The organism is Paracoccus versutus, assembly GCF_029909795.1.
Taxonomy (GTDB): domain Bacteria; phylum Pseudomonadota; class Alphaproteobacteria; order Rhodobacterales; family Rhodobacteraceae; genus Paracoccus; species Paracoccus versutus.
The window spans coordinates 2225051-2334000 of record NZ_CP038197.1; the positions used below are offsets into that span (position 1 = coordinate 2225051).

General features: G+C 68.4%; 112 protein-coding genes and 1 pseudogene (1 of these 113 cut by a window edge). 50 read left to right on the forward strand and 63 right to left on the reverse strand.

Annotated features, from left to right (window positions below):
* The 5 genes from E3U25_RS22290 to mdh all read right to left on the reverse strand — a co-directional run.
* Positions 1-941 carry the 5' portion of a glycosyltransferase family 2 protein gene (locus tag E3U25_RS22290; RefSeq protein ID WP_116223026.1) on the reverse strand. The gene continues 223 nt to the left of window position 1, outside the view, so only the first 941 of its 1164 coding nucleotides appear in the window; it begins with the start codon at positions 939-941; the stop codon falls past the left edge of the window.
* A gap of 179 nt (positions 942-1120) precedes the next feature.
* A complete protein-coding gene (gene sucD, locus E3U25_RS22295; RefSeq protein ID WP_036750260.1) occupies positions 1121-2005 on the reverse strand; it encodes a succinate--CoA ligase subunit alpha in 885 nt (294 codons plus the stop codon).
* Between the two features lie 45 nt (positions 2006-2050).
* Positions 2051-2596, reverse strand: a complete 546-nt coding sequence (locus E3U25_RS22300) for a hypothetical protein (RefSeq protein WP_140846942.1) — start codon at positions 2594-2596, stop codon at positions 2051-2053.
* Positions 2596-3789, reverse strand: coding sequence for an ADP-forming succinate--CoA ligase subunit beta (gene sucC / locus E3U25_RS22305; protein WP_036750254.1), 1194 nt, complete (start codon positions 3787-3789; stop codon positions 2596-2598). The genes E3U25_RS22300 and sucC overlap by 1 nt, the downstream gene beginning before the upstream one ends.
* Before the next feature lie 366 nt (positions 3790-4155).
* The gene (gene mdh, locus E3U25_RS22310; RefSeq protein ID WP_036750251.1) at positions 4156-5118 is read right to left on the reverse strand and encodes a malate dehydrogenase; all 963 of its coding nucleotides are present in this window, start codon (positions 5116-5118) and stop codon (positions 4156-4158) included.
* Between the two features lie 187 nt (positions 5119-5305).
* Here mdh and E3U25_RS22315 point away from each other — a divergent pair, with 187 nt between their 5' ends.
* From E3U25_RS22315 to E3U25_RS22375, 13 genes are all read left to right on the forward strand, one after another.
* Positions 5306-6040 carry a sulfite exporter TauE/SafE family protein gene (locus E3U25_RS22315; protein ID WP_072461034.1) on the forward strand — a complete coding sequence of 245 codons (735 nt, stop codon included), beginning with the start codon at positions 5306-5308 and terminating at the stop codon, positions 6038-6040.
* An 80-nt stretch (positions 6041-6120) separates the two neighbouring features.
* Complete coding sequence (locus tag E3U25_RS22320) at positions 6121-6960, forward strand: HpcH/HpaI aldolase/citrate lyase family protein (RefSeq protein WP_116223025.1); 840 nt, start codon at positions 6121-6123, stop codon at positions 6958-6960.
* 45 nt (positions 6961-7005) lie between these two features.
* Positions 7006-7548 (forward strand): NnrU family protein, encoded by a 543-nt coding sequence (locus E3U25_RS22325; protein ID WP_072461032.1) that lies wholly within the window; start codon positions 7006-7008, stop codon positions 7546-7548.
* 1 nt (position 7549) lies between these two features.
* Complete coding sequence (locus tag E3U25_RS22330; protein WP_036750239.1) at positions 7550-7756, forward strand: DUF1737 domain-containing protein; 207 nt, start codon at positions 7550-7552, stop codon at positions 7754-7756.
* Positions 7757-7765: 9 nt separating this feature from the next.
* Entirely contained in the window at positions 7766-8800 is a 1035-nt protein-coding gene (locus tag E3U25_RS22335) for a MaoC family dehydratase (RefSeq protein ID WP_072461030.1), read from the forward strand.
* A 313-nt stretch (positions 8801-9113) separates the two neighbouring features.
* Positions 9114-9506: a succinate dehydrogenase, cytochrome b556 subunit gene (sdhC, locus tag E3U25_RS22340; RefSeq protein ID WP_036750387.1), complete on the forward strand. Its 393-nt coding sequence runs from the start codon at positions 9114-9116 to the stop codon at positions 9504-9506.
* Between the two features lie 15 nt (positions 9507-9521).
* Positions 9522-9911 carry a succinate dehydrogenase, hydrophobic membrane anchor protein gene (gene sdhD, locus E3U25_RS22345; RefSeq protein ID WP_036750234.1) on the forward strand — a complete coding sequence of 130 codons (390 nt, stop codon included), beginning with the start codon at positions 9522-9524 and terminating at the stop codon, positions 9909-9911.
* A 9-nt stretch (positions 9912-9920) separates the two neighbouring features.
* A complete protein-coding gene (gene sdhA / locus E3U25_RS22350) occupies positions 9921-11723 on the forward strand; it encodes a succinate dehydrogenase flavoprotein subunit (protein ID WP_072461029.1) in 1803 nt (600 codons plus the stop codon).
* A complete protein-coding gene (locus E3U25_RS22355) occupies positions 11723-12088 on the forward strand; it encodes a hypothetical protein (RefSeq protein ID WP_036750228.1) in 366 nt (121 codons plus the stop codon). Before sdhA ends, E3U25_RS22355 begins: the two co-directional genes overlap by 1 nt.
* A complete protein-coding gene (locus E3U25_RS22360; protein ID WP_052095694.1) occupies positions 12088-12414 on the forward strand; it encodes a hypothetical protein in 327 nt (108 codons plus the stop codon). Before E3U25_RS22355 ends, E3U25_RS22360 begins: the two co-directional genes overlap by 1 nt.
* 70 nt (positions 12415-12484) lie before the next feature.
* The gene (locus tag E3U25_RS22365; RefSeq protein WP_116223024.1) at positions 12485-13264 is read left to right on the forward strand and encodes a succinate dehydrogenase iron-sulfur subunit; all 780 of its coding nucleotides are present in this window, start codon (positions 12485-12487) and stop codon (positions 13262-13264) included.
* 131 nt (positions 13265-13395) lie between these two features.
* Positions 13396-13557, forward strand: a complete 162-nt coding sequence (locus E3U25_RS22370; protein WP_166435614.1) for a hypothetical protein — start codon at positions 13396-13398, stop codon at positions 13555-13557.
* Between the two features lie 200 nt (positions 13558-13757).
* Positions 13758-14591 (forward strand): urea carboxylase-associated family protein, encoded by an 834-nt coding sequence (locus E3U25_RS22375; protein ID WP_036750223.1) that lies wholly within the window; start codon positions 13758-13760, stop codon positions 14589-14591.
* Here the strand turns inward: E3U25_RS22375 and E3U25_RS22380 are convergent.
* Entirely contained in the window at positions 14588-15280 is a 693-nt protein-coding gene (locus tag E3U25_RS22380) for a metal-dependent hydrolase (protein ID WP_114535129.1), read from the reverse strand. The genes E3U25_RS22375 and E3U25_RS22380 overlap by 4 nt on opposite strands.
* A 143-nt stretch (positions 15281-15423) precedes the next feature.
* On the opposite strand from E3U25_RS22380, the gene gatC reads away from it, so the two are divergent.
* The 4 genes and pseudogenes from gatC to E3U25_RS22400 form a co-directional block, all read left to right on the forward strand.
* On the forward strand, positions 15424-15711 hold the full coding sequence (gatC, locus tag E3U25_RS22385; RefSeq protein WP_010393062.1) for an Asp-tRNA(Asn)/Glu-tRNA(Gln) amidotransferase subunit GatC: 288 nt from the start codon (positions 15424-15426) through the stop codon (positions 15709-15711).
* The gene (gene gatA / locus E3U25_RS22390) at positions 15708-17189 is read left to right on the forward strand and encodes an Asp-tRNA(Asn)/Glu-tRNA(Gln) amidotransferase subunit GatA (RefSeq protein WP_072461027.1); all 1482 of its coding nucleotides are present in this window, start codon (positions 15708-15710) and stop codon (positions 17187-17189) included. The genes gatC and gatA overlap by 4 nt, the downstream gene beginning before the upstream one ends.
* A gap of 23 nt (positions 17190-17212) precedes the next feature.
* Positions 17213-17782 (forward strand): hypothetical protein, encoded by a 570-nt coding sequence (locus tag E3U25_RS22395; protein ID WP_116223284.1) that lies wholly within the window; start codon positions 17213-17215, stop codon positions 17780-17782.
* A pseudogene (locus E3U25_RS22400) lies at positions 17779-18399 on the forward strand (N-acetylmuramoyl-L-alanine amidase); the annotation flags it as partial. The gene E3U25_RS22395 and the pseudogene E3U25_RS22400, both read left to right, overlap by 4 nt.
* 201 nt (positions 18400-18600) lie before the next feature.
* Here E3U25_RS22400 and E3U25_RS22405 read toward each other — a convergent pair.
* The 5 genes from E3U25_RS22405 to E3U25_RS25090 all read right to left on the reverse strand — a co-directional run bounded on the left by E3U25_RS22405 (position 18601) and on the right by E3U25_RS25090 (position 20723).
* Positions 18601-19608, reverse strand: a complete 1008-nt coding sequence (locus E3U25_RS22405) for a tyrosine-type recombinase/integrase (protein WP_166435613.1) — start codon at positions 19606-19608, stop codon at positions 18601-18603.
* 38 nt (positions 19609-19646) lie between these two features.
* A complete protein-coding gene (locus E3U25_RS22410; protein WP_116223283.1) occupies positions 19647-19856 on the reverse strand; it encodes a hypothetical protein in 210 nt (69 codons plus the stop codon).
* Between the two features lie 123 nt (positions 19857-19979).
* On the reverse strand, positions 19980-20186 hold the full coding sequence (locus E3U25_RS22415; protein WP_116223021.1) for a hypothetical protein: 207 nt from the start codon (positions 20184-20186) through the stop codon (positions 19980-19982).
* Positions 20183-20413: a hypothetical protein gene (locus tag E3U25_RS22420; protein ID WP_116223020.1), complete on the reverse strand. Its 231-nt coding sequence runs from the start codon at positions 20411-20413 to the stop codon at positions 20183-20185. Before E3U25_RS22420 ends, E3U25_RS22415 begins: the two co-directional genes overlap by 4 nt.
* 73 nt (positions 20414-20486) lie before the next feature.
* The gene (locus tag E3U25_RS25090; protein WP_425355727.1) at positions 20487-20723 is read right to left on the reverse strand and encodes an Arc family DNA-binding protein; all 237 of its coding nucleotides are present in this window, start codon (positions 20721-20723) and stop codon (positions 20487-20489) included.
* Positions 20724-20746: 23 nt separating this feature from the next.
* Here E3U25_RS25090 and E3U25_RS22425 point away from each other — a divergent pair, with 23 nt between their 5' ends.
* The gene (locus E3U25_RS22425) at positions 20747-21091 is read left to right on the forward strand and encodes an Arc family DNA-binding protein (protein WP_116223019.1); all 345 of its coding nucleotides are present in this window, start codon (positions 20747-20749) and stop codon (positions 21089-21091) included.
* A 3-nt stretch (positions 21092-21094) separates the two neighbouring features.
* Complete coding sequence (locus E3U25_RS22430) at positions 21095-21328, forward strand: hypothetical protein (protein ID WP_104492729.1); 234 nt, start codon at positions 21095-21097, stop codon at positions 21326-21328.
* A 796-nt stretch (positions 21329-22124) separates the two neighbouring features.
* On the opposite strand, the gene E3U25_RS22435 is transcribed toward E3U25_RS22430, so the two are convergent.
* From E3U25_RS22435 to E3U25_RS22540, 22 genes are all read right to left on the reverse strand, one after another.
* On the reverse strand, positions 22125-22640 hold the full coding sequence (locus E3U25_RS22435) for a hypothetical protein (protein WP_116223018.1): 516 nt from the start codon (positions 22638-22640) through the stop codon (positions 22125-22127).
* Positions 22637-22990 carry a phage tail assembly chaperone gene (locus E3U25_RS22440; protein WP_116223017.1) on the reverse strand — a complete coding sequence of 118 codons (354 nt, stop codon included), beginning with the start codon at positions 22988-22990 and terminating at the stop codon, positions 22637-22639. The genes E3U25_RS22435 and E3U25_RS22440 overlap by 4 nt, the downstream gene beginning before the upstream one ends.
* Entirely contained in the window at positions 22987-25473 is a 2487-nt protein-coding gene (locus E3U25_RS22445) for a phage tail tape measure protein (protein WP_166435612.1), read from the reverse strand. The genes E3U25_RS22440 and E3U25_RS22445 overlap by 4 nt, the downstream gene beginning before the upstream one ends.
* A gap of 9 nt (positions 25474-25482) precedes the next feature.
* Positions 25483-27087 carry a terminase large subunit gene (locus E3U25_RS22450; RefSeq protein ID WP_116223016.1) on the reverse strand — a complete coding sequence of 535 codons (1605 nt, stop codon included), beginning with the start codon at positions 27085-27087 and terminating at the stop codon, positions 25483-25485.
* Entirely contained in the window at positions 27087-27521 is a 435-nt protein-coding gene (locus E3U25_RS22455) for a phage terminase small subunit P27 family (protein WP_116223015.1), read from the reverse strand. The genes E3U25_RS22450 and E3U25_RS22455 overlap by 1 nt, the downstream gene beginning before the upstream one ends.
* Positions 27518-27835: a phage head closure protein gene (locus tag E3U25_RS22460; RefSeq protein ID WP_116223014.1), complete on the reverse strand. Its 318-nt coding sequence runs from the start codon at positions 27833-27835 to the stop codon at positions 27518-27520. Before E3U25_RS22460 ends, E3U25_RS22455 begins: the two co-directional genes overlap by 4 nt.
* The gene (locus tag E3U25_RS22465; protein ID WP_116223013.1) at positions 27832-28248 is read right to left on the reverse strand and encodes a DUF3168 domain-containing protein; all 417 of its coding nucleotides are present in this window, start codon (positions 28246-28248) and stop codon (positions 27832-27834) included. Before E3U25_RS22465 ends, E3U25_RS22460 begins: the two co-directional genes overlap by 4 nt.
* A complete protein-coding gene (locus E3U25_RS22470; protein WP_116223012.1) occupies positions 28245-28673 on the reverse strand; it encodes an HK97 gp10 family phage protein in 429 nt (142 codons plus the stop codon). Before E3U25_RS22470 ends, E3U25_RS22465 begins: the two co-directional genes overlap by 4 nt.
* Entirely contained in the window at positions 28673-28981 is a 309-nt protein-coding gene (locus E3U25_RS22475) for a head-tail connector protein (RefSeq protein WP_116223011.1), read from the reverse strand. The genes E3U25_RS22470 and E3U25_RS22475 overlap by 1 nt, the downstream gene beginning before the upstream one ends.
* Before the next feature lies 1 nt (position 28982).
* On the reverse strand, positions 28983-29423 hold the full coding sequence (locus E3U25_RS22480) for a phage tail protein (RefSeq protein WP_116223010.1): 441 nt from the start codon (positions 29421-29423) through the stop codon (positions 28983-28985).
* A 3-nt stretch (positions 29424-29426) separates the two neighbouring features.
* Complete coding sequence (locus tag E3U25_RS22485) at positions 29427-29906, reverse strand: hypothetical protein (protein WP_104492718.1); 480 nt, start codon at positions 29904-29906, stop codon at positions 29427-29429.
* The gene (locus E3U25_RS22490; protein WP_116223009.1) at positions 29903-30295 is read right to left on the reverse strand and encodes an HNH endonuclease; all 393 of its coding nucleotides are present in this window, start codon (positions 30293-30295) and stop codon (positions 29903-29905) included. Before E3U25_RS22490 ends, E3U25_RS22485 begins: the two co-directional genes overlap by 4 nt.
* Positions 30295-31446 (reverse strand): phage major capsid protein, encoded by a 1152-nt coding sequence (locus E3U25_RS22495; protein WP_116223008.1) that lies wholly within the window; start codon positions 31444-31446, stop codon positions 30295-30297. Before E3U25_RS22495 ends, E3U25_RS22490 begins: the two co-directional genes overlap by 1 nt.
* Positions 31446-31949 (reverse strand): HK97 family phage prohead protease, encoded by a 504-nt coding sequence (locus E3U25_RS22500; RefSeq protein WP_116223007.1) that lies wholly within the window; start codon positions 31947-31949, stop codon positions 31446-31448. Before E3U25_RS22500 ends, E3U25_RS22495 begins: the two co-directional genes overlap by 1 nt.
* Positions 31949-32338 carry a hypothetical protein gene (locus E3U25_RS22505; protein ID WP_104492860.1) on the reverse strand — a complete coding sequence of 130 codons (390 nt, stop codon included), beginning with the start codon at positions 32336-32338 and terminating at the stop codon, positions 31949-31951. Before E3U25_RS22505 ends, E3U25_RS22500 begins: the two co-directional genes overlap by 1 nt.
* Positions 32325-33527 (reverse strand): phage portal protein, encoded by a 1203-nt coding sequence (locus E3U25_RS22510; protein WP_104492714.1) that lies wholly within the window; start codon positions 33525-33527, stop codon positions 32325-32327. Before E3U25_RS22510 ends, E3U25_RS22505 begins: the two co-directional genes overlap by 14 nt.
* Positions 33528-33609: 82 nt before the next feature.
* The gene (locus E3U25_RS22515; protein ID WP_244295368.1) at positions 33610-33855 is read right to left on the reverse strand and encodes a DNA-binding protein; all 246 of its coding nucleotides are present in this window, start codon (positions 33853-33855) and stop codon (positions 33610-33612) included.
* Positions 33856-33991: 136 nt separating this feature from the next.
* Positions 33992-34252 (reverse strand): hypothetical protein, encoded by a 261-nt coding sequence (locus tag E3U25_RS22520; RefSeq protein ID WP_116223006.1) that lies wholly within the window; start codon positions 34250-34252, stop codon positions 33992-33994.
* Positions 34249-34548 (reverse strand): hypothetical protein, encoded by a 300-nt coding sequence (locus tag E3U25_RS22525; RefSeq protein ID WP_116223005.1) that lies wholly within the window; start codon positions 34546-34548, stop codon positions 34249-34251. The genes E3U25_RS22520 and E3U25_RS22525 overlap by 4 nt, the downstream gene beginning before the upstream one ends.
* A 135-nt stretch (positions 34549-34683) precedes the next feature.
* On the reverse strand, positions 34684-36174 hold the full coding sequence (locus tag E3U25_RS22530) for a phage/plasmid primase, P4 family (RefSeq protein WP_116223004.1): 1491 nt from the start codon (positions 36172-36174) through the stop codon (positions 34684-34686).
* A gap of 137 nt (positions 36175-36311) precedes the next feature.
* Entirely contained in the window at positions 36312-37079 is a 768-nt protein-coding gene (gene rlmJ / locus E3U25_RS22535; RefSeq protein ID WP_116223003.1) for a 23S rRNA (adenine(2030)-N(6))-methyltransferase RlmJ, read from the reverse strand.
* A 545-nt stretch (positions 37080-37624) separates the two neighbouring features.
* Complete coding sequence (locus E3U25_RS22540; RefSeq protein ID WP_036750211.1) at positions 37625-37855, reverse strand: DUF1127 domain-containing protein; 231 nt, start codon at positions 37853-37855, stop codon at positions 37625-37627.
* A gap of 328 nt (positions 37856-38183) precedes the next feature.
* Here E3U25_RS22540 and E3U25_RS22545 point away from each other — a divergent pair, with 328 nt between their 5' ends.
* From E3U25_RS22545 to murD, 9 genes are all read left to right on the forward strand, one after another.
* The gene (locus tag E3U25_RS22545) at positions 38184-39287 is read left to right on the forward strand and encodes an Mrp/NBP35 family ATP-binding protein (protein WP_116223002.1); all 1104 of its coding nucleotides are present in this window, start codon (positions 38184-38186) and stop codon (positions 39285-39287) included.
* Positions 39288-39926: 639 nt separating this feature from the next.
* Positions 39927-40436: a division/cell wall cluster transcriptional repressor MraZ gene (gene mraZ, locus E3U25_RS22550; protein WP_116223001.1), complete on the forward strand. Its 510-nt coding sequence runs from the start codon at positions 39927-39929 to the stop codon at positions 40434-40436.
* 3 nt (positions 40437-40439) lie between these two features.
* Positions 40440-41408 carry a 16S rRNA (cytosine(1402)-N(4))-methyltransferase RsmH gene (gene rsmH, locus E3U25_RS22555; RefSeq protein WP_114535134.1) on the forward strand — a complete coding sequence of 323 codons (969 nt, stop codon included), beginning with the start codon at positions 40440-40442 and terminating at the stop codon, positions 41406-41408.
* Complete coding sequence (gene ftsL, locus E3U25_RS22560) at positions 41408-41797, forward strand: cell division protein FtsL (RefSeq protein ID WP_036750200.1); 390 nt, start codon at positions 41408-41410, stop codon at positions 41795-41797. The genes rsmH and ftsL overlap by 1 nt, the downstream gene beginning before the upstream one ends.
* On the forward strand, positions 41794-43599 hold the full coding sequence (locus E3U25_RS22565; RefSeq protein WP_036750197.1) for a peptidoglycan D,D-transpeptidase FtsI family protein: 1806 nt from the start codon (positions 41794-41796) through the stop codon (positions 43597-43599). Before ftsL ends, E3U25_RS22565 begins: the two co-directional genes overlap by 4 nt.
* Positions 43599-45098: a UDP-N-acetylmuramoyl-L-alanyl-D-glutamate--2,6-diaminopimelate ligase gene (locus tag E3U25_RS22570; protein ID WP_370362663.1), complete on the forward strand. Its 1500-nt coding sequence runs from the start codon at positions 43599-43601 to the stop codon at positions 45096-45098. The genes E3U25_RS22565 and E3U25_RS22570 overlap by 1 nt, the downstream gene beginning before the upstream one ends.
* Entirely contained in the window at positions 45095-46480 is a 1386-nt protein-coding gene (locus tag E3U25_RS22575) for a UDP-N-acetylmuramoyl-tripeptide--D-alanyl-D-alanine ligase (protein ID WP_116223000.1), read from the forward strand. The genes E3U25_RS22570 and E3U25_RS22575 overlap by 4 nt, the downstream gene beginning before the upstream one ends.
* Positions 46480-47562, forward strand: a complete 1083-nt coding sequence (mraY, locus tag E3U25_RS22580) for a phospho-N-acetylmuramoyl-pentapeptide-transferase (RefSeq protein ID WP_036750191.1) — start codon at positions 46480-46482, stop codon at positions 47560-47562. Before E3U25_RS22575 ends, mraY begins: the two co-directional genes overlap by 1 nt.
* Before the next feature lie 81 nt (positions 47563-47643).
* Positions 47644-49044 carry a UDP-N-acetylmuramoyl-L-alanine--D-glutamate ligase gene (murD, locus tag E3U25_RS22585; protein ID WP_116222999.1) on the forward strand — a complete coding sequence of 467 codons (1401 nt, stop codon included), beginning with the start codon at positions 47644-47646 and terminating at the stop codon, positions 49042-49044.
* Positions 49045-49173: 129 nt separating this feature from the next.
* Here murD and E3U25_RS22590 read toward each other — a convergent pair whose 3' ends face one another.
* Entirely contained in the window at positions 49174-50334 is a 1161-nt protein-coding gene (locus tag E3U25_RS22590) for an OmpP1/FadL family transporter (RefSeq protein ID WP_116222998.1), read from the reverse strand.
* 169 nt (positions 50335-50503) lie between these two features.
* Here E3U25_RS22590 and E3U25_RS22595 point away from each other — a divergent pair, with 169 nt between their 5' ends.
* The 5 genes from E3U25_RS22595 (at position 50504) to E3U25_RS22615 (ending at position 57211) form a co-directional block, all read left to right on the forward strand.
* A complete protein-coding gene (locus E3U25_RS22595) occupies positions 50504-51475 on the forward strand; it encodes a TDT family transporter (RefSeq protein ID WP_166435611.1) in 972 nt (323 codons plus the stop codon).
* A gap of 69 nt (positions 51476-51544) precedes the next feature.
* The gene (guaB, locus tag E3U25_RS22600) at positions 51545-52993 is read left to right on the forward strand and encodes an IMP dehydrogenase (RefSeq protein WP_036750180.1); all 1449 of its coding nucleotides are present in this window, start codon (positions 51545-51547) and stop codon (positions 52991-52993) included.
* Between the two features lie 96 nt (positions 52994-53089).
* Positions 53090-53896, forward strand: a complete 807-nt coding sequence (locus tag E3U25_RS22605; protein WP_116222996.1) for a lysozyme family protein — start codon at positions 53090-53092, stop codon at positions 53894-53896.
* 66 nt (positions 53897-53962) lie between these two features.
* Entirely contained in the window at positions 53963-55114 is a 1152-nt protein-coding gene (locus E3U25_RS22610; protein WP_116222995.1) for an RsmB/NOP family class I SAM-dependent RNA methyltransferase, read from the forward strand.
* 57 nt (positions 55115-55171) lie between these two features.
* Positions 55172-57211 (forward strand): PAS domain-containing hybrid sensor histidine kinase/response regulator, encoded by a 2040-nt coding sequence (locus tag E3U25_RS22615; protein WP_116222994.1) that lies wholly within the window; start codon positions 55172-55174, stop codon positions 57209-57211.
* 21 nt (positions 57212-57232) lie between these two features.
* On the opposite strand, the gene E3U25_RS22620 is transcribed toward E3U25_RS22615, so the two are convergent.
* Positions 57233-57817: a hypothetical protein gene (locus E3U25_RS22620; protein WP_116222993.1), complete on the reverse strand. Its 585-nt coding sequence runs from the start codon at positions 57815-57817 to the stop codon at positions 57233-57235.
* A 240-nt stretch (positions 57818-58057) separates the two neighbouring features.
* Here E3U25_RS22620 and recA point away from each other — a divergent pair, with 240 nt between their 5' ends.
* From recA to E3U25_RS22640, 4 genes are all read left to right on the forward strand, one after another.
* Positions 58058-59128 carry a recombinase RecA gene (gene recA / locus E3U25_RS22625; RefSeq protein WP_036750166.1) on the forward strand — a complete coding sequence of 357 codons (1071 nt, stop codon included), beginning with the start codon at positions 58058-58060 and terminating at the stop codon, positions 59126-59128.
* Between the two features lie 227 nt (positions 59129-59355).
* Positions 59356-62013, forward strand: a complete 2658-nt coding sequence (gene alaS / locus E3U25_RS22630) for an alanine--tRNA ligase (RefSeq protein WP_116222992.1) — start codon at positions 59356-59358, stop codon at positions 62011-62013.
* Positions 62010-62300: a DUF1330 domain-containing protein gene (locus tag E3U25_RS22635; protein ID WP_116222991.1), complete on the forward strand. Its 291-nt coding sequence runs from the start codon at positions 62010-62012 to the stop codon at positions 62298-62300. Before alaS ends, E3U25_RS22635 begins: the two co-directional genes overlap by 4 nt.
* Before the next feature lie 692 nt (positions 62301-62992).
* Positions 62993-63217 (forward strand): hypothetical protein, encoded by a 225-nt coding sequence (locus tag E3U25_RS22640; protein WP_139293894.1) that lies wholly within the window; start codon positions 62993-62995, stop codon positions 63215-63217.
* Between the two features lie 567 nt (positions 63218-63784).
* On the opposite strand, the gene glmS is transcribed toward E3U25_RS22640, so the two are convergent.
* Together glmS and glmU are read right to left on the reverse strand one after the other, a co-directional pair.
* Positions 63785-65602, reverse strand: a complete 1818-nt coding sequence (gene glmS / locus E3U25_RS22645) for a glutamine--fructose-6-phosphate transaminase (isomerizing) (protein ID WP_116222989.1) — start codon at positions 65600-65602, stop codon at positions 63785-63787.
* A 1-nt stretch (position 65603) separates the two neighbouring features.
* A complete protein-coding gene (gene glmU, locus E3U25_RS22650) occupies positions 65604-66944 on the reverse strand; it encodes a bifunctional UDP-N-acetylglucosamine diphosphorylase/glucosamine-1-phosphate N-acetyltransferase GlmU (protein WP_116222988.1) in 1341 nt (446 codons plus the stop codon).
* 104 nt (positions 66945-67048) lie between these two features.
* Between glmU and E3U25_RS22655 the strand changes: the two genes are divergently transcribed.
* A complete protein-coding gene (locus tag E3U25_RS22655; RefSeq protein WP_116222987.1) occupies positions 67049-67723 on the forward strand; it encodes an HAD-IA family hydrolase in 675 nt (224 codons plus the stop codon).
* 43 nt (positions 67724-67766) lie between these two features.
* Here the strand turns inward: E3U25_RS22655 and bfr are convergent, their stop codons facing one another.
* Both bfr and E3U25_RS22665 read right to left on the reverse strand, forming a co-directional pair.
* Complete coding sequence (bfr, locus tag E3U25_RS22660; RefSeq protein ID WP_036750146.1) at positions 67767-68252, reverse strand: bacterioferritin; 486 nt, start codon at positions 68250-68252, stop codon at positions 67767-67769.
* Entirely contained in the window at positions 68200-68490 is a 291-nt protein-coding gene (locus tag E3U25_RS22665; RefSeq protein WP_072461009.1) for a (2Fe-2S)-binding protein, read from the reverse strand. The genes bfr and E3U25_RS22665 overlap by 53 nt, the downstream gene beginning before the upstream one ends.
* A 120-nt stretch (positions 68491-68610) precedes the next feature.
* Here E3U25_RS22665 and queA point away from each other — a divergent pair, with 120 nt between their 5' ends.
* Genes queA through lpdA form a run of 4 tightly spaced genes read left to right on the forward strand, consistent with a single transcriptional unit; the run spans position 68611 to position 72986 of the window.
* A complete protein-coding gene (gene queA, locus E3U25_RS22670; protein ID WP_116222986.1) occupies positions 68611-69666 on the forward strand; it encodes a tRNA preQ1(34) S-adenosylmethionine ribosyltransferase-isomerase QueA in 1056 nt (351 codons plus the stop codon).
* Positions 69666-70910: an MFS transporter gene (locus E3U25_RS22675; protein WP_072461007.1), complete on the forward strand. Its 1245-nt coding sequence runs from the start codon at positions 69666-69668 to the stop codon at positions 70908-70910. Before queA ends, E3U25_RS22675 begins: the two co-directional genes overlap by 1 nt.
* Positions 70911-70967: 57 nt before the next feature.
* Complete coding sequence (locus tag E3U25_RS22680; protein ID WP_116222985.1) at positions 70968-71549, forward strand: DUF924 family protein; 582 nt, start codon at positions 70968-70970, stop codon at positions 71547-71549.
* Between the two features lie 45 nt (positions 71550-71594).
* Entirely contained in the window at positions 71595-72986 is a 1392-nt protein-coding gene (gene lpdA / locus E3U25_RS22685) for a dihydrolipoyl dehydrogenase (protein WP_116222984.1), read from the forward strand.
* 87 nt (positions 72987-73073) lie between these two features.
* On the opposite strand, the gene E3U25_RS22690 is transcribed toward lpdA, so the two are convergent.
* The 5 genes from E3U25_RS22690 to E3U25_RS22710 form a co-directional block, all read right to left on the reverse strand.
* Positions 73074-74243 carry a M20 aminoacylase family protein gene (locus tag E3U25_RS22690; protein ID WP_036750131.1) on the reverse strand — a complete coding sequence of 390 codons (1170 nt, stop codon included), beginning with the start codon at positions 74241-74243 and terminating at the stop codon, positions 73074-73076.
* 173 nt (positions 74244-74416) lie between these two features.
* The gene (locus E3U25_RS22695; RefSeq protein WP_116222983.1) at positions 74417-76612 is read right to left on the reverse strand and encodes a TonB-dependent siderophore receptor; all 2196 of its coding nucleotides are present in this window, start codon (positions 76610-76612) and stop codon (positions 74417-74419) included.
* A gap of 483 nt (positions 76613-77095) precedes the next feature.
* Positions 77096-77737 carry a thiamine diphosphokinase gene (locus tag E3U25_RS22700; RefSeq protein WP_116222982.1) on the reverse strand — a complete coding sequence of 214 codons (642 nt, stop codon included), beginning with the start codon at positions 77735-77737 and terminating at the stop codon, positions 77096-77098.
* Positions 77734-77946 (reverse strand): DUF2842 domain-containing protein, encoded by a 213-nt coding sequence (locus E3U25_RS22705; protein ID WP_011746949.1) that lies wholly within the window; start codon positions 77944-77946, stop codon positions 77734-77736. The genes E3U25_RS22700 and E3U25_RS22705 overlap by 4 nt, the downstream gene beginning before the upstream one ends.
* A 12-nt stretch (positions 77947-77958) precedes the next feature.
* The gene (locus E3U25_RS22710) at positions 77959-79251 is read right to left on the reverse strand and encodes an adenylosuccinate synthase (protein WP_036750121.1); all 1293 of its coding nucleotides are present in this window, start codon (positions 79249-79251) and stop codon (positions 77959-77961) included.
* 290 nt (positions 79252-79541) lie between these two features.
* Here E3U25_RS22710 and E3U25_RS22715 point away from each other — a divergent pair, with 290 nt between their 5' ends.
* Positions 79542-79763 (forward strand): hypothetical protein, encoded by a 222-nt coding sequence (locus E3U25_RS22715; protein WP_114535154.1) that lies wholly within the window; start codon positions 79542-79544, stop codon positions 79761-79763.
* A 62-nt stretch (positions 79764-79825) separates the two neighbouring features.
* On the opposite strand, the gene E3U25_RS22720 is transcribed toward E3U25_RS22715, so the two are convergent.
* On the reverse strand, positions 79826-80809 hold the full coding sequence (locus E3U25_RS22720) for a P1 family peptidase (RefSeq protein WP_116222981.1): 984 nt from the start codon (positions 80807-80809) through the stop codon (positions 79826-79828).
* Between the two features lie 139 nt (positions 80810-80948).
* Here E3U25_RS22720 and msrA point away from each other — a divergent pair, with 139 nt between their 5' ends.
* Positions 80949-81533 carry a peptide-methionine (S)-S-oxide reductase MsrA gene (gene msrA / locus E3U25_RS22725; RefSeq protein ID WP_116223279.1) on the forward strand — a complete coding sequence of 195 codons (585 nt, stop codon included), beginning with the start codon at positions 80949-80951 and terminating at the stop codon, positions 81531-81533.
* Positions 81534-82403: a 50S ribosomal protein L11 methyltransferase gene (locus E3U25_RS22730; protein WP_116222980.1), complete on the forward strand. Its 870-nt coding sequence runs from the start codon at positions 81534-81536 to the stop codon at positions 82401-82403.
* A 126-nt stretch (positions 82404-82529) separates the two neighbouring features.
* On the opposite strand, the gene E3U25_RS22735 is transcribed toward E3U25_RS22730, so the two are convergent.
* On the reverse strand, positions 82530-82724 hold the full coding sequence (locus E3U25_RS22735; protein ID WP_036750106.1) for a DUF1127 domain-containing protein: 195 nt from the start codon (positions 82722-82724) through the stop codon (positions 82530-82532).
* 239 nt (positions 82725-82963) lie between these two features.
* Positions 82964-83683 carry a 16S rRNA (uracil(1498)-N(3))-methyltransferase gene (locus E3U25_RS22740; RefSeq protein WP_116222979.1) on the reverse strand — a complete coding sequence of 240 codons (720 nt, stop codon included), beginning with the start codon at positions 83681-83683 and terminating at the stop codon, positions 82964-82966.
* Between the two features lie 16 nt (positions 83684-83699).
* On the opposite strand from E3U25_RS22740, the gene ubiA reads away from it, so the two are divergent.
* The 3 genes from ubiA (at position 83700) to E3U25_RS22755 (ending at position 87352) form a co-directional block, all read left to right on the forward strand.
* Positions 83700-84671 carry a 4-hydroxybenzoate octaprenyltransferase gene (ubiA, locus tag E3U25_RS22745; protein ID WP_116222978.1) on the forward strand — a complete coding sequence of 324 codons (972 nt, stop codon included), beginning with the start codon at positions 83700-83702 and terminating at the stop codon, positions 84669-84671.
* Between the two features lie 62 nt (positions 84672-84733).
* A complete protein-coding gene (locus E3U25_RS22750) occupies positions 84734-86995 on the forward strand; it encodes an OmpA family protein (RefSeq protein ID WP_244295366.1) in 2262 nt (753 codons plus the stop codon).
* A gap of 30 nt (positions 86996-87025) precedes the next feature.
* On the forward strand, positions 87026-87352 hold the full coding sequence (locus tag E3U25_RS22755; RefSeq protein ID WP_036760896.1) for a hypothetical protein: 327 nt from the start codon (positions 87026-87028) through the stop codon (positions 87350-87352).
* Here the strand turns inward: E3U25_RS22755 and E3U25_RS22760 are convergent.
* From E3U25_RS22760 to E3U25_RS22780, 5 genes are all read right to left on the reverse strand, one after another.
* A complete protein-coding gene (locus E3U25_RS22760) occupies positions 87349-88638 on the reverse strand; it encodes a TerB family tellurite resistance protein (protein ID WP_244295364.1) in 1290 nt (429 codons plus the stop codon). The two genes, E3U25_RS22755 and E3U25_RS22760, sit on opposite strands and share 4 nt — an antisense overlap.
* A 168-nt stretch (positions 88639-88806) precedes the next feature.
* The gene (locus E3U25_RS22765; RefSeq protein WP_116222976.1) at positions 88807-89991 is read right to left on the reverse strand and encodes an amino acid aminotransferase; all 1185 of its coding nucleotides are present in this window, start codon (positions 89989-89991) and stop codon (positions 88807-88809) included.
* Positions 89991-90851 carry a 3-mercaptopyruvate sulfurtransferase gene (gene sseA / locus E3U25_RS22770; RefSeq protein WP_114534792.1) on the reverse strand — a complete coding sequence of 287 codons (861 nt, stop codon included), beginning with the start codon at positions 90849-90851 and terminating at the stop codon, positions 89991-89993. Before sseA ends, E3U25_RS22765 begins: the two co-directional genes overlap by 1 nt.
* A 65-nt stretch (positions 90852-90916) precedes the next feature.
* Positions 90917-91387: an SsrA-binding protein SmpB gene (gene smpB, locus E3U25_RS22775; protein ID WP_036760902.1), complete on the reverse strand. Its 471-nt coding sequence runs from the start codon at positions 91385-91387 to the stop codon at positions 90917-90919.
* A 48-nt stretch (positions 91388-91435) separates the two neighbouring features.
* Positions 91436-91903, reverse strand: coding sequence for a low molecular weight protein-tyrosine-phosphatase (locus E3U25_RS22780; RefSeq protein WP_116222975.1), 468 nt, complete (start codon positions 91901-91903; stop codon positions 91436-91438).
* Between the two features lie 88 nt (positions 91904-91991).
* Between E3U25_RS22780 and E3U25_RS22785 the strand changes: the two genes are divergently transcribed.
* A complete protein-coding gene (locus tag E3U25_RS22785) occupies positions 91992-93653 on the forward strand; it encodes a thiamine pyrophosphate-binding protein (protein WP_116222974.1) in 1662 nt (553 codons plus the stop codon).
* Between the two features lie 110 nt (positions 93654-93763).
* On the opposite strand, the gene E3U25_RS22790 is transcribed toward E3U25_RS22785, so the two are convergent.
* The 6 genes from E3U25_RS22790 to E3U25_RS22815 form a co-directional block, all read right to left on the reverse strand.
* On the reverse strand, positions 93764-95188 hold the full coding sequence (locus tag E3U25_RS22790) for an inorganic phosphate transporter (protein ID WP_116222973.1): 1425 nt from the start codon (positions 95186-95188) through the stop codon (positions 93764-93766).
* Complete coding sequence (locus E3U25_RS22795) at positions 95185-95652, reverse strand: NUDIX hydrolase (protein WP_036760910.1); 468 nt, start codon at positions 95650-95652, stop codon at positions 95185-95187. The genes E3U25_RS22790 and E3U25_RS22795 overlap by 4 nt, the downstream gene beginning before the upstream one ends.
* Positions 95649-96080, reverse strand: a complete 432-nt coding sequence (gene arfB, locus E3U25_RS22800; protein WP_036760911.1) for an alternative ribosome rescue aminoacyl-tRNA hydrolase ArfB — start codon at positions 96078-96080, stop codon at positions 95649-95651. The genes E3U25_RS22795 and arfB overlap by 4 nt, the downstream gene beginning before the upstream one ends.
* 66 nt (positions 96081-96146) lie before the next feature.
* Positions 96147-98198 carry a penicillin-binding protein 1C gene (gene pbpC / locus E3U25_RS22805; RefSeq protein ID WP_116222972.1) on the reverse strand — a complete coding sequence of 684 codons (2052 nt, stop codon included), beginning with the start codon at positions 98196-98198 and terminating at the stop codon, positions 96147-96149.
* Positions 98199-98282: 84 nt separating this feature from the next.
* On the reverse strand, positions 98283-99389 hold the full coding sequence (locus tag E3U25_RS22810) for a YcjF family protein (RefSeq protein ID WP_072460987.1): 1107 nt from the start codon (positions 99387-99389) through the stop codon (positions 98283-98285).
* Between the two features lie 9 nt (positions 99390-99398).
* Positions 99399-100766, reverse strand: a complete 1368-nt coding sequence (locus tag E3U25_RS22815; protein WP_116222971.1) for a YcjX family GTP-binding protein — start codon at positions 100764-100766, stop codon at positions 99399-99401.
* Positions 100767-100864: 98 nt separating this feature from the next.
* On the opposite strand from E3U25_RS22815, the gene hrpB reads away from it, so the two are divergent.
* A complete protein-coding gene (gene hrpB / locus E3U25_RS22820; protein ID WP_116222970.1) occupies positions 100865-103276 on the forward strand; it encodes an ATP-dependent helicase HrpB in 2412 nt (803 codons plus the stop codon).
* Between the two features lie 40 nt (positions 103277-103316).
* On the opposite strand, the gene E3U25_RS22825 is transcribed toward hrpB, so the two are convergent.
* The 5 genes from E3U25_RS22825 to def all read right to left on the reverse strand — a co-directional run bounded on the left by E3U25_RS22825 (position 103317) and on the right by def (position 108872).
* Positions 103317-103865, reverse strand: coding sequence for an HdeD family acid-resistance protein (locus tag E3U25_RS22825; RefSeq protein ID WP_036760234.1), 549 nt, complete (start codon positions 103863-103865; stop codon positions 103317-103319).
* Positions 103866-104059: 194 nt separating this feature from the next.
* Complete coding sequence (fmt, locus tag E3U25_RS22830; RefSeq protein ID WP_116222969.1) at positions 104060-104953, reverse strand: methionyl-tRNA formyltransferase; 894 nt, start codon at positions 104951-104953, stop codon at positions 104060-104062.
* Positions 104954-104977: 24 nt separating this feature from the next.
* A complete protein-coding gene (locus E3U25_RS22835) occupies positions 104978-105856 on the reverse strand; it encodes a dienelactone hydrolase family protein (RefSeq protein WP_116222968.1) in 879 nt (292 codons plus the stop codon).
* Complete coding sequence (locus E3U25_RS22840) at positions 105841-107478, reverse strand: alpha/beta hydrolase (protein ID WP_072460982.1); 1638 nt, start codon at positions 107476-107478, stop codon at positions 105841-105843. The genes E3U25_RS22835 and E3U25_RS22840 overlap by 16 nt, the downstream gene beginning before the upstream one ends.
* 893 nt (positions 107479-108371) lie before the next feature.
* On the reverse strand, positions 108372-108872 hold the full coding sequence (gene def / locus E3U25_RS22845; RefSeq protein ID WP_116222967.1) for a peptide deformylase: 501 nt from the start codon (positions 108870-108872) through the stop codon (positions 108372-108374).
* Positions 108873-108950 lie beyond the last annotated feature (78 nt).

Genomic DNA, 108950 nt, shown 5'->3' on the forward strand with positions numbered 1-108950 from the left:
ATGCGCAGGTACCACAGCGCATAGCGGGCCAGGTCGCGGCCCTGCCGCTCGGAATTGCGGCGGACGAAATAGGCGATGTTGAGCATGGCCAGCATGGTGCTGATCCGGCGCCGGTCGCGGCCTGCCGCCGCCTCGAAATGGTGGATATGCGCATCCGGCGCGATGGCCAGCATCCCGTGCCGGCCAAAGCGATAGCTGGCATCCAGATCCTCGGCGATCGAACTGCCGGCCAGCCCTTCGTCGAAGGGTTCGCGCAGCGCCAGGTGGCGGCGCAGGGTCATGGCGAAGCCGACGATGAAATCGACGCGCAGCAGCCCCTGCGGCAGGGTGGCGTCGCCCTGCCAGCGCCGCTCGGGGCGGTCGTAGCCCAGGAAGCGCTGCTCGGCCGGGATCATCAGCAGGTGGTGCAGGGCAAGGTCGATGCCGCGCTGCACCGGCCCCGCCCGGCCCCTGGCCAGCGCGCCGGCGCGGTTGGTCTGCTTGCGTTCGTCCCCGGCCTTCGCGCCGGCCAGCGGCGCATTGCGGGCCGAGATGGCGACGATCCGGCCCTGCGTGTCGGCGCGGTAATGCGCCATGATCTGCGCGGCGCAACCCGAATGCAGCAGCGCGTCGTCGTCGATCATGAACAGGATGTCGGCACGGGCCAGCGCGACGGCCTGGTTGCGCTGCACGGTCAGCGATTTGCGCCGGGCCGGCACATAGGTCAGCGGACAGCCGCCGGCCGCGGCGATCACCGCCTCGACCCCTTCACGGTTCTGCGCCCAGTCGGCGCTGGCATCGACGATGACGATCTCGGCCGGCCGCTCGGTCGAGGCCATCGCGGCACGTACGCAATCGCAAAGCAGCTTGCCGCGCTGATAGGTCGAGACGCAAAGCGCCCAGTCCTGCGCCGCCACGGGCGAGGCGGGGCGTTCCGCCGGCGGTTGGGGCTGCGGGATCATGCCGCGCCTCGATTGGGCAGCGGGGCAGGGCCGCAGGCCGGGCAGGGCGCTGCCCCGGCGGTTCTGGCGACGATCTGGCGACGACGGCGGTCCAATCTGGCACCTGCTGGTAAGGTCTGGCGCGGCCCCCGCTAAAGGTAGGCAGGGGCCGCGCCCAAGTCAAAAGCCTTGCGGCAAAGTTACCGGCCGAGCGCTTTCAGCACCGCCTCGCCCAGGCCCGCGGGGCTGTCGGCGACGATGATCCCGGCCGATTTCATGGCCTCGATCTTGGATTCCGCGTCGCCCTTGCCGCCCGAGACGATGGCGCCGGCATGGCCCATGCGGCGGCCCTTCGGCGCGGTGCGCCCGGCGATGAAGCCGGCGGTCGGCTTCCACTTGCCCTTGCGCTTCTGCTCGGCCAGGAATTCGGCGGCCTCTTCCTCGGCGGAACCGCCGATCTCGCCGATCATGATGATCGACTCGGTTTCGGGGTCGTCCAGGAACATGCGCAGCACGTCGATATGCTCCATGCCCTTGATCGGGTCGCCGCCGATGCCGACCGCGGTGGACTGGCCCAGGCCGACGTCGGTGGTCTGCTTCACCGCCTCATAGGTCAGGGTGCCCGAGCGCGACACGACGCCCACCGACCCGCGCGAGAAGATCGAGCCCGGCATGATGCCGATCTTGCATTCGCCCGGCGTCAGGATGCCGGGGCAGTTCGGGCCGATCAGCGTGGACTTGCTGTCGATCAGCGCGCGCTTGACCCGCATCATGTCGAGGACCGGGATGCCCTCGGTGATGGCGACGATCAGCGGGATTTCCGCGTCGATGGCTTCCAGGATCGAATCGGCCGCGAAGGGCGGCGGGACATAGATCACGGACGCATTGGCGCCGGTTTTTTCCACGGCCTCGTGGACCGAGTTGAAGACCGGCAGGTCCAGATGCGTCGTGCCGCCCTTGCCGGGGGTCACGCCGCCGACCATCTGCGTGCCATAGGCGATGGCCTGTTCGGTGTGGAAGGTGCCCTGGGATCCGGTGATCCCCTGGCAGATGACTTTGGTGTCTTTGTTGACGAGAACGGCCATTCAAGCCTCCTGCAAAAATCAAGTTCATGCGGGCCTATGCCCGCATCATTTCGTATCTCGGCTTAGCGTGATGGTCGCCAGCGGCTCGGAATGGCTGTATCTGCCGGAAAGGCTGAAACTGATATCGCCTTTCGTAAAGGTCGAACGCCCTCCAGTGTCGGCCACCGGCTGGTAGCCTTGGGCAATCATTTCCGAATGGACCGTGCGGAATGACGAATATCCCACGTCACGCCTGACGTCGATGTCACATGGGATTGGTCCATTAGGGTCGCTGACCTTTATGATGTCGACCTTCTCGAACAGGCCTTTGCCCGCAACAGGTTCCATTCGGGTATAGGAGTAGGCGCCCGTCCATTCCCGCGTGATCGTATAGCCCTGTCCAAGCAGTGATTGCAGGGTTTGTGGCCCCTGCAATTCGCTTGCAAGACAGGCTCGCGTGGCAATTCGTAGCTGTTCAGCCCTGTCAAACGGTGCTTGAGCCGCAGCCGGCACGACTTCAGGCGCATTTTCAGCACCGGCCGGAATGCCTTCGTAGTTCGTGCAGGCAGAAAGACTGGCCGCGCTCAGCATACAAATCACCGCGATCCGCATTAGCCCTTGACCGCCTTGACGATCTTCTGCGCCGCATCCGACAGGTCGTCGGCCGCGATCACGTTCAGGCCCGACTCGCCGATGATCTGCTTGCCCAGCTCCACGTTGGTGCCCTCAAGCCGCACGACCAGCGGGACTTGCAGACCAACTTCCTTCACCGCGGCGATGATGCCTTCCGCGATGATGTCGCAGCGCATGATGCCGCCGAAGATGTTGACCAGGATGCCTTTGACGTTCGGGTCCGAGGTGATAATCTTGAACGCCTCGGTCACTTTCTCCTTGGTGGCGCCGCCGCCGACGTCGAGGAAGTTCGCCGGCTCCGCGCCGAACAGCTTGATGATGTCCATCGTCGCCATCGCCAGGCCGGCGCCGTTGACCATGCAGCCGATCTCGCCGTCCAGCGCGATATAGTTCAGGTCGAATTTCGAGGCGGCGAGTTCCTTGGGGTCTTCCTCGGTCTCGTCGCGCAGCGCCAGGATGTCGGGCTGGCGATAAAGGGCGTTGTTGTCGAAGCCCATCTTCGCGTCCAGCGCCTTGAGGTTGCCGTCCTTCATCACGATCAGCGGGTTGATCTCCAGCATCTCCATGTCCTTCTCGATGAACATGCGATACAGGTTCTTGACCAGCGCCACGCATTGCTTGACCTGCGGGCCCGAAAGACCCAGGGCGAAGGCCACGCGGCGGCCGTGGAAATCCGAAAGCCCCGAGGCCGGATCGACGCTGAAGGTCACGATCTTTTCCGGGGTCGAGGCGGCGACTTCCTCGATGTCCATGCCGCCTTCGGTCGAGGCGACGAAGCTGACGCGCGAGGTGCCGCGGTCGACCAGCAGCGCCAGATACAGCTCGCGCTCGATGTCGCTGCCGTCCTCGATATAGATGCGGTTGACCTGCTTGCCGGTCTCGCCCGTCTGGTGGGTGACGAGGGTGCGGCCCAGCATCTGGCGGGTCAGCTCCTCGGCCTCTTCCACCGATTTGGCCAGGCGGACGCCGCCTTTTTCACCGGCTTCCTTTTCCTTGAAGTGACCCTTGCCACGGCCGCCGGCGTGGATCTGGGCCTTGACGACCCAGAGCGGCCCGTCGAGTTCCCCCGCCGCCGCCTTGGCCTCGTCGGCCTTCATCACCACCCGCCCGTCCGAGACCGGCGCGCCGTATTGGCGCAGCAACGCCTTGGCCTGGTATTCATGGATGTTCATCGTCTTCCCCCGCAGTTGTCGGTTGGCGGGGCTTGTGCCACATTCCACGCCGGCGCCAAAGCCCCATGAAGGGCGAAATCCCTAAAACTGGCGGTAATCCGCCTTTTGTGATCACAGTTTTCGAGGCTGTGATCGCAAATCCCCGGCTGCCGGGACGGCGGGGCGGGAATCCCCGGCCTGGGCCGGCGCTTTCGCGTCCCGGATCAGGGCGCGCCGGGGGTCAGGCAGGGCCCAGGAGGTCCGCACGGCCAGCGGTTCGTCCGCCGCGGCGCTGGCCTGCCTTATGCTGCGCGGGCCGTGCGTCCGCGCCATGAAAAAGCCCCGCCGCAGCCGGCGGGGCCTGTCCTTGCCGTCGCTGGCCGGCGATCAGGCCAGGGTGGCGTCGATGCCCTTGCAGGCCGCGACCAGCCCTTTGACCGCGTCCACGGACTTGTCGAACATCGCCTGCTCGTCCTTGTCCAGGGTGATGTCGATGACGCGCTCGATGCCGCCGGCGCCGATCACGGTCGGCACGCCGACATAGAGCCCGTCCAGCCCATAGGCGCCCTTCACATAGGCGGCGCAGGGCAGCACGCGCTTCTGGTCCTTGAGATAGGCTTCCGCCATCTCGATGGCCGAGGTCGCGGGCGCATAGAAGGCCGAGCCGGTCTTCAGCAGGCCGACGATCTCGGCGCCGCCGTCGCGGGTGCGCTGCACGATGGCGTCCAGCTTGTCCTGGGTGGTCCAGCCCATCTTGACCAGGTCGGGCAGCGGGATGCCGGCCACGGTCGAATAGCGGGTCAGCGGCACCATGGTGTCGCCATGGCCGCCCAGCACGAAGGCGGTCACGTCGCGCATCGAGACGCCGAATTCCAGCGACAGGAAGTGGCGGAAGCGGGCCGAATCGAGCACGCCGGCCATGCCGACGACCTTTTCATGCGGCAGGCCGCTGAACTCGCGCAGCGCCCAGACCATGGCGTCCAGCGGGTTGGTGATGCAGATCACGAAGGCGTTCGGGGCATGCTGCTTGATGCCCTCGCCCACGGATTTCATGACCTTGAGGTTGATGCCCAGCAGGTCGTCGCGGCTCATGCCCGGCTTGCGGGGCACGCCGGCGGTGACGATGCACACATCGGCGCCGGCGATGTCGGCATAATCGTTGGCGCCCTTCATGACGGCGTCGAAACCCTCGGACGGGCCCGATTGCGCGATGTCGAGCGCCTTGCCCTGGGGCGTGCCCTCGGCGATGTCGAACAGGACGACGTCGCCCAGCTCCTTCATCGCGGCCAGATGCGCCAGCGTGCCGCCGATCTGTCCCGCACCGATGAGTGCGATCTTGGGTCGGGCCATGTTAACCTCCGATTTCCATGATGGTTCGCGCGGTGGCCTAGTCCCTCGGGATGAGAATCGCAAGCCTTGGCTGCGGGTCCGCCGCGAAAACCGCTGTTGTCAACCGCTAACATGGAAATGGCGGCGGCGTATTGCCGCGGTTGCGCCGCTGGATTACTCGGGAGGGGCGGGACACGGGGGCGCGCGGATGGAGATGCTGGGCTGGGTGCTGGCGGTGATCGCCGCCTTTTCGATCGGGCTGGCCAAGGGAGGGCTGTCCATGGTCGGCACCATCTCGGTGCCGCTGCTGGCGCTGGTCATGTCGCCGGTGCAGGCGGCGGGCATCCTGCTGCCGGTCTATATCATCTCGGACATCGGCGGGCTGATCGCCTTTCGCCGCGATTTCGACGCGCGGGTGCTGCGGACGCTGGTGCCGGGCGCGATCACCGGCATCGCCCTGGGCTGGGCCACCGCGCATCACGTCGACGACGCGCAGGTCGGGCTGATCGTCGGCGTGATCGGCCTGGCCTTTGCGCTGAACGCCCTGCTGCGCAGCCGGGTCAGCGCCAGCGCCCGGCCGCCGCGCTGGGGGGCGGGCAGCTTCTGGGGCACGATCTCGGGCTATACCAGCTTCGTGTCGCATTCGGGCGCGGCACCCTATCAGGTCTATGCCCAGCCCCTGCGCATGACGCCGATGACCTATGCCGGCACCACGACGATCTTCTTTGCCATCTGCAATGCGGTGAAGCTGATTCCCTATGCCATGCTGGGCCAGCTGTCGGCGCATAACCTGTCGGTGGCCGCCGTGCTGATGGTGCCCGGCGTGCTGGGCGTGCTGGCGGGACTGTGGCTGGTGCGGCGGATGTCTGCGCAGGTCTTCTATGGCTTCATCACCTGGGCGCTGATGCTGGTTTCGGCCAAGCTGATCTGGGACGGGATCTGATGCCGCAGTGCGGCAAATCGGTGCTTGCGATTCGCTTCCTTTCGGGGCAGGTTCGCGCAAGATTATTACGCGAGGCCCCGATGACCCGTCCCTATCGTTCCGTCCTCTATATTCCGGCCGCCAATGTGCGGGCCATGGAAAAGGCCCAGGCGCTGGCCGCCGATGCGATCATCTTCGATCTCGAGGATGCGGTGGCGCCCGCCGAGAAGGTGGGGGCGCGGGACTTGCTGGCCAAAGCGCTGCAGGCCGATTACGGCGGCCGGGTGCGGATCGTCCGCATCAACGGCATGGACACCGAATGGGGCGAGGGCGACGCCCGCGCCTTTGCCTCGGGCGCCGATGCGGTGCTGGTGCCCAAGGTCAGCCGCGGCGCCGACCTGGACCGGGTGGCGGCGCTGGTGCCCGACACTCCGCTCTGGGCGATGATGGAGACGGCCGAGGGCATGCTGAACGCCGCCGAGATCGCCGCCCATCCGCGCCTGCAGGGCATGGTGATGGGCACCAACGACCTGGCCAAGGAGCTGAACAGCCGCTTTCGCGCCGACCGGCTGCCGATGATGGCGGGGCTGGGCCTGTGCCTGCTGGCCGCGCGGGCGCATGGCCGGGTCATCGTGGACGGCGTGTTCAACGCCTTCAAGGACGACGAGGGGTTGCGCGCCGAATGCGAGCAGGGCCGCGACATGGGCTTCGACGGCAAGACCCTGATCCACCCGGCACAGCTGGCCATTGCCAACGAGGTCTTTGCGCCGTCGGAAGCCGAGGTCGATCTGGCCCGCCGCCAGATCGAGGCCTTCGACGAGGCGCAGGCCCAGGGCAAGGGCGTCGCGGTGGTGGACGGCAGGATCGTCGAGAACCTGCATGTCGAGACCGCCCGCGTCACTTTGGCCAAGGCCGCGGCGATTGCCGCGCTGGCAGGGTGATGGCAAAGTAAGCGCCATTTACATCCAGCGAAAGGACAAAGCCAGATGTTGATCCTGATCCTTGGCGTGGCGCTTTGGTGGGCGGCGCATCTTCTCAAGCGGCTGGCACCGGGGCCGCGCGACCGGCTGGGCCGGGGCGGCGTGGCGGGGGCGCTGGCGGTCTCGGTGGTGCTGATGGTGATCGGCTATCGCATGGCGGACGGTCCCCATTGGTGGGGCGCGACCGCACCGCTGAAGGGCGTCAACAACCTGCTGGTGCTGCTGGGCTTCTATCTTTTCGCCGTCGCCGGCATGAAGACCCGCCTGGCCCGCCATATCCGCCACCCGCAGCTGACCGGCTTTGCGCTCTGGGCCCTTGCGCATCTGCTGCCCAATGGCGACCTGCCCAGTTTCGTGCTGTTCGGCGGGCTGCTGCTCTGGTCGCTGGTCGAGATGGCCGTGATCAACCGCGCGCAGCCGGGCTGGACCCCGCCCGCCGGGCCGTTCCCGGTCCGCAAGGAGGCGATGGCCGCGGTCGGCACCGTGGTCCTGTTCGGGGTCGTGGCGCTGGTCCACGCCTGGCTGGGCTATAACCCCTTTGGAGGCTGACATGCCCAAGATCTATCGCCTGCTGACCGAGGACGACACCTCGGCCTTCTGCCACAAGGTCAGCGAGGCGTTGTCGAAGGGCTGGGAGCTGCATGGCGACCCCGCCTATGCCTTCGACGCGGCGCGCGGCGTGATGCGCTGCGCCCAGGCCGTCACCAAGCAGATCGAGGCGGATTATCACCCGGACATGAAACTGGGCCAGCAATAGGAAACCACCATGAGCAAGACCAATCCGGGCCGCTTCTTCGAGGATTACCGCGTCGGCCAGGTGATCCGCCACGCCGTCCCCCGCACCGTGGCCGAGGGCGAGCGCGCGCTTTACCATGCGCTCTACCCGGCGCGGCACGCGCTTTATTCCTCGGACGAGTTCGCGGCCGCCTCGGGTCTGGACGGCAGCCCGCTGGACGACCTGATCGCCTTTCACATCGTCTTCGGCAAGTCAGTCCCCGACATCAGCCTGAACGCGGTGGCGAACCTGGGTTATGCCGAGGGCCGCTGGCTGAAGCCGGTCTGGCCGGGCGACACGCTGCGCTCCGAATCCGAGGTGATCGGGCTCAAGGAGAACTCCAACGGCAAGTCCGGCGTGGTCTGGGTCCGCACCCGCGGCCTGAACCAGATGGACGAGGTGGTGCTGGACTATGTGCGCTGGGTCATGGTGCGCAAGGGCGACGACGCGGCGCCGGCGCCCGAGCCGGTGGTGCCGGAACTGGCGAAATCGGTCGCGCCCTCCGATCTGGTGCTGCCCGAGGGGCTGGATTTCCTGCAATACGACTTCGGCCTGGCCGGCGAGCCGCACCGCTGGGGCGACTATGAGGTCGGCGAGGTCATCGACCATGTGGACGGCGTCACCATCGAGGAGGCCGAGCATATGCTGGCCACCCGGCTGTGGCAGAACACCGCCAAGGTGCATTTCGACGCCACCTTCCGCGAGGACGGCAAGCGGCTGATCTATGGCGGCCATGTCATCAGCATGGCCCGCGCGCTCAGCTTCAACGGGCTGGCCAATGCGCAGATGATCGTGGCGCTGAACGGCGGGGCCCATGCCAATCCCTGCTTTGCCGGGGACACCATCCGCGCCTGGTCCGAGGTGCTGGACAAGGCTGACACCCATGCGCCGGGCGTCGGCGCGATCCGGCTGCGGCTGGTGGCGCACAAGGGCGCGGCCGGTGATCACGCCCTGCGCGGCGAGGATGGAAAATATGCCCCGCAGGTGCTGCTGGACCTGGATTACTGGGCCCTGATGCCGAAATGACCGCCCTGCGCCCCGGCGCGGCCGGCCCGCGACTCGCGGCCGCGCCGGGGTTGAACATGACCGAATCCCTCGGTTATCCGGGGAAATCCGGCGAGTCCGTCCTGATACCGCAATCATTCGAAAGGGTCGGAGCCTGCCCGTGATCACAGCTGGCGTTTGCGTGATCACAAAAACGGAAAATCTGTCGCATATCCGCCTTACGTCTGGCATCCACCCGTGACAGATGCGACAAGGCGGCTAAAAGCAAACCCAATTTCGGCCAGCCCTCGCCGCCAGCCGTCGCGTGCGGGGCCTGAACGCAGGAGAGCGCATCATGGCTGACGTCAACCGGGGCAACCGGCCATTGTCACCGCATTTGCAGGTCTATCGCCTGCCCATCGCCGCAATCACCTCGATCATGACCCGCATCACCGGGCACGCGCTGGTCGCCGGGATCGTGCTGATCACCTGGTGGCTGGTCGCCGCCGTCACCTCGCCGGGCGCCTTCGCCTGCGCGGACTGGGTGATGCGGTCCTGGCTGGGCTTCATCATCCTGACCGGCTCGATGTGGTCGCTGTGGTATCACCTGCTCGCCGGGCTGCGCCACCTGGCCTATGACGCGGGCTACGGGCTGGAGATCGAGGAAGCGCGCAAATCCAGCCAGGCGCTGATCGCGGGTTCGGTCGTCCTGGCCGTGCTGACGCTGATCATCTTCTTCGCGTTCTGAGGAAAGGGCAGGATCATGCGTTACATCACCCCCCGCAAAGCTGCCGAAGGCCTGGGCTCGGCGCACGAGGGCACCCAGCACCACTGGGCCATGACCGTCTCGGCCGTCGCGCTGACCGTGCTGACGCCGCTGTTCATGATCGTGGTCGCCCGCGCCATCGGCCTGTCGCAGGAACAGCTGCTGGCCTATTTCGGCCGGCCCTTCCCGGCGCTCATCACCGCTCTGTTCGTGATCGTGGGCATGGTCCACTTCATCAAGGGCACGCGGATCATGATCGACGATTATTTCCAGGGTGGCGTGCGCAAGGCCGCCATCATCTTTTCCGTGATCTTCGGCTGGGCGGTCATCGCCGCCGCCGTCTATGCGCTGGCCCGGATGGGCCTTGGCGCGATCGTCGTCCTCTGAGGTTCCGCCATGGCTGCTTATAAATACGAAACGCACGAATATGATGTCGTGGTCGTCGGTGCCGGTGGCGCGGGCCTGCGCGCGACGCTGGGCATGGCCGAACAGGGCCTGCGCACCGCCTGCGTGACCAAGGTCTTCCCGACCCGCTCGCACACGGTCGCGGCGCAGGGCGGCATCGCCGCCAGCCTGTCGAACATGGGTCCGGACAACTGGCAGTGGCACATGTATGACACCGTCAAGGGCTCGGACTGGCTGGGCGACACCGACGCCATGGAATACCTGGCGCGCGAGGCCCCCAAGGCGGTCTACGAGCTGGAGCACTACGGCGTGCCCTTCAGCCGGACCGAGGAGGGCAAGATCTACCAGCGCCCCTTCGGCGGCCACACCACCGAATTCGGCGAAGGCCCGCCGGTGCAGCGCACCTGCGCCGCCGCCGACCGCACCGGCCATGCCATCCTGCACACGCTCTATGGCCGGTCGCTGAAGGAAAAGGCGGAATTCTTCATCGAATATTTCGCGCTGGACCTGATCATCACCGACGGCGCCTGCACCGGCGTGGTGTGCTGGAAGCTGGATGACGGCTCGATCCACGTCTTCAACGCCAAGATGGTGGTGCTGGCGACCGGCGGCTATGGCCGCGCCTATTTCAGCGCCACCTCGGCCCATACCTGCACCGGCGACGGCGGCGGCATGGTGGCCCGGGCGGGCCTGCCGCTTCAGGACATGGAATTCGTGCAGTTCCACCCGACCGGCATCTACGGCTCGGGCTGCCTGATCACCGAGGGCGCGCGCGGCGAGGGCGGCTACCTGACCAACAGCGAGGGCGAGCGCTTCATGGAGCGTTACGCGCCGACCTACAAGGATCTGGCCAGCCGCGACGTGGTCTCGCGCTGCATCACCATCGAGATCCGCGAGGGCCGCGGCGTCGGCCCGCACAAGGATCACATGTTCCTGAACCTGATGCACCTGCCGCCGGAAAGCCTGGCCGAGCGGCTGCCGGGCATCTCGGAATCGGCCAAGATCTTCGCCGGCGTGGACGTGACGCGCGAGCCGATCCCGATCCTGCCGACGGTGCATTACAACATGGGCGGCATCCCCACCAACTACTGGGGCGAGGTGCTGGACCCGACCGCCGAAAGCCCGGACCGGGTCTTCCCCGGCCTGATGGCGGTGGGCGAGGCCGGCTGTGCCTCGGTCCATGGCGCGAACCGGCTGGGATCGAACTCGCTGATCGACCTGGTGGTCTTTGGCCGCGCCGCCGCCATCCGCGCCGGGCAGGTGATCGACCGCAAGGCGGCGATCCCCACCACCAACAAGGAACAGGTGGACAAGGCGCTGGACCGCTTCGACCGCATCCGCAACGCCAACGGCTCGGTGCCGACCGCCGAGCTGCGGCTTGAGATGCAGCGCACCATGCAGGCCGATGCCGCGGTGTTCCGCACCGACAAGACCCTGGCCGAGGGCGTCGAGAAGATGCAGGCGATCGCGGCCAAGATGGACGACCTGAAGGTCACCGACCGCAGCCTGATCTGGAACAGCGACCTGATGGAGACGCTGGAGCTGACCAACCTGATGCCCAACGCGCTGGCGACCATCGTCGGCGCCGAGGCGCGCAAGGAAAGCCGCGGCGCCCATGCCCATGAAGACTACCCCGAGCGGGATGATGCCAACTGGCGCAAGCACTCGCTTGCCTGGGTCGAAGGCAACGATGTTAAACTGGCCTATCGGCCCGTTCATCTTGAACCCCTGACTACCCAGGACGAGGGCGGGATCGACCTGAAAAAGATCGCACCCAAAGCGAGGGTTTATTGATGCGTCTTCCCCTGATCCTGCCCATGGCCCTGACCGCCGCCGCGCTGACCCTTTCGGGCTGCGTGGTCCAGAACCCCGGCATGGCGCCGGCGCCGCTGCCGCCGGTCGCGGCCCCCGCGCCGGATGCGGCGATGCGGTCCTCGGCCCGCGTCATCGTCAACCGCGAGATGGCCCGGCGCCTGCCCGGCGCCAATGTCGCGCCCTATACCGATTGCGTGATGCAGAACGCCACCACGGCGGAACTGTCCAGCATCGCCGCTGCCGGCGCGGCCGGGGCGGGGGATGCGGTGGCCGCCATCGTCGGCCGTCCGTCCACCACGCAATGCATCGCCAGCGCCGCGGCGGCGGCCAAGCAGGCCGCCTGATGGCCGGGCGCGGCGCGCTTGGCCTGCGCCTTGCCCCGGCGCTGCTGGGGCTGGCGGCCTGCGCGCCCGCGCCGGTGCAGATCCCGGTCGCAGAGGCCGAGCGCGTCTGCATGGTCCAGGCGCTCGACGCCCGCGCGCCGCGCACCCAGGTCGGCATCGGCGTCGGCTCGCACGGCTATCGCGGCGGCTTCGTCAGCGTCGACCTGTCCTCGGACCAGATCCTGGGGCGCGATCCGTCCCAGGTCTTCGACCAATGCGTCCAGCGCCGCTCGGGGCAGAAGCCCACGCGGCCGCTTTACGAACAGCCGGGCTGGAGGGTGCATTGACGCCCTCTGCCCAAGCCACCGCATGACGGCCTAGTCGCAAGACGACGGTCTGACCACCAGGAGTTACCCAATGGTCCAACTTACCCTTCCCAAGAACAGCCGCATGCGGGTCGGCAAGACCTGGCCGAAACCCGAAGGCGTGACGAACGTCCGCCGCTTCAACATCTACCGCTGGGATCCCGATACCGGCGAGAACCCGCGCATCGACACCTATTTCGTCGACATGGACAAATGCGGGCCCATGGTGCTGGACGCGCTGATCAAGATCAAGAACGAGATCGACCCGACGCTGACCTTCCGCCGCTCCTGCCGCGAGGGGATCTGCGGCTCCTGCGCGATGAACATCGACGGCGGCAACCATCTTGCCTGCATCTACGGCATGGACGAGATCAAGGGCGACGTGAACATCTATCCGCTGCCGCACATGCCGGTGGTCAAGGATCTGATCCCCGACCTGACGCATTTCTATGCCCAGCACGCCTCGGTGAACCCCTATCTCATCACCGAGACGCCGACCCCCGACAAGGAATGGCGCCAGTCGATCGAGGATCGCAAGAAGCTGGATGGGCTTTACGAATGCGTGATGTGCGCCAGCTGCTCGACCGCCTGCCCGAGCTATTGGTGGAACGGCGACCGCTACCTGGGCCCGGCGGCCCTGCTGCACGCCTATCGCTGGATCATCGATTCGCGCGACGAGGCCACGGGCGAGCGCCTGGATGCGCTGGAAGACCCGTTCAAGCTGTATCGCTGCCATACGATCATGAACTGCACCAATACCTGTCCCAAGGGGCTGAACCCGGCCAAGGCCATCGCCTCGATCAAGCACATGATGGTGGACCGTATCGTTTGATTTGCACGGCCGTCATGGCCGGTATGCCGTGATATACCGGTTGACGCCGCGTCGCAGAGGTAGATTTTTCTGCGGCGCGGCATTATCTTTTTCGGCGGGGAAGAGCATCACTTCGACCCGGAGACCTTCGGATGAAAACCCTTGCCGAGACCCAAAAACCCAGCGCCAACCTGGCCGTGCTGAAGCCGGCCAAGGCGGAAGACCGCGCGGCCCTGGCCGTGCTGGAGCAGATGTACGGCTATTTCAGCTTCGATCCGATGCCGATGGAAGCCGACATTCGCCAGGCCGCCTGAAGCGCGGCCACCTTGTCCGCACGCGCGGGCCTTCCAGCGCGGCTTCCCGGCCGCGCTCTTGTTTTTCGGGTATTTGGGAAGCGGTGAAAGGCGGACCGTTTTTCCGTTTCCAAAATACCCATGCGGCAGGGCCGGCAGGCGCGCTGTGCAAGGTGTGCGCAAGCCTTGCGATGCCGGGGACGCGCGCATAGCATCGCGCCATGATCCGAACCATTCCCGAAGATGCCGCCGAGCGCCGGGCCATTCGCCCGGTCATCTGCTATCCGAACCATACCCTTCCCGATCCGGACCTGCCCGGCTTGCAGGCCGTTCGCCTGACGGCGCGCAAATCCGGGGAATGCCTGGTGCCCCCGCGCGAGGCGCGTTGCTTTCACGTGCCGGCCGGGCATTTCTTTCGCATCACCAGCGTCGAGGGGCCGCAGGTCGGCGACCTGAACCTGTGGTCCGCCGCCGATCCGCGCGAACGGTTCTATTCCGGCAAGACCCGCGCGCTGCACGGCACCCATCTGACGCGCGGCCATCGCATGTGGTCCAGCTTTCCGCATCTGCGCCCGATGGCCACCGTGACCGAGGATACGCTGGAATGGTATGGCATCGACGAATACGGCGGCTCGGTCCATGACGTGATCGGCACGCGCTGCGACCCCTATACCCATCGCCTGCTGAGCGGGCAGGACTATCACCATTGCTGCCATTCCAACCTGGTCAACGCGCTGATGGCCGAGATGGGCCTGTCGCGCGAGGCGGCCGAGCCCCTGGTGCATGACGTGCTGAACGTCTTCATGTGCACGGGCTTCACCCGCGACACCGGGGAATATTTCATGAAGGCAAGCCCGGTGCGCCCCGGCGACCATATCGAGTTCTTTGCCGAGATCGACCTGATCGGCGGGCTTTCGGCCTGTCCGGGCGGCGATTGCGGCAGCGCGCATTCCAGCGACGCCGCCGCCTGCCATCCGCTGCTGGTCGAGATCTTCGCGCCGGCCCGGCCCGCGGGACGGGCAGAGCCGGGGCCGAGCGCCTATCGCTGGCCCTAAAGCGAGATCGGCCGCATCACCTCGGGCTCGATCACCTGCACGCCCGGCAGGCCGGCCTTCAGCACCTCGGCATCCTGCGCCAGCAGCGGGAAGGTCTTGTAATGGCAGGGGATCACGGTCTTGAAGTCGAAATACTTCCGCGCCGCCCAGGCCGCGCGGTCCATGTCCATGGTGAAATGCCCGCCGGCGCAGAGGATGCCGATGTCGGGCCGGTGATATTCGCCCATCCACGCCATGTCGGCCATGATGTCGGTATCGCCCGAGACATAGATCACATGGCCCTCGCCCGCGATCATGAAGCCCGACTCGTGGCCGGCATAGACCGGCCCCTCGGCGCCCTCGAAGGACGAGGAATGGCTGGCATTCACCATCGTCACCCTGGCCCCGCCCAGATCGACCGTGCCGCCCTTGTTGAAGCCGATGCCCTCGATGCCCTCGTGCTTCATCCAGGTCGAGACCATGTCGTAGATGCCGACGGCGGGAATCCCCAGCTCCTTGGCGATCGAGACGGTATCGCCGGTATGGTCGCCGTGGCCATGCGTCACCAGGATATGGGTGGCGCCCGCGATGGCCTCGTCGCGGCTGTCCTCGGGGAACATCGGATTGCCCGAAAGCCAGGGGTCGATCAGGATCACCGCCTGTTCGATCTCCAGCCGGAAGCCGGAATGGCCAAGCCAGGTCAGTTTCATGGAAGGGCTCCTTTTCTTGCGCTGCCGCATCCTGCCAAGCCCGGCGGCGGCCGTAAAGTTCCGCCGCAAGGTTCCGCCTGCGCGGGTGCTTGCCCCGCCCCGGCCGCCCCGGTAAAACCCGGCGCAAGCGAAAGGAGCCTCCCATGGCGATCACCGAGGACGAAGCCCGCAAGGTCGCGCATCTGGCGCGGATTGCGGTCAAGGACGCCGACCTGCCCGCGCTGGCGCAGGAGCTGAACGGCATCCTGCATTTCATGGAACAGCTGAACGAGGTCGATGTCGAGGGCGTCGAGCCGATGACCGGGGTCGAGCCGATGCGCCTCAAGCGCCGCCAGGACGTCGTCACCGATGGCGAGATGCAGGATCTGATCCTGAAGAACGCGCCCGATGCGCGCGAGGGCTTCTTTGCCGTGCCGAAGGTGGTGGAATGAGCGACCTGAACAAACTGACCATCGCCCAGGCCCGGGACGGGCTGCGCAAGGGCGATTTCACCAGCACCGAGCTGACCGAGGCCTGCCTCGGCGCCATCGACGCCGCCGGCGCGCTGAACGCCTATTCTCACAAGACCCCGGGAAAGGCCCGCGAAATGGCGGCGGCCGCCGACAAGCGCATCGCCGCGGGCGACGCGCCCGCCATGTGCGGCATCCCGCTGGGCATCAAGGATCTGTTCTGCACCCGCGACGTGCCGTCCCAGGCCGCGAGCCGGATCCTGGAAGGCTTCCTGCCGCAATATGAATCGACGGTGACGCAGAACCTGTGGGATGCGGGCGCGGTCATGCTGGGCAAGCTCAGCATGGACGAATTCGCCATGGGCTCGTCCAACGAAAGCGCCTGCTATGGCCCGGTGGTCAACCCGTGGAAAGTGGACGACCGGCAGCTGACGCCCGGCGGCTCCTCGGGCGGCTCGGCGGCGGCGGTGGCGGCGGACCTGTGCCTGGCCGCGACCGGCACCGATACCGGCGGCTCGATCCGCCAGCCGGCGGCCTTTACCGGCACCGTGGGGCTGAAGCCGACCTATGGCCGGGTCAGCCGCTGGGGGGTGATCGCCTTTGCCAGCTCGCTGGACCAGGCCGGGCCGATGACCAAGTCGGTCCGCGACGCCGCGATCATGCTGGGCGCCATGGCCTCGGTCGATGCCAAGGATTCGACCAGCGCCGAACGCCCGGTGCCGGATTACGAGGCCGCGCTGACCGGCGACATCCGCGGCCGTCGCATCGGCATTCCGCGCGAATACCGCATGGAGGGCATGTCGGACGAGATCGACGCGCTCTGGCACAAGGCGGCCGAGATGCTGCGCGACGCCGGTGCCGAGGTGGTGGACATCACCCTGCCGCATACGAAATACGCGCTGCCGGCCTATTACGTGATCGCGCCGGCCGAGGCGTCGTCGAACCTCGCGCGCTATGACGGGGTGCGCTATGGCCGCCGCGCCAGGCTGGGCGCCGGCGACGGCGTGGTCGAGATGTATGAAAAGACCCGCGCCGAGGGCTTCGGCCCCGAGGTGCAGCGCCGGGTGATGATCGGCACCTATGTGCTGTCGGCGGGCTTCTACGACGCCTATTACAACCGCGCCCGCAAGGTCCGCGCGCTGATCAAGCGCGACTTCGACCAGGTCTTTGCCGATGGCATCGACGCGATCCTGACGCCGGCCACCCCCAGCGCCGCCTTTGGCCTGGGCGAGATGTCGGGCAAGGATCCGGTCGAGATGTATCTCAACGACGTCTTTACCGTCACGGTGAACCTGGCCGGGCTGCCGGGGATTTCGGTGCCGGTGGGGCTGGATCGGCAGGGCCTGCCGCTGGGAATGCAGCTGATTGGCCGGCCCTGGGACGAAGGCGGGCTCTTGAACCTTGCACAGAGCCTCGAATCTGCGGCAGGATTTGCGGCGAAACCCTCGCGCTGGTGGTGAGCGGCCTCAAACCGGAGAGAATGATGCGGAACCTGGCGATCCTGGCCCTGCTTGGCCCCGTTCTTGCCCTGGCCGGCTGCGGCGAGAATACGGGCTGGAACCCGAATTACAGCGCCATGCACAATGGTTCGCCCTATGCGGAATACCTGCAAGCGCGCGAGGTCGCGCTGCATGGCAAGGGCCCGGTGCCCAAGGTGATCCCGATCGCCCTGCCGGCGCAGGCGCCCACCGCAGCCCAGATCGCCGGCACGGCGGCAAAGCCGCGCGCCCAGGCAGCCGCCCAAGCCGCGCCTGCCCCCGCCGCAGCAGCGCCCCCGGCCGGGGCACCGGCGGCGACGCAGGCCGCGACTCCCTCGCTGGTGCGTTATGCGCAGCAGGAAACCCAGGCGCCGGGCACGCGGAAATACCAGCGCAGCGGCAGTTCCGAATCGGCGGCGGCGCGGGCCTGCCGCAGCTATGCCAGCGCGGATGTGGCGCAAAGCGCCTTCCTCGCGGCGGGCGGGCCGGTGATCGACCCGCGCGGGCTCGACCCGGACGGCGATGGTTTCGCCTGCGGCTGGGATCCGCGCCCGCTGCGCCAATCCGGGCTTTGAGCCCTTCGCCCAATCACGGCGACCGGCGCGGGCAACAGCCTTCGCTGGTCGTGATCCATTACACCGGCATGGCGGACGGCCCCTCGGCCCGCGCCCGGCTCTGCGATCCCGGCGCCGAGGTCAGCGCGCATTGGCTGGTCCATGAGGACGGGACGACCGAGGCGCTGGTGCCCGAGGACCGCCGCGCCTGGCACGCGGGCGCCGGTGCGTGGCAAGGGCGCGAGGACGTGAATTCGCGCAGCATCGGCATCGAACTGGTCAATCCCGGCGACCGGCCCTTCCCCGAGCCGCAGATGGCGGCGCTCGAGGCGCTGCTCGGCGCCATCATGGCGCGCTGGTCCATCCCGCCCCAGGGCGTGATCGCCCATTCCGACATGGCGCCGGGGCGCAAGATCGACCCCGGCCCGCGTTTCGACTGGCGCCGGCTGGCCTTGCAGGGGCTTGCAGTCTGGCCCGAGGGGCCGGGCCCCGACCTGCCGCTGGCCGACAGCCTGGCCCGCATCGGCTATCCCGAGGATCCGGCGCGCCTTGCCGCCTTCCGCCTGCGCTTCCGCCCCTGGGCCGATGGCCCCGAGGACGAAACCGACCGCCGGCTGGCCGCGGCGCTGGCTTATCGCGGGTTTCTTTCGTGCCCAAATATCCCGCAGGGGGAGGCCGCCGCGGCAGCGGCGGACGGGGGACGCGAAGTCCGTTGCACCGTCATTCCTGTTCCTGCCTTCATCTGCAAATATGCATTTGTTTTTGTTTCATTTCTCGCTATGGCGCTGCGCATCATCTTTCGCCGCCTATGACCTGTAGCCCACAGGGTGAGCCCACTTTCACGTTTCGTTTTTGTTCCGTTCGCGCTTGGTCTGCGCGCTGCGGGACAGCTTCTTCTTGTCAGCGAGCCTTCGGTAGTAGGCGACCGTCTTGGCCGACTGTCCCGTCACCGCTTGTATCTCCGCATCGCCGGCACCGCCTTCAGCCAACTCGATGCAGGCGAGCTTGCGCAGGCCGTGCAGGGTGTATTCCTGCGCCGCATTGCCCAGCGTCTTGCGCCAGGTCCTGAATGCCTTCTCAACAGAATCGTAACCCTTTCCCTGGGTCAGGTTCTTCGCCAGCAGATGAGCGCCATGCTTGCGCAGCGAAGCTACAAAGGCCCGTAGCCGAGGGGGGCAATACACCTGAAATCGATCCTTGCCCTTCTCATCCCAGACCCACATCCATTCGTCCGAGAAATCGTCGTGTCGCATCATGATCGCGGCGTTTGGGCGTTGGCCCGTGCCGAGGATCAACTCGCAGGCCACCCTCACGTCATGCGGGGCCTCGGCCAGTTTCTCGACCATCCATTCCGGCCAGGGCAGGAATTCGCGCGTGGTCCCGTAGAGGTCGATGCCGCCCGCCGGATTATCCCCTAACGGCCAGTCCAGTTTGTTCTTGGCGTAGTTCCACAACAGCCGGATGACCTGCAGATGATGATCCGCCTTGCGCGGGGTTGCTGCTAGCTTGTCGTGGATAGCCCGGACATGCGCACGGGTGGTCAGCCGCACATCCTTGTCGGCGTTCTTTTCGAGCAGAGCGTCCATCGTTCGCCGATAGCTGATCTTCGTCCCGTCGCTCAGGTGCTTCTGAACCCGCGGATCCGAGCGCCAGGCGACCACAAGGGCACGCCAACTCGTCGCAGGCGCCTTGGGCTTCTGCGCCGGATGCTCCCCGCGCTCGCACAGCCAATACAGCCGATCCAGTTCGGCCAGATCACCTTTCCAATCCAGAGTGATGACCCTTTCGCGGCGCTTGCCATTCTCGGTCCAGGTAATGCGATGGCGGGGCGTTTCGATGCCCCGCACAGATTTCCATTCCAGACGTGGCTTTGCTGGCCGCCGCGTCATAGCTCAAGCCCTCCATCCGGCCGCGCCAGTTTGCCAGCCCGTAAATTGCGCAAATGATCGGTTTCCCAGCGCACCACACCAGGGGCGATTTCTTCGCCTCTGGGCAGGTGCCCCGCCTTGACCAACTGCCGGAACTCGGCCGGCTTCATGTCCAGAAGCTCGGCCGCGGTCCTTTCGGACGCAAGAAACGGAGTTCGGTGCTTCATGCTAACGATCCTCCCCAGGTCCGCGCCGCCGAAGCTGCCGGGCCGTTCCAACCGGATCGAAAATCCAGTTGAGATCGAGCCCGAGCTTCCGCCCCAGCACCGCGATTTTCCACATGACGGGCTTCATGTAGCCACCTTCGCGATGTTGGTGATGTCGAGGGCGTTCTGCAGGTCATGCGCCATCGAACCGAGCTTGCAGGCGACTTCCGCCGCCGCTTCCGTGTCGCCGAACCCGGCATCCAGCATGTTCTCCAACGCCCTCGCCGCGCAACGCACTTTCAAGGCAAGGGATTGCTGTTCGGCAAGATAGGCTTCGAGCGAGGGGTTCATGCCGCATCACCCCTTGCCCAACGAATGCTTTCCGTGACGCAACCCAGACGCGTTTCCAGCGCCTCGATCCCGCCGCGCAGCGCCGCGGCGCGCGGCTTGTCCAGCCCCTCCACCGCGAAGTGGATCAGCCGGCAGAGGTCGAGGGCGTGATCCAGTTCGTCCAGCGCATCGCTCAGATGATGCGCGTTGCGGGGATTGATTTCGTTCGACGTTTGCACCATGTTCATGGGCAAGATCCTTTTGTGAAGATTGGGATTGCATGAGACCGCCAGGGTGGCCGCCCTAGCGGTCTCTTTCTTTTTAGGATTGGCAAGCATGTGCATCACGCTCCGCCGCGAAAATCTGGCGCAGGTGAAACACAATCTCAGCGTTCATCGAACGACCGTTCTCTGCGGCGCGCCTCTTGATGGCATCGCGCATTCCATCTGGGAACCGCACAACATACTGATCAGCCGTCCTGCTGGGGTAAGTCTTCATATCAACCTCATAGTGGCTCATAGCCACTTGATGGCTTATAGCCACCACTTGCGTCAACATAAAAATGAAGGCTCATTGCCACTATGTCCGAACGATCCCCTCAGAACCAAGACAAGTTCGTGGTGCGCCTGCCCGACGGGATGCGAGAGCGCCTGAAGAAAGCCGCCGAGCGCAACAACAGAAGCATGAACGCCGAAATCGTCATGGCTCTGGAGTATTGGCTTGAAGCGGACCTGCCTTATGAACTTGCGGTCAGCGCGGGCGCAGGCCCTGAAGATGCTCGCAGGATGGGAATGGAAGACTGGACAGAGCGCAGCGAAATCATTGAGGATACGTTCAAGCAAGAGCTTGAACGATCAATAGATTTCCTTAACCAGCTTCGACGTAAGCTTAAGGTTCGACCAACTAGGCCCGAGTCCGACGACTAACCCATGACCCTGATCCCCAACGAGCGCACGAAGCTGCTGGCGAACGCGCTGGACCGCGCCTCGACGGCCTGTTTCACGGTCGGCATCGCAACACCCGTTGCCGGATATATCTATAACATCAGTAACTTGCGCGAGAGCCTGCCCGCGTGGATCATGCTCGGAGGCGGAATCGGTTGGATTTCTGCCTGTGTCGCCTTACATTTGATGGCGAGACGCACCCTTGGAGGGCTGAAATGAGCGAGTTCGTCATTGCCTTCATCGCCATGCCGCTGGCCGTGGTCGCCGTGGGCTACGTCGCCATGCGCCTCAACGAGCGCGCGGTGAAGCACGAGAAGCACCACCCGGCCGAGTGATCCGGCCCGATAATACCGGCCGAGCGCCCATCGCAGCTGTTATCGAGCCGCAGCAAACATCGCATCGAACCGCGCGGCCGTGAGGCGCTTGCGGCCCGTGCCGAGAATTCCAGCGCCCATTCGCAGATTGACGTGGCCCGCCACGTTCCCCTGCACCGAGCAGGCGTGTGAGCAGTATTTGCTCCTCGCCCGCTTGGGCCGAAACGTGACACCGCACCACGCGCAGGCCTTCGGCGTCAGCGTCCGCCGCTGCCGGCCGGCACAAGACTTGCTGCAATGAAGTTGCTCGGCCCGATCAGGAAAGAACGCCTTGCCACAACATCCGCAGGTGCGGGCCGGGTAGACCCGCAGGCTTTGGTGATAGCAAGTCGGGGAACAGAAGCGGATTCCTTTCTGTTTCGGTCGGAACGTCCGGCCACATTGCGCGCATGAACGCTTGCACCGTAGCCCGGCCTGATCCTTCGCCGATGCCTCAGCGCATGCTCTGCTGCAATACATGCGGCCCTTGTAGTCCGGGCTCATCGGCCCACCGCAGAAGAGGCACGAACCTGCCAGCCTCTTGGCCTCATTCCGCGCCCGCTTGCGCTGTCGCTTGGCCTCTTCCCGGCAGGCCTCGCCGCAATAGGTGCGCACCCAATATGCCGCCGGGATCTCGGCTGCGCAGACCTCGCAGCGATGCGTCAGATCGATCGGATCGCCAGCATGACCGCCACGTCCCCGCTCGCTTCCTTCCTCCGGTTCAGCCACATCCAGTGCGCGGTGCTGCACAGGTGACTGCAATACTTGTGATGCCCCTCGGGCAATGGCGCGTGACAGCGAACGCAACGGGTCCGCTCTATCAGGGTTCCGGCCTCGATTACCCATTCCGGCTGTCCTTCATTCCAGTCCGGACGGGTAATGCGCAACGCCCGGAACACATCGTCCATCATCTCGCGCGCCATCAGATCGGCATCGGTCCATGTCCAGCCCTGCCGGCAGAGATCCCCGCGAATGCCGTAACGGAGTGGGCCTTCCAGACCGAAGGGCGAGCCGATGCAGCCCACCTCGAAGGCAATGCGCACCACCATCCCCAGGCGTTTCACGAGGTCACCATAGCGCCGGCGCCCGAGGCGCCCGCGCCGGGCGTCCCGCTCCTGCCGCGCCAGTCTCCGCTTGCTCGCCCCTGCGTTCACCAAATCCGAATGCCGCACCTTCATCCCATCACCGCATCCAGCAGCGCTGCGCTGATCGGGTGCTTCGAGACCGGCGCCAGGGCCTTCACGCCCTCGGGCGCCTTTCCTCCCCGGCTCGCATGCTCCAGCCAGACCTGATCGAGGTCCATGATGATTTCCGCATGCGCGGGCTCAATCGGCCGGCGCATGACCTGCGACCATGCGGCCAGTTCGGCCCAGCTGATCGGGTTCGGGCCGGCGCTGCCATAGCTGCGCGCCACGGAAAGCGCCTGGAACGCATCAAGCAAAGGCCATCCCGCCTCTGGCGCGATCACCCTCTTGCCGGCGAGGCGCGCCCTCAAGGCCGCGCAAAGCTGATCCTTGAGACGGCTCATCTCGTGCCCCTCGCCTGAATGTCACGAAGTTGCCCCGGCATCGCCCGTTGCTGCGCCCAGGCGGCATGCGCGACCATTCCCCCCGACACTCGCGCGGCTCGCCGATCCACAAAGGCCTGAAGATTGCCGTTGTCATCGACGCCCACCTTGACGCGAACATCGACCGCCTGACGCACCACGTCGCCCCCCGCGCCGGTATTGGTCTCCCGGGCACCCGCGAGAAAGTTCCGCGTCTGGTTGGCGTTCCAGTAGCGCGCCGGGCCGGTGGCCTCGATCTCCGGTCCTCTCTCCCCGACGATGCGCAGTCCGCCGACATGCATACCGCCCTTGGCAAAACCCGGGACCAGCAGCCCCCCGATCCCCGATGCCAGGCTTCCCATGCCGGGCATCTTCATGATCGCGTTGACCGCCTGGACCTTGGCAATCTCCGCGAGAAGCGCCAGCACGGCATCCTTGGCCGAGGCGGAACCGTCGATGACGCTGCCGAACATATCTTCCAGCGCATCCTTGCCGCGCTCGCTGGCGCCGCGGATCTGTTCCATCTTCTCGGCCGCGTCCTCGGCCGCCTGACCAGCCCGTGCATATCCGGCCGCCAGAGCATCGATCTCGGCTTCCAGTTCGGGCGTGATCTGCCGACCTGCCTGCTGCGCCGCCGCGAGGAGGCGGGCCTTTTCGGTGGCATAGGCCATGGCATCGCCGTAATCCTCGCCGGAGATCGCGACGGCCGCGAGAACCTGCGCCTCGATCTGCAAGGCCTCGGTGCGCTCGCGGATCGACTTGGCATCCCGCTCGAACTCATCGAGCTTTTCCTTGCCGCCGCGTCCCTTGCTCTTTCCGCCGCCCCGGCCGGCACGATCCGCCGCCGAACGGGCCTCATCGCCGGCGATGGACGCTTGGGCAAGCCGGGTCACCTCGGCATCGGTCAGCGTGGCGCCGGCCTCGCGCGCCCGCTTTCGCACCGCCTCCTCCTCGCGGGCCAGCCGCAGCCCTTCCGAGGTCGCGGCATTGCGCGCGTTTTCCGATTCGGTGAAACGCTCGTTGGCCTCGCGCATGGCATCGAGGGATTGCATGCTGGCCGCCTCGGCCGCATGGCGCTGGCGCATGGCCTCGCCTGCCCTGGACGCGGGATCGACGCCGGCGGCCGCCGCCAGGGCGCCAACGAGGCCGCGCGCCAATGCCGTGACGCTGGAAATCACCCCGCCGAGCCGGGAAAGCTGATCCATGACCCCGGTGAACTGGATCCGGTCCCCGGCTTCCAGCGTGTCGAAGGCGTCCTGCGCCCCGGCCTCGACCTCGCCGAGCCTGGACAGGAAATCCGCGCCGGTCATCTCGCCCCGGCGGAAGGCGTTGACCAGCCCCTCCATCTCCAGGGACGCCTCGCGCAGCGTCTGGCCGGCCTCGGTATGGCCGAGGAACTCCAGGTCCGCCCCGGCCTCTTGCAGCGCCGGCACCAGCTGCGCCGCCGCGTCGGCAAGCGCGGCATATTCCTGATCGAGCTGGCGCACCGCCTGAGCATTCTCGTCCACCAGGTCGCGACTGCGATCGAGGGCATCATAGACCTCATCGCCCAGCACCGCCCGCGCAACGCCCTCATCGGGAAACACGGTCTCGATCCGTTCCCGCAGGTCGGTGAAGTCCACCACCGCCTCGGCAACGGCCACGCTGACCCGCTTGGCGAAGGCGCCGACCGTCGCGGTCAGCTGGTTGAACTTGCGGTCCAGTTCGTCGGCACGGGCGATCAGATCGCTGTCGATCACCGCGCCCGCCTCATGAGCGCGACGAATGGTTTCTTCCAGCGCACCCTGACCCTGTCCCAGCAGTTCCACGAAGCGTTCGCCGCCGGTGCCGCCGAATATCTCATCGGCGATACGGATCTGCGCCGCCTTGTCGAAACCCTCCAGCTTGCCGAGGATCTCGACCATCAGCGCCGAAGGGTCTTTCAGCTTGGCTTTCAGGTCCTGCGCCCTGAAACCTAGGCGGGTGAAGGCCTCGGCCGCCGGCCCGACGCCGGTCACGATGAACTCATCGGCCCGCAGCGACAGTTCCTTGAACCCGTCCACCAAGGCATCGACGCTGATGCGGTTCTGTTCGGCGACGAACTTCCATTCCTGAAACGCCTGGGCCGAGATCCCGGCGCGCTTGGCCTCGTTGCCGATCTCGGCCAGCCCCTTGACCATCTGCCGGGTGCCATTGGCTATACCGGCCACGCCGCCGGCGGCCAGCCCGCCGAGGATGCCCCCCGCCAGCCCCTTGCCGAAACTGCCGATGCTGCCGGTGATGCTCTTCAGCGTGGCGTTGATGCTGCCGGCAGCGCGGTTCATGTCGGCTTCCATCTGCCGGGTCGCGGATCGCGAGCCGCGCCGCAGGTTCTGATAAGTCCGGGTGCCCTGTCCCTCGGCTTTGCGCATCCGCTTCTCGAATTCCGAGATCCGGGCCTCCAGCATCACCACCAGGCGTTCATCCGCCCCCACGCTCGCGTTCATCGCGGCCCCCTATGCCATCCACATGTCTTCGGTGAACCAGCTGGCGCTGCTGGTGAATTGCTCCTCGCCGGCCGCCGCGCGGGCCACGGCCATCGCCGCCGCAACGGCGCCGTCGATCTTGTTGCCGGACTTGCCCTTGTGGAACATGCGGTTGCCGGCCTTGTCGGTCTCGACCTGAATGTTCGAGAAGTTCCAGCGCAGGACCGGATGCCCGCCATGCGCCAACCCGCCCGACAGGATGGCGCGTTCCAGCTCCTTCACCGCCGGCGCCATGCTGACCCAGCCCTGCCGGAATTCGACCGCCGGCAAGCCGTCCTCGTTCAGGTTCGCCATCATCGAGCGGCCGAAGGTCGGGTCGAAGGCCGATTCCTTCACGTTGAACCGGGCGTGAAGCTCGCGGATATGATCCTCGACCATGCGCAGATCGACCGTATTGCCCGGGGTCGGGATGATGAACCCGTCCGCCGCCCATTGCAGGTAATCGACGCCATGCAACTCGCCCCGAGCGCGCAGGTTGTCCTCGGGACAGAAGAACCATGGCCAGACCTGATAGCCGGTGCCATCGCGCCAGGCGGCGACAACCACGGTCAGATCCTCGTTCTTCGACAGGTCCACCCCGAGCCAGCAGGGCGCCTGGGTGATTTCCATCTCCTCCAGGTCAACCTCGCGATTGCCCTGGTCGTAAACCTGCATCTCGACAAAGGGCGAGGTGGACTGGTCGAGCCAGCGGTTCAGGTTGAATTGCAGGAAGCTGTCTCGGTCGAAGGGCGAGTGCAGGGCTTTCTTCGCCTTGTCGCGATAGGCGTCCAGGTCGGGATAACCATGCGCGAGGCCGGGATTGACCGCGAACCAGAGATCCTCGTCCTGCCAATCGTCCTCGGGCTCGGCCATGAAGATCACCGGCAATGTGGCCGGATCGTCAATCTCGCCCTTCTGCACCTTCATGGCATATTCGACGGTCTTCCAGGCAAGGTTCTCCTGCCCGCGCCCCGAGGTGCTGGCGACGATCATCAGGGTGCCGGGCACCTTGACCAGCGCCGAATCCAGCGCCTCCCATTGCTTCAGGCCCGGCCGGCCTTCCCACGCATGAAGCTCGTCGGCGATGACCACGTTCGGGGTCTTGCCGTGCTGGGTCTTGCCGTCCGAGGCGATGGCGACATAGCGGGACGGAACCTTGGGGCAGGTAATCCGCGAGACGTATTCCCGAACCTGCAGGTGCTTTTCCAGACGCTTGTCGTTGTTGATGATCATCGCCGCTTCGTTGAACAGTTCCATCGCCTGTTCATGGGCCGAGGCCGCCGAGATGGTCAGCCCGCCCGCCTCGCGTTCGGTGCCGAGGAGATGCAGAAGCGTGATGCCGGCGCAGAGCGAGGTCTTGCGGTTGCCGCGTGGCAGCAGAAGCACCACGCGCCGCACCACGCGGGTGCCGTCGGGATGGCGCGGCCCGTAGATGCGCCGGATGATCCGTTCCTGCCACGGGTCCAGCTGGAAGGCCCGCCCCGGAAGCTTGCTTTTCGGGTGCTTGAGCATCCGCAGCCACTTCACCGCGGCCTCGCCCCGGCCCAGCGGATCAGGGATTTCGTCGTCATTGTCGATCCAGGACGGTCGCAGCATCAGCCCAGCAACCCCGCCGTGAACAGATCGTCATTGCCCTCGCTGTCCTCGACCGTGGGCCGGGACCGTGAGACCGGAGTGCAACCGAGTTCCGCCGCCAGCAGGCGGGCGCGGGTCATGGCGTCGGACTGAATGGCCACGGCCGGGTTCTTGCGGGCACTGATCAGGCGCGAATTGCCGTCCTTGTCGATGCCGTAAATCTTCTGGACATGGCCGAGCTTGCGGATTTCGCGTTCCATCTCGCGCACCGTGCCTTGCGCCACGCAATAATTCTCGAAGGTGCCCAGGTCCGCCTCGGTCAGGATGCGGCGCTGCGCCAGCATCGGCAGGATGCGTCGCCATTCTTCCTTGGCATCCTCGGAAAACCAGTCCGGCGCCGGCATATCCTCCAGCGCGTCCAGATCGGTCTTGATGTTCGGTTTCGCGCCCCTCATGGCATGATCCTCACGCAGCGCAGTTCCACGCCCTTGCGCCGGCCGATGGGCGTCACCTGCTTGATGTTGAAGGCATCACCGTTCCAGATCACCCTGTCGGCATTGGTGATGCCCTCGAAGAACCGGGCGCGGAAAATAACCAGTTCCTCATCGCTGGCACCGAAGCCGCGAATGAATTCCTCGGTGGTCTGGTCCACCCGCTCAGCGCGCAGGGTGCAAAGGCGCGTCCACGTCTGGACCGGCGTGCCGGCATCGTTCACGGTGGTGGTGAACCGCTCGATCTGGATCGTCTCGACCAGGTTGCCCGACTTCATGCCGCCGCCTCCGATACCAGCGCCTCGACCACGACGACGCCATGGGAATGCTCGCCGTCCGGGTCGCGCAGGAAGCGCATCGAGGAAACCAGCGCATCGGCGCAATGCAGCGGCGAGGCCAGCACCAGCCGCCCCGAATGGATCGCCCGGCGGACTTCCCCGCAGATCTGCTTGCAACCCTCCAGGGACGCCTCGCGGGTCCAGACGTGCAGCGTGTGATAGACGCGGGTATGGGTGCGGCGCAGGCTGGTGCCTTCGTCCACGGACTGGCTGTCGCCCAGGATGATCGCGGGCAGCTTGGCCGGCCGCTGGTTGGTATCGAGGATCTGCGCCGCGGGCACCAGGGCGAGAACGCCGCCCCAGGTGGTCAGGCGGGCGCGGATCGCTTTCTGAACTTCCAGATCGACGCTCATTTCGCCTCCCTGATCGCCTTGCCGACCGCGCGCTTGATGCGGTTCAGGGCGCGTTTGCGGCCGAGCCGGAAGGACGGCCAGAAGAACGGATGCGGGGGCACGGCCGAGCCATGCAAACCACCGCCGTGGCCGTATTCGACCAGGTGCGCATAGCGCACATCGGCATTGCCGGCGGTGACGGCCGCCGTCAGTTCCGGCACCACCATGCTGCCGCCCGGCTGCGAATAGGGCGGGGTCGAGAGGCCCGGCCCGGTGACCTTGATCGAATCCTTCAGGTCGCCATCGTCCACAGGCACCGTGGCGCGCATCACGTCCGCGATCTCCTCGGCCGACTTCTCCAGCGCCGGCACTACCGCGCGGCGCGCCGCCTCGGGCACCGCCCGCATGCGCTTCTGGAACCGGGCAAGGCCGCCGTCATCCGCCATCAGAAGGTCCACTCCCTGAAACCGTCGACGATATCGCGGACGCCGAACGGCAGTTCCCGCGTCAGGTCGGTCGCCGCCTCGCGGTTCTCAAACCACCAGGTCGCCAGTTGCATCACCGCTTCCCTGATCGCGGTCGGGATTTCCGGTTGGTCCACGCCCCCGAAACGCTCCTCGATGACGAAGCCCAGCATGCGCTCGATATGGTTCTGCGCCGCCGCGATCTTCCCCTCGATCAGGGTATCGTCCGCATCCTGATCGGGCGTCAGGCCGAGGTTGTCCTTCATGTCCTCAAGGGTGACGATAGCCATGTCAGGCATCCTCGCTGCGGAAGGTTTTCGAGGTCGGCAGAACATCGGCCTGCAGTTTCATGATGCTGTTCGCGGTATCGAAAACCTCGAAAAGCCCGGTCACGAGCCCGAACCATCCCCGCCAGCGCCCGCCACACGGCAAGACCAAGCGAAAAGGGAAAGGATCGCGGGACCGGGACGCCTGCCACAGAAGAAGCTGGCCGGCATCGCCCGGATCATTGCCGAGAACGATCTGCATGGGCGGGCGCCGGATGATGCCCTTGATCAGTTCCTCGGCACCGTCCGGGGACGTCAGGTTGGTCGCATCGACGGTTTCCCATTCCACACCCAGCATGCCGATAGCCTCGGTCTCGCCGATCTCGACCCATCCAGACTCCGGCAGTTTGACGGCGCCCGAGGCGTCGGCGATGTAGAGGCGGCTTCCGGCGGTGGGGTAAAGCATGGATCAGGCCTCGGCCGCGTCCACCTTGACCACGTTGGAGTTGACCCAAAGCGTGGTGTTCAGCTTCATGACGTTGTTGGCCGTATCCAGCGCCTCGACCGCGCTTGCCACCTTCGCCACGAAATAGCGCGTGGACCCGGTGCCGCCGGGCGGGGCATCGTTCAGCACCAGGCGGAAGGCATAGTCATGCGGGGTCTTTTCGGCCGCGATGACGGCGATCTGGCCGGCATCCTCGTAGTCGATGCCGCAAACCACCTCCATGGAGCCGGCGTTGCGGGTGCCCTTCAGGCGCCGGGTGCGCGAGGAAGCAACCCCGTCGAAGGTGATCTCGGCCGAGGTATCGCCCACCGATCCGAGACCCTCGGTCTCGCCGATCTCGGCCCAGACCTGCGAGGTGAAATCGGCCGCCACGAAATCCGTGGACTTCGCCGCCAGCGGGCCGCCGATATAGAGCCGGGCGCCATTGGTCGCGTAGATGGTCATTGCTGATCCTTTCGGGTGCTGCGCCGTTCCAGCCTCTGCTTGGCGCTGTTGTGATGATGGGCGCAGAGGCCCTGCCAGTTGCGGGGATCGTCCCGCAGCGCCGGGTCGCCCTTGTGCGGGATGACGTGATCCACATGGGTGGCGAGCGCCGGCCCGCCCTTGTGGCCCAGATCGCATCCCGGCCATTTGCAGAAGCGGTTCTCGGGCCGGGCGAGGAAGACCTTGCGGGCCTTCTCCCAGCTGCGCCCATATCCCCGCTGGCTGCTGTTCGGCCGGGCCTTGTCGAACCGGGCCTTGCGCTCGGCATCGCGCTTCGCCTCGCACGGGCAGCGGGCGCCCGAAGGCACCACCTTGCCGCAACCGCAGAGGCGAGGCGCGCGCACCGGCATCAGACCGCCATCGCCAGCTTGCGGAAGGCGGTGGGACGCACCACCCCGGCACCGACACGGCGGCGGGCGTGATAGCGCATCAGGCCGTTGATCCGGACCGAATAGGGATCGGCCAGGATCGACAGCGACAGCCGGTCGTAGATGCGATACCCGCGCTTGAAGTCGCCGAAGATGATGGGTTCGGCATCCTCGGCAATGTCGGGCATGTCCACCGCCTCGACCACCGGGCGGCCGAGGATCGTTTCCGGCTGGCCGGCCTGATAGGAGGGCTGCCACAGGTAGTTGCCATGGCCGTCCTTCAGGGTGCGCACGGCCGCCAGCGTGTTGCCGTTCATCACCCAGGTGCCCGCCTGGCGATAGGTCCCCGGCAGCGAATACATCATCGCAATCAGGGCATCGGGATCGAGATTCGCGACATGACCGTTGTCATGCGCCACGATATCGGCATTGGTCATGAAGCCCGAGGGTTCCAGCGCCGTGCTGCCGTTGACGAAGGCAAGGCTTTCCTTCTGGCCGAAGTCCTCGGCAAGGGCCATGTTGACCTCGGTCAGCACGTTGGCGCTGTCTTCCGCCAGCTGCAGCGAGATATCCACGAAGGTCGCCAGTTCGCGGATTTCGATATCGCCCTGATCGAAGGCCGGTTCGCTGCCGGTGCGGGTGGTGGTTTCGCCCACCCAGACCGCGTTCGTCACGCTGGTGCGCATCGGCAGGATCACCTTGGCGGCGCTGGTGCTGCGCACATCGGCGATGGTGCGGATCGGCGAGAACTCGACCAGGTTGCGGATGAAATCCGTCTCGATCTGTTCGGGGGCGAGGACATGGTTCGGGGTATCGCTGGCCGTGGTCAGGGCCTTGCCTTCGATATCGCCCGTGCGCAGGTAATCGATGAAGGCCTTGCGCTCGGCCGCCTGTTCGTCATCGCCACCACCGTTGCCGCCGCCCGGCCGGTTCGCCTTGGCTTCCAGCTTGTCCAGCCGTGCGATCAGGGGCGCGACATCGGCCTTCTTTTCGATATCGGCCATCCGTTCATCCACGACCTTGGTCAGGTCGGCCAGCGCCTTGGTGACGACGGCATCGGGTTCTTCGTCCTCGCCCTTGCGGATCAGGACGGCCGCGGAACCCAGCAGCGCGGTTTTGGACAGGTGATTCATCAGTTCCTCTTGGAAAGCTGCGCCGCAGCGCGTTGCAGGGCCGCGGCAAGGCGCAGAGCGCCGACCGCGTCTTTGGCGGAAGTCACCTTCGCGCCGGGATGACAGGGCAGCGTCACCAGGGACGCCTCCATCAGGTCGAGGGCGGAAATCGTGCGGCCCTTGCCATGCCGGGCGGCCTTGCGGGTGACGAAGCCGATGGAGATGCCGCGCACGGCGCCGGCCTGCACCAGGGCGCGAACCTCGCGGGCGCGCGGCAGATCCTCGACCAGCAGCCGGCCTTTCAGATGCAGGCCATCGGCCTTCTCCTCGGCCTCCTCCCAAACCCCGACCGGGTCGTTCGGGTCGTGGCCGAACAGCATCGGGATGGGCATCCTGGCGGAAGCAAAGGCGCCCTTGGTGATCACGTCGCCCACGCGGTCGGGCGCGCCGAAGGGCCAGGCCAGCGCCGTGATGGCGCCGGTCTGGTCGGCCAGGACCTTGGTTTCGATGAAGCTGCGGTCCATCAGCGCGCCTCCATGAAGGCCGCGCGGTCGCCGGCCATGGCATCGACCTGCTGATGAACCCACTGCGCCGCCCGCAGGACGCGCAGCACGTTGGCATGGGTGAACGGGACCGGCTCGCCGTCCTCGGCGATCTCCCAGCCCAGGACGCAGCGGCCGAGGCTGTTTAGCCGGCACTTCTCGCGCGCCTCGGCCGAAATCCGGCCTTCGTCATCCGCCGCCGCCGCAAGGTCGTCGACCATCTTCAGCCGGGCGCGCGCCTGGGTGGCGCTGTCCGGGCCCGCGATCAGGAAGCGGATGCCGGTCGGCTTGCCGGTCACCGGGTCCAGCAGGTCGAACCAGCGGCCCCGGTCCTGATCCTCGGCATTCGACAGGATGTCATTCAGCTGCATCGGGCTTGTCCTCGGCAGGTTTGGGCGCGGGTGCCGCGCTGATGTTCGGGTTCAGGAACTCGTCTCCGCCCTCGCGCGGCGGCAGGCCCAGCCATTGCCGACCCTCGTTCGGGTTGATGGTGCGGCTGGAAATCAGGCTGTTGATGGTGGTGGCGCGGGTCCCCAGATCGGCACGGGTCAGGTCGTCGCGGTCGAAGCGGATGACGTGGTTGCCGCGCTCCTCGTCCGAGAACAGCGCCCGGCGCAGCGCGCCTTCCAGCCCGCGCAGCCACGGTTCCAGCGTGTAGGACAGGAACTCGCGGCCCTTCTGTTCCGAGTTCGACCAGGTGGCGCGGGACAGGTCGCCCACCATCGGCGCCGGGATGTTGAAGGCCCGGGCAATTTCCTCGATCTGGAACCGGCGGTTTTCGAGGAACTGCGCATCCGTGCTGTTGAAGGTGAACGGCTCGAAGGTCATGCCGTCATAGAGGATCGCCGTGCGGCCCTGATCCTCGCCCTCATGCGCCAGCCGCCAGGCGGCCCGTGCCGCCTTCACGGCTTCTTCCTGCATGCCCTTGGGGATCAGCAGCGCGCCCGAGGGACGGGCGCCACGGGTGAACAGCTTGCCGGCGTGACGGTCCAGGGCGACGGCGATGCCGATGGCCTCGCGGGCGAGCGACAGCGGGCAACGGTCGAGGGGCGGCAGGAGGTGGACCACGTCGCGGGCCGGGACCGGCTGGTTGTTCAGCCGATAGCGGCGCTCGCCGGTCTCAAGGTCGAGGTCGAATTGCAGGAAGGACTGGCGATAGCGGATGATCTCGCGCGGCTCGCCGTTCACCCGGTTGACCCAGGCCAGCCCGCCGGCATCGTTCATCAGCGCGTCCCGGACAATCTGCCGGATCAGTTCGAAGCCCGTGGTCCAGTCGTTCGCCTCGTCCCGCAGCAGCGCCAGAAGCGGATGGTCGGGCACGTCCACCTCGTCCTGACCCTCGATCCGCTTCACGGTCACGTCGAGCGAGGCGACGGCTTCCGAGATCAGCTGGATCGCGTTCGCGACCACCGGCACCTTGAGCGCCTCGGCCTGGTTGACGACGATGCCGGCCGAGGTGGTTTCCGTCAGCCCGAAGAGCGACAGCAGCGCCGCATCGGGCGAGGCCAGCGACTTGCGCTCGGGCGTGAAGGCTTTGCGAAGATGGGTCCAGATGCTCATAGACCAGTTTATGAGCGCGGCGGCACCGTTCTGATAAGCTGGCAAAACCTAGGAAATCATAGGAAGTCATGGGTTTTCGTGGTCAGCACTTGCCACGAAGCCAGATCATGAGCTCGGATCGGAAGGCAAAATAGCTGCCCGATCCGGCCGGCCGGTAGATCGGGACCTCGGGTAGTTTTGCCAGGGCGCGGGCCTTGTCCACCGACACGCCCAACACTTCGGCGATCTGACCCAGCCCCCAGATCTTCCGCTCGGGGTCCAGCACGGCATCCGCGCGCCACCGATCCAGCGGCGGTTGTTCCATTTTTTCCTGTTTCGCCATCGTCATTCCCTGCCTTCCTGTCCCATGCTTCTCTCATCTCTTTGAACTGAAATGAAAAAAGCCTATTTCCCGCAAATGTTGCGCTCGGGACCCCCCGCCGGTCCCCGCCAAAGGGCCAAAATCGGGAACCCCCCCCCCCGGGTCACTCGACCACCCGGTCGAGGACCGGCACCCGCCAGACAACCGCGCGCCGTTCCGCCTCAATGATCGCCTCGGCATAGCTCGCACCGTCCCAAAGCACCGCCTGCCCGCCATCGTCTTCGACCAGCAGGACCATGAACCGAGCCGGGCAGGCCATCGGCACCCCGAGCGCGGCCAGCGCGCCGCGACGGGTGCGCAGCCCCCTTGCCGATCCGCCCACGATCTCGATCCGGTCAACGGCCGCAAAGGTCTGCCCGATCATCTGCCTTTCCTCTGCCGATACGGCCGAGGCCAGGTGCGAGCCGGTTGAGGAACCGGAGCGAAAGGCGCGCTATCAATGCCGCGCTCGACCTCCATGTCGATCCGCAGGACGCGCAACTCGCGCTGTATCCGCAGCAGCACGTCCGAGGCCTTGGCGTTGAGCGGTGCCCGGCCCATGTTCGAGCCTCCGGTTCCGAGGGACATAAGCTCGTAATCGATGGCCTTGATCCGCTGGATGATGGCCTCGGCCTGCTCATCGCTGGTCGTTCTTCGGAAGAGTTTCGCTGGTCGCCTCATTATCCCCACCTGTAACCTGTTGATTTGGCTATAGAGTGGCAAAAGTGGCAGATTTCATCTTATCGACCGTATACGCGCGCACCACACGCGCTTGCGCGCATACGTCTGATAAGGGAAATTTTGCCACTTTTGCCACTAACACTTAATTTTCAGCCCCTTAAGCCCACGCTTGCCGCCAGTCCCCTTCGCATCGGTGAACCCGCGCCCGCGAAGTTCCTTGATCAGCGTGTTCTGGGTCCAGGCGCTCATGCCCTGCCTTTCGATCCACTGGGTGAAGCGCTGGTGCAGATCGGCCGAGCTTTCGAAGCCCCCGACCACAAGGTCGATCTCGTCAGCGATGAACTGCCCGACCGTGTCTTCGCTGTCGAAATACTCGGCCGATGCTGCTGCGATCCTGTCGGGCACATCCAGCCCGCGCCGCAGCCACATATCCACCCCTTCGATGCACCAGCGCAGGATGGCCGGACCCTCGGCCTTGAGCTTGTCTGGCAGGCCCGTATCTCGCCGGTCGGGCGGGATGGTAACCGTGAAGGGCACCATGACCACGCGCGACCGGATAGCCTCGTCCACGCCCCGGAATGACGGCTGGGTGTTGCCGGCGATCATCAGGGTGAGTTGCGGGTCGAAATCGAAGAAGTCCTGCCGCATGAACCGGGCGCTCAGCTTATCGCCGCCGGTAAGGTCCTTGATGACGCTTTCATCCCATGTCTTGCCGCGCGGAAGCTCGCTGCCCATGACCAGGCGCGCGCCATGCAGGCCGGCGATATCGGTGGAATGACGCTCGACCTGCGAATTCAAAAACGTCTCCGCAGCCGCCTTCCGTGCATAGTCGTTCCACAGCCAGAACAGCGTGTTCAGGAACACGCTCTTGCCGTTCCGGCCCGTGCCGTAGAGGAACAGCAGCTTGTGTTCGTTCGTCATGCCCGTGAGCGCGTAGCCCGCGGCGCGCTGCATGAAATCGATGATCACATGGTCATTGTCGAAGATTTCATGCAGGAAGGTCAGCCAGCGCTCGGGCTCGGCCCCCTTCTCGGCCGGGGCCACCGCGGTCAGCTTCGTGATCATGTCCTCGCGCCGAGCCTGTCGCAATTCTCCGGTGCGAAGATCCACCGTGCCGCCCGGCGTTCCGAGCAACATCAGATCGGCATCGAACTGCGCCGCCAGCGAAGCGCTGGGGCTGTTCGACTGGGCAAGGAATTCGACACTGGCGACCGTGGATTTGTGCCGCAGGGTCTCGGCCCGCGCCTTCGCCCAGGTCTTGAGCTTTTCACCATCCTTCGGCCCGAGGCTTTCCGCCTTGCGGTCAGCCCAGCCCAGAACCTCATCGGCCTTCTGCCGCAGGAAGTCCCGGACCCTGGTCATGTCCTCGCGTGACTCGTCCCGCCGCCAGCACACGCCATCCCAGAACAGCCACCTGCCCCAAAGGGCCACGTATCGGGCATTCTCATCCCAGCCACGCCGGCCGATCTCAAGCGCCAGGGCATCGTGCGACAAGGCCACACCGTCGAAGCCGCCCCCTCCATCATCGGGTTCGAATTCAGACGACGCCGGAAGGTCGATCTCGACCGCCGCAGCCATCACGGACCGCACTTCATCGAGCGCGGATTTCTTCTTGCGCGCCCTCATGCCGCGCCTTCAAGCGGCAAGCCCACTTTCCCGATTCGTTCACGAAACGTCCATGGGCTGCAATCAGCGCTAACCGATTGCAGCCCATGTTTTTCGACCGAACGCGAAGTCCCCCCGCAACGATCCAACAAGCGGTCCTAGAAAAGCGCCTCGATTCGCCGGGCCTCGGTCTCCAGCCCATAGGGCGCATTCAGCACCACCATGCCCGAGCCGACCATGCCATGGCCGGGCCGCGCCGGCGGGAAGCGCACCTGCGAGACCAGCGCCTCGGGATGGTTGCGGCGCAGCGCCTCGACCATGGGCGCATGGCGGCCGTCTGCCAGGATCGGATACCACAGCGCGATCACGCCGACGTTCCACTTGCGCGCCAGCTTGGCGACATGGCGCGGGATGGCGTCGTAATCGGCCTTGACCTCATAGCTGGGGTCGATCAGCAGCAATCCGCGCCGCGGCGTGGGCGGGCAGATCGCCTGCGCCATCTGGAACCCGTCCTGCCGGTGCAGATGCGCAAAGCCTGCGACCTCGGCCAGCGCCTGGTGCTCGGCCGGGTGCAGCTCGGCCAGATGCGCCACGTCGCCAGGGCGCAGGAAATGCCGCGCGATCAGCGGCGAGCCGGGATAGGCGGTCGCGCCATGACGGGCGCGCACCGCCTCCAGCGCAAGGCGCAGCGGGTGATCCGTGGGCAGCCAGTTTTCGGAAAGCGCGCGGGTGATGCCGGCGGCCGCCTCGCCGGTCTTTTCCGCCTCGGGCGCCGACAGGTCGTAGAGGCCGCGCCCGGCATGGGTTTCCAGGTAGCTCAGCGGCTTCGGCTTGGCGGTCAGATAGGCCAGCACCCAAGCCAGCAGCGCGTGCTTGTGCAGGTCGGCCAGGTTCCCGGCGTGATAGGCGTGCTGATAGGACAACATGTCCCGCGATTAACCCGATGGCCCGGAAATGAAAAGCGGCGGCGCCCAGGGAGGAGGAGGGGGCACCGCCGCGCAACGCTGGCCCAGGGAGGAGGAGGGGCCGCGTATGGGGTGCGGCAATGGCAGGGAGGAGGAGGCCATTACCGCTAGCTGACAGTCCCAGGGAGGAGGAGAGGACCGTCGCATTCCGTTCCGCCTTGCGGCGGTGTTTTGGCGGCGCCCTCCAGGGAGGAGGAGGGGAGGGCGCCGCGCAGAACGGGAAGCCCAGGGAGGAGGAGGGGCTTCGCCGTGTCGGTTTGGCGGCGCCTCCGGGAGGAGGAAAGAGGCTGCCGCCGGACCGCGAGACCCAGGGAGGAGGAGGGGTCTCGCCGTATGGGGTGGCGGCATCCCCAGGGAGGAGGAGGGGGAGCCGCCGGAACCGTGAAGCCCAGGGAGGAGGAGGGGCTTCACCGTATCTGAGCGGCGGCATCCTCAGGGAGGAGGAGGGAGGATGCCGCCTGAACCCGGACCCAAGGGAGGAGGAGTGGGTCGGGTGTTCTATTCGTTTACTTCGTGCCCCAGGCGGCTTCGTAAGCCACGCTGCGGATGTTGCCGCGGTTCAGGCCCAGGTCGGCCAGTTCGCGGTTGGACAGGTCGCCCAGTTCGCGCAGGGTCTGGCGATAGACCGCCCGGCGGGCCATATGGTCACGGACATTGGCCACGAATTTCGCGATCGCGCCGTTGCCGGCGATGTCGTTGCGGTGCATACCGCCATGGATCAGATCGAGAACAGCCATTTCATTCACTCTTTCGTCTTGCGGATGGCGCGGTCGGTTTTCCCTGTCGCGCTGTTGAGACGAACATGGTCCCTTTTCTGCATCTGCACAATGGCCGCGGGCGAGATGCTGCTATGCAGAATCTACATGGCTGTTTCTGGGACACTGTTACAAAGCGTTAATAATCCGTGAATTTTTCAGCCTTTTTACAAGCTGGATCAAGTTTCCCTAGCAGATCGGTCGTATTTTACGCGGGGTCACAGGGGGTTAGCGGTATCAGCCCGCAAGCCCGGCTTGCCCATCCCCGCGCGAATTGCGATGCTGCGGGCGCTTTGATGCGGGGGTAGCCATGACCATCTCACGGGAACGTGTGCTTCAGGAACTTGCCCAGATCGCGGTTCCGGGGGGCGGCAACCTGGTTTCGGCCGATCTGGTGCGCGCGCTCAACGTCGAATCGGGCGCGGTGCGATTCGTCATCGAGGCGGCCGATGCGGCCTCTGCCCGCGCGCTGGCCCCGGTCGAGGCCGAGGCGCAGCGCCGGCTGTCCGCCCTGCCGGGGGTGGAGAAGGTGCAGATCGTCACCACCGCCCCGACCGCGCCGCGCGGCGGTGCCCCGCAGGTCGCGGCCCGTTCGGGCGGCGAGGCGCCGCCCAGCCTGAAGATCGGCCGCCACCCCACGCCCCAGGCCGGCCCCGCGCCGGTCAGCGGCGTGGCGCGGATCCTGGCCATCGGCTCGGGCAAGGGCGGGGTCGGGAAATCGACGCTGACCTCGAACCTGGCGGTGGCGCTGGCGCGCAAGGGGCGGCGGGTCGGCTTGCTGGACGCCGACATATACGGTCCCTCGCAGCCGCGCATGCTGGGCCTGACCGGGCAGCGCCCCACCAGCGACGGCCAGATGATCGAGCCGCTGCACGCCCATGGCGTCACCGTCATGTCGCTGGGCCTGATGATGAAGGAAGGCGAGGCGGTGGTCTGGCGCGGCCCGATGCTGATGGGCGCGCTGCAGCAGATGCTGAACCAGGTGAAATGGGGCGAGCTGGACGTGCTGCTGGTCGACCTGCCGCCCGGCACGGGCGACGTGCAGCTGTCGCTGTGCCAGAAGGCGCAGGTCAGCGGGGCGATCATCGTCTCGACCCCGCAGGACGTGGCGCTGATCGACGCCCGCCGCGCCATCGACATGTTCGACAAGCTCAAGACCCCGGTGCTGGGGCTGGTCGAGAACATGTCCACCTATATCTGCCCCAATTGCGGCCACGAGGCGCATCTGTTCGGCCATGGCGGCGTCGCCGCCGAGGCCGCGGCGCTGGACCTGCCCTTCCTGGGCGAGATCCCGTTGAACCTGGACCTGCGGCTTGCGGGCGATGCCGGCACGCCGATCGCGGCCGGCGACGGGCCGGTGGCGCAATCCTTCGTCCGGCTGGCCGAGCGGCTGATCGCCGGCGGCATGGCCTGACCTGGCCTTTCGCACCCGGCCGGGAAAACACGGGAAACGGGTCCGGGAAATCATGGGAACGGCCCCTGGATTCCGAATCACCGCGGCGTGATTGCCCGTGAAGGCCGGTCGAATCGGCAAGCTTTCCCCTTTTTCGACGGAAGAATCGCCCCTCCACCCGGTCGCGTGGGACGATTCTGGGAAATGGTGGGATTTATTTGCCACATCGGCGCTCCATACTACATCTAGTGGCTGTTCTATCCCTGCATCCGATACCTTCCCCTGTGATCGCGCCGGTGTGAATTTGTTCGCGCCGCGTTCGCCGGCAATAGCCCGCCTGCGCCCAGGTTCCGACCAAACAAATCCATTGCGTCCCATGAATTCCCATGGCATCCCTTGGCTCACGGAACGGGCTCGAGGGGCGCCAAGACCCCAAAAGGCGACAAGCAGCTTTCATACAGGCAACCCGTTTCCGAATGACCTCTGCGGCGCGCGAGCAGCACCTCCCCCAGGTGGCGCGAAACGCAGGGCGCGATCCCCGAAACTACGGGGCCCAGAGATGGGAACGAGGGCGGCGGATCGGGCAGTGGCAGCAGCCCGGTCCGCCTTTCCTTTTCGGGCAAACCGGAAAGGTCGGGACAGTGAAAGGAGGGCGCGCCGTTGGCACGCCGTTTCAGAGGGTCGGAAGAGGTCAAGGTGGACGCGAAGGGTCGCGTTTCCATCCCGGCCAAGTTCCGCCGGGTCTTTGAAGCCTCCGATCCCGACTGGCAGGCCGGCAAGCGCGCACAGCTGGTCATCGTCTACGGCACCCGCGACTGGAACTGGCTGCAGCTTTTCACCATCGAGGCGATGGAAGAGATCGAGGACGGCATCGCCCGCATGCCGCGCGGCTCGGCCGCCCGCAACCTTCTGGAAAACATCTACCAGGGTCACGCCGACGAGGCCGAGATCGACGGCGACGGCCGCCTGGTCCTGCCGCAGAAGCTGCGCGAGAAGATCGGCCTGACAGACAGCGCCTTCTTCATCTCGGCCGGCGACAGCCTGAAGGTCTGGACCCCCGATGCCTATGCCGAGGAAGAGCGCGCGCTGGAAGCCCGCGTGCCGGAACTTGAGCCGGGCGCCGATCCGCTGTCGCTGCTGGCCCCCGCCGCGGCGAAGGACGAGGGCTAGGGCATGGCCGAGGCTCCGCATATCCCCGTCCTGCTTGGCCCGCTGTTGCGGGCCGTTCAGCCTGTGACGGGCACCTGGGTCGACGGCACCTTCGGCGCCGGCGGCTATGCCCGCGGCCTGCTGGAGCAGGGCGCCGACCGAGTGATCGGCATCGACCGCGACCCGGCGGTCTTTCGCATGGCCGAGGCCTGGGCGGGCGAATATGGCGACCGGCTGCGGCTGGTCCAGGGCACGTTCTCGGACCTCGACAGGCTGGCCGGTGGGCCGGTCGACGGCGTGGTGCTGGACCTTGGCGTCAGCTCGATGCAGCTTGACCAGCCCGAGCGCGGCTTTTCCTTTTTGCGCGACGGACCCTTGGACATGCGCATGGGCGGCGAGGGGCCGACGGCGGCCGACCTGCTGAACAGCGCCCCCGAATCGGTCATCGCCGACGTGCTCTATCTCTACGGCGAGGAGCGCGCCTCGCGCCGCATCGCCAAGGCCATCGTCGCCGCCCGGCCGCTGAGCCGCACCGGCCAGCTTTCGGACATCGTCGCCGGCTGCCTGCCGCGCGCGAAGCCGGGGCAGAGCCATCCCTCGACCCGCGCCTTCCAGGCGATCCGCATCTGGGTGAACGACGAATTCGGCCAGCTGGTCGCCGGGCTTGCGGCGGCCGAACGGGCGCTGCGGCCGGGCGGCAAGCTGGCCGTGGTCAGCTTCCATTCGCTCGAGGACCGGATCGTCAAGCGGTTCATGCAGGCGCGCTCGAACAGCGCCGGCGGCGGCAGCCGCTATGCGCCCGAGGCCGCGCGCGAGGAGCCGGCCTTCACGCTGCCCTTCCGCCGCGCCATCGGCGCGGACGAGGCCGAGCTGGCGGCGAATCCGCGCGCCCGCTCGGCGTTGTTGCGGGTCGGCATCCGCACCGCGGCGCCGGCCGGCCGGGTCGATCCGGCGGGGCTGGGCCTGCCGCTGCTGTCGGAAAGGGGGGCGTGATGCGTTCGGTGCTTTACCTTCTGACCGCGCTTTCGGTGATGGGGCTGGCCTTCTGGGCCTATCGCGAGAATTACCGCACCCAGGCCGCCATCAGCGAGATGAGCGACATCCAGCGCCAGATCGGCCGCCTGCGCGAGGATCTGGGCGTGCTGCGCGCCGAATGGGCCTATCTGAACCGCCCCGAGCGCCTGCGCCAGCTGGTCGATCTGAATTTCGAGCGGCTGAAGCTGGTGCCCTTCGGTTCCGACCAGTTCGTGGACGTGGGGCAGGTGGCCTTCCCGGCGCCCCGGTCGCCCGAGCCCGCCCCCGGTTCCGCTGCCGATGCCGATCTGCCGGTCGAACGTCCCGCCGGCTTCCCGCCCCGCAGACCACAGGAGAGCACGCCATGATCCGCACCCCGCTGCGCCCGCTGGCCCGCATCCTTCGCGCCCGCGAAACAGGCGAGAACCCCGATGCCATCGAGGCCGAGAACCGCGCCCAAAGGCATGCCGCGATCCAGGAAAGGGCGCGCGGCAGCGCCCGGACCCGGCTGTTCTTCATGTCCTGCGCCTTTGCGCTGGCCTTTGGCACCGTGGGCGCCAAGATGGGCGTGCTGGCCGCCAGCCAGCCCAGCGAGCCGCGGGTGCAGACCACCGGCGCGCAGATCATCTCGCAGCGCGCCGACATCACCGACCGGCAGGGGCGGGTGCTGGCCACCAACCTGCTGACCCATTCGCTTTACGCCCATCCCCAGCAGATGGTCGAGCCCGAGCGCGCGGCGCGCGAACTGGTTCGCATCTTCCCCGACCTGGAGATCGAACGGCTGCAAAAGGACTTTACCGGCAAGCGCACCTTCGTCTGGATCAAGAAGAAGATCAGCCCCGAACAGATGCAGGCCGTGCATGACATCGGCGAGCCGGGGCTGCTGTTCGGCCCGCGCGAGATGCGGCTTTACCCGAACGGCCATATCGCCGCGCATATCCTGGGCGGCGCCACCTTCGGCAAGGAAGACGTGGCCAGCGCCGAGGTCGTCGGCGTCGCCGGCGTCGAAAAGGCCTTCGACCATTGGCTGCGCGATCCGGCCAATGACGGCGCGCCGCTGGCGCTTTCGCTGGACCTGACCGTCCAGGCCGCCATGGAGGAGGTGCTGGGCAACGGCATGAAGGTCATGAACGCCAAGGGCGCCACCGGCATCCTGATGGAGGTCAAGACCGGCGAGATCCTGGCCATGGCCAGCCTGCCCGATTTCGACCCCAACGACCGGCCGCGACCGCTGCTCAAGGGCGATCCCTCGGACAGCCCGCTGTTCAACCGCGCGGTGCAGGGGCAGTATGAATTGGGCTCGACCTTCAAGATCTTCCCGGTGGCGCAGGCCATCGACCTCAAGCTGGTCAGCCCGGCCACGATGATCAACGCCAAGGCGCCGATGAAGATCGGCAAATACCTGATCAACGAGTTCCGGGGCCACAATTACGGCACGCTTTCGGTGACGGACATCATCGTGAAGTCGTCGAACGTCGGCACCGTCCGGGTGGCCCAGCTGCTGGGCGCCGAGCGGCAGAGGGATTTCCTGCAGAAGCTGGGCTTCTTCGAGCCGACGCCGATCGAGATGAGCGAGGCGCCGACCGGCAAGCCGCTGGTGCCCAAGCGCTGGCCCGCCGTGACCTCGGCCACCGTGGCCTTCGGGCACGGGCTGGCGGCCAGCCCGCTGCATCTGGCCGCGGCCTATGCGACGGTCGCGAACGGCGGCAAGCGGGTGATGCCGACGCTGATCCACGACCGCCGCCCGCGCGGCGGCGAGCAGGTGCTGTCGCCCGAGGCCGCGCAGATCGCCGTGCAGATGCTGCGCCAGGTGGTGGTCCGCGGCAGCGGCCGCAGCGCCAATGTCGAGGGCTACGAGGTCGCGGGCAAGACCGGCACCGCCGACAAGCCGCGCCCGACGGGGGGCTATTACGGCAACAAGGTGGTCTCGACCTTCGCCTCGGTATTCCCGGCCAGCGATCCGCAATATGTGCTGGTGCTGTCGCTGGACGAGCCCTCGACCATCGGCCCCGGCGGCGAAAGCCGCACCGCGGGCGCGACCTCGGCGCCGGTGGCGGCCGAGGTGATCCGCCGCGTCGCACCGCTCTTGGGCCTGCGCCCGGCCACCGAATCGCAATTGCCGATGGTTGAACGGCCTTTGCCCGATGGGCTAAAGCTCGTCTCGAACTGATGAGCGGAGGCTTCGTGACCGAGCGGGCGATGCGGCTGTCCCTTCTGGGGCTGAGGGGGGACAAGGGGCGCGACCCCGAGATAACGGGCCTTGCCATGGATTCGCGGCAGGTCAGGCCCGGCCATCTGTTCGCGGCGCTGCCGGGTTCGGCCGCGCATGGGGGCGAGTTCATCCAATATGCGCTGCGCCAGGGCGCGGCCGCGATCCTGACCGACCGCAAGGGCGCCGAGATCGCCGCCGAGGTGCTGGCCGGCGCCGATGCCACGCTGGTGGTGGCCGAGGATCCCCGCGCCGCGCTGGCGGGCGCGAGCGCCCTGTGGTTCGCCGCCCAGCCCGAGACGATGGTCGCCGTCACCGGCACCTCGGGCAAGACCTCGGTCGCCAGCTTCACCCGGCAGATCTGGCAGGCGTTGGGCCACAAGGCGATCAGCCTGGGCACCATGGGCGTGCAGGGCGACTACCAGGCCAAGCTGGCCCATACCACGCCCGAGCCGATCACCCTGCACCGGGTGCTGGCCGAGGCGGCGGCTGCGGGCGTCACCCATGCGGCGATGGAGGCCAGCTCGCACGGGCTCGACCAGCGCCGGCTGGACGGGGTGCGGCTGAAGGCCGGCGCCTTCACCAATTTCAGCCAGGACCACCTGGATTATCACAAGAACTTCGACGAATATTTCGCCGCCAAGGCGCTGCTTTTCGATCATCTGCTGGACGAGGGCGCCGGGGCGGTCGTCAATATCGACGACCCGCGCGGCCGGCAGATGGCGGGGATCGCGCGCGAACGCGGCCTCGATCTGACGACCATCGGCAAGGACGCGGCGGCCGACCTGCGCATCCTGGGCCAGCGCTATGACGCGACCGGGCAGGACTTGCGCTTCAGCCTGCATGGCCAGGCGCATCTGGTGCGGCTGGCGCTGATCGGCGGCTTCCAGGCGGAAAACGTGCTGGCCGCCGCCGGCCTCGCCATTGCCGCCGGCGACGAGGCGCCCCGCGTGATCGAGACCCTGCCGGGGCTGACCACCGTGCGCGGCCGCATGGAACTGGCGGCGATGCGGGAAAACGGTGCGGCGGTCTTCGTCGATTACAGCCACAAGCCGGGCGCGCTGGCCTCGGCCCTGCAAAGCCTGCGCCCGCATGTCATGGGCCGCATCGTCGTGGTCTTTGGCGCCGGCGGCGACCGCGACCGGCTCAAGCGCCCGCTGATGGGCGAGGCGGCGCGGCAATTCGCCGACCTGGTCTATGTCACCGACGACAACCCGCGCAGCGAAGACCCGGCCGCGATCCGCGCCGAGGTGCTGGCCGGCGCCGGCCCCGAGGCCATCGAGGTCGGCGACCGCGCCGAGGCGATCCTGCGCGCCGTCGATGCCTTGCAGCCGGGCGACGCGCTGCTGATCGCCGGCAAGGGCCACGAGACCGGCCAGATCATCGGCAACGACGTTTACCCCTTCGACGATGCCGAGCAGGCCTCGGTGGCTGTCGCGGCGCTGGATGGCAAGATATGACGCTGTGGACCTCGCAGGATGCCGCCGCCGCGACCGGCGGCCGCGCCACCCGTGACTTTGCCGTCGGCGGCGTCTCCATCGACACCCGCACCATCCGGCCGGGCGACCTGTTCGTTGCCCTGCAGGCCGCCCGCGACGGCCACGACTTCGTCGCCCAGGCCCTGGAAAAGGGCGCCGGCGCCGCGCTGGTCAGCCGCATCCCCGAGGGCGTGGCCCCGGATGCGCCGCTGCTGGTCGTCCCCGACGTCCTGCCGGCGCTGGAGGCGCTTGGCCGCGCCGGCCGCGCCCGGATGGGCGGCAAGGTCATCGCCATCACCGGCTCGGTCGGCAAGACCTCGACCAAGGAGATGGCGCGCATCGCGCTTGCCGGGCAGGGCAGCATCCACGCGGCCGAGGCCAGCTACAACAACCATTGGGGCGTGCCGCTGACGCTGGCGCGCATGCCCCAGGACACCGATTTCGCCATCATCGAGATCGGCATGAACCATCCCGGCGAGATCGAGCCGCTGGCCCGCCTCGCCCGCCCGCATGTGGCCATGATCACCACCGTCGCCGCCGCCCACCTGGAGGCTTTCGGCGCCATCGAGGGCATCGCCCGCGAAAAGGGCGCGATCTTTCGCGGTCTCATGCAGCCCGGCACCGCCATCCTGCCCGAGGATCTGCCGGTCACGCAATTGCTGCGCGACTGCGCCGACGAGGCCGGCGCCATCGTCATCGGCTTCGGCCAGCAGGGCATGGCCCGGCCGCTGAAGGCGGAGACGGTGGACGGCACGACCCAGGTCCGCGCCCGCGTGCTGGGCGATGTGGTGGATTTCACCCTGGCGACTCCGGGCACGCATTTCGTCATGAACGCGGTCGGCGTGCTGGCGGCGCTGTCGGCCGCGGGGGCCGACGTGGCCCAGGCGGCGGCGCGCCTTTCCGACTGGCGCCCGCCGCTGGGCCGCGGCGCGGTCGAGGATCTGGGCGGCATCCGGCTGATCGACGATGCCTATAACTCCAACCCCACCTCGCTTTCGGCCGGGCTTGCGACGCTGGCGCGGCTGACCGGCGGGCGCCGGGTGGCGATCCTGGGCGACATGCTGGAACTCGGCCCGGACGAGATCGCGCTCCATGCCGGCATGGCCGCCGATCCCGCGATGCCGGCCGTCGACCTGGTCCATACCGCCGGCCCGCGCATGCGCGCCCTGCACGAGGCGCTGCCCCAGGCCCGCCGCGGGCGCCATGCCGAGACCGCCGCAGAACTGGCCGAGAGCGTGGCCGAACTGGTCGCGCCCGGCGATATCGTGCTCGTGAAGGGTTCGAAGTCCTCCAGGGTCTCGACGGTGGTTGACGCGCTGCGGCGGACGCGCCAAAGCACGCCCCCTGGCGAAAGGACAGCGTAATGCTCTATTGGCTCACGAACCTCTCCGACGGCGGGGATTTCTTCAACCTTTTCCGATATATCACCTTCCGGGCCGGGGGCGCCTTCTTCACCGCGCTGCTCTTCGGCTTCTTCTTTGGCCGGCCGCTGATCGACCTGCTGCGCCGCAAGCAGAAAAAGGGCCAGCCGATCCGCGACGACGGGCCGCAGAACCATTTCTCCAAGGCCGGCACCCCGACCATGGGCGGGCTGCTGATCCTCGCCGCGCTCAGCATCGGCACGCTGCTCTGGGCGCGGCTCGACAACGGCTATGTCTGGATCGTGCTTTTGGTCACGCTGGGTTTCGCCGCCATCGGCTTTGCCGACGACTATGCCAAGGTCACGAAGCAGCATCACGCGGGGCTCTCGGGCAAGGTGCGGCTGCTGATCGGGCTCTGCATCGCCGCCGCCGCCGGCGCCGCGGCCGCCTGGCTGCACCCGGCGGCGCTCAGCGGCGAGCTGGCGCTGCCCTTCTTCAAGGATGCGCTGATCAACCTGGGCCTGCTCTACGTGCCCTTCGCCGTGCTGGTGATCCTGGGCGCGGCCAATGCGGTGAACCTGACCGACGGGCTCGACGGGCTGGCGATCATGCCGGTGATGATCGCGGCCGGCAGCTTCGCGGTGATCGCCTATATGGTCGGCAACGCGAATTTCGCCAATTACCTCGGCGTGCATTTCGTGCCCGGCACCGGGGAGCTTGCGGTCTTCGTCGCGGCGCTGATCGGCGGCGGCCTGGGCTTCCTGTGGTATAACGCGCCCCCCGCCGCCGTCTTCATGGGCGACACCGGCAGCCTCGCGCTCGGCGGTGCCCTGGGCGCCATCGCGGTCGTCACCAAGCACGAGATCGTCCTGGCCATCGTCGGCGGGCTCTTCGTGGTCGAGGCGCTGTCGGTCATCATCCAGGTGCTCTATTTCAAGCGCACCGGCAAGCGGGTGTTCCTGATGGCCCCGATCCACCACCATTTCGAAAAGAAGGGCTGGGGCGAGGCGCAGATCGTGATCCGTTTCTGGATCATCGCGCTGATCCTGGCGCTGATCGGGCTTGCCACCCTGAAGCTGCGCTGACAGGCTTTCTCCGTTTTGCAAATACTCTCGGGGGGTCCGGGGGGCGAAGCGCCCCCGGCCTGCAACAGCGAAGGAAACAGCATGATCCCGGTCCAGGGCGTCCAGAACCAGACCATCGCCGTGCTCGGCCTCGGCCGCTCGGGCCGCGCTACCGCCGCCGCCCTCGCCGCGGGCGGCGCTCGGGTCGTGGTCTGGGACGACGGGCTGGACACCCGCGAACAGGCGGCGGCCGGCGGCATGATCGTCCTCGACCTGACCCGCGACGCCAACTGGGACGGCATCTCGGCGCTGATCACCAGCCCCGGCATCCCGCATCTCTACCCCAGGCCGCACCCGGTCATCGCGAAAGCCTATGAACTCGGCGTGCCGGTCGACAACGACATCGGCCTGTTCTTCCGCAGCTTCGCCACGGCGGAATGGGAACGGTTCGACACCACCCCGCGCGTCATCGCCGTGACTGGCTCGAACGGCAAATCCACCACCACTGCGCTGATCCACCATATCCTGAAGGAAGCCGGCCGCCCGACCCAGATCGGCGGCAATATCGGCACCGGCGTGCTGTCGCTGGAACCCGCCCATGACGGCGAGGTGGTGGTGCTGGAACTCTCCAGCTACCAGACCGACCTGGCCCGCGCCCTGACCCCGGATGTCGCCGTCTTCACCAATCTTTCGCCCGACCATCTCGACCGCCATGGCGGCCTGGGCGGCTATTTCGCCGCCAAGCGCCGGCTTTTCGCCGAGGGCGGGCCGGACCGCGCCGTGATCGGCGTCGACGAGCCCGAGGGCCGCTATCTTGCCGGCCAGCTTGCCATGGCCCCTTCGGACGACCGGGTGATCCGCATCTCCTCGGGGCAGAAGCTCGACCATTTCGGCTGGTCGGTCTTTGCCCGCAAGGGCTTCCTTTCGGAATACCGCAAGGGCCGCCAGGCCGGTTCGATCGACCTGCGCGAGGTCAAGGGGCTGCCAGGCGAGCACAACCACCAGAACGCCTGCGCCGCCTATGCCGCGACCCGCGCCGTCGGCATCGCCCCGCGCGAGATCGAGCGCGCCTTCCACAGCTTCCAGGGCCTGCCGCATCGCAGCCAGACCGTGGCCGAGATCGGCGGCGTGGCCTGGGTCAACGACAGCAAGGCCACCAATGTCGATGCCGCCGCCAAGGCGCTGGCCGCCTTCCCGCGCATCCGCTGGATCGCCGGCGGCATGGGCAAGGACGGCGGCATCGAGGCGCTGGCCCCCTTCCTCGGCAATGTCACCAAGGCCTATCTGATCGGCCATTCCGCGCGCGACTTCGCGCTCCAGATCGGCCAGACCCCGCATGAGATCGCCGAGACCATGGAGCAGGCCGTCGCCCGCGCCGCGGCCGAGGCCCAGCCGGGCGAGACGGTGCTGCTTGCCCCCGCCGCCGCCAGCTTCGACCAATACCCGAATTTCGAAAAGCGCGGCGAGCATTTCACCGCCCTGGTCCAGGCGTTGCGGCGCTGATCTTCTCTGTTGTGCAAATACCCCTGCGACGGCGCCCGCCGGCGCTGTTCCATGGGTATTTAAGCAACGAAGAAGCTGTGAAAATGGCCCCGGCGCGAGCCGGGGCCTGTTGCGGCCGTTCCGCCGGGATCAGAAGGAATAGCCGATCCGCACGCCCGCGGCCCAGGCGTGGTTGCCCGACATGCGCGCCCGCGCCACGTCCGGGGTGCCGGTTTCGGCATAGGCGTCGCCCAGCTTGACATAGCTGATGCCGGTCGTGACCTTGATGTTGTCGCGGGTATAGATCGCGGCCACCGTCACGCCCTTGCGCCCATTGGTCGGCGCCAGGGGAGAGACCAGGTCGTCGCCATCAGGCTCGTACATGAAGGACAGCGAGCCCGACCAGTTCTCGGTGAACTTGCGCCCCACGCCGATGGTGTAGGTCGTGGTGTCCTCCAACTCGACCAAGCCGGCCCCGGTGACGGCGACCAGGCGCTCGGGATTCACAAGGAACTCGGACCAGTTCACCCAGCGGATCGAGCCGAACAGCAGCGTATCGGCGGCGATGCCGGTCTGCCCCTCCAGCGTCCAGGAGCGCGGGGTCTTCACGGTGGTTTGCGATGTGCCGTCAAGCAGGGGCATTGCTGGTGCGGGACCGGGTCCGTCCGGGTCGATGAGCGGACCGGACTCGGTGGTGTCGAAGTCATGCTCGATGGGCGAGTTGTAGGTCAGCGAGACGCGCGCCGCGATCTCGGGGATCTCATAGGCGACCCCCGCGACCCAGCCCACGCCCCAGGAGCTGTCCAGATCGACATTATAGCCGGGCGCGACGCCGAGGGCACCATAGGCCGCCCCGGTCAGCGTGACATTCGCATCGGCGCGCGAGCCGCGCAGTCCGCCGTGGACCGAGAAATTGTTGTCGAACTTGTAGCGCAGCAGGGCGGTGTAGGTGGTCGAGTTGACCTCGACCGAGGTGCCGCCGAAGGCCACCGACTCGCCGACCGCATAGGCGATGTCCGCACCGAAGGGCTGTTCCATGATGAAGACGCCCGACAGGTGGTCGGTGAACTGATGCTTGTAGCTCAGGCCGGCGAAGCCATAGCCCTTGGCCACATCACCGGTTCCCCGACCGCCGAAGACCGCCAGATCCTGTCCCGACACGTCCGGGTTCACCCCGCCGAAGCTCAGTTCCAGGTAATTGCCCTGCTCGAACAGCGGCGCCAGCGATTGCGGCGCGCGCTCGATCCCGCCGGCCAGAACGGGCGCGGCGCTTGCCAGCAGGGCGCCGATGCCGGTGACGATCCTTTTCATGGTTTTCCTCCCTAGCCAGGTTCGTGACGAACCCCTTGGTTCAACCTGCGGCAGCCTGCCCGCTTGCGTCAATCGCCGGCGCCCGGTAACGCGGCGTTCTGACGCATCCGGCCGCTCTGGCGTGGCCTGCCGGCAACGCTATGACATGAAGGATCAAGGGAGGTCCGTCATGCGCTTTGCCCCACCCCGGCTCAACCCGCCCGGCCTCTGGCGCCGGGTTCCGCCCGCGATCTTTCCGCCGCTGCTGGGCGCGCTGGGGCTTGCCCTGGCCTGGCGCGCGGCGACGGCGCGCTTCGGCCTGCCGCCGGGGCTTTCGGGGATGATGGTGGGCATGGTCGTCGCGGCCTGGGCCTTTGCGGTCCTGGCCTATGGCAGCAAGCTGCTTCGCCGCCCCGCCGTGCTGGTCGAGGAATTGCGCGTCCTGCCCGGCCGCGCCGGCATCGCGGCGGCGCTGGTCGGCATCTATGTCGCGGCGCAGCTGCTTGCCCCCTTTGCGCCGGCCCTGGCCCAGGGGGTGCTGGTCGCGGGCATGGCGGCGCATCTGGCCTTCTGGGCGGTGGCGATCCCGGTCATGGCCCGCACACCGGGTCAGGGGCGGGTGACGCCGGTCTGGCAGCTGACCTTCGTCGGGCCCATCGTCGCCGCGCAGGCGGCCGCCGGCTTCGGCTGGACGGCGCTGGCCCAGGCGCTGTGGTGGCCGATGGCGGCCATGGCGGGCTTTGTCTGGGCCGTCAGCCTGTATCAGGCCCTGACCGAGCGGCTGCCGGCGCCCTTGCGCCCGCTGCTGATGATCCACCTGGCCCCCATAGCCATGCTGGGCAATGTCGCCGCCGCGTTTGGCTGGCAGCAGGTGGCGCTGGGGCTGGCCTGGGCCGCGGCCGCGGCGCTGGTCCTGGCCGCCCTGCGCCTGCGCTGGCTGGTCGAGGCGGGGTTCTCGCCGCTTTGGGGCGCCTTCACCTTCCCGCTGGCGGCGACGGCGGGGCTGTGGACTGCGGTCTCGGGCTTTACGCCGGGCTGGGCGCTGCCGGCGCAGATCCTGCTGGTGACGGCAAGCCTGGTGGTGCTGCCGATCCTGTTCCGGGTCTGGCGCGCCTGGGCCAGCGGCGGGCTGGCCATGAAAACCAACGCGGCCATTGCCTGACGGTCTGGACATTCCCGCCGACGCGTGAAATGGGAAACTGCCAAACGAACCCCTGACAAGGATGCTCCCATGCAGATTCGTGAGGCTTTGACCTTCGACGATGTTCTCCTCGTTCCTGCGGCGTCCTCGGTGATGCCCTCGACCGCCGACGTGACGACCTATGTCACCAAGCAGATCCGCATGAACATCCCGCTGCTCTCCAGCGCCATGGATACCGTCACCGAAAGCCGCATGGCCATCGCCATGGCCCAGGCCGGCGGCATCGGCGTGATCCACCGCAACCTGACCGCCGAGCAGCAGGCCGACGAGGTCCGCCGGGTGAAGCGTTTCGAATCGGGCATCGTCTACGACCCGATCACCCTGACCCCCGACCAGACCATCGCCGATGCCAAGGCCCTGCAGGAGCGCTACAACGTCACCGGCTTTCCGGTGGTGGACGCGGCCGGGCGCGTGGTCGGCATCATCACCAACCGCGACATGCGCTTTGCCAACAGCGACGACATGCCGGTGCGGGCGGTGATGACCTCGGGCAACCTCGCCATCCTGCGCGAGCCGGCCGATCGGGCCGAGGCCATCGACCTGATGAAGGCCCGCCGTATCGAGAAGCTGCTGATCACCAATGCCGAAGGCAAGCTGACCGGCCTGCTGACGCTGAAGGATACCGAGAAATCGGTGCTGAACCCCCTGGCCTGCAAGGACGAGCTGGGCCGGCTGCGCGTCGCCGCCGCCTCGACCGTCGGCGACGAGGGCTACGAGCGCAGCCTGGCGCTGGTCGAGGCCGGGGTGGACCTGGTGGTGATCGACACCGCGCATGGCCATTCCGAAGGCGTGGCGCGCGCCGTTTCCCGCATCAAGGCGCATTCGAACGCGGTGCAGGTCATCGCCGGCAACGTGGCCACGGCCGATGCCGCGCGCGCGCTGGTCGATGCCGGGGCGGATGCGATCAAGGTCGGCATCGGGCCGGGCTCGATCTGCACCACGCGCATCGTCGCGGGCGTCGGCGTGCCGCAGCTGACGGCCATCATGGATGCGGCGCGCGGCGCGGGCGAGGTGCCGGTGATCGCGGATGGCGGCATCAAGTTCTCGGGCGATTTCGCCAAGGCCATCGCGGCGGGGGCGTCCTGCGCCATGGTCGGCTCGGCCATCGCCGGCACCGACGAAAGCCCCGGCGAGGTGATCCTGTACCAGGGCCGCAGCTTCAAGTCCTATCGCGGCATGGGCTCGCTGGGCGCCATGGCGCGCGGCTCGGCCGACCGCTATTTCCAGAAGGACGCGGCCAGCGACAAGCTGGTGCCCGAGGGGATCGAGGGGCAGGTGCCCTACAAGGGCTCGGCCGCAGCGGTGATCCACCAGCTGGTCGGCGGCCTGCGCGCCGCCATGGGCTATACCGGCAACGCCACCGTGGCCGAGATGCGCGGCGGCTGCCAGTTCGTGCGCATCACCGGCGCCGGGTTGAAGGAAAGCCACGTCCACGACGTGCAGATCACCCGCGAAAGCCCGAACTATCGGCTGGGCTGATCCGGCCTGCGGCGGGGCCGGCCACGGGCCCCGCTTACCGAATCTTAACCGCCCCGCGCTAGAGACGGCCAGAGAGTCCTTGTCTGTGGCCGTTTCATGTTCCGTCTCGTTGCAATTCTATATGTTCTGGCGCTGGTCCTGGCGCCCATCCGCGCGCTGGCGCTGCCCTCGGCCGATGTGTGCGAATGGGCCGCGCAGCAAGCCGCGGCGGAGAGCGGGGTTCCCGCCGACATCCTGGGCGCGCTGACGCTGACCGAGACCGGGCGCCGCCTGGACGGGCTGGTGCGCCCCTGGGCCTGGAGCGCCAATGCCGAGGGCGAGGGCACCTGGTTCGACGATCCCGCCAGCGCCGTCGCCTTTGCCCAGGATCGTCTGGCGCAGGGGCGCACCAATCTCGACATCGGCTGCTTTCAGCTGAACTATCGCTGGCACGGCGCGCATTTCTCGTCGGTGGCGCAGATGTTCGATCCGCTGGAAAACGCCCGCTATGCCGCCCGCTTCCTGCGCCAGCTGCATGACGAGACGGGCGATTGGCGGCAGGCGGCGGGGGCGTTCCATTCCCGCACCCCGGTCCATGCGCAGCGCTACCTGGCCCGTTTCGACACGCTGCTTCAGATGCTGCGCGAACGGGGATTTTCGGGCATGGCGGATTCGCCCGAGACCTATAACAGCTTCGCCGCGATCGGCACCGCTCGGCGCAGCCGGGTGCGCGAGCGGGTGATGCTGCTTGGCGCGCCCCTTGGCAGCGATGTGACGGGGCGGCCCGGCTCGTTGGCGGTGCTGGCGGCGGGACGTTCGCCCCTGGCGGCGGGGGGTGGGCCGATGATCGCGCTCCGCCTGGCCGGGGCCGATGACGAAGGCGCCTTGCTCTGGCAGCCGGGGGCGGTGGCCCGGCGGGATTGACAAAGCCTCGCCGGCACCTTTTCTGGACCCCATCCGCCACCTGCCGCGCCTGGGACGCTGCCTGACATGACGCCCGCCGCCCGTGCCGCCGCGGCCATCGCCATCCTTGACCGCATCCTTGACGGGCAGGCCGCCGAAGCGGCGCTGATCCGCTGGGCGCGCGCCAGCCGCTTTGCCGGCTCGGGCGACCGCGCCGCGGTGCGGGATCTGGTCTTCGACGCCCTGCGCCGGCTGCGGTCGCGCGCCGTCCTGGGCGGGGCGCTGTCCGGGCGCGGGCTGCTGCTTGGCATGTGCCGCGACGAGGGGCTGGACCCGGACGCGCTTTTCACCGGCGAAGGCCACGGGCCGCCGCTGCTTTCGGATGCCGAGCGGGCGGCGGGGCACGCGCCCACGCCGGACGAGGCGCTGGACCTGCCCGACTGGCTGCTGCCGCTGTGGCGCAAGGCGCTTGGCCCGGATGCCGAGCCCGTGGCGCTGGCCATGCGCGAGCGTGCGCCGGTCTGGCTGCGGGTCAACCTGCGCCGCGCCGATCCCGCCCGCGCCGTCGCCGCGCTGGCCGGGGAGGGCATCGCGGCCGTGCCCCATCCCGACCTGCCGACGGCGCTGCGCATCACCGAGGGCGCCCGGCGCCTGGCCGCCAGCCGCGCCTATCGCGAAGGGCTGGTCGAGTTGCAGGATCTGTCGCCGCAGATGGCCTGCGCGGCCCTGCCGGCGCGGGGCAGCCTGCTGGATTTCTGCGCCGGCGGCGGCGGCAAGGCGCTGGCGCTGGCGGCGCGGGGCGCAAGCCCGATCGTCGCGCATGACACCGACGCGGCGCGCATGGCCGACCTGCCCGCGCGCGCCGAACGGGCGGGGGTGCGCATCCGTCTGGCGGCGCCCGGCCAGGTGGCGGGCCGCTTCGACACGGTCGTCGCGGACGTGCCCTGTTCGGGCAGCGGAACCTGGCGGCGCAGCCCGGATGCCAAATGGCGGCTGACCCGCGACGATCTGGATCGGCTTGCAAGCCGGCAGGCCCTGATCCTGGAGCAGGCGGCGGGCTTCGTCGCCGAAGGCGGGCACCTGGCCTATATGACCTGCTCGGTCCTTGCCGTTGAAAACGACGAGCAGGTGCAGGGTTTCCTGGCGCGCGATCCCCGGTTCGAGCAGATCCTGACGCGGCATTTTTCCCCGCTTTCGGCCTCGGACGGCTTTTATCTGGCGCTGATGCGCCGCCGTTAACCCTCTGTTAACGCGCATGCGCTATGCAGCGGAAAAATGCGGGTTGCGAGGGGCTGGATGAATTCGGAACGGGCGGAATCCCTGCGTGCGGCGCAAATCCTGCTGCCTTTCCTGACGCTGCCTGCGGTGGTCGGGGCGCTTTGGCTGGCCTTGCAGCCCCAGCATGCCGCGGGGGGCGCGACCTTCCTGGCGGTGGGGGCGGCCGTGACCGCCTGGTATCTGCTGGGGGGGGCGCTCTCGGTCCGCCATCTCTGGCGCGGGCTGGCGGTGCGGCGCGACCTGAACCAGGTGCTGCCGGCCGTCCTGGACCATGACCTGCCGGCCTTTGCCGTCGGGCCTGACGGCCTGGTCCTGGCGCAGAACCAGGTGGGGCTGGACAGGATCGGCGACCTGGTCGGCCGGCATGTGCAGGATGCGCTGGGCCGGCGCCATGCCGATCCGAAGACGCTTTGGAGCGACCTTGGCCTTGGGCTGGCGCGCAGTGGCAAGGTGCGCGCCGATCTGGGCGATGCCGGCGAATATCTGGTGACGCGGCGGGCCGGCTCGGCCATCCAGCTGTGGCAGGCGGCCGCGCCCGAGCGCCCGGCACCGCCCCCCGCCCCGCCGCCGCGGGCGGATGGGGACGATTTCGACCTGCTTCCCGTCTCGTTGCTGATCCTCGATCCGGCCGCCAATATCGTTCGCGCCAATGCCGCCGCCTGCGCCTTGCTGGGCGGGCCGGTGCTGGGCCAGAACCTGGCGACGCTGCTGGACGGGCTGGGGCGGGAACTGGCGGGTTGGATCTCGGATGTCAGCGCCGGCCGCACGGTCGGCGGCAGCGAGGTGCTGCATGTCAGGGCCGAGGGCCCGGACCGTTTCGTGCAGCTGTCGCTGACCCGCGGCCGGGACGAACATGTGACCGCCGTGCTTTCCGATGCCAGCGCGCTCAAGACGCTCGAGGCGCAATTCGTGCAAAGCCAGAAGATGCAGGCCATCGGCCAGCTTGCCGGCGGCATTGCCCATGATTTCAACAACCTGTTGACCGCGATCACTGGGCATTGCGACCTGCTGATGCTGCGCCACGACAAGGCCGATCCCGATTATGCCGACCTGGACCAGATCAGCCAGAACGCGAACCGGGCGGCGGCGCTGGTCCGGCAGTTGCTGGCGTTTTCGCGCAAGCAGACGCTCAAGCCGCAGATCATGGACCTGCGCGACACGCTTTCGGAGCTGACGCATCTGCTCAACCGGCTGGTGGGCGAGCGGATCGTGCTGACCTTCGACCATGATCCGGCCCTGCGGATGATCCATGCCGACCGCCGCCAGCTGGAGCAGGTGATCATGAACCTGGTGGTGAATGCCCGCGATGCCATGCCCGAGGGCGGCGACATCGCCATCTGCACCGACAATCTCCGGCTGGAGGCCAGGACCGAATTCGGCCGCGCCACCCTGCCGGCCGGGGACTATGTCCGCGTCCAGGTCTGCGACCAGGGCTGCGGCATCGCCGCCGATGACCTGGCCAAGATCTTCGAGCCCTTCTTCACCACCAAGCGCACCGGCGAGGGGACGGGGCTTGGCTTGTCCACCGCCTATGGCATCGTGAAGCAGACCGGCGGCTATATCTTCTGCGACAGCACGCCGGGCGAGGGCAGCTGCTTTTCCCTGTTCTTCCCGGCCCATGACCGCGGCAACCCCGAAGAGGTGCAGGCCCCGGCCCCCTCCGGGCCGATTCGCGCGCGCCGCGACGTCGAGGCGACGGTCCTGCTGGTCGAGGACGAGGCGCCGGTGCGGGCCTTTGCCAGCCGGGCGCTCAAGTTGCAGGGCTTTGACGTGCTCGAGGCCGCCTGTGCCGAAGATGCCTTGTCGCTGCTGGCCGACCGGCGGCTTGTGGTCGACGTCTTCGTGACCGACGTGGTGATGCCCGGCATGGACGGGCCGGCCTGGGTGCGCACCGCGCTGCGCGACCGGCCCGGCACGAAGGTCATCTTCATGTCGGGCTATGCCGAGGACATCTTTTCCGAGGGACGGCCGCCGGTGCCGGGTGCGGCCTTCCTTGCAAAGCCGTTCTCGCTTTCGGACCTGACCGCGCTGGTGGCGCGACAATTGGAGGGCGGCTAGGTCACCTCGGGTGCGGGGGGATCAAAGCGTATCGTAAAGCGCGAAATCCCGCGCCATGACCTTGCGCAGCAGGGATTCCTGCTGGGCATTCAGGCTGACATCGACCGCCGGAGGCACGTTGACGCGGGGCAGGCTGATCGCGCAATCCAGCCGATCCTCGAGGAAATGGGTGAAGGCCTCCATATCCTCGTAGCGAAAGATGCGATCGATGCGATCCACTTCCGCGGTCAGGAAATCCGCCTGGGCGCCGACGCGGGCGATGTCGGGGCCCGCGGGATCGGCATAGGCCTGCGCGAAATCCGCGAAGTTGAGGCCGATCATGGCATGGTTCGGGTCTTCGCCGTCGTCGCGCAGGCGAAAGCGATACCAGCTGCGCAGCCATCCGATCGGTTCGCGCATCAGGGCGATGGTGGTGAATTTCTCGCCGGTGACGGAATGCAGCCAGGGCTCGATATGGCGGCGATAGGTGCGCAGATCGGCGTGCTTCAGCTCGGCCGGGCGCTGGACGGCGACATTGGCGAGGGGCTCGAGCGCGGTCTCGACCGCGGTGGATCCTGCTTTCGGCGTGGCCAGGAAAACCAGCCGTCTTTCCCAGAATATCAGCATTTCCTGCAAACTTTCAGCCATTGCGGCATGGCGCGGGATAGCCATTCGCCCTGGGAGTGTAAACCGTTTCTTAATCCTTTTGCGGCATCCTGGCCCAGGAAGAAGAGAGATCTTCCGATTCGCGAAGCAGGACTTGCATTTCCGCGCAATGATGCGCAAATAGGAACATCCCGTGAACAAAAGGGCGGGCGGGCGCTGATTGCCCCGGATGGCGGGGTGTGAAATAAGCATGAGGACCGCATGGCAGGGGCAACACTTTTCGACATGAACGACAAGCGATCCGCAGACAAGCAGAAGGCGCTGGACAGCGCGCTGGCCCAGATCGAACGGCAGTTCGGCAAGGGCTCGATCATGAAGCTGGGCGCCGACAACCCGGTGGCCGAGATCGAGGCCACTTCGACCGGTTCGCTGGGGCTCGACATCGCGCTGGGGATCGGCGGCCTGCCCAAGGGCCGGATCATCGAGATCTTCGGGCCGGAAAGCTCGGGCAAGACCACGCTGACGCTGCATGTCGTGGCCGAGGAGCAGAAGAAGGGCGGCGTCTGCGCCTTCGTCGATGCCGAACACGCGCTGGACCCGCAATACGCCAAGAGGCTGGGCGTCAACCTGGACGAGCTGCTGATCAGCCAGCCCGACACGGGCGAGCAGGCGCTGGAGATCGTCGATACGCTGGTGCGCTCGGGCGCGGTCAGCCTGGTCGTGGTCGATTCGGTGGCGGCGCTGACGCCGAAATCCGAGATCGAGGGCGACATGGGCGACATGCAGATGGGCAGCCAGGCCCGGCTGATGAGCCAGGCGATGCGCAAGCTGACCGCCAGCATCGGGCGGTCGAACTGCATGGTGATCTTCATCAACCAGATCCGCATGAAGATCGGGGTGATGTTCGGCAGCCCCGAGACGACCACCGGCGGCAATGCGCTGAAGTTCTATGCCTCGGTGCGCCTGGACATCCGCCGCACGGGCTCGATCAAGGACCGGGACGAGGTGACCGGCAATGCCACCCGGGTCAAGGTGGTGAAGAACAAGGTCGCGCCCCCCTTCCGCGAGGTCGAATTCGACATCATGTATGGCGAGGGCATCTCGAAGGTCGGCGAGTTGATCGACCTGGGCGTCAAGGCCGGCGTGGTCGAGAAATCGGGATCCTGGTATTCCTATGGCGACGAGCGCATCGGCCAGGGTCGTGAAAATGCCAAGCAGTTCCTGCGCGACCATCCCGACATGGCCTATGCGATCGAGGACAAGATCCGCGCCAGCCATGGGCTGGACTTCGGCGTCAAGGATGACGGGGACGAGGTGATGGCCGAAGACTGACCCCCCGATCGGGTCGGTGTCCGAGACGAGGCACGGGGGCTTTGCCCCCACGCTTCCTGCGCCCCTGGATGGGGCGCAGGAAGCGTTCCCCCAGGATATTTGCACAAGGAAGAAACTGCCGTCGGCGCCAGGCCATGCAGGATTGCTGGACAGCCGCCATGGCTGGGGCTAGACCGGGCGGCACACCGGTTCTGGCCGGAAAGACCGCTTTGCGATGAAGGCCCGATATGCCCAGCTTGAATGACATCCGCTCGACCTTCCTGAACTATTTCGAACGCAACGGCCACAGGGTCGTCGAGTCGAGTCCCCTGGTGCCGCGAAACGACCCGACCCTGATGTTCACCAACTCGGGCATGGTGCAGTTCAAGAACCTGTTCACCGGGGTCGAGACCCGCGACTACAAGCGCGCCACCACTGCGCAGAAATGCGTCCGCGCCGGCGGCAAGCACAACGACCTCGACAATGTCGGCTATACCGCGCGCCACCATACCTTCTTCGAGATGCTGGGGAATTTCAGCTTCGGCGATTATTTCAAGGAAGGCGCGATTCCCTTTGCCTGGGAGTTGCTGACCAAGGATTTCGGCATCCCCAGGGACAAGCTGCTGGTCACGGTCTATCACACCGATGACGAGGCGGCGGACATCTGGAAGAAGGTCGCGGGGCTTTCCGACGACCGCATCATCCGCATCCCCACCAGCGACAATTTCTGGCAGATGGGCCCGACCGGCCCCTGCGGCCCCTGCACCGAGATCTTCTATGACCATGGCGAGCAGATCTGGGGCGGCCCGCCCGGCTCGGCCGAGGAGGACGGCGACCGCTTCATCGAGATCTGGAACCTCGTCTTCATGCAGAACGAGCAGTTCGAGGATGGCTCGATGCGGGCGCTGGACATGCAGTCCATCGACACCGGCATGGGGCTGGAGCGGATCGGCGCGCTCTTGCAGGGCAAGCATGACAATTACGACACCGATCTGATGCGCAGCCTGATCGAGGCCAGTGCGCATGCGACCAGCGCCGACCCCGACGGCCCCGGCAAGGTGCATCACCGCGTCATCGCCGACCATCTGCGCTCGACCAGCTTCCTGATCGCCGACGGGGTCATGCCCTCGAACGAGGGGCGCGGCTATGTGCTGCGCCGCATCATGCGCCGCGCCATGCGTCACGCCCATATGCTGGGCGCCAAGGATCCGGTGATGCACCGCCTGGTCCCGGCGCTGGTGCGCGAGATGGGCGCCGCCTATCCCGAGCTTGGCCGCGCACAGGCGCTGATCGAGGAGACGCTGAAGCTGGAGGAGACCCGCTTCAAGCAGACGCTGGACCGCGGCTTGCGGCTGCTGGACGACGAGTTGGCGAAGCTGCCCGAGGGGGCGAACCTGCCGGGCGAGGCGGCCTTCAAGCTTTACGATACCTATGGCTTCCCGCTGGACCTGACTCAGGACGCGTTGCGCGAAAAGGGCCGCGCGGTCGACACCGCCGGCTTCGATTCGGCGATGGCCGAGCAGAAGGCCAAGGCCCGCGCCGCCTGGGCCGGCTCGGGCGAGACCAAGGACGCCGCGATCTGGTTCGACATCGCCGAAGAACATGGCGCGACCGAGTTCCTGGGCTATGACACCGAGATCAGCGAGGGCCAGATCCTGGCGCTGGTGCAGGATGGTGCCGCCGTCGAGGAGGCGGGCGAGGGCCTGGCGGTGCAGATCGTGGTGAACCAGACGCCTTTCTATGCCGAATCCGGCGGCCAGGTCGGCGATACCGGGCTGATCAAGACCGAGACCGGCGCCGCGCGCGTGACCGACACGAAAAAGACCGGCGGCGTCTTCATCCATATCGCCGAGGTGACGCTGGGCACGATCCAGCCCGGCCAGGGCGCGCAGCTTTCCGTCGACCACGACCGCCGCAGCGCCATTCGCGCCAATCACTCGGCCACGCATCTGCTGCACGAGGCGCTGCGCCGCGCCCTGGGCGAACATGTCGCGCAGCGCGGCAGCCTGAACGCGCCCGACCGGCTGCGTTTCGACTTCAGCCATGCCAAGGCGATGACGCCCGAGGAACTGGTGCGGGTCGAGCGCGAAGTGAACGACTTCATCCGCCAGAACAGCCCGGTCGAGACCCGGATCATGACCCCGGACGACGCCCGCGCCCTGGGGGCGCAGGCGCTGTTCGGCGAGAAATATGGCGACGAGGTGCGCGTGGTCTCGATGGGCGATCTGCCGGGCTCGGGCAAGGGCACCGGCGGCCAGACCTATTCGCTGGAGCTTTGCGGCGGCACGCATGTCGCGCGCACCGGCGACATCGGCATGTTCGCGCTGACCTCGGAAACCGCATCCGCCGCCGGCATCCGCCGCATCGAGGCGCTGACCGGCCAGGCGGCGATGGACGAGTTGCGCCGCGTGGATGGCGAACTCAATGAAATCGCCGGCATCCTCAAGGCGCAGACCGGCGACGTGGTGAACAAGGTTCGCGCCCTGGCCGATGAGCGCAAGGCGCTGGCCAACGAGGTTGCGCAGCTCAAGCGCCAGCTGGCCATGGGCGGCGGCTCCGAGGACAAGCCGCGCGAGATCAACGGCGTCAAGCTGATTGCCCGCCGCGTCGAGGGGGTGAGCGGCAAGGAGCTTGGCCCGCTGGTCGACGAGATGAAGTCGCGGCTTGGTTCGGGCGCAGTGGTGGTGCTGGCCGAGGCGGACGGCAAGGCGACGGTGGCGGCCGGCGTGACCCCTGACCTGACCGGCCGGATCAGCGCCATCGAACTGGTGCAGGCCGCGACGGTTGCGCTTGGCGGCAAGGGCGGCGGCGGCCGGCCCGACCGCGCCCAGGGCGGGGCGCCCAGCCTTGCCGCTGCCGACAGCGCGATCGCTGCCGTCGAAACCCTGATCGGAGAGAAAGCATGACCGCGCTGTGGATCGCCCATGTCAACGTGACCGACCCCGAGGCCTATGGCGAATATGCCCGGCTGGCGGGTCCGGCGATTGCCGCATATGGCGGGGTCTTTCTTGCCCGCGGCTCGCGCTATGTGCAGCTTGAAGGCAAGGACCGCGCCCGCAACGTGGTGGCGCGCTTTCCCAGCGTCGAGGATGCGGTGGCCTGCTATCGTTCGGCCGAGTATCAGGCGGCGCTGGACCACGCCCGAGAGGCGGCCGAGCGCGATCTTGTCATCGTCGAGGAAAACCCGGCTTAGCCGGTTTAGTCACCGCATTTGGTGGATCGAATCACCGATGAATCCATGTGGGTCCGACCTCCAGGGGTTGCCGATGCATTCGCACGGCGTGAGGCCGCTCAGCGTCATCTTCACGCCCTGACAGTTGCGGAACCCCGCGGCTTCGATCCCGCCTTCGACCGCGGCTAGTTGCAACATGCCGCTGCGCCGGCCCTATGCGGGCAGATAGACGCGCGATGTGATCAGCCCCCGCCTTGATAGAGCCTCGATATAGAGTTCGGTCACGACCCTATAGGGTGCCGTTGAACTCCGCCAAGCCGTGGCAGCTACCCTTTAAAGGGGTGCCCGCCTGTCTGATGCTGGACGCAGGCAGGCATTTCGCGCCGCGGGTTTCGATCTTCTCGATTGGCATGCAGGAGATCCCCTGCGCAGCGCCGGGGCGCGCAAAGTCGGCAAGCGCCAGGCCGATGCCGAACGGCAGGGTCGGAAGCATACGGCTTGGGCGTCACCCGTGGCACAGCGTCCGGGTATCTCTTTCATGAGATCCCGTCGTGCCCTCTGGGCCCTCACGTTGCCGCCAGGTGACGCATGCCCTTTCGGGCGCTCGGAGGGCATGGGCCATGGGCACACCGGTCCTGGCCTTGGCCTGCCAACGAGAATGTTCCCAGCGTTCATCTGCGCCAGCTGGTCGCGCAGGGCGAGCAGCCTCGCGCATGCGACGCACCGCTGGCCGCGAGGCGAACTTGCAGGCCTCCGCGGCGTCGACTGTGGTTGCCATTCGCATCGGCTGCGGCGTCCATCTGCGTGAGGTGATAGAAACCCGGCGTATTGCCGGCATCGGCCGTATTCTCGAAAGAGCTGAGCATTTTCGCGCTATCTGCGGCGATCCCTGCGGATGCGTTGCCGCTAAGGAAAACTGCGCTTGGAAAGTTCTTTGAGCCGATATTACCCTGTTTGGCCGTATTCTCTCAGAAGCGCACCGCCTTGCCGACATCCTGGCCGTTGAACCGGGCCAGCCCGCAAATGAACCCGCCATTGGCATCGCCCGCTTCTGCCGGCCGGCACATGAGTTTTGCCGCCCCGACAACATATCGCCTTCCTGATAGCGGATGCCGCGCCGGTTCACCGCAAGAACCGAATCGTTCTCGACCCCGGCGGCATAGGATCGGCGTGTGTCCCCCGAAGCCCGATCTTGCAGGACAAACAGCCGCGCAGCGCGGGAATCAAGGCTAAGCTGCAGGTCTGTCGCCCGGCAAAGACCTGCAATACCGCGGTCGGCCGGGGTTCCGGTTCTTCCGCAAGCATAGCCCTCGAACGGGTTCGGATCATCGAGCAGGGCACGGCCCTGCAAAGCTCCAGGTGGTGCAGTAGCGCCGTCGGCAATTCTGACGGCCCAATCGATATATTTTCCGGTCCAGCAGCGCCGCTCGATCCCCGGCTTCTCGATGGGACGTTGCAAGCTTGGTTAAAAGTAACTTCCCATATACCCCGACTGCCGACCCGCCCTATTCCACCGTCACCGATTTCGCCAGGTTGCGGGGCTGATCTACGTCGGTGCCCTTCGCCACCGCGGTATGATAGGCCAGATATTGCATCGGCACCGCGTAAAGGATGGGCTGGAACAGCCCACCGCCCGCGGGCATCGCCAGCCCGGCCCGCATGCCATGGCCGCCGGTCTCCAGCCCCTCGGCATCCGAGATCAGCAGCACTTGCCCGTGGCGCGCCATCACCTCCTGCATGTTCGAGACGGTCTTTTCGAACAGGGCGTCGCGCGGCGCCAGCACCACCACCGGCACGTTGCGGTCGATCAGCGCGATCGGCCCGTGCTTCAACTCGCCCGAGGCATAGCCCTCGGCATGGATATAGCTGAGCTCCTTGAGCTTCAGCGCCCCCTCCAGCGCCACCGGGTAAAGCGCGCCGCGGCCCAGATACAGCACATCCTGCGCCTCGCTGAGCCAGCCGGCCAGGCGTCGGCATTCGTCGCTGACCGCCAGCGCCTGGTTCAGCAGCCCCGGTAGCGCGCGCAGGTCCGCCAGATGCGCGGCCAGCTCGGCCTCCGAGATGCGGCCGCGATCCCGCGCCGCCTTCAAGGCCAGCACCGCCAGCACCGCAAGCTGGCAGGTGAAGGCCTTGGACGAGGCGACGCCGACCTCGATCCCGGCCAGCGTCGGCAGGGCGATGTCGGCATCGCGCGCGATGGCCGAGGTGCCCACGTTCACCACCCCCACCGTGCGCGCCACCTTGTCGCGGGCGTAATGCAGTGCGGCCAGGGTGTCCGCCGTCTCGCCCGACTGGCTGACGAAGAGCGCCCAGCTTTTCGGCGAAAGCGGCGGCTCGCGATAGCGGAACTCGGAGGCCACGTCGAGGTCGCAGGGCAGGCCGGCCAGCCCCTCGAACCAGTAGCGGGCGACATGGGCGGCATAGAAGGCGGTGCCGCAGCCGACCAGCACCAGCCGGTCCACGTCGCGGAAATCCAGCGCCTCGGGCAGCACGATCCGGTCGCCCTTGATGTAGTGGTTCAGCGCGTCGCCCAGCACCACCGGCTGCTCGGCGATCTCCTTGGCCATGAAATGCCGGTAGCCGGCCTTGTCGATCTGGGTCGCGCCCACGTCGATCTGCTGGATCTCGCGACTGGCGGGGCGGCCTTCGGCGTCGAAGATCTCGGCCCCCGCGCGGCGGATGATGGCGTGGTCGCCGTCTTCCAGATAGGTGATGCGGTCGGTGAAGGGCGCCAGCGCCACCGCGTCCGAGCCAAGGAACATCTCGCCCGTGCCATGGCCCACGGCCAGCGGGCTGCCCTTGCGGGCGGCGATCATCAGGTCGGGCTCGCCCTCGAACAGGAAGGCCAGCGCAAAGGCGCCGTGCAGGCGCGCCAGCGTGGCCCGCGCCGCCTCGACGGGCGCAAGGCCCTGGTCCATGTGCCAGGCGGTCAGCAGCGCCACGGTCTCGGTATCGGTCTGCGATTCCGGCTGCATCCCCAGCCGCGTGACCTCGTCGCGCAGCTCGCGGAAGTTCTCGATGATGCCGTTATGGACCACGGCGACCGGGCCGCGGCGATGGGGATGGGCGTTGGCCTCGGTCGCGGCGCCATGGGTGGCCCAGCGGGTATGGCCGATGCCGGCATGCCCGGTCAGCGGCTCATGCACCAGCCGGTCGGACAGGTTCACCAGCTTGCCCACGGCGCGGCGGCGGTCCAGCCGCCCCGAGGCGTCCACGGTCGCCACGCCGGCGCTGTCATAGCCGCGGTATTCCAGCCGTTTCAGCGCCTCGACCAGTTGCGGCGAAACCTCGTGATCGCCCAGGATTCCGATGATGCCGCACATGTCAGTTCCCCTTTTTCTGGCGCAAGGCCTGCATCAGCCGCGTGGCGAGGCCCGGCTTCACCACCTGCTTGGCGCGTCCCAGCGCCAGCGCGTCGTCCGGCACGTCCTGGGTGATGACCGAGCCCGAGCCGGTCATCGCCCGCGCCCCCACCCGGACCGGCGCCACCAGCATGGTGTCCGAGCCGATGAAGGCATGGGCGCCGATCTCGGTCCGATGCTTGCCGACGCCGTCGTAATTGCAGGTCACGGTGCCGGCGCCGATATTCGTCGCCTCGCCGACATGGGCATCGCCCAGATAGGTCAGGTGGCCGACCTTGACGCCTTCGTCCAGCACTGAATTCTTGATCTCGACGAAATTGCCGACATGCACGTCGCCGCCCAGTTCCGCGCCGGGGCGCAGCCGGGCAAAGGGGCCGACCGTGGCGCCGGCGCTGACATGGCAGCCCTCCAGGTGGCAGAAGGGCAGGATCTCGGCGCCGCTTTCCACGGTCACGCCGGGGCCGAAAACCACGTTCTGCCCGATCACCGCGTCGCGGCCGATGCAGGTGTCCAGCGCGAACCAGACCGTCGCGGGGTCGCTCAGCGTCACGCCGTCCTCCAGCGCCTGGGCGCGGGCGCGTGCCTGGAAGGCGGCCTCGGCCTGCGCCAGTTCGGCGCGGGTGTTGATGCCCAGCGTCTCGGCTTCGTCGCAGGTCACGACCTCGACCCGGTGGCCGGCGGCGCGGGCCAGTCCGGGGATGTCGGTCAGGTAATATTCGCCCGCCGCATTGCGGTTGCCGATCCGGGGCAGGAATTCGCGCAGCAAGGCCGCATCCGCCGCCAGCACGCCGGAATTGACCAGGCGGATCGCCCGCGTCGCCTCGTCGGCATCCTTGTATTCGACGATCCGCTCCAGCCCCTCGGGGCCGGTGACGAGGCGGCCGTAGCGGCCGGGGTCGGCAGCCTCGAAGCCCAGCACCACCACATCGGCGGGATGGGCGGCAAGGCTTGCCAGCGTTTCCTGCCCGATGAAGGGGGTGTCGCCGTAAAGCACGATCACCCGGCCCGCGAAACCCTCCAGCGCCGGCAGGGCCTGGCTGACGGCATGGGCGGTGCCCAGCTGTTCCTGCTGCAGGGCGATCTGCGCCTCGGGGTCGAGCTTGGCCACGGCCTTGGCCACCGCCTCGGCGCCATGGCCGGCGACGACGACCGCCGCCTCGGGTTCCAGCGTCCGGCCGGCGGCAAGCGCATGGGCGACCAGCGGCAGGCCGCCCAGCCGGTGCAGCACCTTGGGCAGGTCCGACTGCATGCGGCTGCCCTGTCCGGCGGCCAGCACGATCAGCGCGACGGGTTTATCGGTCATCTCTGCCCTCTTGCCTGTTCCTTATCCTTGCCGGGCGTTCTACCTAGAGGGCGGCAGCCGGGAAAGACCCCGGCAGATCAAACATCTTGACGGAAGGTTACAGCATGGCGGGAACGGTGGTCTTCGATCTGGACGGCACGCTGGCCGATACCTCGGGCGACCTGATCGCGGCGGCCAATGCCTGCTTTGCGGCGCGCGGCCTGGGCGCGCTGCTGGACCCGGTCGAGGATGCGCTGATCGCCTTTCACGGCGGCCGGGCCATGCTGCGCGCCGGCTATGGCGGCCTGCCCGGCGACAGGCTGCTGCCGCCCGGCGCCGAGGACGAGGATTATCCGCGCCTGTTGGCCCATTACGGCGAGGCGATCGCCGTCCATACCCGGCTTTACCCCGGCGCCGAGGCTGCGCTGGACCGGCTGGCCGCGGCGGGCCACCGCCTTGCGGTCTGCACCAATAAGCCCGAGGCCCTGGCCGAGACATTGCTGCGCGAACTGGGCATCCGCGACCGCTTTGCCGCGATGATCGGCGCCGACACGCTGCCGGTGCGCAAGCCCGACCCGCGACCCTATGCCGCAGCGGTCGAGGCCGCGGGCGGCATGGTGGCGCAATCCTTCCTGGTCGGCGACACCGAAACCGACCGCAGGACCGCCGCCGCCGCCGGCGTGCGGGTGGCCCTGGTCGCCTTTGGCCCCGAGGGCGAGGCGCTGCGCCGGCTGGCGCCCGAGGCGATGCTGGCGCATTTCGACGACCTGCCGGGGCTGGCCGCCGATTGGCTGGGCTGAGCCGGGATCGAAGGGGGCCGCAAAGACCCCCCGGTCCAGGGCCCTATTCCGCCTCGTCGGCGGATTTGGCGTTGAGCTGGCCGTAGTTCTGCGCGCCGATCTCTTCGTAGAGGCCCAGCTGGGTTTCGAGGAAGTCGATATGCCCCTCTTCGTCGGTCAGCAGCGAATCGAACAGGTTCTTGCTGACGTAATCCCCGACCTTGTCGCAATATTCCCGCGCCTCGATGTAAAGCGTGCGGGCGTCGTATTCGGCCGCCAGGTCGGATTCCAGCGTTTCCTTGAGGTTCTGGCCGATCCGCAGGGGATCCAGCTTTTGCAGGTTGGGATGGCCTTCCAGGAAGATGATTCGCTGGATCAGGCGGTCCGCATGATGCATTTCCTCGATGGATTCGCCGCGGGACTTGTCGGCGATCTTGCCGTAACCCCAGTCCTCTTGCAGGCGATAATGCAACCAGTACTGGCTGACCGCGGTGAGTTCAGACCGTAGCGCTGCGTTGAGATACTCGATGACCTTTGCGTCGCCCTTCATGGCTTACCCCTGTGCGGTTGGCTTTCAGCCCCCGCAGGATCGGGGGCACAGCCAGATTATCGCATCCGCGCATGGTGTCCAGAAACAATGGCATACAGCCCCCGCAATCGGCCCGCTTGCCGAGTGCGTGGTAGATCTTGCCAGGGGTGATGATCGTCTCGGGGTCGGCGGCACGCATCCAGTCAATCGCGGCCTTGATGTCGTGGTCGGAAATCTGGGTGCAGTGGCAGACGATCATTTACTCACCTCGGTTGGCCAAAACTTACTCATTCCCTCGGATAAGTAAAGCCCGAGTTTTTCACTTTGTGATGACCGCCTGCCTTGACGCCCCTCGGCGGCCCGGACAGAACCTAAGCCCATGAAGCTGGACGATTTCGACTTTCACCTGCCCGAAGGGCTGATCGCGACCCGCCCGGCGCGGCCGCGCACCGCCGCGCGGCTGCTGCTGGCCCTGGGCGATTCGATTCGCGACCTGCACGTGCGCGACCTTGCCGACCTGCTGGGGCCGGGCGACCTGCTGGTGCTGAACGACACCAAGGTCATCCCGGCGCGGCTGACCGGAACCCGCGCGCGCCCGACCCCGCAGGGCGAGGCGGTGGCGAAGGTCGAGGTCACGCTGCTGGAGCCCGCGGCCGATGGCTGGAAGGCGCTGGCCAAGCCGCTGCGCAAGCTGAAGCCCGGCGAGGTGATCCGCTTTGGCGAGGCGCTGTCGGCCGAGGTGGCGGGGATTTCCGAAGGCGAGCTGACCCTGCGCTTCGACGCGACGGGCGCGGCGTTCGACGCCGCGCTGGCCCAGGTCGGCGCCATGCCGCTGCCGCCCTATATCGCCGCGCTGCGCGCCCCGGACGATGCCGACCGTCAGGATTACCAGACCGTCTGGGCGCGGCGCTCGGGCGCCGTTGCCGCGCCGACCGCCAGCCTGCATTTCGACGACGCCCTGCTCGGTCAGCTGGCGGCGCGCGGCGTGCGCTTCGCCCATGTCACCCTGCATGTCGGCGCCGGCACCTTCCTGCCGGTCAAGGTCGAGGACGTGACGACGCACAAGATGCACGGCGAATGGGGCGAGGTCACGCCCGAGGCGGCCGCCGCGATCAACGCCACCCGCGCCCAGGGCGGGCGGGTGATCCCGGTCGGCACCACGGCGCTGCGGCTGATCGAATCGGCCGCCGACCAGGACGGAATCGTGCATCCGTTCCAGGGCGTTACCGAAATCTTCATCTATCCCGGCTATCGCTTTCGCGTGACGGATGCGCTGATAACCAATTTCCACTTGCCGAAATCGACGCTGCTGATGCTGGTCAGCGCCCTGATGGGCCAGGACCGCATCCGCGGCATCTATCATCACGCGGTGGAATCGGGCTATCGCTTCTTCAGCTATGGCGACGCCTCCCTGCTGATTCCGAAGGATCCGTGATGCTGACCGTCCTGCGCACCACCTGGCCGCTGCTTCTGGGCATCCTGCTCTTGATGGTCGGGAACGGGATGCAGGGCACGCTGCTGGGCATCCGCGGCAAGATCGAGAACATCTCGACCACCCAGATGTCGGTGGTGATGGCCGCCTATTTCGGCGGCTTCCTGCTGGGTTCGCGCGTGGTGCCGGAACTGATCCGCAAGGTCGGCCATGTCCGGGTCTTCGCCGCGCTCGGCTCGCTGATCTCGTCGGTGCTGATCCTCTATGCGGCGGCGCCGCACTGGATCGCCTGGGCGCTGATGCGGCTGCTGATCGGCTTCTGCTTCTCGGGGGTCTACATCACCGCGGAAAGCTGGCTGAACGCCGGCACCACCAACGAGAACCGCGGCCAGGCCATGTCGGCCTATATGATCATGCAGATGCTGGGCATCATCACGGCGCAGTTCCTGATGAACACGGCCGACCCGGCGGGCTACCTGCTGTTCGTGATCCCCTCGGTGCTGGTCAGCTTCTCCTTCCTGCCGATCCTGCTTTCGACCCAGCCCGCGCCGCAATTCTCGACGCTGAAGCGGATGAGCTTCGGCAGCCTGTTCCGCGCCTCGCCGCTGGGCTGCATCGGCATCTTCCTGATGGGCGGGGTGTTCTCGGCGCTGTTCGGCATGGCCTCGGTCTGGGGCTCGACCAAGGGGCTCTCGGTGCGCGAGATCTCGGCCTTCGTGGCGGCGATCTATGCCGGCGGGCTCTTGCTGCAATATCCGATCGGCTGGCTTTCGGACCACGGCGACCGGCGCTTCATCGTGCTGGGCCTGTCGGTGCTGGGCGCGGTGGTCAGCCTGGCCACGGTGACGCTGCAACCGGGGATCTGGGGCCTGCTGCTGGCCGCGGCGCTGATCGGCGGCGTGGCCAATCCGGTCTATTCGCTGCTTCTGGCCTATACCAACGACTTCCTGGACCAAAGCGACATGGCCGCCGCATCGGCGGGCCTGCTGTTCATCAACGGCGTCGGCGCCATGGCCGGGCCGCTGATCACCGGCTGGCTGATGTCTCTGCTAGGCCCGGACGGGTTCTGGGTCTATATCGGCCTGCTCCTGGCGATGCTGGCCTTCTATGCCGGCTGGCGCCGCACCCGCCGCCCGACCCCGGTCCTGGACCAGAGCTTCGCCGTCATCGCCCCCTCGGCCACCCCCGTCGCGGTCGAGGCGGCGCTGGAAACCGCCAGTTCCGACGACGGCGACAAACCCGCCTGAACGGCTTGCGACCCGCCCCCGGCTCTGCGACCATCGGTCAAAACGGAGGGCAAGGCCATGACCGACACCGCGACACCCGAGGAGATCAACCGCTTCTGGCTCGAGGAGGTCGGCGAGAAGGGCTGGTATGAGCGCTCGGACGCGCTGGACGAAACCGTCCGCCGGCGCTTCCGGCCGGCCTGGGAACGCGCCGCCGACCTGGTGCCCGGCTGGGCCGCCACGCCCGAGGGGATGCTGGCCGGGCTGATCCTGACCGACCAGTTCCCCCGCAACATGTTCCGCGAGGACGCCCGCGCCTTCGCCACCGATCCCCTGGCCCGCAGCCTGGCCCGCGAGGCGGTCGACAGCGGCCTGCACCTGCGCATCGAACCGCCTGCCCGGCAGTTCGTCTACCTGCCTTTCGAACATTCCGAGGATCCGGCGGACCAGGAGCGCGCGGTGGCCCTGTTCGCCGAGTTCATGCCGGGCGAGAACCTGCGCCATGCCGAGCTGCACCGCGACACCATCGCGAAATTCGGCCGCTTCCCCTGGCGCAACGCGGCGCTGAATCGCGTGCCCACGCCGGCGGAAATCCGCGTCATGGAGGCCGGCGGCTATGGCGCGCTGGTCGCGGGCAAGCTGTCGCTTGCTGACGTCTGAAAATTGGTTTAACGCTGAACTATCTTTTCTGAGAGGGGGATTCCCATGGCGCAAAGCTTCGACATGGTGGTGATCGGTTCCGGCCCTGGCGGCTATGTCTGCGCCATCCGCGGCGCGCAGCTGGGCCTCAAGGTGGCCTGTATCGAGCGCGAGCATCTGGGCGGCATCTGCCTGAACTGGGGCTGCATCCCGACCAAGGCGCTGCTGCGCTCGGCCGAGGTCTTTCACCTCATGCACCGCGCCAAGGAATTCGGCCTTTCCGCCGACAAGATCGGCTATGACCTCAGTGCCGTGGTGCAACGCTCGCGCGGCGTGGCCAAGCAGCTCGCCGGCGGCGTCGGCCACTTGCTGAAAAAGAACAAGGTCACCGTCATCATGGGCGAGGCCAGCCTGATCGCCCCCGGCAAGATCAGCGTCAAGACCGACAAGGGCGCCGAGGAAGTGACCGCGAAATCCATCGTGCTGGCCACGGGCGCCCGCGCCCGCGAACTGCCGGGGCTGGAACCCGACGGCGACCTGGTCTGGAACTACAAGCACGCCCTGCAGCCGCCGCGGATGCCGAAAAAGCTGCTGGTGATCGGCTCGGGCGCCATCGGCATCGAATTCGCCAGCTTCTTCAACACGCTGGGGGCCGACACTACCGTGGTCGAGGTCATGGACCGCGTGCTGCCGGTCGAGGATGCGGAAATCTCGGCCCTGGCGAAGAAGCAATTCGTCAAGCAGGGCATGAAGATCCTGGAAAAGGCGGCAGTCAAGAAGCTGGACCGCGCAAAGGGCAAGGTCACCGCCCATATCGAGACCGGCGGCAAGACCGAGACGCATGAATTCGACACGGTGATCTCGGCCGTCGGCATCGTCGGCAACGTGGAAAACCTCGGCCTTGAAAAACTGGGCGCCAAGATCGACCGCACCCATGTCGTCACCGACGAATATTGCCGCACCGGCGTGGACGGGCTCTATGCCATCGGCGACGTCGCCGGCGCGCCCTGGCTCGCCCACAAGGCCAGCCATGAAGGCGTCATGGTCGCGGAACTGATCGCCGGCCAGCACCCGCATCCGATCAAGCCGAACTCGATCCCCGGCTGCACCTATTGCAACCCGCAGGTGGCCTCGGTCGGCCTGACCGAGGAAAAGGCCAAGGCCGCGGGCCATGAGGTCAAGGTCGGCCGCTTCCCCTTCATCGGCAATGGCAAGGCCATCGCTCTGGGCGAGCCCGAGGGCCTGATCAAGACCGTCTTCGACGCCAAGACCGGCGAGTTGCTGGGTGCCCACATGGTCGGCGCGGAAGTGACCGAGCTGATCCAGGGCTATGTCGTCGGCCGCACGCTGGAAACCACCGAGGCCGAGCTGATGGAGACGGTCTTCCCGCACCCGACGCTGTCCGAGATGCTGCACGAGGCCACGCTCTCGGCCTATGGCCGCGCCATCCACTTCTGAAACGGCAAGGGGGCCTCACGGCCCCTGCTTCTTTCGTGCCCAAATATCCCACGGGGGTCCGGGGGTGTGAAACCCCCGGCGCGACGATCACGCCGGCAGCGGCATCCGCGCCTCGATCATCCCGGCATACCAGCTCGACCCGGCCGGGATCGCATTGTCGTCGAAATCATAGGCCGGGTGATGCACCATCGCCGTGTCGCCGTTGCCGACGAAGATATAGGCGCCGGGGCGTTCGTTCAGCATGTAGCTGAAATCCTCGCCGGCCATCAGCGGCTCCATTTCCATGTCCACCGCGCCCGCCACCTGCCGTGCGACCTCGGCCGCGAAACCTGTCGCTTCGGGATGGTTCATCGTCACCGGATAGCCGCGCTCATAGGTGACCTCGGCCATGGCGCCGAAGGCGGCGGCGGTATGGGTGGCGACGCGCCTGATGCCCTCCTCCAGCTGGTCGCGCACCTCTGGCGCCAGGCTGCGGGCGGTTCCCTTCAGCTTCACCACCTGCGGGATGACGTTATGCGCGGTCGAATCGCTCTGCACCACGCAGACCGAGACGACGCCGCTTTTCAGCGGATCGACATTGCGCGCGACGACGGATTGCAGCGAGACGATGACCTGCGCCGCGACCAGCATGGTGTCGACCGCCTCATGCGGCTTGGCGGCATGGCCGCCCTTGCCGGTGATGACGATGTCGAACTGGTCGGCGGCCGCCATCATCGCGCCCTCGCGGATGGCGAAGCTGCCCACCGGATAGCCGGGCATGTTGTGCATGCCGTAGAATTCCTGAATGCCCCAGCGCTCGACCAGCCCGTCCCGGACCATGGCGAGGCCGCCCGCGCCCCCCTCTTCGGCGGGCTGGAAGATCACCACGGCGGTGCCGTCGAAATTGCGCGTCTCGGCCAGGTATTTCGCCGCGCCCAGCAGCATGGCGGTATGGCCGTCATGGCCGCAGGCATGCATGACCCCCGGCGTCTTCGAGGCGTATTCCGCCCCGGTCTGCTCGTTGATCGGCAGCGCGTCCATGTCGGCCCGCAGCCCGATCACCCGGCCGCTGGCATTGCTGCGGCCCCGGATGACGCCGACCACGCCGGTGCGGCCGACGCCCTCGGCGACCTCATCCAGGCCGAAGCTGCGCAGCAGCTCGGCCACGCGGCCGGCGGTGCGGTGGACCTGGTAGTCGAGTTCGGGGTTCTGGTGAAAGTCGCGGCGCCAGGCGGTGATCTCGGGCAGCAATTCGGCAAAGCGGTTCTTGACGGGCATGGACGATCTCCTTCGGCCCGCAGGTTACGCCTTTCGCCAAGCGCCGCAAGGCCGTGCGGGCGCCCGCGCCCCGCGCGCGCCGGGGAGGAAACGAAAAAACCCCGGCACCTGCCGGGGTTTTCGCCATGACGGCCATATCCGGGGGGTGCCGGCCGGAGAGCCGGCCGCCCCGTTCAGAACTTCGCCCGCAGCGTCAGCTCGGCGCTGCGTTCGTCGCCATAGACCACGGTGTCGTAGAAGCCGGTCGTGGCATAGTATTTCTCGTTGAGGATGTTGTTCACGCTGAGCGTCAGCTCGGTCTTGTCCGTCACCTGGTAAGAGGCGTTCAGGTCGAAGACGGCATAGGAGCCCTGATGCACGTTGACGTTGACATCCGTGTCGAAATCCATGCTGTCGGTGCCGCTTTGCCAGCGCATCGCCCCGCCCACCGTCAGCTTGTCGTCGAACATGCCCGCCAGCCGATAGTCGGTCGCCAGCTTCAGCGTATGCTTGGGCTGGTCGGCGGCGAAGCGGTTGCCGTCCTTGTCCTTCGAGGTGCGGAAGGTGTAGCCGGCCGAGACGTTCCAGCGGTCGTTGATCGCCCCCGCCGCCTCAAGCTCGAAGCCGCGGGTGGTGGTGCCGTCGATGCTTTCGTAGATGTCGCGCAACCGGGTCTCGTCATAGCCCACCCAGTTCGCCACGTCCTTCTGGTCGGTCTTGAAGATCGCCGCCGAGGCATACATCGCCCCGCCCATCAGGTCGGCCTTGACGCCCAGTTCGTAGTTCCAGCCATAGGTCGGGTCGAGGTAGTCGCCGTTGATGTCCTGGGCGATCTGCGGCTTGTAGATGCTGGTGACGCTGCCGTAGGCGGTATAGGTCGGGTTCAGGTCGTAGGTGAAGCCGAGATAGGGCGTGATCTCGCCGCTATAGCTGTATTCATGTGTCGGGCTGCCCAGCGAGCCCTCGGTGCCCTTCCACCAGTTGGCGCGGGCGCCGGCGATGACCGAGAACGGCTCGGCGACCTGGATCTTGGTGGTGGCATAGAGCCCGTATTGGCGCTGCTTGCTGGTCCAGCTGCTGGTCACCTCGTCCGAGAAGCCGGGGCGGGGATAGCTTCCGTCCCAGTCGAAGACATTGCCGACCGGAGCCAGCGTGTCCAGATCGACCGCGTGGCCGTAGTAGTTGCTCTTGAAATCCGAAGCCATGGCCCCGACGACGAACTGGTGGTCGCGACCGAAGGCCTGGAAGTCGCCGTTCAGCACCGCGTTCAGCGACGAGACCTTGGTGGTGCCATTGTATTTCGCCGCCCAGGGGCTGAGGCCAAGGCCGGTTTCCCGGTCGGGCGCGCCGGTGATCCAGGCCAGCTCCATGTCCGCCTCGCTGCGGATATGGGTGGCGACCACGCGCGCTGTCCAGCCGTTCTGGAATTCGTGCTCGAGCGAGGCGAAGGCCTCGGTCCGCTCGGTATCGACATAGGTCCAGTCCGCGCCCAGGGTCGATCCCCAGTCCCAGTCGATCAGCCCGCCATCGGCATAATAGGGCGGCAGGCCGCCCCAGGTCACGTTGTCGGCCTTGGACTTCTGATAGGTAAGGCCGGTGCTCAGCAGCGTGCTTTCGCCCAGGTCCACGTCCAGCGCGCCGAACAGGACATATTTGTCCTTGTGATAGCCGTCCAGCATGCCGTCGCGGCTGTCCACGACGCTGACCAGCCGGCCGCGCACGCTGCCGGTGTCGTTCAGCGGCCCCGACACGTCGGATTCGGCGCGCGCGCCCTTGGGATAGGCCAGCGAGACGGCGGCCTGGTTCTGGAACTCCTCGGTCGGGCGCTTGCGGATGAAGTTGATCGAGGCGCCCGGCTCGCCCGCGCCCTGCATCAGCCCGGTGGCGCCGCGCACGATTTCGACATGGTCGTAAAGCGCCATGTCGGTGTTGTTGTCGCCAAAGGTCCAGGCGCCGTTGCGCGGTGCGGGCACGCCGTCATATTGGTAGGCGTCGATGTAGAAGCCGCGCGAATAGTAGTTGATGCGGTCGCTTTCGAACGCCTGCACGGTGATGCCGGTCGCCGCGTCCATCGTCTCGGCGACGGTGGTGATGTTGCGGTCCTTCATCTGCGCGTCGGTGATGACGCTGGTGGATTGCGGCGTCTCCTTCTGGCTCAGCACCAGGCCGGTGGCCGAGCGCATCCATTCCGTGGTCCAGCTTTCGGTGCCCTCGGTCTGGGTGCCGGGGGCGGCGGTGATCGTCACCTCGTCCAGGGTGACGGTGCCGGCGGTGCCTTCCTCGGTCTCCTGCGCCATGGCCGGGCTGGCCAGAAGCGCCAGGATGCCGGCGGAAAGCGCCGTCGTCAGCCGCGCATGCGCGGCGAAGGGGATCAGGGGTCGATGTGTCATGGCAAGCCATCCGATAGGGTTCGGGTGCTGACTGGCGCATGGCTGGCTGATATGCCCGCTATTCCCGCCGCGAGGGCCGGCGATCAAGCAGAGTCGGCGGCCGGCAAGGGCTTGTGCCGGCTTGTGACAATCCCGCAACAGGGCGTTCAACCAGACGTTGCCGGCCCGGCCGGCACCAGATGGCTCCATCTCGCGATGGACCGGGGGCGGCGGCAGGTGCCCGACGGGATGGATCGGCGAGGGGATGGGCCGCGATCAGCCGCCGGCTATGGGGGTGCTGCGGGTTCTTGAAGACCTGCCGGCGGCTGCCGGTCTTGACGAAGCGGCCCAGATGCGCGGTGGACCCTGTCGGCGACGGGTTGCGCGAGGTTATGGGCCCGCGGATCCGGGGGCGTTCAACGGCGCGGTCGCAGGAGTATTTGGGGAACAGAGAAGCACCCGCCTGGCCCCTGGGAACGGGTATTTGGGAAACGGTGGAAGCCGTCAGAACGCGCGCGCGAGCGTCGGCAGTTCCGAGCGCGGCAGGATCAGCAGCATCGGGCCCTCGCATTCCAGCGTGACCGGGCCCGTGGCCTCGTTCGAGGTGCCGCTGAGGCCGGTGGGGGCGAAGGCGAGCCCGTCGAGGGGCCATTTGAGCCCGGAGGAGCGGCCGCTGGCCGGGGCCATCGCGAAGAGCGAGACCCGCGTGCCGGGCGCGAGGTCCAGCGCGAGGCGCGGGGGCGCGAGCGTGATCACGTCCTCGCCGGCGACCAGCAGGCAGGGCGGGCCGATGCGGCGGGCGATGACGCCGAGGGCCGACAGGAAATGGTCGTGGCGCGCGCCGGAGAAGCCGAGCGCGACGACGAAGGGCGCGTCGAGGTTGGACAGGCATTTCTCGAAATCGGTGCTGTCCTGTTCGGCGATGGGGTGCTGGTTCGCCAGGGGGATCTCGGACCGGGCGCGGGCCGAGATGCTGTCGAAATCGCCCCAGACCGCCGCCGGCATCAGCCCGTGACTGAGCGCGGTATCGGCGCCGCTGTCGGCGGCGGCCACCACCGGCGCGAGCCGCAGCGCCAGGTCGAGGTCGGCGCGGCCGACCGGCGCCCCGCCGATCAGCGTGACCGGGCGGGCGCTGCTGAGCCTCATTCGCCCTTGCCGATGCCGGTGAAGACCTTGCGGAAGGGCAGGGCCCAGAGGATGCCCAGGGCGACATAGACCGCAAGCTCGACCAGGATCGGCTGGCGGCCCCAGGTCCGGTCCATCCAGTTCACCAGGCTGACCGCCACCACGATATAGAGCGGCAGCCCGACCAGCAGGATCACCAGCGACCAGCGTTTGCGCGTCTTGAGGTCCATGTCCTGTCCGGGTCAGTCCGCGAAGGGGTCGGTCACGAGGATGGTATCGTCGCGCTCGGGCGAGGTCGAGAGCAGCGCGACGGGGCACTGGATCAGCTCTTCGATGCGGCGGACGTATTTGATCGCATTGGCGGGCAGGTCGGCCCAGCTGCGCGCGCCCTGGGTCGATTCCTGCCAGCCCTCCATCTCCTCGTAGACGGGGGTCGCCCTGGCCTGCAGCGAGGCGGCGGTGGGCAGGTGGTCGTAATGCTGGCCGTCCACCTGATAGCCGGTGCAGATCTTGAGCGTCTGGAACCCGTCCAGCACGTCGAGCTTGGTCAGCGCGATGCCGTCCACGCCGGAAATGGCGCAGGTCTGGCGCACCAGCACCGCGTCGAACCAGCCGCAGCGGCGCTTGCGCCCGGTGACGGTGCCGAATTCATGGCCACGCTCGCCCAGGCGCTGGCCGTCGGCATCGTCGAGCTCGGTCGGGAACGGGCCTTCGCCGACGCGGGTGGTATAGGCCTTGACGATGCCCAGCACGAAGCCAATCGCCGAGGGGCCGAGCCCGGTGCCGCTGGCCGCCATGCCCGACATGGTGGTCGAGCTGGTCACATAGGGGTAGGTGCCGAAGTCGATGTCCAGAAGGCTGCCCTGCGCGCCCTCGAACAGGATGCGCTTGCCGGCCTTGCGGTAGTCGTTCATCACCTTCCACACCGGCTGGGCGTATTGCAGCAGCTTCGGCGCGATCTCCAGCAGCTTTGCGCGCAGTTCCGCCCGGTCGATGGGCGCGGCGTCCAGGCCCTGGCGCAGCGCGTCGTGATGGGCCAGCAGGCGGTCGAGGCGCGAATCCAGCGTCTCTTCGTCGCCCAGGTCGGCGACGCGGATGGTGCGGCGGCCGACCTTGTCCTCATAGGCCGGGCCGATGCCGCGGCCGGTGGTGCCGATCTTGCTGGCGCCCGCGGCCTCTTCGCGCAGCTTGTCGAGATCCTGGTGCAGCGGCAGGATCAGCGGCGTATTCTCGGCGATCATCAGGTTGGCGGGCGAGATCTCGACCCCCTGCGCGGCGAGCTTGTCGATTTCCGAAAACAGCGCCCAGGGGTCCAGCACCACGCCATTGCCGATGACCGCCATCTTGCCCTTGCGCACGATGCCCGAGGGCAGGAGCGACAGCTTGAAGACCTGGTTGCCGATGACCAGCGTGTGGCCGGCGTTGTGGCCGCCCTGGAAGCGCGCGATCACATCAGCGCGTTCCGACAGCCAGTCGACGATCTTGCCCTTGCCTTCGTCGCCCCATTGCGCGCCGACGACCACCACATTGGCCATTGTGCTTACCCCTTGCGGTCATGAATGCCGCGAACCGTATAATGGCCGAAGCCCTTGGGGGAAAGCGCATTCCGTTCGGCCGACGGATTCCGCCGGGCTGCGGTGGGCCGGGCGCAAGCCTTGCGCCGGGCGGCGCCGGCCATGCCGGGCCGACCGCCTTTGCGTCGCGTGGCCGGCCACGCCCATGCTGCAATGCAGCGTTGCAAAAGATGCCATGGCGGGCTGGGCGAAACCGCCCTAGATTGGACGGCAGGGGAGGAAACCATTCGCCAATACCGAAAGGGTTTCCCATGGCTATCATTGCAAGCAATCGTCCTCGGATCAGTCTCGCGGCGCTGTATTCCGGCTTTCGCGACTGGCTGGCGCGCGGGACCGAGGCCTATATCCGCCAGCAGTCGCGCCGCGCCGAGATCGAGGTTCTGAAGGCGAAATCCGACGCCGAACTGGCCAAGATGGGCCTGACCCGCGACCGGATCGTGCAATACGTCTTCAGCGACCGCATCTGGTTCTGACCGGCGCGGGCGCGACGAGGCGCCCGGCGGATTGATCCCTTCGATTCGCCCTGCTGGCGGAATTACCCCTCGCGCCAGCAGGGTTGCAGGTCGCCCGGCCGCGGGCTTGCCGCATGGACGCCGCGCGCGATGGCGCGGGCCAGCGTGCAGGCGGCGGCATGGCCCAGCAGGAACGGCGTCAGCGCCGGATCGGGCAGGGGCCTGGCCCCCGTCGAGACGGCAAAGACCAGGTCGCCGTCGAAGGGCGTGTGGCTGGGCACGATGGCGCGGGCCATGCCGTCCTGCGCCGCCGTCGCCAGCCGGGTCAGCCCGGCTTTGTCGAGCGCCGCATCGGTGGCGACGATGGCGATGGTCGTGGCCTCGCCCAGCCGTTTCGCCGGGCTTGGCTCATGGCCGGCCGGGTAGGGGCCGGCTAGGCCCAGCCCGCCGAATTCGTCCCCCAGCTCCCAGGGTGCGGCCCAGAACTGCCGGGTCTCGCCCGCCGTCACCGATCCCAGCGCGTTCACCACCACCAGCGCGCCGACGGTGATGCCGCCCTCCAGCACTGCCGAGGCCGAGCCGAGCCCGCCCTTCCAGCGATGCGTCATCGCGCCGGTGCCCGCGCCCTCGCTGCCCAGGGCGAAATCGGCCCCGGCGGCCTCCAGCGCCGCACGGCCCAGTCCGGGATAGGGGTTGGCGCCCCAATCCTTGTCGCCGCCGTTCAGCAGGTCGAAGACGATGGCGCCGGGCACGATGGGCACCCGCACCGGCCCGATCTCGAAGCCGCGGCCCATGGCGCGCAACCCGTCCGAGACGCCGTCGCAGGCGGCCAGGCCAAAGGCCGAGCCGCCCGACAGCACCAGCGCGTCCACCCCCTGCACCAGCTTGTCGGGGGCCAGCAACTCGGTCTCGCGCGTGCCGGGGGCGCCGCCCATGACGTTGAAGCCGCAGGCGAAGGGCGCCTCGCCAAGCAGCACCGTCGCACCCGAGCGCAGGGCGTCGTCGCGGGCATTGCCGACCCGCAGGCCGGCGACATCGGTGATCAGGTTTCGCGGTCCGGGTCGCATCGGGGTCTCCTGCGAGGGGGATCGACCTGCAATCTGCACGACGCGCGCCCCCGGCCGCAACCCGCGCCCGCATTCCGGCGTTGCACGGTTGAACCGCCGCGCCTACCTAATGCGGCAGGACATGCGAAAGGACTGCACCATGAGCGCCCCCATCCACAGGATCTTCGGCCGGCCGCTGGATGCCGAGATGCCGAAAGGCTATGACCAGGCGATCTTCGGCATGGGCTGTTACTGGGGCGTCGAGCGGCTGTTCTGGCAGCAGGAGGGTGTCTGGCTGACCGAGGTCGGCTTTACCGGCGGCACGGCCGAGAACCCGAGCTACAAGCAGGTCTGCGCCGGCGGCACCGGCCATGCCGAGGTGGTGCGCGTGGTCTATGACAGCTCGCGCGTCAGCTATGAGCGGCTGTTGCAGATCTTCTGGGAAAACCACGACCCGACCCAGGGCAACCGCCAGGGCAACGACGTGGGTTCGCAATACCGCTCGCTCGTCATGGTGTTCAACGACAGCCAGAAGGCGGCGGCGGAACTGTCCAAGGCCGATTACGGCAACCGGCTGGCGGTGCAGGGCTATCCCGACATCACCACGCAGATCATCCCCGCCGGTCCCTTCTGGCGGGCCGAGGACGACCACCAGCAATATCTGGACCGTTATCCGAATGGCTATTGCGGCTTGCGCGGCACGGGTGTCAAAGCCCCGCTGACCGATACAGCCGAGGGATATTGAATGGCGACCTGGACCGCGCTGACCCACACCAAAGGCCGCGAGGCGGCCGAGGCGCTTGCCGAGGCGGGCGAGGATCTGACCCCCGAGCCCGTCGGCAGCGGCGTCTTCGAGATCGAGGATGGCTCGGATCGCTGGGAGGTGGGGCTTTACTTCACCGAGGCCCCGGACGAGGTGGGGCTGGCGCTGCTGGCCGCCGCCTGGGACGCGCCGCCCTTCGCGGTCTCGGAACTGCCCGAGGTGGACTGGGTCGCCCATGTCCGGCGCGAACTCACGCCGGTCGAGGCCGGGCGCTTCTTCGTCCATGGCGGCCATGATGCCGACAAGGTGCCCGAGGGCGCCGAGGCGCTGCTGATCGAGGCGGCCATGGCCTTCGGCACCGGCCATCACGCCACGACCAAGGGCTGCCTGCTGGCGCTGGACCGCATGATCGCAGAGGGCGCCGCGCCGCGGCGCATCGTCGATGTCGGCTGCGGCACGGCGGTCCTGGCCATGGCGGCGGCGCGGGCGTTCCCGGTGATCGTGCTGGCCGGCGACATCGACCCGCAGGCGGTGGACGTGGCCCGCGCCAATGTCATCGCCAACGGGCTGGACGGGCGCGTCGAATGCGTCGAGGCGGTGGGCTTCGACCATCCGCTGATCGAGAATGCGGCGCCTTTCGACCTGGTCTTTGCCAATATCCTGAAGCAGCCGCTGATCGATCTGGTGCCGGACATGGCGCGCCATGTCGCGCCGGGCGGCAGGGCGATCCTGTCGGGCATCCTCGCCACCCAGGCGGATGAGGTGATCGCGGCCTATGCGGCGGGCGGGTTGGCGCTGGAGCGGCGCGACGACCTGGGCGAATGGTCCACCCTGGTCGTCCGGCGCGGCTGATCGCCGCAAGCGCCCCGCCGAAAATACTGAAGGCGGCCTTGCGGGGCCGCCTGTTCGTCTTGCCCATCCGGGCCGGGAAAGGGTCTGCGGGCTTGCCGCAGCCGTTTTCGCGTCTTCAACCGCTGCTTAGCGGGCGCGCGCAATCCGTTCGATATCGCCGCGGCACAGACCGATATCGTCCAGCTCGCGATCCGAAAGACGGCTCAGCGCGTTCCGGGTCACCCGCGCATCGTTCCAGGCCGACAGCGTCGCCCAGATTTTCGAGCCAATACCGATAGAGCCCGCCCCGCCATGGATGCGGTTCGTGTCAATCGCCGACATAGTTTTTCACCTTGAGATCATTGCCCGCTCATCGGGCGCTTCGTTGATGCATCAGCATATAGGCCGGGCAGTTTGCGAAAACCACGGACAAACCGGCATCTCTGCCATGCAGCTTGTGCATAAGAGACCGGAATTCCTGACTTTTTGCGGCAAGGGCCTGGAAATCATGCTGCGGTGCAATATTCTCCCGCGCGGAGCCGGTTTCCAGCGGGAAGATTGCGCGTTTCAGACCGGATCGTTCAGCGCCAGTCGCCCAGGGCCGCCTGCCAAAGCGCCAGTGACGCGACGGCAGCCGTATCGGCGCGCAGGATTCGCGGGCCCAGGGCGACGGGCGTGACGCAATCCATCGCCGAAAGCCGCCTGCGCTCCGATTCGGACCAGCCGCCCTCGGGGCCGATGAGAATCGCCCAGGGGCCGCGCGGCAGGCCGGACAGCACCTGCGCCGGCCCTGCCAGCGCCTCGTCCGCCCACAGGATGCGCCGCCCGGCGTCCCAGCCGTCCAGCAGCCGCGACAGCGGCACCAGGTCGCAGACCTCGGGGACATAGGTGCCGCCGCATTGCTCGGCCGCCTCGACGGCATGGGCTTGCAGGCGGTCCTGGCGAATGCGCTCGGAATTGGTATGGTCGGTCTGGACGGGCAGGATGCGGGCGGCGCCCATCTCGGCCGCCTTTTCCACGATGAAATCGGTGCGCGCCTTCTTGATCGGGGCAAAGACCAGCCACAGGTCGGGCGGGTTCAGCTGCGGCGCGGTTTGCCGCAGCGCCTCCAGCGCGCCGCCGCGCTTGGCGATGCGTTCGATCCGCGCCAGCCATTCGCCGTCGCGGCCGTTGAAGACCAGGATCTCGTCCCCCGCGGCCTGCCGCATGACCGAGGAAAGGTAATGCGCCTGGTCGGGATTCAGCTCGACGCCTTGTCCCTCGGCCAGCGGGTGATCTATGAACAGTCTGATTTTCGCCATGATGGGGCGCAGCCTAATGCAGACCGACCGTCAGACGCCAGAGGGGCAGACGCCAGAGGGCCCAAGCACCGTCGCCGACGCGCCGCCCGACAATTGGGTGGACCGCCATGCGCCGCTGGACTGGAGGCCGTGGCTGCGCCTGTCGCGCGCCGACCGGCCGATCGGCACCTGGCTTTTGCTGCTGCCCTGCTGGTGGGGCATCGGGCTGGCGATGATCGCCGACGGGCCGGAATGGCGCGACCTGTGGATCGCCGTGGCCTGCGGCGTGGGCGCGGTGCTGATGCGCGGCGCCGGCTGCACCTGGAACGACATCACCGACCGCGACATCGACGACAAGGTGGCGCGCACGCGCTCGCGCCCGATCCCCTCGGGGCAGGTGACGGTCCGCGGGGCGCTGGTCTGGCTGGTGGCGCAGTCGCTGGCCGGCCTTGCCATCCTGCTGACGCTGGGGGGTGCGGCCATCGCGCTGGGCGTGGCCTCGCTGGCGCTGGTGGCGGTCTATCCCTTTGCCAAGCGCTTCACCTGGTGGCCGCAGGTCTTCCTGGGCCTGGCCTTCAACTGGGGCGTGCTGCTGGCCTGGGCGGCGCATACCGGCAACCTGGCCCCGGCGCCGGTGCTGGCCTATCTGTCGGGCATCGCCTGGACGATCTTCTACGACACCATCTATGCCCACCAGGATGCCGAGGACGACGCGCTGATCGGCGTCAAGTCCACCGCCCGGCTGTTCGGCGCCGACACGCCGCGCTGGCTGGCGGGCTTCGGCACCGCCTCGGTGCTGCTTCTGGGGCTGGCGGTGATGGCGGCCGCGCCCCAGGGGCTGGGCCTGACCTTCGGCCTGCTGGGCGTGGTCGGTTTCGCTGCGCATCTGGCCTGGCAGCTGTGGCGCTTCGACATGACCGACAGCGCCGGCTGCCTGCGGCTGTTTCGCAGCAACCGCGACGCCGGGCTGGTGGTTGCGCTGTTTCTTGCCTTGGCGGGGCTGGTCTGATTGCGAAAACCCGGCGCAGGGTTTACATGCGGCGGGTCGGTAACAGTCCCAAGGTTCCCCGGATGGCTCATCCCCAGCGGCAAGCGCGTCGTGGCCCTGTTCTTGTCGCCAGCCTGATCGCCCTTGCGGCGGCCGCCGGCCTGTCGTTCCTGGGCGCCCGCGCGGCCGCGGATTTCATCCAGACCCGCTCGGCCCAGGATCTGCGCGCCGCCCTGGCCGATTACGAATGGGTAGAGGTCAGCACCGACGGCCTGCAGGTGCGGCTGGAGGGCATCGCGCCCGACGAGGTGCAGCGTTTTCGCGCCCGCGCGCGCGCCGAAACCGTGGTCGATGCCGGCCGGGTGATCGACCGGATGCAGGTCGCCGCCGCCGCCGAACTGGCCACCCCCGCCTTCGAGATCGAGCTTTTGCGCAACGACCGGGGCGTTTCGATCATCGGCCTGGTCCCGGCGACGCTGGACCGCGCCGCGCTGGTCGAGCGGCTGAAGCGCCAGACCGGCGTAGCCCAGGTCTCGGACCTGATGGAAAGCGCCGACTACCCGGTTCCCGAGGCTTGGGAGGATGCCTTTGCCCTCGGCCTCAGGGCCGCGCAGCTGGCCAAGCGGGCCAAGATCTCGATCGCGGCCGGGGCGGTCTCGGTCCGCGCCATCGCCGACAGCCCGCGCGAGAAACGCGACCTGGAGATGGCGCTGAACCGCGCCAGGCCGGCCTCGGTGACGCTGACCGCCGACATCACCGCGCCGCGGCCGGTGATCGCGCCCTTTACCCTGCGCTTCGTCAAGGACGGGGCGGGCGCCCGCTTCGACGCCTGCGCCGCCGACACCGAAAGCGCGCGCGACCGCATCCTGGAGGCCGGGCGCGCTGCCGGCGTGCCGGACGCGGCGCCTTGCACGCTGGGCCTGGGCGCGCCCTCTCCGCGCTGGGCCGATGCCGCCGTCCCTGCCATCCGCGCCGTCGAGGCGCTGGGGGCGGGCTCGGTCACGATCTCGGATACCGATGTGGCGCTGCTTGCCCCCCCCGAGGTCGCGGCGGCAGCCTTCGACGAGACGGTGGGCCGGCTTGAGGCGGCGCTGCCCCCGGCCTTCACGCTGGCCGCCCGGCACGAAAAGCCCGGCGAGGTCCAGGCGGGACCGGCCGAGTTCTCGGCCATGGTCGATGCAGGCGGCGTCAGCCTGCGCGGCCGCATCACCGACGAGCGGATGCGCGACGCGGTGGAAAGCCTGGCGCGGGCGCGTTTCGGCCAGGTGGACAGCGCGCTGCGCAGCGATGCCTCGGTCCCCGAGGGCTGGACGCTGCGCGCCATCGCCGCGCTCGAGGCGCTGGACGGGCTGGTGCGCGGCGAGGCCAGGGTGACGCCCGAGCTGGTGCGCATCAGCGGTGTCTCGGGCAGCCAGACCGCCTCGGACATGGCGGCGGCGCGGCTGGCGCAGCGGCTGGGTGCGGGCGCGCGCTATGAGCTGGCGATCCGCTACGACCGGCGCATGGACCCGCTCCTGGGCCTGCCCTCGGGCGTCGAATGCGTCGACCGGCTGAACGCGGCGATGCAGCAATCCGAGATCGGCTTCGAGCCGAACAAATCCGTCATCGCCGGCGATCCGGGACCGACCCTGGCGCTTCTGGCCGAGACGATGAAGCTTTGCGCGGATTTCCGCATCGAGATCGGCGGCCATACCGACTCGCAGGGGTCCGAGGGTTTCAACGCCGAATTGTCGCGCGCCCGCTCGCAGGCGGTGCTGGCGGCGATGACCGAGGCCGGGATGGACACCCGCAACATGACCGCCAAGGGCTATGGCGAAAGCCGGCCCATCGCCGATAACGACAGCGATGCCGGGCGCGAGGCGAACCGGCGCATCGAATTCATGCTGCTGGCCGACGATCCGGTCGTGACCGAGGCGCCGGCCCCCGCCGAACTGGTCAAGGGCGTGACCGACAGTCCCGAAAGGGTGGCGGCGCGGGCCGCGCAAGCCGCGCGCCATGCCGCGACCGCCGCCATCGGCCCGGCGCTGGGCGTGCCCACCGACCCCGAGGCGGCGCTGTTCGCCGCGACCGAGCCGGTGCGGCTGCTGCTGTCGGGCGTCGATCCCGCGCGCGTCGCCAGCCGGCCGGCGCAAGAGGCCGCGCTGCCGGAACTGCCGGCGCTGCGGGCCGCGACCCAGCCCGCGGCCAGCTTGCTGCCCCCGCCCGCCGAGCCGGTCGATCCCGTCGAGGCCGCCACCCGCCCCGCGCGCGAGGCGCTGGTCGGCGCCGCCACCGAGGCGGCGACCATGCCCGCGCGCGATGCCTTGCACGTGAACCGCCCCCTGCCGCGGCCCGCGGCGCCGTGACCCGCAACCCCTTGCCCTGAAGCCCTTCGCATGAACCGCACCGAATTCATCGTCGCCACCGCGATCATCCTGTTCGCCGCCTTCATGCTGGGCTGGTTCGCAAGCTGGCTGATCCACCGCCTGTCCCGCGTCACCCGCGCCGAGATGGGCGAACTGGAAAGCATGGCCCAGCAGCTGCACGAGGCCGAGGAGGAACGCGACCGCGCCGTGGACGCGCTGGAGACGCGCGAGGCCGACCTGGTCGCCCGGCTGTCCCGCACCGAGGCCGAGCTGCGCGCCCGGCAGGCGCAGCTGCACGAAAGCCTGACCGAGATCGAGGAACTGCGCGCCTATATCGACCGCAAGCTGGGTCGCTAGCTTCCGCCCAGGCCGAACCGGCTGCCGATCCAGCCCGCCGCCGAGGAAGCCGCCGCCACCGTCCCCGAGGCCGCGCGGCCGATCGAGGCGCGGACCGAGTTCTGCTCGTCCAGCGCCCGCAGGATGCGCTCGATGGCCATGTCCTCGCGCTCGTCCAGCTTGCCGTCGGCATGCGCGATCTCCAGCAGCAGCACCTTGATCTCCTGCTGGATGGCAGTGAACTTGCAATCGGGATTGGCGTGGACGAAGGCGGCCAGGGCCTGGGTCATCTCGGCCAGCCGGGACTTGTCGGCATTGGCTTGCAGCACCGACAGCGCCTGGCCGACGTAATCCGCGTCATAGCCCCAGTCATGCACGAAGTAATCGCGGATGACGGCGACTTCGCGCGGGTCGATCTGCCCGTCCATCGCCGCGACCTTCAGCGACAGCGACCCCATCAGGTCCAGCATCGAGGCGCCCAGCAGGTCGATGGGCGTGTGCAGGAAGCGGGGCACCACCTCGACGCGGGACGCCTCGTAGCCCTTGAAAAGCCGCGTCACCCCGTAATAGGCGCCGCCGCTGGCCAGGGCCGCGGCGACGACCCAGCCCACCGGCGTCGCCGCCGCGCCGCCGATGCCAAGGGCTGCCATCAAGCCGGACTTGGCAAAGAAGGTCGAGGCGACGACCCCCGATTGCGCGATACCGGCCCCGGTGGCCGCGGCGCCGCCCAGGTCCGACAGGCTGCCGATGGTCTTGCCGAGCTTGAGCGAGGTAAAGGCGTCCTCGCGGATGCCCAGCCGGGCCTTGAACTTCAGGTCATTGGCGATGACGCGCTTGACCTCGCTGAACGCGCCGATCTGGTCCTGTTCCGTGGTCATGCCGCAACCGTCCCGAAGCTGGCGAATTGCCGGGCCACCCGGTCCATCGCTTCTTTCATCGCGTGCTGGCGGATGTCCTCGATCGCGCCCGCGGTAAGGCCGATCAGCTGCAGAAGCTTGTTCAGTATCAGCGTGAGAGCCGCCCCGACCCCAAAGGGGATCGCCCCCGATCACGGCGGTGAGCGTCAGCGCGACCGCCACGCCCAGGGCGGTGTTGGGGATCGTCCGCGCCAGCCAGAGGGCGATGCTGACCATGCGCCGGCCGATGGCCACCACGACCTCGCCGACCTTGATCGTGAATTGCGCCGGGTCGTAAAGGGGTGCCTTGAGGTCGGCGGACAGCGCGCTGCGGTCCAGAAAATCCTTGCGCTTGCGCAAGGGCGGCGCGGTCTGGCAAAACGCGATGGCATCGTCCAGGCCGGGCGGCACAAATTTTCTTGCATTGCAAGCTATTGCGCGAATTGTCCCGCGACAACTCCAGCAGCGGGCCTTGGCGCCGCAACCGGGTTTCGCGCAAGGGCGGCCTGTCCAGATCGGCCGGCCGGAACGAAAAAAGGGCGCCGTTTCCGGCGCCCCCCTTGCGATGGCTGCGGTGGCTTAAACCCCCGCCTCGATGATGGCGCGGGCCAGGATCGGGATGGTGCTGTCGTTCAGACCGGCGATGTTGATGCGCGAATCGCCAACCATGTAGATGCCGAATTCTTCCTTGATGCGCTTGACCTGCTCGGGCGTGGCGCCCAGGCGCGAGAACATGCCGCGATGCTGGGCGACGAAGCCGAAGCGGTCCGAGCCGCTGAGGTCGCGCAATTCGCCCGCCAGTTGCTCGCGCAGGCGCAGCATGCCGCCGCGCACCGCTTCCAGCTCGGCCATCCAGTCGGCGCGCAGCTCCGGCGTGTTGAGCACGGTCGAGACGATCTTGGCGCCGTGGAAGGGCGGGAAGGAATAGGTCTGACGGTTCAGGAAGGCCATGGCGCCCTGCGCCAGCTCGCGCGTCGCCGCATCGGCGCACAGCGCCAGCAGGCAGCCGGTGCGTTCGCGGTAGATGCCGAAGTTCTTGCTGCACGAGGCCGCGACCAGCACCTCGGGGATGCGCGAGGCGATCAGCCGGGTGCCGGCCGCGTCCTCTTCCAGCCCGTCGCCGAAGCCCTGGTAGGCCAGGTCGATCAGCGGCAGCGCGCCGGTCTGCTCCAGCACCGAGGCCACCTCGGCCCATTGCTCCAGCGTCAGGTTGGCGCCGGTCGGGTTGTGGCAGCAGCCGTGCAGCAGCACAACGTCGCCCTTTTTCGCCGTGGCGATGTCGGCCTTCATGCCCTCGAAATCCACGCCGCGGGTCTCGGCGTCGAAATAGCGGTAGGTCTGGACCGGCAGGCCCATGAAATTCATGATCGAGACATGGTTCGGCCAGGTCGGGTCGCTGACGAAGACCCGCAGGTCGGGGTTCGCCATGCGCGCCAGCTCCAGCGCCTGGCGGATGGCGCCGGTGCCGCCGACGGTGGCCAGCGTCGCGGTGGTCTCGGGCTTGAGCCCGTCGCCCAGGATCAGCTCGCCCATGGCCTTGTGGAACTCGGGCTCGCCCGACAGGCCGGCATAGGTCTTGGTGGTCTCGGTCTCCAGCATGCGCTGTTCGGCGGCATGGACGGCGCGCATGATCGGGGTGTGGCCGGTCGCGTCCTTGTAGACCCCCACGCCCAGGTCGATCTTGCCCTGGCGGGGATCGGCCCTGAATTCGCCCATCAGGGCCAGGATCTTGTCGGGGGCCTGCGGTTTCAGATTGCCCAGCATCACGCGTCTCCGGTTGCGATTTTAAGGTCGGGGAAGCTGCCCCATTCGGTCCAGCTTCCGTCATAAAGCGAATGGTCCCGGTGCCCGATCCGTTCGAGCGCCAGGAACAGCGAAGCCGCCGTCACCCCCGAGCCGCAGGTGGTGATCACCGGCTTCGACAGGTCCACCCCCGCCGCCTCGAACTCGGCCCGGAGTTCGGCGGCCGGCTTCAGCGTGCCGTCCGCGTTGTAGAGCCGGCCGAAGGGCAGGCTTTTCGAGCCGGGGATGTGGCCCGAGCGCAGGCCGGGGCGCGGCTCGGGCGCCTCGCCGCGGAAGCGTTCGGCGGAACGGGCATCGACGATCTCGTGATCGGCCAGCTTGCTGGCCGCCGCGACCTGGGTCACGTCGCGCACCAGCGCCGCCTGGCGCTGCACGGTGATGTGGCGGTCGCGCAGGATCGGCGGCATGTCCTCGATCTCGCGGCCCTCGGCCAGCCATTTGCCCAGACCGCCGTCCAGCACCGCCACGTCCTGCTTGCCCATCAGCTTGAAGGTCCACCAGACCCGCGCCGCCGAGCGCACCGGCGAATTGTCGTAGACCACCACCTGATGGCCGTCGCCGATGCCCATGGCGCGCATGCGGCTGATGAACATCTCGGGCTGGGGCGCCATGTGCGGCAGTTCGCTGCGCTTGTCGGCGATCTCGTCGATGTCGAAGAAGCGGGCGCCGGGGATATGCGCGGCCATGTATTCGGCCCGCGCGTCGCGGCCGGGTTCCAGGAACCAGGTGGCGTCGATGATGCGCAGGTCGGGATCGTTCAGATGGGCTGCCAGCCAGCCGGTCGAGACCAGCACCTTGGGATCGTCGGAATCGGTGGACATCGGCCTTCCTCCCGCGCGCGCAGAAACGACACCGATGTAACCGCAGCCGCGCGGGGCGGCAAGGCTTAACCCTGCTTCAGCAAACGCTGTTTTTGCCGGTTCCAGTCGCGCTTGGCCGCGGTTTCGCGCTTGTCGGCGACCTTCTTGCCCTTGGCGACGCCGATCTTCAGCTTCACCTTGCCGCGGTCGTTGAAATACATCACCAGCGGCACCAGCGTCATGCCCTCGCGCCCGATGGCCTGCCACAGGCGGGCCAGTTCCTTGCGCGAGACCAGCAGCTTGCGGCGGCGCCGTTCCTCGTGCCCGAAGACGCCGGCCTGCTTGTAGGCGGCGATATAGGCGTTGATCAGCCACAGCTCGCCCTGTTCCACCGAGGCATAGCTTTCGGCGATGTTGGACTGGCCGGTGCGCAGGCTTTTCACCTCGGACCCGGTCAGCACGATGCCGACCTCGAGGTCGCTTTCGATGAAATAGTCGAAGCGCGCCCGGCGGTTCTCGGCGATGATCTTGTAGTTCGGGTCGGATTTCGTGGCCATGATCGGGCAGAGATAGGGCGGGGGGCCGCGGCTGTAAAGGCCGGGCCTTCACCCTGGCCCCAGGATCAGCCGCAGCAGGGCCTGCGTCCCGGCGGTCACGTCGCGCCAGGTGGCGTCGAAGCCGGCGGCCTCGCCGAAATAGGGATCGGCGACCGCCTGCCCCCTGCGCCCCGGCACATGGTCCAGCAGCAGGGACAGCCGCGCCCGCCCCTCGGGCGGCGCAAGACGGCGCAGGGCGGCCAGGTTTTCGTGGTCAATGGCGACGATATGGTCGAAGCGATGGAAGTCGTCGGGCCCGACCTGCCGGGCGCGTAGGTTCGATATGTCGATGCCGGCCCGTGCCGCCACTGCCTGCGCCCGGCGGTCGGGCGCGCGGCCCAGGTGCCAGTCGCCGGTCCCGGCCGAGTCGACCAGCAGCCGCGCCCCCGCGGCTTCGGCCGCGGCGCGCAGCGCGGCCTCGGCCAGGGGCGAGCGGCAGATATTGCCCAGGCAGACGAAAAGAACCGATTGCGGCATGATCGACCTCGATGGACCGGCACCATCTTGCCAGTCCCGCGCAAGCTGGCCCAGACTGGCCGCAAAGAAAAGCAGGGAGACGGCGGCGATGCGGCATGGCGGGCAGATTCTGGTCGATGCGTTGAAGGCGAACGGGGTCGGGCGGGTGTTCTCGGTCCCCGGCGAAAGCTTCCTGGCGGCGCTGGACGGGCTTTACGCATCCGGCATCCAGAACGTCACCTGCCGGCACGAGGGCGGTGCGGCGATGATGGCCGAGGCGCATGGCAAGCTGACCGGGCGGCCGGGCGTGGCCTTCGTCACCCGCGGTCCCGGTGCCACCAACGCCAGCGCCGGGGTGCATGTGGCGCGGCAGGATTCGACGCCGATGATCCTGTTCGTCGGCCAGATCGCCCGCGCCGACCGCGACCGCGACGCCTTCCAGGAGGTCGATTATCGCGCCATGTTCGGCCCGCTGGCGAAATGGGTGGCCGAGATCGACCAGACCGAGCGCATCCCGGAATATGTCTCGCGCGCCTTTCACCTGGCCATGTCGGGCCGGCCCGGCCCGGTGGTGCTGGCGCTGCCCGAGGACATGCTTTCAGCCCGCGCCGAGGTGCCGGACCTGGCCCCGCCGGCCCCGCCGCTTTCCGCCGTCGCCGCGGAATCGATCAAGGCCATCGCCCAGGCGCTGGCCGGGGCCGAGCGGCCGCTGGTCGTGCCCGGCGGCACGCTGTGGTCGCAGGCGGCCGCCGACGACCTGGCGCGCTTTGCCGCAGGCTGGGGCCTGCCGGTCGCGGTGCCCTTCCGCCGGCAGGGGCATATGGACAATGCGCATCCGAACTATGTCGGCGACCTGGGCGTCGGCATGAACCCGGCGCTGGGGCAGGCGCTGTCGCAGGCGGATTGCGTGCTGTCCCTGGGCTCGCGGCTGGGCGACACGCTGACGCGCGGCTACGAGCTGATGGACCCGGTGCGCCCGCATGCGCGGGTGATCCACGTCCACCCCTCGCCCGACGAGCTGGGGCATCTGTGGCGGCCCGATCCGGGGCTGGTCGCCGATCCGCGCGCGGTGGTGGCGGCGCTGGCCGCCTTGCCCGCGCCGCGGCGCTGGGACGATTGGACCGCCGGGCTGCGCGCGGGCTACGAGGCGTGGCAGCAGCCCCGCTCCACCCCCGGCGCGGTGCGGATGGAGGCGGTGGCGCGCTGGCTCTCGGACCACCTGCCGCCGGATGCGATCGTCACCAATGGCGCCGGGAACTACGCGGCCTTCATCCATCGCTATTACCGCTTCCGCCGCTTCGGCACGCAGCTGGCGCCGACCTCGGGCTCGATGGGCTACGGCCTGCCCGCCGCCATCGCCGCCAAGCTGGAACATCCCGGCCGCAGCGTGGTCTGCATGGCCGGCGACGGCTGCCTGCAGATGACGGTGAACGAGCTTTCCACCGCCGCCCAGCATGGCGCTGCCGTCATCGTCATCGTGGCCAACAACGGCCATTACGGCACCATCCGCATGCATCAGGAGCGCAGCTATCCCGGCCGCGTCTCGGGCACGGCGCTGGCCAATCCCGATTTCGCCGCCCTGGCCCGCGCCTATGGCGGCCATGGCGAGCGGGTCGAGCGGCAGGAGGATTTCGCCGAGGCCTTCGCCCGCGCCCAGGCCGCCGGCACCCTGGCGGTGCTGGAGCTGGCGCTGGACCCCGAGGCGCTGAGCACCGGCGCCACGCTGTCCCAGACCCGCGCGGCGGGCGAGGCCGGGCTGCGCCGGGCCTGATGAGTGCGCACGCGGACGGCAAGGGCGGCCGATTGGCCGCGGATCGCGCCCACGGGAGCAGGGCCGTGGCCCGGATCAGGCGCGGATGGTTTTCCCGGAAAGCGTCGGCCCTAGAACCCGCCGATCCAGACCAGCGCGGCCGCCAGCGCGGCGGTCGCGGGCACCGTCACCAGCCAGGCGCCCAGGATCATCCGCATGTAGGACCGGCGCACCAGGTGGCGGCGCCGGCGCTCCTCGGCGGGCAGGGGGGCGTGGCTGGCCGCCAGCCGGCGGTCGCGCCATTCGCGATAGAAGCCGACGCCGAACACGCCCCCCACCGCGACATGCGTGGTCGAAAGCGGCAGGCCCAGAAGCGAGGCCCCCAGCACCGTCGCCGCCGTCGCCAGCGAGACGCAAAGCGCGCGCGACGCGTTCAGCCGGGTGATGCGGCTGCCGACCATATGCACCAGCCGCCGCCCGAAAAGCAGGATCCCCAGCGCGATGCCCAGGCCCCCCAGCAGCAGCACCAGCCGGGCGCGCAGATCGTCGTCCCCCCCGGCCGACAGGCTGTCGAGGATGATGGTCAGCGGCGCGGCCACGTTCGAGGTGTCGTTGGCGCCATGCGCAAAGCCCATGACCAGCGCCGCGGCGATCAGCGGCACCGCCAGCAATTGCTTCATCGCCAGACGCCCGCCGGCCTCGCCGCGCGACTGCCGGTCGATGCGCCGCCGGGTATAGGCCCAGCCGAGCGCGCCGCAGGCCAGGGCCAGGCCCGCATTCGCCGCCAGGCCCGAGCCGTGCCAGGCCAGCTCCGCCACCCCCGCCAGCATGGCCGAGGCCAGCCCGACCACCACCGGCATCCAGGTGCGGGCGGCGGCGACGCGATCCTTGCGGTCCAGCACCAGCGCGCGCAGCAGCGCCATCAGCCCCGCCGCCGCCAGGCCCGAAACCAGCGGCGAGACGATCCAGCCAAAGGCGATCATCCCCATCGCCGGCCAGTTCACTGCGCCCAGGCCAAAGGTCGCCATTCCCGCGCCGGCGATGGCGCCGACCACGGAATGCGTGGTGCTGACCGGCGCGTCGAGCCAGGTGGCAAGGCTGATCCAGCTGCCCGCCGCCAGCAGCGCCGCCAGCATCATCCGCGCCGTCGCCTCCCCCTCGCCCAGGGTGCTGCCGACCAGCCCCTCGGTCAGCGTGGCGGTGACGGCGCTGCCGGCGATGACCGCGCCCAGAACCTCCATCCCCGCGACGAGCATGAGGCCCGCGGTCATGCCGATGGCCCCCGCGCCCACCGCCGGCCCCAGCGCGTTGGCCACGTCGTTGCCGCCGATCGACAGCGCCAGATAGGCCGCGACCGCCAGGCCGGCCGCCAGGATGCCGATGGCCGGCTGGTCGGCGAAGAACCCGGTGCCGACATAGCTGGCCGCGGCGATGAAGATCAGCGCCAGCCCCAGCCGCATCAGCGGCCGGGCCGAATGCAGCACCGCGCGCTCGGCATTGGTGACGCGGCTCAGATCCTTGTCGAGCGTGCGGTATTCGCGGGGTTCGCGTCTCATTCCGGGGGGTGCCGCCGCTGGGCGGGCAGGCGGCGCAGGATCTGCTTCAGCCCGGTCTCGGCCACCATGCGGGCTGCGTCCTCGGGCGCGAACCAGCGGCGCCTGCGCTCATGCGCCTCGGGGAAATCCTCGTCCAGCCCCTCGACGTAAAGCGGAAAGACCCGCACCTCGACCGGGATGGCGAAGCCGCGGTCCTGGTCCTTGTCATAGTGATAGCGGCCGATCTCGGCCTCGGCGACGCGGCCCTTGACGCCGGCCTCCTCCCAGGCCTCCTGCCGGGCGGCATCGGCCAGGCTGCGGCCGGGCATGGGCCAGCCCTTGGGCACGATCCAGCGCCCGGTGCCGCGGCTCGTCACCAAAAGCACCTCGCCGGTCGCTTGGTTCAGGCACAGCGCCGCGACCTGCATGTCGGGCGGGCGGCGGCCGATCAGCCGCGCCAGCCTATCGCGGAACTGGACGATCATGCCGGATCCTCCGCGTCGCGGATGCGGCCGCGCCCGGCCTTGACCTCGCCGCGCTGGGTCTTGGCGGCCAGGCGGCGGCGCTGGCTGCCCAGCGTCGGCCGGGTCGGGATGCGCTTGCGCGGCGCGACCAGCGCCTGGCGGATCAGCTCGGCCAGCCGCTCGCGCGCAAGCTCGCGGTTGCGGGCCTGGCTGCGGGTCTCCTCGGCCCGGATCAGCAGGGCGCCGTCCTGCGTCCAGCGCCGCCCGGCCAGGCGCTTCAGCCGCGCCTTGACCGGCGGCGACAGGTGCGGCGACCGCTCGGCCTCGAATCGCAGCTCGACGGCGGTCTCGACCTTGTTCACGTTCTGCCCGCCCGGTCCCTGGGACCGGGTGAACTGTTCGGACAGTTCCCATTCCTCGATGGCGATCTGGTCGGTGATGCGCAGCATGGTGCGAATATGTCGCAAATCCCGGCCAAGAAAAGGTCAAGCGAATCACGAAGCGCGCAAATTGTCTCAGTGCAGCCGGATTGCCGCACTGGCCGAGGCGCCATCGGCATCCAGCACCGTCAATTCGGCAAAGCCGGGGCCGGGATGGGGCAGGCTGGCCACCGGCTGCGGCTGTGCGACGGCGGCGGGCGCCCCGTTCACCAGGAAGGTCCAGGGCCCACGCCCGCCCCGCGCCTTGGCGGTCAGCGGCCCCCGCGCGTCGATCTCGGCCCCGTCGGGCGGGTAGGTCAGGCGCAGCGCATCGGGGGCGGCGGGGCCCGCCGCCAGGGCGCTGGCCCGTCCCGGCGGGGCAAAGCGGCGCAAGGGCAGGGGCAGGGCGCTGTTCGGCAGCGTCAGCGCCTGCGGCGGGGGCGGCGGCAGCGCCACCGCGGGCAGCGCGTCGAAGAGGTCGAACAGCACCGGCGCCGCCAGCTCGCCGCCAAACGCGCCGGGCACGGGCGTCCCGTCCGGCCGGCCCAGCCAGACCGCGGCGACATGCGCGCCGTCGAAGCCCACCGCCAGCGCGTCGCGATGCCCGTAGGAGGTGCCGGTCTTGTAGGCCAGCGGCCGCAGCCGCGTGCCGTGCGGAGCCGGGTTCTGGCCCAGGATATGCCCGACCTGCCAGGCCGCGACCGGGCCGAACATCGGCGCCGCCCGTTCCGTGCCCCCGCCCGGCAAAGGCGACAGGCCGATGCCCCGCCCGCCGCGGGCCAGCGCGCCATAGCCCTCGGCCAGCCCCTCCAGCGTGACGCCGGCGCCGCCCAGCACGATGGCCAGCCCCGGCGCCTCGCCTGTCAGGCGCAGTTCGATCCCGCCGCGGCGCAGGGCCTGGGCGATGCGGTTCGGCCCCACCGCCTCGGCCAGCTTCACCACCGGGATGTTCAGCGACCAGATCAGCGCATTGCGCAGGCTGACGGTGCCGCGGAAATGACGGTCGAAATTCTGCGGCTGCCAGCGGCCGAAGGCGGTCGGGCGGTCCTCGATCAGCGTTTCGGGATGCGCGAGCCCGTCGTCGAAGGCCAGCCCGTAGACAAAGGGCTTCAGCGTCGAGCCGGGGCTGCGCCAGGCCCGCGCCATGTCGACGAAGCCGGCCGATGCACCGTCGGTCCAATCCGCGGCGCCGACCTCGGCCAGGATCTCGCCCGTCCGGTGGTCGGCCAGCACCACGGCCGCCGACAGCCGCCGCCCGGCGCCCTGCACGGCGCGCGCGGCCAACGCCTCGGCCCGGCGTTGCAGGCGCGCGTCGATGGTGGTCTCGATCCGCAGGGCACCGGGATGCTCGCGCAGCAGCCGCGCGGCCAGCAGCGGCGCCAGCGCCGGAAAGGCGCGCCGCACCCGCGGCACCGGTTCGGCCATCGCCGCCCGCCCGTCGGCGGCCGAGATCAGCCCGGCCCGCACCGCCCGCGCCAGCACCCGGTCCCGCGCCGCCCTGGCGGCTTCGGGGAAACGGTCCGGCCGCCGCGCCTCGGGCGATTGCGGCAGCGCCACCAGCAGCGCGGCCTGGGCCGGGGTCAGTCGCCGCGGCTCCTTGCCGAACCATTGCAGGGACGCGGCCCGGATGCCCTCGACATTGGCGCCATAGGGGGCAAGGCGCAGGTAAAGCGCCAGGATCTCGCGCTTCTCCAGCCGCCGCTCCAGGGCCAGGGCCAGCCGGATTTGGCGGGCCTTGCCGGCCCATTGCCCGGTCGGTCCCTCCTCGATCAGCCGGGCCACCTGCATGGTCAGGGTGGATCCGCCCGAAACCACCCGCCCATGCCGCAGCGCCTGCCAGCCCGCGCGCAACAGCGCCCGCCCGTCGATGCCGGCATGGCCCGCAAACCGCCGGTCCTCCCAGGTCATCAGCATGTCGAGAAACAGCGGATCGACCGGCCCCGCATCCAGCCGCCAGCGCCCGTCCGCGACCTGGAAGGCGCGCAAAAGCGAACCGTCCCGCGCCACCACCTCGACCCCCACCGGCACGTCCAGCCGGGGCAGGGCGGTGGCATCGACCCAATCGTCAAACCGGTCTCGCAGCCCCGCCCCGATCCCCAGGACCAGGACGCAATTCATCAGAAACAGGGCAAGGCGGCGCGTTCTCATGACCCATCAATACGCCAGGCGCGGCATGGAAAGAACCTTGGCTTCTTCGTTGCCCAAATACCCATGCGGCGGTGCAATCCGCAGCTATTTCGCCTCTTCCTCGCCAAACAGCCCCTTCAGCCCGCGCGCGATCAGGTTGCCGACGCGGGGCCGGGGCTGGTGCAGGAAGGGCAGCGGCCGGCAGACCTCCATCGCCGCGATGCCGACGCGGGCGGTCAGCGCGCCGTTCACCACCCCCTCGCCGAAGCGCTTCGAGACCTTGGCGAGCAGGCCCCCGCCGGCGACGGTATGGATCAGGTCGTCGCCGGCCGCGACCGCGCCGGTGGCGATCAGATGCGTCATCACCGTGCGCGCCAGCCGCCAGCCGCCGACGGCGCCGGCGCGGCCGCCATAGATCTCGGCCATGCGGCGGATCATGCGCAGGTTCGCCGCCAGCGCCGCGATGACGTCGGCCAGCGCCAGCGGGATCAGCGCGGTCGCGGCGGCGACGGTGCGGGCGGCGGCCTCGATCTCGCGCCGGGCCTGCTGGTCCAGGGCGGCCAGCAGCTCGGTTTCGGCCAGGGCGATCAGCGTCTCGGCGTCATAGGCGTCGCCCTTGCGCTCGCGCAGGCGGCCGAGCCCCCATTCCAGCTCGGGTCGGGCGCGATACAGGCCCTCCATCCGCGCCACCACATGCTGCGCGGCCTTCAGGTCGCCCGAGGCCAGCGCCGCCCCGGCCGCGCGGTTGATGCCGTCGATGGCGGCAAAGCGCGACCAGGCGCGGTATTCGCGCCAGGCCATGCCTAGGGCGGCCAGGCAGAACAGCACCATCAGCGCGATGCCGATCCAGCCCAGCAGCGGATAGCTGTTCAGCAGGTCGGTCAGATAGCGCAGCGCCGCCACCGACAAAAGGAAGGTGAACAGCGCCACCCCGGTATTGATGAAGAACCGCGTCAGCCGCGACGGCCCGCGCCCGACCAGCCGCGCCACCAGCTGCATGGTGCGCGGCTGCGGCAGGGGCGGCAGCCCGTCGTCGATCATCGGCGCATCGGCGGGCGAGGGCGCGGGTTCGCCCTCGCGCCACTCGGCGCGCGGCGCCTTGCGGTCGCGCTGGCCGGCTTGGGCGGGCTGGGGGCGGGGCGGCTCGGCCGGTTCGGGTGGCCCGCCCATCTCCATCAGCACCGGCCCGCGCCGTTTCGGGGGTTCAGCCATGGCGCCCTCCTATAGCCTGTCGCCGATCAGGAACTCGGCCGCGCGGTCCAGCCGGATATGCGGCGGCCCGTCGCCCGGCCGCAGCGTGCCCGGCGCCGGGGCGAAATCCATGATCGCATAGTCGCCGTCCAGCCAGCGCGCCGCGCCCTGGCTTGCCGGCACCAAGAGCTCGGCCGGATTGGCCGGCAGCTCGCCCGGATAGAAGGCCGCCTGCCGCCCGTCCATCAGCGTGCCGCGCACCGCGGGCAGTTCCTCGCCGTCCTGGCGGATCATCTCCTCGGTGGTGGTGCGCAGCGAGGCGACGGACATGGCCTCGGTCCGCGCGCCGGAGAAATCGGCGCGGTCGCGCGCCTCGCGCAGCATGGCGGCGGTGATCGCGGTCAGGCGCGGATGCTGGATGTGGTGCAAATGATCGGCCTTGGTCGCGGCGAACAGGATGCGCCCCACCCGGCGCGCGCCCAGAAGCTGCGCCAGCCACCCCGCCCGGCCGGGGCGAAAGGCGCCCAGGATGTCGGCCATGGCGCGGCGCATGTCCTCGACCGCCGGCGGCCCGGCATGGATCGCGCCCAGCACGTCCATCAGCACCACCTGTCGGTCGATGCGGGCGAAATGGTCGCGGAAGAAGGGCTTCACCACCCGCGCCTTGTAGGCCCCGAAGCGGCGCGCGAACTCGCGCCCCAGGGGCGTCGCCCGCATCTCATGCGGCAGCGGTGTGAAGGTCAGCGCCGGCGAGCCCTCCAGCTCCCCCGGCATCAGGAAGCGGCCGGGGGTGCAATCCGACCAGCCCGCGTCGCGTGCCCGGTGCAGGTGGCTCGTATAGGCCGCGGCCAGCGCCTGCGCGGCGGTCTCGTCGAAGCGCCCCGGATCGGTCGCGGCCAGCGCGGCGCGGAAGGTCTCGGCGCCGGGGCGGCCGGCCATGCGGTCCAGCACCTCCTGCGACCATTGGTCGAAGTCCTTTTCCATCAGCCGCAGGTCCAGGAGCCACTCGCCCGGATAGTCGACGATGTCGAGATGCAGCACCTGCTGGCCGCGCCAGCCGGCGATCAGCCCGCGCGGCTGCACCCGCAGGGACAGGCGCAGCTGGCTGACATGGCGCGTGCCCTCGGGCCAATGCGGGTCGGGGCCGGTCATGGCGGCCAGGTGGCGCTCATAGTCGAATCGCGGCACGGTGTCGTCGGGCTGCGGCTGCAGCCACGCCGCCTTGAGCGAGCCGTCGGCCGCCGCCCGCAGCGCCGCCATCCGGCCGCGGTCCAGAAGGTTCGCCACCAGCGAGGTGATGAACACGGTTTTGCCCGCCCGCGACAGTCCCGTCACCCCAAGCCGCAGCACCGGGTCGGACATGCCCAGGCCCTGCATCAGATCGTCGGCGATACCCATTCCGTCCCTCGCTTTGGCCGGGTCAAGATAGGCAGGCCGGCGGCGGATGTGTAGGGGCAGGTCTTTTCGCCTGGGCGGCGCTTTGCCATAAGGCGCGAATGCAACTGCCCATCGACGCCGTATTGCCCGAACTGACCGCCGCGCTGGCCGCCCATGGCCGCGCGGTGCTGATGGCGCCGCCCGGCGCGGGCAAGACCACCCGCGTCCCCCTGGCGCTGCTGCCCGTCGTCACCGGCCGCATCCTCATGCTGGAGCCGCGCCGCCTGGCCGCCCGCGCCGCGGCCGAGCGCATGGCCGAGACGCTGGGCGAGCCCCTGGGCCGCACCGTCGGCTATCGCATCCGCGGCGAGGCGGTGCCGGGCAACCGCATCGAGGTCGTGACCGAGGGCATCCTGACCCGGATGATCCAGTCCGACCCCGAGCTTTCCGGCGTCGGCTGCGTGATCTTCGACGAATTCCACGAACGCAGCCTGAATGCCGACCTGGGCCTGGCCCTGGCCTGGGAAGCGCGGCAGGCGCTGCGCCCCGACCTGGCGCTGCTGGTCATGTCGGCGACGCTGGACGCCGAGCCGGTCGCGGCGCTGATGGACGCGGCGCCGGTCATCCGCTCCGAGGGCCGGGCCTTTCCGGTCGAGACGCGCTGGCTTTCCCGCCCGCTGCCCGCCGGCGCCCGGCTGGTGCCCGAGGCGGCGCGGCTGATCACGGATGCCGAGGCGGCGACGCGCGACATCGGCGGCACCATCCTGGCCTTCCTGCCCGGCGAGGGCGAGATCCGCCGGGTGCAGGCCATGCTGGACGTCCCGGCCGAGGTCTTGCCGCTTTACGGCGCGATGGATTTCAAGGCGCAGCGCGCGGCCTTGCAGCCCCAGGGCGGCGGGCGGCGGCGGATCGTGCTGGCGACCGCGATCGCGGAAACCTCGCTGACCATTCCCGACGTGAAGGTGGTGGTCGATGCCGGCCGGGCGCGGCGGGCGCGCTTCGATCCCGGCTCGGGCATGTCGCGTCTGGTGACGGAACGCGTCAGCCGCGCCGAGGCAGAACAGCGCCGCGGCCGCGCCGGCCGGGTCGCGCCGGGCATCTGCTATCGGATGTGGGCGCGGGCCGAGGAGGGCGCGCTGCCCGCATTCGCCCCGCCCGAGATCGCCGTGGCCGACCTCGCCGGGCTGGCGCTGGAGCTGGCGATCTGGGGCTCGGACGGGCGCGACCTGGCCTTCCTGACCCCGCCGCCCGAGGCCGCGCTTTCCGAGGCGCGGGCGCTCTTGCGCGACCTCGGCGCCTTGGACGCGGGCAACCGCATCACCGACCATGGCCGGCGCCTGGCGCCGCTGCCGCTGCATCCGCGGCTGGGGCACATGCTGGTCACGGCGGGGCGCGACGCCGCCGACCTCGCCGCGCTGATGGCCGAGCGCGACCCGCTGACCGGCGCCCCCGCCGACCTGGCCCTGCGCCTGGCGGCGATCCGCGACCTGCGCGCCTATCAGGACCGCCATCCCTGGCCGGCCAACCCCGCCACGCTGCATCGCATCCGCGACGAGGCCAAGCGCCTGCGCCGCATGGCAGCCGAGGGCGCGGGCCTCTCGCCGGGCGCCATGGCGGCGCTGGCCTATCCCGACCGCATCGGCCTGCGCCGCAAGGGCGAGCAACCGCGCTACGTGCTGTCGGGCGGCAAGGGTGCCGCGCTGCCCGAGGGCGACGCGCTGGCGGCGCAGCGGCTGATCGTCGCCACCGACCTCGACGGCGATACGCGCGAGGCGCGCATCCGCATGGCCGCCGCCGTGACCGAGGACGAGATCCGCGCCCTCTTCCCCGGCCGCATCGAGACCGTCGCGCTGGTGGAATGGTCGCGGCGCGAGGGCCGCATCCTTGCCCGCCGCCAGGAGCGCTTCGGCGCGCTGGTGCTGGCCGACCGGGCGCTGGACGACCCCGACCCGCAGGCGCTGGCCCGCGCCGCATTCGAGGGGCTGCGGGCGAACGGGCTGAACTGGACGCCAGGCGCCGCGCGGCTGCGGGCGCGGATCGCGCTGATCCCGGAACTCGGCCCGGTCGATGACGAAAGCCTGCTCGCCGATCCCGACTGGCTGCTGCCCTGGCTGGGCAAGGTGCGGACGCTTTCCGACCTGCGCGGGCTGGACCTGACCGAGGCGCTGAAGGCGCGCATCGGCTGGGACGGCCAGCGCCGGCTGGACCAGGCGGCGCCGGCGCATTTCGTCACGCCGCTCGGCCGCAAGGTGCCCATCGACTACGACCACGAAACCCCCTCGATCGAACTGAAGCTGCAAGAGCTGTTCGGCCTCGCGCGCCACCCGGTCGTCGGCAACCGGCCGCTGCGCATCACCATGCTCTCGCCCGGCGGCAAGCCCGTCGCGGTGACGACCGACCTGCCGGGCTTCTGGGCCGGCGGCTACGGCGATGTCAGGAAGGACATGCGCGGCCGCTACCCGCGCCACCCCTGGCCGGAAGACCCGCTGGAGGCCGACCCGACCACCCGCGCCAAGCCGCGCGGAACCTGATCATTTCTCTGTTCCCCAAATACCCCTGCGGCCGGGCAAGCTAGACCGCCTTCAGCCCCTTGAGCCGCAAGGCCAGCACGATCATCGCCCCGCCGATCAGCAGCGCGAACAGGCCGATCAGCCAGGCGATGCCCAGAAGTCCCGCCGCCGGCACCAGCGCCAGCAGCACGCCCCAGACCACCAGCAAGAGCCCGCTGAGCCCCAGCGCCCATTCGCCCTCGATCTCGTGCCGCAGCCGGATCGCGGCGATGATGCGAAAGATGCCGGCGACCACGCCCCAGGCGGCCATCCAGATGATGAAGGCCAGCGCCGTCGCCTCGGGCCAGAACAGCGCCATCAGGCCGATGGCGACGGACAGCGCGCCGTCCAGCGCCCAGGCCCACCAGCGGTCGTCCGCGGGCCTGCGCCGGAAGGCCATGACGATCGCCATCACCCCGTCGAAGATCGCATAGGCGCCAAAGACCAGCAGCAGGGCATAGACGGTCAGCCCCGGCCAGATTAGCGCCATCAGGCCGAACAGGATCGCCGCGATGCCGCGCAAGAGCGGCACCCACCAATGATCGGCCATCACCCGGATCAGGTTTTCCATGATAGTCGTCCCCTTTCAGACCCTTCTCAGGATCGCCGGATCGAAAGCCTCGGACCCGGTCTGACGGGGAAAGGTTAACATGGGGTTGCGCGAAACGGCCTGCGCGCGTTTCAGCAACCGAAAGTTGTGGCGAATTTGCTACAATGCCATCAGCGAGAGGCCACCAGCGAGGGGCCTTCAGCAAGGCGGGGCCTTCAGCCGAGACATGGGGGCAGGCTCATGCCGCGCAGGATCTCGGCCGCGGGCATCGGGCGCTTGCCCTCGCGCTGCGCCTCCAGCACCTCGACCGCGCCCTCGCCGCAGGCGATGGTGAAGCCCGACAGCACCTGGCCCGGCACGCCAGACCCGGCGGCAAGGCGCGAGCGCAGCAGCTTCACCCGTTCGTCGCCGACCACGCACCAGGCGCCGGGAAAGGGCGAAAGGCCGCGGATCCGCCGGTCCACGGCTTCGGCCGGCTGGCTCCAGTCGATCCGCGCCTCGGCCTTGCCGATCTTTTGCGCATAGGTCACGCCCTCGGCCGGCTGCGGCCGGGCGGGCAGGGGCAGGCGGTCCAGCGTCCGGGCGATCAGCGCCGCGCCCATCTCGGCCAGCCGGTCGTGCAGGTCGGCGGTGGTGTCCTCGGGGCCGATGGAGGTGCGCGCCTCGGCCAGGACCGGGCCGGTATCCAGCCCCGCCTCCATCTGCATGATGGCGACGCCGGTCTCGGCATCGCCGGCCATGATGGCGCGATGGATCGGTGCCGCCCCGCGCCAGCGCGGCAGAAGCGAGGCGTGGATGTTCAGGCAGCCCAGGCGCGGCGCCGCCAGCACCGGCGGCGGCAGGATCAGCCCATAGGCCACCACCACCGCCACATCGGCGGCCAGGGCGGCGAAATCCGCCTGCTCCTGCGGCGATTTCAGTCGCTCGGGCGTGCGCACGGGCAGGCCCAGCTCCTCGGCGGCGCGATGCACGGGCGAGGGGCGCGGCTTCTGCCCGCGCCCGGCCGCGCGCGGCGGCTGGGAATAGACCGCGACGACCTGGTGCCGCGCGGCGACGGCCCGCAGCGCCGGGACCGAGAAATCGGGTGTGCCCATGAAGATGACGCGCATCGCTGCCCTCCTTGTGTCGGGGTCTCATATCCCGGTCGCGGGCGCGGCAAAACCCTGCATGAAGGCGCGGATGTCGCGGGTGGCCCGCGCCCGCGCCTGCGCGTCGAACTCCAGCGGCGACAGCGACGAGCGTTCGCGCTGGTCGAAGCCGTGGTTGACGGCGGGATAGGTGGTGACGGCCAGATGCGCGCCCTGGGCGACCAGATCCTCGGCCATCCGGCGGCAATCGGCGGAATCGGTGATCGAATCCAGTTCGGCCAGCAGCATCAGCCCCCGCACATGGCCGGGCCAGGGCCCCTTGGCCGCGCCGTTCAGCAAGCCGCAATAGGGATAAAGCAGCACGACCGGGCCAAGCTGCGCGGCAAGGCTGCCGGGCGGCGCGGGCCAGGCGGTCAGGCCGGGCGGCGGCTCGCCTTCGCCCAGCGCGCGCAGCAGCTCCATCGCCGTCCAGCCGCCATGCGAGGCGCCAAGCAGCGCCACGTCCGAGCCGTCGATGCCCGGCATCTCGCGCAGCGCGGCCAGCGCCACGGCCAGGTCTCCGGCGCGCTCGGCCCCCGGCAGCACCTGCCCGGCACAAAGCGCGCGCCAGGCCTGCGCCTTGTCCAGAAGCCGCGGCGCGTGGCTGTCCAGGATCAGCGCCGCCCGGCCCATGGCCAGGAACTGCCGCGCCCAATAGTCCATGTTGTCATGCACCCCGTCGCAGCCCGACAGCAGCACCGCGGCGGGATGCGGGCCGGGGCCATCCGGCCGCAGGATGTGCCAATGCGGCTTCAGCCGGGCCAACCGCTCGGCCGGGGTCTCGGTCGCGGGCTGCCAGCCGGCATAGTTGCGCGCCGTGTTCAGCCCCAGCGCCAGGGCCACCAGCGCCGGCAGCGCCAGCGCCAGGATCAGCCGTTTGCGCATCCGAGCCTGCCCTCCTGGCCGCAGATCGCCTTGAGCCTTTCGCTGTCGGCGGCCGTCCAGCCCTCGGGCGCGGTGACGGCGACCCAGCCGTCGATATAGTCGCGGGCGTGATAGCTGTGGCCGAAGCCCGGCGGCGCCGAGGTCGAGACCAGCATGTCCACCGCCAGCTGCAGCTGCGTCACCACCGGGGTGAAGCGCAGCCGGGGCGAGACGTCGGGCGCCGGCGCCTCGTGCATCCATTCCGGCGCCCGCCACAGCGAGGCGGGGTCGTAGAACACGATCGGGTCGCTGGCATATTGCAGGAACAGGATGCGCAGCCGCCCCCAGGGCCGGCCCGAGCGGTCGGGCGGCGCATATTGGCTGGCATAGCGGATCACCTCGCCCTCATCCAGCTCGGGCAGGACGAAGCGGCTGCCGGGCTGGCGCGCGCCATTGGCCTGCCGCCACAGGGTCGAGGTAAAGGGCGGGCCCACCCAGAAGGCGCCCGCCACCGGCTCGTTCATCATCTGGAACGGGTTGAAGGCATACATCGAGGACCAGGCGCCCAGCGAGATGCCGTGCAGATACAGGCGCGGCCGGCGGTCCGGGGGCAGGTGGCGCCAATGCTCATAGACCGCGCGCATCAGCGCCGTGGTCTGGTCGAGGCCGGATTCGGTCTCGAAGATCAGGGCCAGCGGGCTTTGCAGATAGGAATATTGCACCGCCACCGTCGCCACGTCGCCGCCATGCATGTATTCCAGCGCGTCGTAGCTGGCGGGGTCCATCCAGCCGGTGCCGGTGGGGCTGGCCAGCACCAGCACCTTGCGGTCGAAGGCGCCCACGCGCAGCATCTCGTCCAGCGCCGCCTGGGCGCGGGCCTGGGGATCCTTGTCCTGGGCCAGGCCGACATAGATGCGCAGCGGCTCCTTGGCCGGGCGGCCGGTAAAGCCCGAGATGGCGCGGGCGCGCGGGCCGCCCAGCACGAAGTCGCGCCCCGGCTTGCCCATCAGCTCCCAGTCGATGCCGGAGGCGGCCGAGCCGGGCTGCCAGGGCTCGGCGGGCGGCGGCACGCTGGGGTCGGTCAGGTGCTGGGCCGCGGCATAGGAGCTGTCGGCGATGCGCATCGCCCCGTTCACCACCCCGTCGCGGGTCAGCGTCACCACGATCAGCACCGCCAGCAGCAGGCCCAGCACATTGGCGCTGCGCACCGGGATATAGCGCGCCAGCCGCAGCCGCAGCAGGTCGAACAGCGCCTGGATCGCCTTGCCGGTCACGAAAAGCACCAGAAAGACCGCCAGCGCCAGGGCCAGCATCTTGGCGGTGTTGTTGACCTCCAGATCCGGCATGCCCATGCGGGCGCGGATGCTGTTCTGCCATGCGCCCGACAGGATCACCCCGCGCCCCAGCAGCACCAGCACCGGCACCGCCAGGACGGCATGGGCGATGCGCGCCGGCCGGCCCCGCAGCACCGGCAGCTCCAGCGCGCGCCACAGCGCCAGCAGGAACTGGGTCATGACATAGCCCGCCGCCATCGACACCCCGGCCAGCACCCCTTGCATCAGCCAGTCCCGCGGGATTAGCGAGGGCGTGAGCGAGGCGGCCATGAACAGCAGGCCGGCAAGAAGGGGCAGCACGGAAAACATCTCTGGCCTGGCGTCCCTGGGGCTGGGCCCGCGGCGGCGGCGGGCGGGTTTCGGCGGCAACGACCGCGGGAAGGGGCCGGGCTCTGCCGGACGGCCCGCCCCGCCCCTCCGTTCCGGGCCAAGGTTAAGGGCGGGCCGCGGCAAAGAAAAGCGCTTCCCTTCGCCAGCGGGTTCCCGTTTCCGGCTGGCGCTACGGGGCGCCGGCACCCGCGCGCCTGCCGCACGGGCACAGGGCACCGTCCCCGTCCAACGGCGGCGGCCGCGCCCCAGCGAAGCGTCGCCTGGGTATTTGGAAAACGGAAAGAAGGGCGGTCGCGCGAACCATGGCACGGGCCTGTGTTTCTTCGTTCCACAAATACTCATCCGGCCGCACACTATTCCCGAGCGTTGAAAAGGATGCGCAAGGGCCCAGCCCACCCCAGCACCGCCCGAACACGCGCGGGGCCCTGCAGGTGGTGGGAGGCTGTCGCCGCTTGCAACACGACCGACAAGCGCGGCCGTGCCGATCTTCGCCTGCTGGATCGGCGTCGCGGCGGGAAGCTGCGCTGGAAAAGAAAATGGCGGCCGGGGTGATCCGACCGCCCCGCCTTCGACTTGCGAGGACCAATCACCAGTCAATCGTCTCAGGCAGAATGAAATATGGGGTCAGAGAGGGGGTTCCTCCAGGACAGGGATCAGCCTCAGGGTCGAGCCCGATACGACCGAAGCCCAGAACCGCCTTCACCAGCTGGCGAAGCCCATGGATCAGCGCCGACCGTTCTTCGCCCACCCGGAGCCGCCACGCGCGGGGCGCTGCAAGGCGTCTTCACCGTTTCCCAATATTCATGCGGCCTTGCAGGCATTCCCACGCCCGAAGCGGGGCGCAGCGGGGTGCAGCCCGCCCCACGCCTTCGTCATCGCCGCGACAGCTTGGCCGATTTCGCCACCAGCATCTTGCGGCGCAGGGGCGAGAGGTGATCGACATAAAGCCGTCCGTCCAGATGGTCGATCTGGTGCTGCACCGAGGTCGCCCAGAGGCCGACGAAATCCCGTTCCTCGATCTCGCCCTGGGCGTTCAGGAAGCGCACGGTGACGGCGCGCGGCCGCTCGATCCGGGCCGAGACGCCGGGCAGGTTCGGGCTGGCTTCCTCATGCGGGCGCAATTGCACGCTGGCGTGCAGGATCTCGGGATTGGCCATGCGCACCGCCTGGCCGCGCTTTTCGGATGCGTCCACCACCGCCAGCCGCTGCATGATGCCGATCTGCGGCGCGGCCAGGCCGACGCCGGGCATCGCCTCCATCGTGTCGATCATGTCGTCCCAGATCATCCGCACGGTCTCGGTGATCGCGGGGACCGGCTCGGCCGGGATGTGCAGCCGGCGGTCGGCATAGGGCAGGAGGGGGCGGACGGTCATCGGGCGGCCTTGTCAGGAATGCCCGCCCGGCTATCACGGCGGCGGGCGAAGGTAAATCCGGCCGAGCGCTGCCCGTGC

What these genes read in the sequence shown, in the direction of transcription:
- sucD (WP_036750260.1), bottom strand. Translation starts at nt 2,005, where the DNA reads ATGGCCGTTCTCGTCAACAAAGACACCAAAGTCATCTGCCAGGGGATC.
- E3U25_RS22300 (WP_140846942.1), bottom strand. Translation starts at nt 2,596, where the DNA reads ATGCGGATCGCGGTGATTTGTATGCTGAGCGCGGCCAGTCTTTCTGCC.
- sucC (WP_036750254.1), bottom strand. Translation starts at nt 3,789, where the DNA reads ATGAACATCCATGAATACCAGGCCAAGGCGTTGCTGCGCCAATACGGC.
- mdh (WP_036750251.1), bottom strand. Translation starts at nt 5,118, where the DNA reads ATGGCCCGACCCAAGATCGCACTCATCGGTGCGGGACAGATCGGCGGC.
- E3U25_RS22315 (WP_072461034.1), top strand. Translation starts at nt 5,306, where the DNA reads ATGGAGATGCTGGGCTGGGTGCTGGCGGTGATCGCCGCCTTTTCGATC.
- E3U25_RS22320 (WP_116223025.1), top strand. Translation starts at nt 6,121, where the DNA reads ATGACCCGTCCCTATCGTTCCGTCCTCTATATTCCGGCCGCCAATGTG.
- E3U25_RS22325 (WP_072461032.1), top strand. Translation starts at nt 7,006, where the DNA reads ATGTTGATCCTGATCCTTGGCGTGGCGCTTTGGTGGGCGGCGCATCTT.
- E3U25_RS22330 (WP_036750239.1), top strand. Translation starts at nt 7,550, where the DNA reads ATGCCCAAGATCTATCGCCTGCTGACCGAGGACGACACCTCGGCCTTC.
- E3U25_RS22335 (WP_072461030.1), top strand. Translation starts at nt 7,766, where the DNA reads ATGAGCAAGACCAATCCGGGCCGCTTCTTCGAGGATTACCGCGTCGGC.
- sdhC (WP_036750387.1), top strand. Translation starts at nt 9,114, where the DNA reads ATGGCTGACGTCAACCGGGGCAACCGGCCATTGTCACCGCATTTGCAG.
- sdhD (WP_036750234.1), top strand. Translation starts at nt 9,522, where the DNA reads ATGCGTTACATCACCCCCCGCAAAGCTGCCGAAGGCCTGGGCTCGGCG.
- sdhA (WP_072461029.1), top strand. Translation starts at nt 9,921, where the DNA reads ATGGCTGCTTATAAATACGAAACGCACGAATATGATGTCGTGGTCGTC.
- E3U25_RS22355 (WP_036750228.1), top strand. Translation starts at nt 11,723, where the DNA reads ATGCGTCTTCCCCTGATCCTGCCCATGGCCCTGACCGCCGCCGCGCTG.
- E3U25_RS22360 (WP_052095694.1), top strand. Translation starts at nt 12,088, where the DNA reads ATGGCCGGGCGCGGCGCGCTTGGCCTGCGCCTTGCCCCGGCGCTGCTG.
- E3U25_RS22365 (WP_116223024.1), top strand. Translation starts at nt 12,485, where the DNA reads ATGGTCCAACTTACCCTTCCCAAGAACAGCCGCATGCGGGTCGGCAAG.
- E3U25_RS22370 (WP_166435614.1), top strand. Translation starts at nt 13,396, where the DNA reads ATGAAAACCCTTGCCGAGACCCAAAAACCCAGCGCCAACCTGGCCGTG.
- E3U25_RS22375 (WP_036750223.1), top strand. Translation starts at nt 13,758, where the DNA reads ATGATCCGAACCATTCCCGAAGATGCCGCCGAGCGCCGGGCCATTCGC.
- E3U25_RS22380 (WP_114535129.1), bottom strand. Translation starts at nt 15,280, where the DNA reads ATGAAACTGACCTGGCTTGGCCATTCCGGCTTCCGGCTGGAGATCGAA.
- gatC (WP_010393062.1), top strand. Translation starts at nt 15,424, where the DNA reads ATGGCGATCACCGAGGACGAAGCCCGCAAGGTCGCGCATCTGGCGCGG.
- gatA (WP_072461027.1), top strand. Translation starts at nt 15,708, where the DNA reads ATGAGCGACCTGAACAAACTGACCATCGCCCAGGCCCGGGACGGGCTG.
- E3U25_RS22395 (WP_116223284.1), top strand. Translation starts at nt 17,213, where the DNA reads ATGCGGAACCTGGCGATCCTGGCCCTGCTTGGCCCCGTTCTTGCCCTG.
- E3U25_RS22410 (WP_116223283.1), bottom strand. Translation starts at nt 19,856, where the DNA reads ATGAAGCACCGAACTCCGTTTCTTGCGTCCGAAAGGACCGCGGCCGAG.
- E3U25_RS22415 (WP_116223021.1), bottom strand. Translation starts at nt 20,186, where the DNA reads ATGAACCCCTCGCTCGAAGCCTATCTTGCCGAACAGCAATCCCTTGCC.
- E3U25_RS22420 (WP_116223020.1), bottom strand. Translation starts at nt 20,413, where the DNA reads ATGAACATGGTGCAAACGTCGAACGAAATCAATCCCCGCAACGCGCAT.
- E3U25_RS25090 (WP_425355727.1), bottom strand. Translation starts at nt 20,723, where the DNA reads ATGTTGACGCAAGTGGTGGCTATAAGCCATCAAGTGGCTATGAGCCAC.
- E3U25_RS22425 (WP_116223019.1), top strand. Translation starts at nt 20,747, where the DNA reads ATGTCCGAACGATCCCCTCAGAACCAAGACAAGTTCGTGGTGCGCCTG.
- E3U25_RS22430 (WP_104492729.1), top strand. Translation starts at nt 21,095, where the DNA reads ATGACCCTGATCCCCAACGAGCGCACGAAGCTGCTGGCGAACGCGCTG.
- E3U25_RS22435 (WP_116223018.1), bottom strand. Translation starts at nt 22,640, where the DNA reads ATGAAGGTGCGGCATTCGGATTTGGTGAACGCAGGGGCGAGCAAGCGG.
- E3U25_RS22440 (WP_116223017.1), bottom strand. Translation starts at nt 22,990, where the DNA reads ATGAGCCGTCTCAAGGATCAGCTTTGCGCGGCCTTGAGGGCGCGCCTC.
- E3U25_RS22445 (WP_166435612.1), bottom strand. Translation starts at nt 25,473, where the DNA reads ATGAACGCGAGCGTGGGGGCGGATGAACGCCTGGTGGTGATGCTGGAG.
- E3U25_RS22450 (WP_116223016.1), bottom strand. Translation starts at nt 27,087, where the DNA reads ATGCTGCGACCGTCCTGGATCGACAATGACGACGAAATCCCTGATCCG.
- E3U25_RS22455 (WP_116223015.1), bottom strand. Translation starts at nt 27,521, where the DNA reads ATGAGGGGCGCGAAACCGAACATCAAGACCGATCTGGACGCGCTGGAG.
- E3U25_RS22460 (WP_116223014.1), bottom strand. Translation starts at nt 27,835, where the DNA reads ATGAAGTCGGGCAACCTGGTCGAGACGATCCAGATCGAGCGGTTCACC.
- E3U25_RS22465 (WP_116223013.1), bottom strand. Translation starts at nt 28,248, where the DNA reads ATGAGCGTCGATCTGGAAGTTCAGAAAGCGATCCGCGCCCGCCTGACC.
- E3U25_RS22470 (WP_116223012.1), bottom strand. Translation starts at nt 28,673, where the DNA reads ATGGCGGATGACGGCGGCCTTGCCCGGTTCCAGAAGCGCATGCGGGCG.
- E3U25_RS22475 (WP_116223011.1), bottom strand. Translation starts at nt 28,981, where the DNA reads ATGGCTATCGTCACCCTTGAGGACATGAAGGACAACCTCGGCCTGACG.
- E3U25_RS22480 (WP_116223010.1), bottom strand. Translation starts at nt 29,423, where the DNA reads ATGCTTTACCCCACCGCCGGAAGCCGCCTCTACATCGCCGACGCCTCG.
- E3U25_RS22485 (WP_104492718.1), bottom strand. Translation starts at nt 29,906, where the DNA reads ATGACCATCTACGCGACCAATGGCGCCCGGCTCTATATCGGCGGCCCG.
- E3U25_RS22490 (WP_116223009.1), bottom strand. Translation starts at nt 30,295, where the DNA reads ATGCCGGTGCGCGCGCCTCGCCTCTGCGGTTGCGGCAAGGTGGTGCCT.
- E3U25_RS22495 (WP_116223008.1), bottom strand. Translation starts at nt 31,446, where the DNA reads ATGAATCACCTGTCCAAAACCGCGCTGCTGGGTTCCGCGGCCGTCCTG.
- E3U25_RS22500 (WP_116223007.1), bottom strand. Translation starts at nt 31,949, where the DNA reads ATGGACCGCAGCTTCATCGAAACCAAGGTCCTGGCCGACCAGACCGGC.
- E3U25_RS22505 (WP_104492860.1), bottom strand. Translation starts at nt 32,338, where the DNA reads ATGCAGCTGAATGACATCCTGTCGAATGCCGAGGATCAGGACCGGGGC.
- E3U25_RS22510 (WP_104492714.1), bottom strand. Translation starts at nt 33,527, where the DNA reads ATGAGCATCTGGACCCATCTTCGCAAAGCCTTCACGCCCGAGCGCAAG.
- E3U25_RS22515 (WP_244295368.1), bottom strand. Translation starts at nt 33,855, where the DNA reads ATGACGATGGCGAAACAGGAAAAAATGGAACAACCGCCGCTGGATCGG.
- E3U25_RS22520 (WP_116223006.1), bottom strand. Translation starts at nt 34,252, where the DNA reads ATGATCGGGCAGACCTTTGCGGCCGTTGACCGGATCGAGATCGTGGGC.
- E3U25_RS22525 (WP_116223005.1), bottom strand. Translation starts at nt 34,548, where the DNA reads ATGAGGCGACCAGCGAAACTCTTCCGAAGAACGACCAGCGATGAGCAG.
- E3U25_RS22530 (WP_116223004.1), bottom strand. Translation starts at nt 36,174, where the DNA reads ATGAGGGCGCGCAAGAAGAAATCCGCGCTCGATGAAGTGCGGTCCGTG.
- rlmJ (WP_116223003.1), bottom strand. Translation starts at nt 37,079, where the DNA reads ATGTTGTCCTATCAGCACGCCTATCACGCCGGGAACCTGGCCGACCTG.
- E3U25_RS22540 (WP_036750211.1), bottom strand. Translation starts at nt 37,855, where the DNA reads ATGGCTGTTCTCGATCTGATCCATGGCGGTATGCACCGCAACGACATC.
- E3U25_RS22545 (WP_116223002.1), top strand. Translation starts at nt 38,184, where the DNA reads ATGACCATCTCACGGGAACGTGTGCTTCAGGAACTTGCCCAGATCGCG.
- rsmH (WP_114535134.1), top strand. Translation starts at nt 40,440, where the DNA reads ATGGCCGAGGCTCCGCATATCCCCGTCCTGCTTGGCCCGCTGTTGCGG.
- ftsL (WP_036750200.1), top strand. Translation starts at nt 41,408, where the DNA reads ATGCGTTCGGTGCTTTACCTTCTGACCGCGCTTTCGGTGATGGGGCTG.
- E3U25_RS22565 (WP_036750197.1), top strand. Translation starts at nt 41,794, where the DNA reads ATGATCCGCACCCCGCTGCGCCCGCTGGCCCGCATCCTTCGCGCCCGC.
- E3U25_RS22570 (WP_370362663.1), top strand. Translation starts at nt 43,599, where the DNA reads ATGAGCGGAGGCTTCGTGACCGAGCGGGCGATGCGGCTGTCCCTTCTG.
- E3U25_RS22575 (WP_116223000.1), top strand. Translation starts at nt 45,095, where the DNA reads ATGACGCTGTGGACCTCGCAGGATGCCGCCGCCGCGACCGGCGGCCGC.
- mraY (WP_036750191.1), top strand. Translation starts at nt 46,480, where the DNA reads ATGCTCTATTGGCTCACGAACCTCTCCGACGGCGGGGATTTCTTCAAC.
- murD (WP_116222999.1), top strand. Translation starts at nt 47,644, where the DNA reads ATGATCCCGGTCCAGGGCGTCCAGAACCAGACCATCGCCGTGCTCGGC.
- E3U25_RS22590 (WP_116222998.1), bottom strand. Translation starts at nt 50,334, where the DNA reads ATGAAAAGGATCGTCACCGGCATCGGCGCCCTGCTGGCAAGCGCCGCG.
- E3U25_RS22595 (WP_166435611.1), top strand. Translation starts at nt 50,504, where the DNA reads ATGCGCTTTGCCCCACCCCGGCTCAACCCGCCCGGCCTCTGGCGCCGG.
- guaB (WP_036750180.1), top strand. Translation starts at nt 51,545, where the DNA reads ATGCAGATTCGTGAGGCTTTGACCTTCGACGATGTTCTCCTCGTTCCT.
- E3U25_RS22605 (WP_116222996.1), top strand. Translation starts at nt 53,090, where the DNA reads ATGTTCCGTCTCGTTGCAATTCTATATGTTCTGGCGCTGGTCCTGGCG.
- E3U25_RS22610 (WP_116222995.1), top strand. Translation starts at nt 53,963, where the DNA reads ATGACGCCCGCCGCCCGTGCCGCCGCGGCCATCGCCATCCTTGACCGC.
- E3U25_RS22615 (WP_116222994.1), top strand. Translation starts at nt 55,172, where the DNA reads ATGAATTCGGAACGGGCGGAATCCCTGCGTGCGGCGCAAATCCTGCTG.
- E3U25_RS22620 (WP_116222993.1), bottom strand. Translation starts at nt 57,817, where the DNA reads ATGCTGATATTCTGGGAAAGACGGCTGGTTTTCCTGGCCACGCCGAAA.
- recA (WP_036750166.1), top strand. Translation starts at nt 58,058, where the DNA reads ATGGCAGGGGCAACACTTTTCGACATGAACGACAAGCGATCCGCAGAC.
- alaS (WP_116222992.1), top strand. Translation starts at nt 59,356, where the DNA reads ATGCCCAGCTTGAATGACATCCGCTCGACCTTCCTGAACTATTTCGAA.
- E3U25_RS22635 (WP_116222991.1), top strand. Translation starts at nt 62,010, where the DNA reads ATGACCGCGCTGTGGATCGCCCATGTCAACGTGACCGACCCCGAGGCC.
- E3U25_RS22640 (WP_139293894.1), top strand. Translation starts at nt 62,993, where the DNA reads ATGCGACGCACCGCTGGCCGCGAGGCGAACTTGCAGGCCTCCGCGGCG.
- glmS (WP_116222989.1), bottom strand. Translation starts at nt 65,602, where the DNA reads ATGTGCGGCATCATCGGAATCCTGGGCGATCACGAGGTTTCGCCGCAA.
- glmU (WP_116222988.1), bottom strand. Translation starts at nt 66,944, where the DNA reads ATGACCGATAAACCCGTCGCGCTGATCGTGCTGGCCGCCGGACAGGGC.
- E3U25_RS22655 (WP_116222987.1), top strand. Translation starts at nt 67,049, where the DNA reads ATGGCGGGAACGGTGGTCTTCGATCTGGACGGCACGCTGGCCGATACC.
- bfr (WP_036750146.1), bottom strand. Translation starts at nt 68,252, where the DNA reads ATGAAGGGCGACGCAAAGGTCATCGAGTATCTCAACGCAGCGCTACGG.
- E3U25_RS22665 (WP_072461009.1), bottom strand. Translation starts at nt 68,490, where the DNA reads ATGATCGTCTGCCACTGCACCCAGATTTCCGACCACGACATCAAGGCC.
- queA (WP_116222986.1), top strand. Translation starts at nt 68,611, where the DNA reads ATGAAGCTGGACGATTTCGACTTTCACCTGCCCGAAGGGCTGATCGCG.
- E3U25_RS22675 (WP_072461007.1), top strand. Translation starts at nt 69,666, where the DNA reads ATGCTGACCGTCCTGCGCACCACCTGGCCGCTGCTTCTGGGCATCCTG.
- E3U25_RS22680 (WP_116222985.1), top strand. Translation starts at nt 70,968, where the DNA reads ATGACCGACACCGCGACACCCGAGGAGATCAACCGCTTCTGGCTCGAG.
- lpdA (WP_116222984.1), top strand. Translation starts at nt 71,595, where the DNA reads ATGGCGCAAAGCTTCGACATGGTGGTGATCGGTTCCGGCCCTGGCGGC.
- E3U25_RS22690 (WP_036750131.1), bottom strand. Translation starts at nt 74,243, where the DNA reads ATGCCCGTCAAGAACCGCTTTGCCGAATTGCTGCCCGAGATCACCGCC.
- E3U25_RS22695 (WP_116222983.1), bottom strand. Translation starts at nt 76,612, where the DNA reads ATGACACATCGACCCCTGATCCCCTTCGCCGCGCATGCGCGGCTGACG.
- E3U25_RS22700 (WP_116222982.1), bottom strand. Translation starts at nt 77,737, where the DNA reads ATGAGGCTCAGCAGCGCCCGCCCGGTCACGCTGATCGGCGGGGCGCCG.
- E3U25_RS22705 (WP_011746949.1), bottom strand. Translation starts at nt 77,946, where the DNA reads ATGGACCTCAAGACGCGCAAACGCTGGTCGCTGGTGATCCTGCTGGTC.
- E3U25_RS22710 (WP_036750121.1), bottom strand. Translation starts at nt 79,251, where the DNA reads ATGGCCAATGTGGTGGTCGTCGGCGCGCAATGGGGCGACGAAGGCAAG.
- E3U25_RS22715 (WP_114535154.1), top strand. Translation starts at nt 79,542, where the DNA reads ATGGCTATCATTGCAAGCAATCGTCCTCGGATCAGTCTCGCGGCGCTG.
- E3U25_RS22720 (WP_116222981.1), bottom strand. Translation starts at nt 80,809, where the DNA reads ATGCGACCCGGACCGCGAAACCTGATCACCGATGTCGCCGGCCTGCGG.
- msrA (WP_116223279.1), top strand. Translation starts at nt 80,949, where the DNA reads ATGAGCGCCCCCATCCACAGGATCTTCGGCCGGCCGCTGGATGCCGAG.
- E3U25_RS22730 (WP_116222980.1), top strand. Translation starts at nt 81,534, where the DNA reads ATGGCGACCTGGACCGCGCTGACCCACACCAAAGGCCGCGAGGCGGCC.
- E3U25_RS22735 (WP_036750106.1), bottom strand. Translation starts at nt 82,724, where the DNA reads ATGTCGGCGATTGACACGAACCGCATCCATGGCGGGGCGGGCTCTATC.
- E3U25_RS22740 (WP_116222979.1), bottom strand. Translation starts at nt 83,683, where the DNA reads ATGGCGAAAATCAGACTGTTCATAGATCACCCGCTGGCCGAGGGACAA.
- ubiA (WP_116222978.1), top strand. Translation starts at nt 83,700, where the DNA reads ATGCAGACCGACCGTCAGACGCCAGAGGGGCAGACGCCAGAGGGCCCA.
- E3U25_RS22750 (WP_244295366.1), top strand. Translation starts at nt 84,734, where the DNA reads ATGGCTCATCCCCAGCGGCAAGCGCGTCGTGGCCCTGTTCTTGTCGCC.
- E3U25_RS22755 (WP_036760896.1), top strand. Translation starts at nt 87,026, where the DNA reads ATGAACCGCACCGAATTCATCGTCGCCACCGCGATCATCCTGTTCGCC.
- E3U25_RS22765 (WP_116222976.1), bottom strand. Translation starts at nt 89,991, where the DNA reads ATGCTGGGCAATCTGAAACCGCAGGCCCCCGACAAGATCCTGGCCCTG.
- sseA (WP_114534792.1), bottom strand. Translation starts at nt 90,851, where the DNA reads ATGTCCACCGATTCCGACGATCCCAAGGTGCTGGTCTCGACCGGCTGG.
- smpB (WP_036760902.1), bottom strand. Translation starts at nt 91,387, where the DNA reads ATGGCCACGAAATCCGACCCGAACTACAAGATCATCGCCGAGAACCGC.
- E3U25_RS22780 (WP_116222975.1), bottom strand. Translation starts at nt 91,903, where the DNA reads ATGCCGCAATCGGTTCTTTTCGTCTGCCTGGGCAATATCTGCCGCTCG.
- E3U25_RS22785 (WP_116222974.1), top strand. Translation starts at nt 91,992, where the DNA reads ATGCGGCATGGCGGGCAGATTCTGGTCGATGCGTTGAAGGCGAACGGG.
- E3U25_RS22790 (WP_116222973.1), bottom strand. Translation starts at nt 95,188, where the DNA reads ATGAGACGCGAACCCCGCGAATACCGCACGCTCGACAAGGATCTGAGC.
- E3U25_RS22795 (WP_036760910.1), bottom strand. Translation starts at nt 95,652, where the DNA reads ATGATCGTCCAGTTCCGCGATAGGCTGGCGCGGCTGATCGGCCGCCGC.
- arfB (WP_036760911.1), bottom strand. Translation starts at nt 96,080, where the DNA reads ATGCTGCGCATCACCGACCAGATCGCCATCGAGGAATGGGAACTGTCC.
- pbpC (WP_116222972.1), bottom strand. Translation starts at nt 98,198, where the DNA reads ATGAGAACGCGCCGCCTTGCCCTGTTTCTGATGAATTGCGTCCTGGTC.
- E3U25_RS22810 (WP_072460987.1), bottom strand. Translation starts at nt 99,389, where the DNA reads ATGGCTGAACCCCCGAAACGGCGCGGGCCGGTGCTGATGGAGATGGGC.
- E3U25_RS22815 (WP_116222971.1), bottom strand. Translation starts at nt 100,766, where the DNA reads ATGGGTATCGCCGACGATCTGATGCAGGGCCTGGGCATGTCCGACCCG.
- hrpB (WP_116222970.1), top strand. Translation starts at nt 100,865, where the DNA reads ATGCAACTGCCCATCGACGCCGTATTGCCCGAACTGACCGCCGCGCTG.
- E3U25_RS22825 (WP_036760234.1), bottom strand. Translation starts at nt 103,865, where the DNA reads ATGGAAAACCTGATCCGGGTGATGGCCGATCATTGGTGGGTGCCGCTC.
- fmt (WP_116222969.1), bottom strand. Translation starts at nt 104,953, where the DNA reads ATGCGCGTCATCTTCATGGGCACACCCGATTTCTCGGTCCCGGCGCTG.
- E3U25_RS22835 (WP_116222968.1), bottom strand. Translation starts at nt 105,856, where the DNA reads ATGCGCAAACGGCTGATCCTGGCGCTGGCGCTGCCGGCGCTGGTGGCC.
- E3U25_RS22840 (WP_072460982.1), bottom strand. Translation starts at nt 107,478, where the DNA reads ATGTTTTCCGTGCTGCCCCTTCTTGCCGGCCTGCTGTTCATGGCCGCC.
- def (WP_116222967.1), bottom strand. Translation starts at nt 108,872, where the DNA reads ATGACCGTCCGCCCCCTCCTGCCCTATGCCGACCGCCGGCTGCACATC.